The following is a 112,091-nucleotide window of genomic DNA, read 5'->3' as shown; positions in this document are numbered from 1 at the left end:
AACCTGGGCATCGCGGCGGTGCCGGCGGGGTCGACCGGGGTGGCGGGGGCTCCGGTGGGCGGACACAACCTGGTGGTCTACGCCGGATCGGGGAACTTCGACGCGTCGTACCTCTTCACCCGGTTCATGACGGACGCCGAGCGCCAGACCGAGATCTCGAAGGCGATCGGGCTGCTGCCGACGCGCAAGGCGGCCTACACGCCGGAGGTGCTGGCCGACCCGGTCCGCAAGTCCTTCCACGAGGCGCTGGCCACGGCGCACCCGCGCCCGCCGATCCCGCAGGGCGGCGACCTGTTCACCGTCTGGCTCCAGCACTACACCCGGATCCTGACGCTCAAGGAGGAGCCGCAGGCGGGTCTGGACGCCACGGCCAAGGAGTGGAAGTCCGCCCTCCTCAAGGACTACGCGGTCCAGGAGTAATGCCGTGACCGCTGCCGTGACCACGACCGCCCGCTCCCGCCCGCGCCCCGGCCTGCTGGCGCGCGCCCGCCGGTCCTTCGACACCCACTGGTACGCCTGGGCGATGGTGCTGCCGGTGGTCGTCGTCCTCGCCGTCCTCGTCGGATACCCGCTGGGCCGGGGGATCTACCTCTCCCTCACCGACGCCAACGAGGCCAACGTCGGCCGGACGATCGGCGTCAACCACATCCCGTCCACGTACGAGTTCGTCGGGCTGGACAACTACTGGAAGGTGCTCTCCGGCCAGGAGGGCCACTTCTACGGCCGGCTCGGCTGGACCGTCGTCTGGACGGCCGCCTGCGTCTTCCTGCACTACGCGATCGGCCTCGGCCTGGCCCTGCTGCTCAACCGCACAATGCGCTTCCGGGCGCTGTACCGGGTGCTGCTGATCCTGCCGTGGGCGGTGCCGGCGTTCGTCGCCACCTTCTCGTGGCGGCTGATGTTCAACGCGAAGTACGGCGTGCTGAACGCGATGCTGGAGAAGCTGGGCGTGGGCGCGGTGGACTGGCTCGGCGACAGCACGCTGCAGAAGATGGCGGCCGTCGCGGTCAACGTGTGGCTCGGCGTGCCGTTCATGATGGTCGCGATCCTCGGCGGGCTGCAGTCCATCCCGGCCGAGCTGCACGAGGCGGCCGAGATGGACGGCGCCTCGCCCTGGCAGCGGTTCCGCCATGTGACCCTGCCGGGGCTGCGGCCGGTGAGCGGGACGGTGATCCTGCTGGGCACCATCTGGACGTTCAACATGTTCCAGGTCATCTACCTGCTGATCGGGCAGGGCGCGAGCTCCGAGAGCGAGATCCTCGTGACGTACTCCTACCGGCTGGCCTTCCAGGGCATCCGGGACTACGCGGGCTCGGCGACGTACGGGATCCTCATCCTCTCGCTGCTGCTGGTGTTCGCCGTGTTCTACCGCAGGCTGCTGGCACGGCAGGAGGAGGCGCGATGAGCGGCGGTACGAAGGTGCGGGCCCGGGCTCGCGGGGAGCGGTCGCGCGGCGCGTCCGTCGCCCTGCACGCGACGCTGGTCGTGGCGTCGCTGGTCTCGCTCTTCCCCGTCCTCTTCATCGTCTTCGTCTCGCTGCGGGGGCGGGACGGCTGGCAGGAGCCCACCCGGTTCTCGGGGTTCGGGTTCGGGAACTACACCCACATCTTCGGCGAGACCAAGTTCCTGACCTGGTTCGGCAATTCGCTGATCGTGGCGCTGGGCGCAACCGTCGTCGGCGTCCTGATCGCGGCTACCGCCGGGTACGCGGTGTCGCGGCTGCGGTTCCCCGGCAGCCGGCCGCTGATGTGGACGTTCCTCGTGGTGCAGATGTTCCCGATGGCGGTGCTGATCGTGCCGCTCTACAACATCCTCGGCCAGTTGAAGCTGCTGGACTCGTACGGCGGTCTGATCCTGACGTACTGCTCGATCTCCGTGCCGTTCTGCGCCTGGATGCTCAAGGGCTACTTCGACTCCATACCCGCCGAGATCGACGAGGCCGGGCGGGTCGACGGGCTGACCCCCTTCGGTACGTTCTGGCGGCTCATCCTCCCGCTGGCCCGGCCCGGCCTCGCCGTCACCGGCTTCTACTCCTTCATCACCGCCTGGGGTGAAGTCGCCTTCGCCAGCCAGTTCATGAGCAGCGAGGAGCACTACACCTTGGCGGTGGGGCTCCAGACGTTCGTGGGGCAGCAGAAGGCGGAGTGGGGGCTGATGACGGCGGCGGCCGTGCTCATCACCGTGCCGGCGGGGCTGGCGTTCTTCTTCGCCCAGCGGCACCTCGTCGCCGGGCTGACGGCCGGCGGCACGAAGGGGTAGCCCTCCGGGCGGGGTTGTGCCCCGGTCCCTCCCCCAGAGGGGGGACCCCCACTTCGCCGCTTCCTGGGGCTGCGCCCCAGACCCCCTTTTCGCGGCTTCGCCGCTCGTCCTCAAACGCCGGACGGGCTGAAAGTCAGCCCGTCCGGCGTTTGAGGACAGCGCGCGCAGCGCGCTTCAGGGGTGCGGGCCCTCCCGCGGAAACGGTGAAAGGGCGGGACCGGGGCACCAGACCGCCGCAGGCGCCCCACCACCACCCTCCCCAACCCTCACCCGATAGGACCCGCATGACCCACAACCTCGCGCCCACCCCCACCACATCCACCACCCCGTCCGGCACGGACGAGTGGTGGCGCCGAGCCGTCATCTACCAGATCTACGTCCGCTCCTTCGCCGACAGCGACGGCGACGGCATCGGCGACCTCCGCGGCATCCGCGAACGCCTGCCGTACCTGGCGGAGCTGGGCGTGGACGCGGTGTGGCTGACGCCGTTCTACGCGTCGCCGCAGGCGGACGGCGGGTACGACGTGGCGGACTACCGGGCGGTCGACCCGCTGTTCGGTGACCTCCAGGACGCGGACGACCTCGTCCGCGAAGCGCACCGCCTCGGCCTGCGCGTCATCGTGGACATCGTGCCCAACCACACCTCGGACCGGCACGCCTGGTTCCGGGAGGCGCTGGCGGCCGGCCCGGGCGGCCGGGCACGGGCGCGCTACCACTTCCGTCCGGGACGCGGCACGGCCGGCGAGCTGCCGCCGAACGACTGGGAGTCGGTCTTCGGCGGCCCGGCCTGGACGCGCACCGAGAACCCCGACGGCACCCCCGGCGAGTGGTACCTCCACCTGTTCGCCCCCGAACAGCCGGACCTCAACTGGGACGACCCCGAAGTGCGCACGGAGTTCGAGTCCGTGCTCCGCTTCTGGCTGGACCTCGGCGTGGACGGCTTCCGCATCGACGTGGCGCACGGCATGGTCAAGGCCCCCGGCCTGCCCGACATCGGGCGAAAAGAACAGGCCAAACTCATCGGCGCCCAGGTGCTGCCGTTCTTCGACCAGGACGGCGTCCACGAGATCCACCGTTCCTGGCGCCGGCTGCTGGACTCCTACCCGGGGAACCGGATCGGCGTGGCGGAGGCGTGGGCGCCGACGTCCGAGCGGCTGGCCCTGTACGTCCGCCCGGACGAACTGCACCAGGCGTTCAACTTCCAGTTCCTGACCTGCGCGTGGGGCGCGGAGCCGATGCGCGAGGTGATCGACGCGTCACTCGCCGCCACCCACTCCGTCGGCGCGCCCACCACCTGGGTGCTCTCCAACCACGACGTGGTGCGGCACACCACCCGCTACGGCGGCGGCGAGCGGGGCGCCCGCCGCGCCCGGGCCGCCGCTCTGCTGATGCTGGCGCTGCCGGGATCCGCCTACGTCTACCAGGGCGAGGAGCTGGGGCTGCCGGAGGTCGTGGACCTGCCGGACGAGGTGCGCCAGGACCCGGCGTTCTTCCGGGGGGACGGCCAGGACGGCACCCGCGACGGCTGCCGGGTGCCGCTGCCGTGGTCGGGCGAGGAGGCGCCGTACGGCTTCGGGCCGGGCTCGGGTCCGGAGGGCAGCTGGCTCCCCCAGCCCGCCGAGTGGCGGACGCTGTCGGTGGCGGCGCAGTCCGGCGACCCCCGCTCGACGCTGGAGCTCTACCGCTCCGCGCTCGCCCTGCGGCGCGCCCTGCCCGGGCTCGGCGCCGGGGAGATGACGTGGCTGTCGGCGCCGGAGGGCGTGCTGGCGTTCGCCCGGCCGGGGTTCGTCTGCACCCTCAACACCCTTCCGGAAGAGGTGGAACTGACAGTTCCGGGGCGTCCGGTGCTCGCCACCGCCGCCCTGGAATTCCACGGCGGAGCCGCCCGGCTGCCCGCGGAATCCTGCGTCTGGTGGGAAGTCTGAGATGGCGTCCGACGGAAAGCCCAGGACGGCGTCCGGTGGGAAGCCCCGGACGGCGCCCGGTGGGAAGTCCGGGACGCGACCGGTACAGTCACCTCCCGTGACCGCACGGCTGGCCGATATCGCAGCCCAGGCGGGTGTCAGCGAAGCAACCGTCAGCCGCGTCCTCAACGGCAAGCCGGGGGTGGCCGCCTCCACCCGCCAGTCCGTGCTGGCCGCACTCGACGTCCTCGGCTACGAACGGCCGGTGCGGCTGCGGCAGCGCAGCGCCGGCCTGGTCGGGCTGATCACGCCCGAGCTGGAGAACCCCATCTTCCCGGCCTTCGCCCAGGTGATAGGGCAGGCCCTGACGCGTCAGGGCTACACGCCCGTGCTGGCCACCCAGACCCCCGGCGGCTCCACCGAGGACGAGCTGACCGAGATGCTGGTGGAGCGCGGGGTCGCCGGGATCATCTTCGTCTCCGGCCTGCACGCCGACACCTCCGCCGACATGCAGCGCTACGAGCGGCTGCGTGCGCAAGGCGTCCCGTTCGTCCTGATCAACGGCTTCTCGGCGCACGTCAGGGCGCCGTTCGTATCTCCCGACGACCGGGCCGCCATGCGCCTCGCCATCACCCATTTGGCGGAGCTCGGCCACCGCAGGATCGGCCTGGCCCTGGGCCCGCACCGGTACGTGCCGGTCCAGCGCAAGATCGAGGGCTTCCTCGGCGGCATGCAGGACCAGCTCGGCCTGGCGCCGGACGACGCGGCGGAATGGATCGAGCACTCCCTGTTCACCCTGGAGGGTGGACAGGCGGCCGCCGCCGCGCTCCTCGGACGCGGCTGTACGGCCGTGGTGTGCGCCAGCGACATGATGGCCCTGGGCGCGGTCCGCGCGGCCCGCAGGGCGGGCCTGGAGGTCCCCCGCGACGTCTCCGTCGTCGGCTTCGACGACTCCCCGCTGATCGCCTTCACCGACCCGCCACTGACCACGATCCGCCAGCCCGTGCGCCCCATGGGCCAGGCGGCGGTGCGCGCCCTGCTGGAGGAGATCGGCGGGACGCCCGCGCCGCACAGCGAGTTCGTGTTCCTGCCCGAGCTGGTCGTCCGCGGTTCGACGGCCTCGGCGCCGGCCGCGCGGAGCGGCGTCCCGGGCGCCCGTACGACGTCCGCGCGCCCGGCCGAAAGCGCACCAAACCCGACTTGAGGTCGATCTGCGCTCCTGCGGACTCTGGCACACTGTGGGCCTATGGGTGAAGCGACAGCAAGGACCCTGGAAGGCCGCACGGCCTCCCCGCCGCCCAACGGGGAATGCGGGGACAGGCCACCCGCGGACCGGCCGTCGCGGCGCGGACCGCGGACGCCGCGCCGCCCGCGGCTGTGGTTCGAGGTGCTGCTCATCGCCATCGGCTACTGGACCTACTCCCTGGTCCGCAACGCCGTTCCCGAACAGCGGGCCGACGCGCAGCGCAACGCCGACTGGATCTGGTCCACCGAGCAGACGCTCCACATCGCCGTGGAGCACACCGTCAACAAGGCCGTGAACTCGGTGACGTGGCTCATCGTCGGCATGAACTACTACTACGCCACCCTCCACTTCGTCCTCACCATCGGCGTCCTCGTCTGGCTCTACCTCCGGCACCCCGGCCGCTACGGCGCCGCCCGCCTCGCCCTCTTCGCCACCACCGGCGTCGCCCTCCTCGGCTACTACCTGTACCCGCTCGCACCCCCACGGCTCATGGACGACGGCCCCGGCTTCGTCGACACCGTCCTCCAGCACCACACCTGGGGCTCCATGGCCTCCGGCAACCTCGCCGACGTCTCCAACCAGTACGCGGCGATGCCGTCCATGCACATCGGGTGGTCGGTGTGGTGCGGTGTCACCATCGCGCTGTTGGCGCGGTGGGTGTGGGTGCGGGTGCTGGGCGCTCTATATCCGGTGGCGACACTCGCCGTCATCGTCTCGACGGCGAACCACTTCTGGCTGGACGCCGTCGGGGGGCTGCTGTGCCTCGCGTTCGGGTTCGCGGTGTCGTACGCGTGGTACCGGGCGTTTCCGTACCGGCTGGCGCGGCAGGTGGCCGCTTCGCGGTGAGGGTGCAAGCCCCCGCACCCCCGAAGCGCCCTGGGGGCGCTGTCCTCAAACGCCGGACGGGCTGAATATCAGCCCGTCCGGCGTTTGAGGACGAGCGGCGAAGCCGCGATCAGCGGGGTCTGGGGCGCAGCCCTAGGAATCGGCGAATGGGGGTGCCCCCTCTGGGGGAGGGACCGGGGCACACACTCCCTACCCCCCATAAAACCGCTCCTCGACCACCGCCCGAGCCCGCCGCGTGACCCGCCGGTAATCGTCGAGCATGTCCCCGACATGCCCCGGCTCGTACCCCAGATACCGTCCCACCGCCGCCAACTCCCGAGGATCACCCGGAAACGTATCCCCGGGCCTCCCGCGCACCAACATCACCGCATTCCGCACGCACGTCGCGAGCACCCACGCCTCGTCGAGAATGCGGGTCTCCTCGGAGTCCAGGAGCCCCGCCGCGCACGCCGCCGCGAGGGCCTCGCGTGTACGCGTCGTACGCAGCCGCGGCTCCGCGTGCCCGTGCCGCATCTGCAACAGCTGGATGGTCCACTCCACATCGGAAAGCCCCCCACGCCCCAGCTTGGTGTGCGTGGTCCGATCGGCGCCCCGAGGCAACCGTTCCGTCTCCATCCGGGCCTTGAGCCGCCGGATCTCCCGAACGGCGTCCTCGGACAGTCCTTCCGCCGGATACCGCAGCGGATCGATCAATTCCACGAACCGCCGTCCGAGCTCGGCGTCACCGGCGACCGGTTCGGCCCGCAGCAGCGCCTGGCTCTCCCAGACCAGCGACCACCGCCGGTAGTAGGCGGCATAGGACGCGAGACTGCGCACCAGCGGCCCCGATTTCCCCTCCGGCCGCAGATCCGCGTCGATGAGCAACGGCGGATCGGTCGTCGGGAGTTGCAGCAGCCGCCGCATCTCGTTCGCGACCGCGAAGGCGGCCTTCGCGGCCTCCTCGTCGCCGACGCCGTCCCGGGGCTCGTGCACGAGCAGGACGTCCGCGTCGGACCCGTACCCCTGCTCGCGTCCCCCGAAGCGTCCCATGCCGATCACGGCGAACCGCGTGGGCAGGGTGTCGCCCCACTCCGCGCGGACGGCGGCGCGCAGGGCGCCGGCCAGGGCGGCGGCGTTGAGGTCGGAGACGGACCGGCCGACGAGGTCGCAGCGGGCGCCGTGGTCGCGGGCGCCGGCTTCCGGCGCGGGCGCGCCGGGGCGTCCGTAGGCACCCACGATGTCGGCCGCGGCCGTACGGAACAGCTCCCGCCGCCGTACCCCGCGCACGGCGACGATCGCCTTCTCCGCGTCCTCGGCCCGGCCCACGGCCGCCAGCGTCTCCTGTTCCAGCGCCTCGCGGTCGCGCGGCCGCAGCCCTTCGGGGGCGCCGAGCAGGGCGACCGCCTCGGGGGCGCGCAGCAGCAGGTCGGGGGCGAGCCGCCCGGCGGACAGGACGCGGGCGAGGTTCTCCGCGGCGGCGCCCTCGTCGCGCAGCAGCCGCAGGTACCAGGGCGTCTTGCCCAACGCGTCCGACACCTTGTGGAAGTTGAGCAGTCCCGCGTCGGGGTCGGAGGAGTCCGCGAACCAGCCCAGCAGCACGGGCAGCAGCGTACGCTGGATCGCCGCCTTCCGGGTCACTCCCGAGGCAAGCGCCTCCAGATGGCGGAGCGCGGCGGCGGGATCGGCGTATCCGAGCGCGCCGAGGCGCTGGCCGGCGGCCTTGGGGCTGAGCCGGATCTCGCCCGGTTCGAGCTGGGCGACGGCGTCCAGCAGCGGCCGGTAGAACAGCTTCTCGTGCAGCCGCCGCACCTCACGCGCGTGCCGCCGCCACTCCTTGCCCAGTTCGGCGACGGGTTCCGTCCGGAAACCCAACGACCGGCCCAAGCGCCGCTGTTCGGCCTCGCCCTCGGGCACCAGGTGCGTACGCCGCAGCCGGTGCAGCTGGATGCGGTGTTCCATGGCGCGCAGGAAGCGGTAGGCGGCGTCCAGCGCGGCGGCGTCGGCCCGTCCCACGTAGCCGCCGGCGGCGAGCGCGGCCAGCGCGTCGAGGGTGCCGCCGCTGCGCAGCGTGGCGTCGCTGCGGCCGTGGACGAGCTGGAGCAGCTGGACGGCGAACTCGACGTCCCGCAGCCCCCCGGGCCCGAGTTTGAGTTCGCGGTCGAGCCGGTCGGCGGGGATGGAGGCGACGACGCGGCGGCGCATCTGCTGCACGTCGGGGACGAAGTTCTCGCGCTCGGCGGCCTGCCAGACGAGCGGCGAGACGGCGTCCGCGTACTCCTGCCCGAGCGCGGGGTCGCCGGCCACCGGCCGCGCCTTGAGCAGCGCCTGGAACTCCCAGGTCTTCGCCCACCGCTGGTAGTACGCGAGATGGCTGCTGAGCGTGCGCACCAGGGGACCGTTGCGGCCCTCGGGGCGGAGGTTGGCGTCGACGGGCCAGATGGTGCCCTCGGGGGTGATGTCCGAGCAGACCCGCATCATGCGGGAGGCGAGCCGGGTGGCGGCCCGCAGCGCCGTCCCCTCGGGGGTGTCGCCGCGCGGCTCGGCGACGAAGACGACGTCCACGTCCGAGACGTAGTTGAGCTCGTGGCCGCCGCACTTGCCCATGCCGATGACGGCGAGCCGGCAGGCCGCCGCGTCATCGGGGTGCTCGTCGGAGGCGATGGCGAGGGCCGCGCGGAGGGTGGCGGTGGCCAGGTCGGCGAGTTCGGCGGCGGTCTCGGCGACGTCGGTGGTGCCGGTGACGTCCCGGGCGGCGACGGTGAGCAGGCAGCGGCGGTAGGCGGCGCGCAGCGCGTCGGACGGCGTCAGCCCGGCCTCCCGCCCCGCTTCCACGCCCTCGGCGAGGGCCCGTTCGAACTCCTCGGTGCCGGGGTGCAGGTCGGCGCGCTCGAACGTGACGAGCGCGTGCCAGTCGCCGGGGTGCCGCGCGAGGTGGTCCCCGAGCGCCTCGGACGCGCCGAGCACGCCGAGCAGCCGGTCCCGCAGGGGCTTGGCGGTGACGACGGTGTCGAGCAGCGCCTGCCGTTCGGCCGACCCGCGCTTCGCCTCCAGTGACTCGGCGAGCCGGACCAGTCCGAGCAGCGCGAGATCGGGGTCGGCGGTCGCGCCGAGCGCGTCCAGGAACACGGGGTCGTCGCGGAGCGCCGCCAGCCCGTCGGCGTCGTCCAGCAGCCGCTCGGCGGCGGCCGGATCCGCGAACCCGCTCCGCACCAGCCGGGTGTACGTACTGCCGCGCCGGCTCTCGGGCCGCCCGTCCGGCACTGTCATCCCATCGCCCCATCGCCTCCGACTGACCATGCCCGGTCAAGGCCCGGTCTCCAGCGTATCGACAGGGCCGTCCGCGCGGGGCACGGCACCCACCCCCCGATCGGTGCGGAATCCCCCGTTCCCCCCACCGCCCGCGACCGCGACTGCCACGCTGACCGACCAGTGCTACGCGGAGGTGGACGCGATGAGTGACAAGAACGGCTGGGAGCTCGACCCCGAGGACGATTCCGTGGTGCTGGTCGCCGCGGTGGGACGGCAGCTGAAGCTGTGGCGGGAAGCGGCGGGGATGGACGCGGCCGAGCTGGCGGCGGCCATCGGCTACAGCAGGGATCTGGTCTACAAGGTGGAGCGGGGCCTGCGCGTCCCCCAGCCGGACTACCTGGAGCGGGCCGACGAGGTCCTGGAGGCGGGCGGAAAGCTCGCCGCCCTGCGGAAGGACCTGGCGGAGGCGCGCTACCCGAAGAAGGTCCGGGACATCGCGAAGCTGGAGCGGGAGGCGGTCGAGCTGGGCTCGTACAACAACTCGGTCATCGACGGGCTCTTGCAGACGGAGGCCTACGCGCGGGCGGTGTTCGGCAGCTGTCGGCCGCCGTTCAGCGAGGCGGAGATCGAGCGGTACGTCGCCGCGCGCATGGCCCGCCAGGAAATCGTCGACGCCTCAGCGGCCGAGCCGGTCTTCAGCTACGTGATGTGCGAGGCCGCGCTGCGCCGCCCCCTTGGGGGCAGAATGGTGATGCGCCGACAGCTCGAACACCTTGTGGAGGCCGGTCACTTGCGGAACGTCGAGCTCCAGGTTCTACCCCTGGCGCTTGAGGAGAACTCGGGCCTTGACGGCCCGTTCCGGCTGCTGAAGCTCATGGACGGCACGATGGTCGGACTCGGCGGGGTGCAGCTCTTCAGTCATGTGATCACGGACCACAAGCAAGTACAGGCCCTTGACCTGCTGTACGGAGTCATCCGGGCTCAGGCTCTCAGCCCACAGAAGTCACTTGCCTTCATCGAGAAAGTACTGGGAGAGACATGAAACTCAATGCCTCGGCTGAAAACGGTTCAGCGACGGGATGGATAAAGAGCAGCCACAGCGGCGCGAACGAGCCCTCGTGCGTCGAGGTGGCAGCGACCCCCGGCGTGGTCCGCGTGCGCGACTCCAAGAAGGAGGAAGGACCGTCCGTCGCGTTCCCGGCGGGGGCGTGGATCTCCTTCATGGGATTCGCTTCCGGCGGGTGACTCCACGGCTACCCGGGGGGGGAGCGGCCCTGAGGAAGTAAAGGAAAAAGCCGTCGCCCCCCAGGAATGATGCAGGTCACGAAGTATGCTCCCCGCGCACGCGGGGGTGGTCCGGACTCGCTTCCCCGGCGGGCCCGTTTCCGAGGATGGTCCCCGCGCACGCGGGGGTGGTCCTCCACGGGGCGCCCATCTTGACCTTGATCTCGGATGGTCCCCGCGCACGCGGGGGTGGTCCCCGGCCACAGTGCCCGCAGCGACAGGAGCGGCGATGGTCCCCGCGCACGCGGGGGTGGTCCGAGGATGATGTCGGCTTCGGGCGTCTCCACCAAATGGTCCCCGCGCACGCGGGGGTGGTCCGGTCGACAAGGTCACCCATGCCCGCCTCAAGGCATGGTCCCCGCGCACGCGGGGGTGGCCCGCGCCCCTGGAGCGACATCACCGGCACGCCGGAATGGTCTCCGCACACGCGGAGGAACCCCCGGCGTCACCACCCCAGCCCACAACCAAAGCGCGGGGCCCGCAGCCGACAACCGCGGGCCCCACCGCGCCCCTTGAGGCAGGAGACCCCGCCCGCCCCGCAGGGCTAAAGCACCGGCAGCATCTTCCGCAGCTCGAACGCCGTGACCTCCGACCGGTACTCCTCCCACTCCTGCTTCTTGTTGCGCAGGAAGAAGTCGAAGACGTGCTCGCCGAGCGTCTCCGCGACGAGCTCGCTCCGCTCCATCAGCTCGATGGCCTCGCCGAGGTTCTGCGGGAGGGGTTCGATGCCCATGGCGCGGCGTTCGGCGTCGGAGAGGGCCCAGACGTCGTCGTCGGCGCCGGCGGGGAGTTCGTAGCCTTCCTCGATGCCCTTGAGGCCGGCGGCCAGGAGGACCGCGTACGTCAGGTACGGGTTGGCGCCGGAGTCGATGGAGCGGACCTCGACGCGCGTGGAGCCGGTCTTGCCGGGCTTGTACATGGGGACGCGGATGAGGGCGGAGCGGTTGTTGTGGCCCCAGCAGATGTAGGAGGGGGCCTCGCCGCCGGCGCCGGCGGTGCGCTGGGAGCCGCCCCAGATGCGCTTGTACGAGTTGACCCACTGGTTGGTGACGGCGGAGGTCTCGGCCGCGTGCCGGAGGAGGCCGGCGATGAAGGAGCGGCCGACCTTGGAGAGCTGGTACTCGGCGCCGGACTCGTGGAAGGCGTTGCGGTCGCCCTCGAAGAGGGAGAGGTGGGTGTGCATGCCGGAGCCCGGGTACTCGGAGAAGGGCTTCGGCATGAACGTCGCGTGCACGCCCTGCTCCAGCGCCACCTGCTTCATGACCAGGCGGAAGGTCATGATGTTGTCGGCCGTGGAGAGCGCGTCGGCGTAGCGCAGGTCGATCTCCTGCTGGCCGGGGGCGCCCTCGTGGTGGCTGAACTCGACCGAGATGCCCATGGATTCGAGCATGGTGATGGCCTGGCGGCGGAAGTCCATGCCCACGTTCTGCGGGGTGTGGTCGAAGTAGCCGGAGGAGTCGGCGGGCACCGGGCGGGTGCCGTCCACCGGCTTGTCCTTGAGCAGGAAGAACTCGATCTCGGGGTGGGTGTAGAAGGTGAAGCCGAGGTCGGAGGTCTTGGCGAGGATCCGCTTGAGGACGTAGCGGGGGTCCGCGTACGACGGGGAGCCGTCCGGCATCAGGATGTCGCAGAACATCCGGGCGGTGCCGGGGGCCTCGGCGCGCCAGGGGAGGATCTGGAAGGTACCCGGATCCGGCTTGGCGATCATGTCGGATTCGTACACCCGAGCGAATCCCTCGATCGCGGAGCCGTCGAACCCGATGCCCTCGTCGAACGCCTGCTCAAGCTCCGCCGGGGCGACGGCGACCGACTTCAGGTAGCCGAGCACATCGGTGAACCACAGCCGCACAAAGCGGATGTCGCGCTCCTCGAGGGTGCGGAGCACGAACTCCTGCTGCTTATCCATAGCTACCTATCCTCGCTGGTCAGGCCGTCCGCTCCCGGCCGCGGGGGAGGCCGGGGCACATCAGCATCCCACCACACGATTTCGCACGCGTTGCGCCCGGGCGTCCCGCGGTGGTCGGTTCCATTGTCGGTGCCGCGGAAGACCGGCGCAGGGGGTGGGCCCTCGAAGGCCCCCGGAGTCCGGCCGCGGCCCGTCCCCGTACACCCGTTCACCCCCCGGTGATCCTCTTGTACGCTCCTCGCGTGCCGAGCACCGGGCGGGCGGGCCGCTCACGGGTCACGGCGTGGCGCCCGGGGGTCGGGGGCGTCGCGGAGGTCCTGCACGCCCGCTTCTTCGAGCACGCGTACCCCATGCACACCCACGACACCTGGTCGCTGCTCATCGTGGACGACGGCATGGTCCGCTACGACCTCGAACACGACGAGCACGGAGCACTCCACCACCAGGTGACCCTGCTGCCCCCGCACATACCGCACAGCGGCTCCCCGGCGACGCCCGGCGGCTTCCGCAAGCGGGTGCTGTACCTCGGCGCGGACGTGCTGGGCGAGCAGCACATCGGCGCCGCGGTGGACCGGCCGACGCTGGCCGACCCCCTGCTGCGCCACCGCGTCCACCAGCTGCACACGGCCCTGGCCGAGCCCGGCGGAGAGCTGGAGGCGGAGAGCCGGCTGGCGTTCGTCGCCGAGCGGCTGGTGCGCCATCTGGACCTGCGGTCCGCGCCCCGGCCCGGCGCCCGGCCCGCGCCGGGCGGACGCGACGCGGCCGTCCTCGCGGACCGGCTGCGGCAACTGCTCGACGCCCGCGTCGTGGAGGGGCTGACGCTGCGGGAGGCGGCGGCCCGGCTGCACGCCCATCCGACGCGTCTGGTGCGGACGTTCAGCCGGGCGTTCGGCATCGCCCCGCACCAGTACCTCACCGCGCGCCGCGTCGACCGGGCGCGCCGGATGCTGCTGGACGGAATGCCGCCGAGCACGGTGGCGGCGGCGGCCGGGTTCTACGACCAGTCGCATCTGACGCGGCACTTCAAGCGGATCGTGGGGATGGCGCCGGGCCGGTACGCGGCGGGGGCCGCCGTCCTCAGCCGGCCGCGGCCTCCGTGACCGCGAGGATCGCCGCCAGCCCGGCCCGGTTCTCCTCCAGCTCGGCGATGCGCTCCTCCATGCCGCGCAGCTGCTCCCGGAGCCGGTCGCTCACGCACGGGTGCACGAACAGCCCGTCCCCCTCCACGCAGGGCAGCACCTCGCGGATGACGCGCGTGGGCAGCCCCGCGTCGAGCAGCGCCCGGATCCGGCGGACCGCCAGGGGCGCCTCCGGCCCGTACGAGCGGTGGCCGCCGGGCGTGCGGACGGAGGTGAGCAGGTCCTGCTCCTCGTAGTAGCGCAGCAGCCGGACGCTGACTCCGGTGGCCGCCGACAGTTCTCCGATCTTCATGGATGGTGATCCCCCTCACAGTGCCGGGTTCCAGCTTGAAGCTCACACATGTGTGAGCTTCTAACTTCTCCGGCATGCAGCAGAACACAGCGCACACCACGGCTCCCATCCACCCCCCGGTCCACGCCATCGGCGACGACCTCGTCGTGCCGCGCATGGGCTACGGCGCCATGCGCCTCGCCGGCCGTCCCGATGAGCGGCGCGGCTTCACGGCCCCGATCTGGACGGCCCCCACCGACCGGGCGGAGACCATCGCCCTGCTCCGGCGGGCGGTCGAGCTGGGGATCCGCTTCTTCGACACGGCGGACGCGTACGCGCTGGGCGAGAACGAGAAGGTGGTGGCCGAGGCGCTCCGCCCGTTCGCCGGCGAGGTGATGATCGCCACCAAGGCGGGCGTGGTCCGGCCCTCCCCCACCGAGTGGGTCACCCACGGCCACCCCGCCTACCTGCGGCAGCAGGCCGAGCTGAGCCTGCGCCGGCTGGGCACCGAGCGCATCGACCTGTTCCAGCTCCACCGCGTCGACCCCGCGTACCCGCTGGCCGACCAGGTCGGCGCCCTGAAGCAGCTCCAGGACGAGGGCAAGGTCCGGCACATCGGACTGTCGGAGGTGACCGTCGAGCAGGTGCGGGAGGCGTCCGCCATCGTCCCCATCCGTACCGTCCAGAACCTCTACAACCTCGGCGAGCGCGGACACGACCCCGTCGTCGACTACGCCGCCGGGCACGGGATCGCGTTCCTGCCCTTCTGGCCCATCGCGATGGGCGAGCACGCGGGGCCGGACAGCCCCGTGACGGTGGTGGCGGCCGTGGCGCGGGAGCTCGGGGCGACCCCGGCGCAGACGGCCCTGGCCTGGCTGCTGCACCGCTCGCCGACGATGATCCCGATCCCCGGCACCTCGTCCCCCGAGCACCTGGCGGAGAACCGGGACGCGCTGGACCTGCGCCTCACCGCCGAGCAGTACGCCCGCATCGACCGGGCCACGGCCCAGGCGGCCCCGGCATCGTGAACGGCAACCCCGGCATCGTGAACAGCAACCCCTTCAACCTGCGGGTGATCGAGGAGTTCCGCGCCAACGGGGGCGTGGTGGGCGGCGAGTTCGCCGGTACGCCGCTGCTCCTGCTCACCACCCGGGGCGCCCGCAGCGGTGAACTCCGCACCACACCCCTGGTGTACCTGCCGGACGCCGACGGCCGCCCGCACGTCTTCGCCCTCAACGGCGGCGCGCCGGTGGCCCCCGCCTGGTACCACAACCTCCGCGCCCGCCCGGAGTCGCTCCGCGTCGAGCTGGGCGGCGACGCCTTCCCCGCCCGGCCGGTGGAGGTGTCGGACCCGGCGGAGTACGACGAGCTGTGGCGGCGGCAGGTCGCGGCCGAGCCGAAGTTCGCGGGGTTCCGGGAACGGGCGGGGCGGGCGATTCCCGTGGTGCGGCTGGAGCGGCGGGGGTAGCGCGGGATATCGCAGGACTGCGGGGCAGCCCCCAGGGTTTGAGCGACTGCTCAAAACGCCGTACTCTGCGTTTTGAGCAGTCGCTCAAACCATCGCTCCGGGGGGACATTTGATGGGCCTGTACATCGAGGCGCTGATCCGCGCCGATCCCGACGACCTGTGGGACCGCACACAGCAGCCCGCGCGGCACCGCCGCTGGGACCTGCGGTTCACCGAGATCGACTACCTGCCGTGCGCACCGGGCGAGCCGCAGCGCTTCCGGTACGCCACGCGCGTCCTGCCGTTCCTGACGGTCTCCGGCGTCGGGGTCGCCGCCGGGGAGCGGCACCGCCCCGACGGCACCCGGACCTCCGCGCTCCGGTTCTCCTCGCGCCATCCGCTCTCGCTCCTCAAGGAGGGCCGCGGCTACTGGCGTTACGTCCCGACGGACGACGGCGTCCGCTTCCTGACGGGGTACGACTACCGGGTGCGGTGGGGCCGTTGGGGACGGCCGGCCGACCGGCTCGTCCTCCGGCCGCTGATGGGCTGGGCCACGGCCTGGTCCTTCGACCGGCTGCGGCTGTGGTGCGAGCGCGGCATCCCGCCGGAGCGGTCGCTGCGGTACGCGCTCGGCGAGTCCGCCGTCCGCCTGCTGGCCGTCGTCGCGGTCGCGAAGACCGCCCCGGCGGCCGGCCCGGCCGCCGCGGCGCTCGCGCTGCTGCTGCCGCCCTCGCCGGTGACCCCGGCCGCCCGGCGCTGCCTGCGCCGCCCGCCCGGACGCGCACGGACGGCACCGCCGGCCCTGCTCGCCACCCTGCCGGACGCCGCCACCGCCATGTCCCCTGCCGCCATGTCCCCTGCCGTCACCGCCACCATCACCGTCCCGGAGCCGTCATGACCTCGATCTTCCAGCGCGCCCTCGGGGCCGACTTCGACCGGCTCCACCCGCAGATCCGGCGGCGCTTCTCCGTGGGCCTCGACAGCGGTACGGCCTGCGTCGGGCGCGGCACGATGGACCGCGTCCGGCACGGCCGGGGGTTCGTCCGGCCGTTCCTCGCGCTGGGCGGCACCCGCAACATCCTCGTCCCGCGGGCCGGGCGCGACGTGCCGTTCACCATCGAGAACGTTCCCTACCGGGACTCGTACGGACGCGAGACCGTCACCTTCGTCCGGACCTTCTCCTTTCCCGGCGGCGACCGGCGGCGGTTCGACGCCACCATGATCTGGAGCCCCGAGCGCGGCTGCGTCGTCGACTACCTCGGCACCCACCAGCACCTCGCCACCGACCTGCACTTCTCGGCGGACGCCGACGGGTCGCTGGTCATCCGGTCCGGCGAACACCGCTTCCGCGAGGGGCCGGTGGACGTCCGCGTCCCGGACCTCGTCGCCGGCGACGCGGTGGTGCGCGAGTCGTACGACGACGCGGCGGGGTGCTTCCGGATCCGGGTGGCCGTCACCAACCGGCGGTTCGGCCCGCTCTTCGGCTACACAGGCTCCTTCACCGCGGACTACGCGGACGTACGGGAGCACGGCGTCAGACGGGGACTACGGCCGGTGCGCGAGGAGGCGCGGGTATGAGCCGGGGTACGAGGTCGGGCTCGGACGCGGGCACGGACACCCGCGCCAAACTGCTGGACGCCGCCCTGCGCACCCTCGCCGAACAGGGCATCGCCAAGGTCTCCGCGCGGAGCATCGCCGCCACGGCCGGAGTGAACCAGGCCCTGGTCTTCTACCACTTCGGCAGCGTCGACGAACTGCTCTCCACCGCCTGCCGGCACGGCGCCGAGCAGCGGGTCGCCCGCTACCGGGACCGGCTGGACCGGGTCCGCACCCTCTCCGAACTCCTGGAACTGGGCCGCGAACTGCACGCGGTCGAGCGCGCCGAGGGGAACGTGGCCGTCCTCGCGCAGTTGCTGGCCGGGGCGCAGAACCAGCCGCGGCTCGCCCCGGCCACCGCGGCGGGCCTCGCCCTCTGGATCGACGAGATCGAGCGGGTGCTGGTCAGGGTCCTGGCGGACACACCGCTCGCCGGTTTCGTCGACTCCCCCGGGCTGGCACGCGCGGTCGCGTCCGCCTTCGTCGGCCTGGAACTGTACGAGGGCGTGGACGCGGACGGCGCCCTGCGCGCGCTGGACGCGCTGGACCAGCTCTCCGGGCTGGTGTCCGTCCTGGAGGGCCTGGGCCCGGTCGCCCAACGGGCGGTCCGCGCCCGCTTGCGGCGCGGCGCGGGGGGCCGGGGGCGGGGGTGACACGCGGGGGGCCGGGGGCGGGGGTGACACGCGGGCGGCCGGGGACGGGCGGCACGCCGAACGCGGCCCCGGCCCCTCAACCGGCCCCGTGCCCCCCCGGCCCCTCAACCGGCCCCGTGCCCCCCGGCCCCTCATCCGCCCCGGGTGCCCCCGGGCATCGGCCACCCACGTCCCGTCACCCGGCGGCGCCTCCGCCCCCGCCGGCGTCCCCGTCCGCCTCCCCGTCCCCATCCCCGTCCCCATCCCCATCGCCGTCCTCGACCCGGTACCCCGGCACGGACGGCCACCGCACCGTCAGCACCACCGACTCCTCCTCCGCGCGCCAGGAGTGGTCGACCCCCTCGCCCCACACCACGTAGTCCCCCTGCTCGCTCAACAGCACGCTGCGTCCGGGGAGTTCCACCCGGAAGCGGCCGCTGATGAGCACCAGCAGGGCGGTACGGGCCTCGCCGGTGACCCAGCGGGCGCGCTCGTCGCCGGGCGGGTGGACGCCCCACTTGATCTCCACCGCCTCGCTGTGGCGGGGGTCGGAGACGTCCTTGAAGTGACCGAGCAGCCAGCCCCGGTCGAGGGCCGCGTCCTTGCCAGCGTTGCCCACGTACACCGTGTCGTTCATGGTTCGGGACCGTATCAGCAGGTCAGGAACCGTATCGGCAGGTCCGGGGCCGTATCGCCAGGCCCGGGACAGCGTCGGCAGGTCAGGGGCGTTCTCCCAGGGACGCCACGATCTCGGCCGCCCGGCCCGCGCCGTCCTCCTCCGCGACGCGGGCCGCCAGCCGGCGGGCCGCGTCCGCGTACGGCCGTTCCGTCGCCGCCCGGACCAGCGCGCCGGCCAGCCCCTCCGCCGTGAGCTTCCGGAAGGGGACGGCGGCCGGGGCGGCGCCCAGGGCGACCAGGCGGGCGGCCCAGAAGGGCTGGTCCGCCATGACCGGGACCGGGACGGACGGGACGCCCGCGCGCAGGGTGGCGGCCGTGGTGCCCGCGCCCGCGTGGTGGACGACGGCCGCCACGCGCGGGAACAGCAGCTCGTGGGGCACGTCCCCGATCGTCAGGACGTCGTCCGCGTCGGTGGCCAGGCCCGCGCTGCCGGACTGCAGGACGCCGCGGAGGCCCGCGCGGCGCAGCGCGTCCACGACGAGGGCGCTCAGCCGCTCGCGGTCACCGGCGGGCATGCTGCCGAAGCCGACGAAGGCCGGGGGCGGGCCCGCGGCCAGGAAGTCCTCCAGGACGGCCGGGAGCCGGTCGGCGTCCCGGTGCGGCCACCAGGTTCCCGTCACCGTGTGGCGCGGGTGCCAGTCCGACGGGCGCTCGACCAGGGCCTCGCTGAAGCCGTACAGCACCGGCCGGTCCGACTCCTCCTGCCTGCGGCGGACGGCGGCCTGCTCGGCCGGCGGCAGGCCGAGCTCCGCGCGCAGCGTCCGGGCGGCGCCGGCGAAGAGGCGGTCCGTCACCCGCAGGGAGAACCGGCCGACGGCCCGGTTCCCCCACCGGCCCAGCGAGCGGGTGCCGCTCACGACGGGCGGGAAGTCGCCGGTGGGGGCGTTGGGCGTGAGGTGGACGTCCAGGCTGCGGATGCCGGTGGCCTCGGCCAGGTGCCAGCCGAGCGGGGCGGTGGTGGTGGAGAGCAGCAGCAGGTCCGCGCCGCCCCCGGCCCCGGTGACGGCCTCCGCCATTCCCTGCCCCAGCCGGGCGGCGAACGCGGCCGCGGCGCTCATCAGCTGGCGCTTCCCCTCGGCCTGGCCCCCGGTGCGCGGGTCGGCCGGGAGCGAGCGGAACGAGAGTCCGGCGGCGCGCACCAGCGGGGCGAAGAGCTCGTCCGTGGCCACGGTGACGTCATGGCCGTCCGCGCGCAGGCGGGCGCCGAGGCCGGTGTACGGCGCGACGTCGCCGCGCGAACCGGCCGCGGTGATCAGGATCCTCACCGCGCCTCCTCCTCGGCCCCGTGCCGGGCGGCGTTGGCGCGGACGGCCGTCCGCACGTACGCGGCCAGGCCCGGCCGCTGTTCGGAGGGCGGCACCAGCAGGGCGAACGCGCGCGGGTCGGTGGCGAAGTCGTCGGCGACGCGGACGTGCGTCTCGGGCGGGCAGGACATGAACCAGCGGTCGAGGTGTCCCCGGTGCGCCTCGGCCAGGTCCATGGCCCGCGTGCCGTCCGCGGGCTCACCGGCGTCGAAGACGGCGCACAGCTCCCGCCGCCACTCCGTCATTTCGCTCATGATGGCCCGCCAGTCGTCCTTGCTGTGGGCGGCGGCGCTGGCCAGGGACTGCCGGTGCTTGTCGCTGTCCCGCCATTTGAGGGCGGCCTCGGTGGCGTAGCTCAGGTCGAAGGCCACCTCGCCGAACACGTCGAAGCGCTCGCCCGGCGTCAGCGCGACACCGGTCTCCTGCACCTCCATCGCCCGCTCGGCGACCTCCACCAGCCGCCGCAGCCGGCCGATCTGCTCGCTGAGCAGCTTGTGCCGGGCACGCAGCTGGTCGATGGCGTTGGCCTGGGGGTTCTCCAGGATGGCGGCGATCTCCTCCAGGGAGAAGCCGAGTTCCCGGTAGAACAGGATCTGCTGGAGGCGGGCCAGGTCGGCCTCGCTGTAGAGCCGGTAGCCGGCCGCGCTGCGCTCACTGGGGCTGAGCAACCCGGTGCGGTCGTAGTGGTGGAGGGTTCGCACGGTGACGCCGGCGAAGCCCGAGACCTGTCCGACGGTGTACGTCATGGGGTCCTGCCTTTCGTCGCGCCTCAGCCTGCGGCCTGACGTGGGGTGAGGGTCAAGCGGGGGCCCTGTGACGCCGCACGTGCACGTCAGAAGGGCAGCCCGACGATCCCCCACCCCCGCGCCCGCGCCTCCCGCACCACTTCCGCCCACTCGCGCAGGAGGACGGCGAACTCGTCGTGGTTCGCGATCCACCGTCCCGGAGCGTCGGCGTGCGCGGTGTGCGGCCCCTTGAGCCCGTCGAGGAGCGGCTCGGCGACGGCCCAGGCGGCGGCGAGGACGGGAACGGCCCGGGGCGGGCAGGCGACCAGGAAGTACGGGTTCCGCCAGCCGCCCTCGTGCGGCACGAACTCCCTGATCTCCGGCGCGTCGGGCCCCGTGCCCGCCGGCGGAACGGCCATGTCGTAAGGATCCCAGAACAACCCCGACAGAAACACGTCCAGCGCCGCCCGCAGCTCCGGCACGGCCTGCTCCCGGACGTCCTCCCACCGCTTCCCGGCCCAGAAGTGCGCCTTGAACGACCCGCTCGTGGAGTGGAACTCGTACAGCGCGGACCACTCCGCCACCTCGTCCGGAAACCGCACCCACCCGTCGGGCAGCCCGGCCCGGAACACGTCCTCACACCCGTCCGGATAAGCGGCGTCCGTAAGCCGCTCCCACCGCTCGGCGGGCGCGAACCCCCCGACCCGCTCCCAGTCGACGACCAACACGCTGATGTCAAGCCCCACGCTCTTCCCTTCCACCCCGGGTGGACTCCCCGGCCCCGCCCTTTCACCGTTTCCCCCAGGGGCTGCGCCCCCGCACCCCTCAGGCCCCGGACGGGCTGAACGATCCGTTCCGCCGTCCGGCTACCTCGGAGAGCGTGCAGGGTAGCCGGGGTTCAGGAACAGACCGGCGCATGAACGGGGTCCGTGGCAGCGGCCGAGCCAGGCCGACAGTCCGGCGGTGGAGCCGGACAGCGTTGCCCGCAGCAGACTGACGTGCAGGTCGGTTACGTCGACGCGGCCGGCATCGGCCAGGAGATCGCTTCCTCTCCGAAAAAATCACTGGCACCGATGCGGGCACGTGGTTATGCTGGATTTCGTACTTTTGATCGCATACAGGGCGCACTTGTGCGTACGCCCTGACCTCTGAGCCTCGTGCTCTTGGAAAGAGTGTTTTGATGACCCCGGCCCGCGCCGAGCGAGCCTCGCTGCACACCGCGTAAGCATCCGCTTGCTTCCGCCGCGCTATCTGCGCGCCGCTGCCGGATGCCATCTTCCGGTGTTCCCGTCCATACCTCGCGCCCGCTTCCTCTGAAGGCGTGGTGCGCCCGTGTGGGCCCCGCTCGTCGAGGCCGCTCGGCCTGCTTTTGCTGTCATGCCTGACTTCTCAGCAAGGAGCACCCGGGTGTCCATCAACAACACCCTCAACACCCTCGCCGTCGAAACCTTCACCTGCGCGTGGTGCGGCCTGACCGTGACCGCGACCACGGACGGAACTCGTCGCAACCACTGCCCGTCGTGTCTGCACTCGCGGCACGTCACCGACCACGTCGAGGGCGGCCCCAGCAACTGCCACGGCCGGATGACGCCGATCTCCATCGCCGTGCTGCGCACCGGCGACTGGATGCTCATCCACCGCTGCGTACGCTGCGACGAACTCACCTCCAACCCCGTCTGCACGGACGACAACCAGCTCGTCCTGATGCGCATGGCCGTCCGCCCGCTCGCCCAACCGCCGTTCCCGCTCGAAGCACTCGGCACCCTGTAACCAGGAAGGAGGAGATCGCCATGCCTCGACGTAACACCGACCGAGCGCAGGATCCCGCACGCCATCGTTCGCAGCGGCACAAGGGCCGGCGTGCACAGCGGCACAAGGACGTGCTCCACGAGCACGGCGGGCACCGCGCGCACGACTTCAAATGCGCCGGATGCCGCCTGGACGTGTCCCTCGACGCGCCGGGCACCGGGCACCGCAACCACTGCCCCAACTGCCTGGTCAGTCTGCACGTCGACGCCCGCATCCCGGGCGACCGGGCCGCCTCCTGCCGTGGCCGCATGGAGGCGGTGAGCATGTCCGCGCGCCCCGACGGGGAGTGGATGCTCATCCACCAGTGCCTGAGCTGCGGTGAGCTGAGCGCCAACCGCATCGCGGGCGACGACAACCCGCTCGCCCTGGTGCGTCTGGCCCTCAGACCGCTCCAGGGCGCGGGCACCGGCATCGCCCACCGCGCGCTGCTCACCCTGTAACCGCGCACCCGGGCGGGCCACGGGAACCACCGGCACCACGCCGGCCCCCGTGGCCCGCCCACCACCAGCCGGGCACCTGGCTTCGATGAACGGCGGTACGAAAAGCGCACCACCGCCGAGCGGACGATCAACAGACGAGAGCAGCAGCACTGCCGGCCGTGGCCACTCGCCAGGACAAGCACGGTGACGCCTACCTGAGCACCGCCCCTGTCCGCAGGGCAACTCCGTAGTCCGCGAGATCCCCCGCGAAGTTGGCTTGGTCCGCAGACTTCGACGTCACAGGACAGGAATCACCGCACGGTGCCGCTCGCGAGGTCCGCGCCCAAAGCGCACTGCGCGCGCCGCGCCGTCCTCACACGCCGGGCGGGCTGAATGATCAGCCCGCCCGGCGATCGGGACATGTGGCACAGCCGCCTTCCCCGGGGCACTGGCGGCCGGGAATGGACGGCTCGTCGCCGGGGCGGCAGAGTCGGTGGGCATGGAAGAAGAGGGGAAACGGCCCAGGAAGAGTTGGAGCTACCCGCGCTTCGCGCGTCTCACGGACGGGCCGATGGGCTGGCCCGTGCCCGCCGCGCCGCGGTATGTGTCGGCGGCGCGGATGCGTGAGCTGACAGACACCGCCCGGCGGGAGGGGTTCAGCAGGAAGGCGCGAGGGCTGGAGGAGGTGGAGGCGGACGGGTTCCTCGTGACCCCCTACCACCCCGAGCCCTCGCCTCAGCCGAGCTGGATGTGCTACGTCTTCGCGCTCCCCGCCCAGGAGCCGGCCGACTGGAAACGCACGCTGCGGGGGCCGTTCCGGCTCGACATCCGGATGCGCGAGTTCTCCGCGCTGCCCAAGGCCAAGAGGAGGACGGTGCAGGCGTTCCTCCCCTTCCTGGCTGCCCAGAGGCACGGCGAAGACTGATCGGCGGGGCGCGCGGCTGCTCTCACCGGGGCGCGGGCCCGTCCGCCGACACGGCGGAGGGGTGGAACCGGGGCGCCTCCAGGATCGCGCCCGCCACCGCCTCCGGGCGGTCGTACATCAGGAGGTGGCCGGCCGGGGCGACGGTGGTGAGATGGGCGTCGAGGAGGGTGGCGAGGGCGCGTTGGCGGGTGAGGCGGCGCCGTTCGAGGCGGGAGTCGGTGCCGGTGGAGGCGGCGAGGACGTGGGTGGGGACGGGGGGGCAGCGGGTGGGTCGCGCGGAGGTGTTCCAGTTCGGCGGCCACGTCGAAGTAGCGGGCGTTCTCCATGAGGAGGGCGCGTGCCACGCGGCCCGTGCCGTACGTGCGGCGGACGAGGTCGGCGGGGACGGGGTCGGCGCGTTCGAGGGACGCGGCGCGGACGGCCAGCCGGCGCAGGGCCGGGCCGAGGGCGCGCGGCAGGCCGGCGGTGGTGAAGGCGTGGCCGCGCGCCCGGGCGGCGGCGGTGCGCAGGGCGCGGGCGGGGAGTGGGCGGGCGTTCTCCTCGACGCTGGTGTCGACGAGGACGAGGCCGGCCGTGCGCTCCGGGTACAGCCGGGCGAACGCCTCGGCGTGGAAGCCCGCGAGGGAGTGGCCGACGACCGTCGCCGGGCCGGGCAGGCCGAGGGCGTCGAGTACGCCGGCGATCCGCGCGGCCTCTCCCTCGGCGGTGGGCGGCTCGGCCTGCGGGGCGCTGAAGCCGAGCCCGGGCCGGTCGAAGCGGACGACCGTGCGGTGCGGGGTGAGCAGGGGGACGACGGGATCCCAGTCGAACCAGCCCATGCCAAGACCCGGGCTCAGCACGCACACCGGACCCGAGCCCTCGCTGAGGACGTGCAGGACCGTGCCGCCGATCCGCAGCATCCGACCCGGTGGCCGGCCTTCGCCCATCCTCGCCCGCCCTCCTCCTCGTGAACTCCCGTTGGCGGGGAGGAGCGGCGGCGCCGGCCGCCCCTCCCCGTCGGGAAACGGCGGACGGGCGGCGAGGGTTCCGGAAGGCGCGGGTCAGTCCGCGTCGGGCGCCGCCCAGTGCGGTCTGCGGAACGCCAGGAAGGCAAGCGGCGCGAGGAAGCCGATGGTCAGCAGCCCGCCGCCGACGATCAGCAGGTACCGCCACAGCGGCTGCCCGCCGAACTGCTCCGGCGGCACGAACCCGATGCACATCGCCGCCAGCGAGGCCGCGAACCCGACCCCCGCGACGAGCCGGACCGCCGGCACGCGGAAGCCGCGCGGCCGGGCCGGCTGGAGCCGCCGCAGCCGCACCACGGCCGCGAACATCAGCAGGTAGACGACCAGGTAGATCTGCGTGGTGATCACCGAGAAGATCCAGTACGCGCTGGAGACGTCCGGCAGGAACGCGTACAGCAGCGCGATGACGGTCGTCAGCACGCCCTGGGCGACGAGGATGTTGCGCGGCACGCCGTTCCGGTTGAGCTTCTGGAGGACGGGCGGCAGGTAGCCCTCCTGCCGGGCGACCAGCAGCAGCCCGCTGGACGGCCCGGCCAGCCAGGTGAGCATGCCGCCGAGCGCGGCGGCGACCAGCAGCACGCCGGTGACCTTGGTCAGCCAGCCGACCCCGAAGTGGTCGAAGAAGCCCTGGAATGCCTGCATCACCCCGGCCGTGAGGCTCAGGTCCTCGCCGGGCATCACCCAGCTGACCGCCAGCGCGGGCAGGATGAAGATCAGCAGGACGAGTCCGGTGGCCAGGGCCATCGCGCGCGGGAACTGCTTGCCGGGCCGGCGCAGGGACGCGACGTGTACGCCGTTCATCTCCATCCCCGCGTAGGAGAGGAAGTTGCCGACGATGAGGACGAGGCTCGCGACGCCGGTCCACGGCGGCAGCACGTGCCCGCCGTCCATGGGCGCGGCGGACGGGTTGCCCTGCCCGAGGAAGACCAGGCCGAGGACGACGAGGACGGCGCCCGGCAGCAGCGTGCCGATCACCAGGCCGATGCTCGACAGCCCGGCGACGGCCTTGGTGCCGCGCGCCGAGATCAGGACGCCGGACCAGTAGACGACGACGATCACCAGCGCCACGTACAGCCCGTTGTCGGCCAGCGACGGGTCGACGATGTACGCGAAGGTGCTGGCCACGTACGCGAGCAGGCTCGGGTAGTAGGCGATCGTCATCGCGAACTGGCACCACACCGCGAGGAAGCCCAGCGGCTTCGACAGCCCCTCGCTCACCCAGCGGTAGACGCCGCCCGTCCAGCCGGACGCGAGCTCGGCGGAGACCAGGGCGGTCGGCAGCAGGAAGACGACGGCGGGGAGGAGGTAGAGGAAGACGGCGGCGAGGCCGTAGAGGGCCATGGAGGGCGCGGGACGGAGGTTGGCCACCGAGGCGGTGGTCATCAGGGCGAGGGTCGTCCAGGAGATGAACTGCCGTCGGCCGGTGGCCGGTTCTTCGACGGGACCTTCGACGGGGGCGTCCGGGGCACGGCCTGCGGGGGGACGTTCGTCCCTGACCTGTTCCGAGAGGGGCATGAGAGGGAGGAGCGTCCTTCGGGGCAAAGCAATCGATCGGTTTCGTCCCATCATCGGACAGAGGGCTCGTTCCGCGCACATCCGCTCGATCGGACGGGCGTGCGGGCCGCCGGTCGGCCGTATACCCCGTAGGGGTAGGGTGCCGGGCGTACGAGGAATCGTTCCGGCGCGGGGAGGGCGCGATGCGCGGGCAAGCGGGTGCCGCCGTCGGCGGCGTCGGCACCTGGTACGGCCGGCTGCTCCTCCTCGCCGCGCTGCTACTCGGCATCGTGACCATGCACACGCTCGGGCACCCGATGGGGCACGGGCGGGCGGAGGCGCATACGTCCTCGTCCTCGATCGGGGCGCTCACACCCTCGTCCGGGGCGCGCACACCCTCGATCGGAACGCGCACGTCCTCGGCGGTAGTGCTGACGCCCCCGCCCGGGACGCGGACGCCCTCGACCGTGACGGCGCCGGGCCGCGACGCGAGCGAGCCGCGCGCCCTGACGGCGGCCTGGCGCGCGTCGACGGCCCCGGGAACGCCGTCCGCGACGGCCGTCGAACACGGCGACGAGCCGCAGGCCCGAGCCGCCATGGCCACCAAGCCGGCGACCACGGCAGCCCGGGTGGCACGAGCGGCGCCAGGCGGCCCGCCGGCCTTGCGGGCCGCGTACGCCATCGCCCCGCCCGCCCAGGCGGCAGTCGGCGACGGCCCCGCCGCGCACCGCACCCACCCGCCGGCCGCGCCGGCAGGCGCCGCCGCCGCGTCCGACGGCGCCGGCCCTCCCCCACCCCACCACCCGGACCTCAACCCCGCCTCCGTCTGCCTCGCCGTCCTCGCCGGCGCCGGCTGGACGGTCGTCCTGCTGCTGGCCCTGGCCGTCCTCCGCCGTCCGGCCGGCGCCGCCGGGGCCGGGCCGCGCGCGCTCGGCGCGCACGCCCTCTGGGCCGTCCCGCCGCCTCCACCCCGGCGGAAGGCCCTCGCCCGGTTGTCGGTGCTGCGCGTATAGGAGCGCGTCCGCGCCCGTACGCGTCCGCGTGCGCGCGCACGCGCCCGCAGACACCACCGACGACACCCGCAGAGGGGTTCCTTCACCATGCGCACCACCACGCGCCGCGCCGTCCTCGGCGCCGGCCTCGCCTCCGCCGCCGGCGGACTGCTCACCGCCTGCTCGGGCTCGAACACCCAGTCCACGAAACCGGCCGCCTACGTCGCCCCCGACGGCAAGGAGGTGGACGCCGCCGAGGCGCGCCGGCACCGCGCCGGCGGCTCGGTCCGGGAGGTCAGGCTGACCGCCGCCGCGACCACGCTCGACCTCGGCGGCCGGAAGGTCGCCAGCTGGGCGTACGGCGACGCCCTGCCGGGCCGGGAGGTCCGGCTCACCGCGGGCGACACGCTCGCGCTGACCCTCGCCAACCACCTCCCCGAGCCGACGTCCCTGCACTGGCACGGGCTCGCCCTGCGCAACGACATGGACGGCGTCCCGGGCGTCACCCAGCGGCCCGTCCGCCCCGGCGGCTCGTTCACGTACCGCTTCGCGGTCGACCGCCCGGGCACGTACTGGTTCCACCCGCACTCCGGCACGCAGCAGGACCGCGGCCTGTACGCGCCGCTGATCGTCGAGGACCCCAAGGAGCCGCTGGCGTACGACAAGGAGTGGGTCGTCGTGCTGGACGACTGGGTGGACGGGGTCGACGGCAGCACCCCGGACGCCGTCCTCGCCGAACTCGCCAAGGGCATGGACCACGGCGGAGGCGGCGGCATGGACCACGGCGGGGGCGGCGGCATGGACCACGGCGGAGGCGGCGGCATGGACCACGGCGGGGGCGGCGGGATGGGCGGCATGCACCACATGGCGGCCGTCACCCCCTCCGCCGACGACGGCCCGTCCCGGATGCTCATGGGCGCCACCAGCCCCGTCCTCGGCGGCGACGCGGGTGACGTCGCGTACCCGTACTACCTGGTCAACGGCCGGACACCGGACGCCCCGCAGACCTTCACGGCGAAGCCGGGCGACCGGATCCGGATCCGAATCGTCAACGCGGGGGGCGACACCGCGTTCCGGGTCGCGCTCGGCGGCCACCGCATGACCGTCACGCACACCGACGGCTTCCCGGCCGAGCACGTGGAGACGGAGTCGCTGCTGCTGGGCATGGGCGAGCGGTACGACGTGCTGGTGACGGCCGGCGACGGCGTCTTCCCGCTCACCGCGCTCGCGGAGGGCAAGAAGCGGACCGCCCTGGCGCTGCTGCGCACCGGCGGCGGCGCGGCGCCGGCCGCGGACGTCCGCCCGGCCGAGCTGGACCGCACACCGCTCACGGCGGGCCGGCTGAAGGCCGCGGGGCCGGTCCGGCTGAAGGAGCGCCGGCCGGACCGGACGCTCACCTTCGAGCTGACGGGTTCGATGGAGCGCTACGACTGGGCGCTGAACGGGCGGCGGTACAAGCCCTCCGAGCGCTACCCGGTGGCGGCGGGCGAGCGGGTGCGGCTGGCGTTCGTCAACCGCAGCGCTATGTGGCACCCGATGCACCTGCACGGCCACACGTTCGCGCTGCCGGGCGGCGGGCCGCGCAAGGACACGGCGGTCGTGCTGCCGGGGCAGCGGCTGGAGGTGGACTTCGACGCGGACAACCCCGGGCTGTGGATGCTGCACTGCCACAACGTGTACCACGCGGAGTCGGGGATGATGACGCTGCTGGGTTACCGGAAGTAGCACCCAAGGGGCCGCCCTCAGGTGGCCCCTTTCACCCCGCCATCGCGTCAGGAAGACGATTAGACTGACGGCGTGGCTCGACTCCGTCTCGCACTGCACCAGATCGACTCCACCGTCGGCGATCTCGCCGGGAACGCGGAGTCGGTCCTCCGCGGGGCCCGCCACGCCGCCGAACAGGGCGCCCACCTCGCGGTCTTCCCCGAGATGGCGCTGACCGGCTACCCCGTCGAGGACCTGGCCCTCCGCTCGTCCTTCGTGGACGCCAGCCGGGACGAACTGCGCGCCCTCGCCGCCCGGCTCGCCGACGAGGGCCTGGGCGGCCTCCCCGTCCTCGTCGGCTACCTGGACCGCTGCGAGGAGGCCCGCCCCCGGCTGGGCCGCCCGGCGGGCGCGCCGCTGAACGCGGCGGCGGTGCTGCACGGCGGCCGGGCGGTGCTCACGTTCGCCAAGCACCACCTGCCCAACTACGGCGTGTTCGACGAGTTCCGGTACTTCGTGCCGGGCGACACCCTGCCGGTGGTCCGGGTGCGCGGCGTGGACGTGGCGCTGGCCATCTGCGAGGACCTGTGGCAGGAGGGCGGCCGGGTGCCCGCCGCCCGCACCGCCGGGGCCGGGCTGCTGGTGTCCGTCAACGCCTCGCCGTACGAGCGGGAGAAGGACGACACCCGGCTGGAGCTGGTCCGCAAGCGCGCCCAGGAGGCCGGCTGCACCACCGCGTACCTCGCCATGACCGGCGGACAGGACGAGCTCGTCTTCGACGGCGACTCCATCGTCGTCGACCGGGACGGCCGGGTGATCGCGCGGGCGCCGCAGTTCGAGGAGACGTGCCTGGTCCTGGACCTCGACCTGCCGGAGGCACCGGCCGCGGCGCCCTCCGGCACGGTGGACGACGGCCTGCGGATCGACCACGTCACGATCTCCGCCGACCCGGCCCCGGCCGCGGAACCGGCGCTGCCGGGCACGATCGCCGAGCACCTGGACGACGACGCCGAGGTCTACCAGGCGCTGGTGACCGGCCTCCGCGCGTACGCCGCCAAGAACGGCTTCCGCAGCGTCCTCATCGGCCTCTCCGGTGGCATCGACTCCGCCCTCGTCGCGGCCATCGCCTGCGACGCGGTCGGGGCCGCGAACGTGTACGGCGTCGCCATGCCGTCCCGCTACTCCTCCGCGCACTCGATCGCCGACGCCGAGGAGCTGGCCCGGCGCACCGGCCTCACCTTCCGTACCGTGCCCATCGCCCCGATGTTCGACGCCTACATGGGCGCCCTGGGCCTGACCGGCCTCGCCGAGGAGAACCTCCAGTCCCGCCTGCGCGGCACCATGCTGATGGCCATCTCCAACCAGGAGGGCCACATCGTCCTCGCGCCCGGCAACAAGTCCGAGCTGGCGTGCGGCTATTCGACGCTCTACGGCGACTCGGTCGGCGCGTACGGCCCGATCAAGGACGTCTACAAGACGGGCATCTTCCGGCTCGCCCGCTGGCGCAACCGCCACGCCGAGGAACGCGGCGAGACCCCGCCCATCCCCGAGAACTCCATCACCAAGCCCCCGAGCGCCGAACTCCGCCCCGGCCAGGTCGACACCGACTCCCTCCCCGACTACCCCGTCCTCGACCGCATCCTGGAGCTGTACGTCGACCGGGACCGGGGGTACGGACAGATCGTCGCCGAGGGCTTCGACGAGGAGCTGGTGGCGCGTGTGTTGCGGCTGGTCGACACCGCCGAGTACAAGCGGCGGCAGTACCCGCCGGGCACGAAGATCTCCCCGAAGGGCTTCGGCAAGGACCGCCGCCTGCCGATCACGAACCGCTGGCGCGAACGGGTCTGACGCCCCGCACTTCGAGGCCGTCCAGCAGGCGTGCCGTCGCCTCCGCCACCGCGTCGACGGCCTCGTCGAAGACGGCCTTGTTGTGCGCTGCGGGCGCCCGGAAGCCGGAGACCTTGCGGACGTACTGGAGGGCGGCGGCGCGGATGTCGTCCTCGCCCGGGTCGGGGGTGACGGGGGCGCGGAGGGTCTTGATGCTGCGGCACATGCTTCCAGTGTGCGCCCCGCGGTGGGCCGGCGCCCCGGTCCCGCCCCCCTTGCGGGGCCCCGCACCCCCGAAGCCCTGTCCGCGAACGCCGGACGGGCTGACCGCCCTCACCCGGCGGAGCCGCCCCCTCCATGATTCCGGCGGACATGCTCCGCCTTGTTGCCCGCGTACTGGTCTCGCTGCCGCTCGGCGGCGGTGCGCCCCCACCGGTCCCGGGCGGCCCGCACCCGCGCCTCGGTCCTCCCGATCACGGCGTCCCACCACTGGCACGCCTCGCACGCCGTCACCACTTGCGCCCCTCCCGGTTCAGCTCGCTCACGCGGACGCGGAGCTTGTCGGTGGCCCGGCGACAGCGCCTCGGCCGCCAGGCCCGTCCGCCGTCCAGGGGACGAAGGGTGACCCGCCGGGTGTCCTGGTCCCAGCCGACGGCGATACCGAACCGGTCGCTTCGGCTGCTCCTACGAGGCGATCGCGGACTCCGCCTGCTCGGCCACGACGATCCGCAGCCGCCGCGACGAATGGGTACGCCTGGGCCTGTTCGCCGAGTTGAAGCAGATCGCGCTCGACGCCCATGACCGCATCGTCGGTCTCGTCCTTGACCAGATGCCGTGGACGGCGCCATCACCAAGGCCCCCGGCGGCGGCGAAGCGGCCGGACGCTCACCGGTCGACCGGGGCACACAGGGCATGAAGCGCTCGGGCATGACCGACGGCTACGGCATCCCGCTCGGCCGCGTCCTGGCCGGCGCCAACCGCGACGACTCCCCGCTGCCGGCCCCGACTCTCGGTCTCCTGAGCGAACTTGTGCCCCTGCCCGACGAGATCACCATCCATCTCGGCGCCGGCTACGACTCGGCCAACTCCCGCGCCGTGCTTGCCGAGCGCGGTCTGCACGGCCGGATCGCCCGCAAGGGGATCAAAGCGCCGGTCCGGGCCACCCACCGTTGGCACACCGAGCGCATGCACGCCTGGCTGAACGCCTTCCACCGGCTCACGCGCTGCTACGAACGCCGGACCCGCGTTATCGAGGTCTTCTTCGACCTCGCCGACACGATCATCACCGTACGTAGTCTGATCCGCCGAGCCTGGACTACTCACCGCTGGGCAGCCCGCCGCCGACGCCGACCGTGACGGGCCGCCGGCGGCAGGCAATGCCCCTCGCCGACCGGTAGCGCGCCGTCACTGACCGCGGCGGTGATGTCCTCAACGAGGCGAGGGCGATCGGCCGACTTGAATGGCGGCCCACAGGGCGAGCGGCTGTGTCAGCCTTGGCGGCTGGGAAGCATGGTCAGGGCCTGGGAACGCTGTGCGACGAGGTCGTCGTAGGTGCCGTCGCGCTCAGCCCAGCGGTGCATAAGGACCCGGTTGACCAGGATCTCCTCAGGGGTGGGGTCCTGCGAGAGCAACTGCATGACCTCGGCGCCGAAGTCGTCGAGCGGCAGTGCATGCGGGTTCACCTTCTCCTGTCCTGCCGTGGCGACGGCCGGGGGGACGAGCTCGACGACGCTGACGCCGGTGCCGTCGAGTTGTGCGCGCAGTGCCTCGGAGTAGGCGTGCACCGCGGCTTTCGAGGCGGCGTAGGTGGGCATGGGCGGGAACGGCAGGAAGGCGATGCCGGAGGTGACGGTGATGAAAGTGCCGGCGCCGCGTTCAACCAGGTGCGGGGTGAAGGCGTCGATGACGCGGATGGTGCCGACCAGGTTGGTGTCGATCGTCGTCCGTGCCGCCTCGAAGTGCGCGGAGTCGCGCAGGTCCTCCAGGAGCATGACGCCCGACATGGTCACCACGGTGTCCAGTTCGGGGTACTGGGCGAGCACGGCGTCGCGGGCACGTGCGACGGACACACTGTCGGTGACGTCGATGCCGAAAGCGCCGAAGCCTTCCTGGGCGAGTTCCGAGAGGGCCTCCGGGCTACGGCCGCCGACAGCCACGGTGCTGCCCGCTGCGGCGAACCGGCGGGCCAGTTCCCGCCCGATGCCCGAGGTCCCGCCGACGATGAGAACGGTGCGGTTGGAGAGATCCACGAGATCTTCCCTTCAGTTCAGGGCGCGACGGCGTTTAGGCTCGCGGCGCATTCAGCGATGGTCCCTGTCCTTCACAAACAGTGATGCCGCAAGTCTTGACGGCATCCGCCGGGTGCGGCAGAGCCCCCGTCTTCCCTGGTCCTGCCAGGGCCCCCTCTGAAACGCGCGCATCGCATTACGGTGTCGGTATGAAGGATGAGGAATCCGGCAACCGGCTCGGCAGCTACCTCCGCGCCCGGCGTGAGCTGGTCTCCCCGGTGCGGGCGGGGCTCCCCTCGGGCGGCAACCGCCGCGTCCCGGGCCTGCGCCGTGAGGAAGTCGCCCTGCTCGCCGGAATCAGCGCCGATTACTATCTGCGCCTGGAACGGGGCCGCGACAAGAATCCTTCTCCTCAGGTCCTCGCATCACTCGCGCGTGTCCTGCACCTCGACGACATCGAGCGGACGTATCTGCTCGGCCTCGTGGCAGCCCGCCCAAGGACGCCGCGCCGCAAGCGACCCGAGCAGGTACCGGCACGGGTGCACCAGTTCCTTGCCCACCTTCAGATCCCCGCGTTCGTCGAGGGACGCGCCTTCGACGTCCTGGCCTCCAACCCGATGGCCGTCGCGCTCTCCCCACGACTGCGGCCCGGTGAGAACCGGCTCCGTTCCCTCCTCCTCGACCCCGAGGAACAAGCCTTCCACCAGGACTGGACGAAAGCCGCCGCCGGCTTCGTCGCCACCCTTCGCACCACCATCGGGGACGACACCGACAATCCCCGGTTCGTCGAACTCGTCGGAGAACTCGCACTGTCCAGCCAGCGGTTCCGCACCCTGTGGGCCCGACACGACGTCCGCAACCTCGACGGAGGCACCACCACCGTCAACCACCCAGTCGTCGGTGAACTACGGCTCCACCGAGACAAACTCCCCATAGACGACGTCATCCTGGTCGTCTACTACCCAGACAAGGACAGCGACAGCGACGAGAAACTGAAACTCCTCGCCGCACTCTCACACACCGAACCTACCGACACAGCACGCAGCAGGCCGGCAGACACCAGGCACCCGAAGACACCCTGACGAACCTAGGGCGTGTGTCGGAGCGTGGCGACAGCGCGGTGCCTCTTGAGGCGGTTGATCCCGCACTCGACCGCATGGCGCTCGCGGTGGTCGACCGGGTCGAAATGCGGTGGCCGGCCACCCCGGGGGCGGAGCTTCTGGCGGTTGCGCTCCTGGTCGGCCCTGTCCGGGACGGTGCAGCGGATTCCGCGGCGGCGCAGGTAGGCGCGGTTCCTGCGGGAGCCCCTCGCCGCACCCGATGCCTGAACCGGTGTCAGGTCACGTCCCGGCAGGGCGCGTTGCATAGTTGCATAGAAGGAATCGGGAAGTTCGCCGTGAGGGAGAGGAAGGGGCCCCGCAGCCTATGGAGCCTATGGAGCCGAGCGATCTCGTATGGCATGACGCGGTCGGCCTCGCGCGTCTGATCTCAGCGGGCACGGTGAGCGCCGTCGAGGTGGTGGCCGCCCACCTCGACCGGATCGAGGCGGTCGCGGACCGGGTGAACGCCTTCGTGACCGTGCTCGGTGAGCAGGCTCTGCACGCCGCGGCGCGGCCGGCCGCCGGCCCGCTCAGCGGAGTCCCCTTCACGGTGAAGGACTCCTTCGACACCGCGGGCGCCCCCACCACCCGGGGGTCGAGGATCTTCGCCGACCGGGTGCCCGACACCGATGCCACCGCGGTGGCCCGCCTCCGGCAGGCCGGCGGGATCCTGCTGGCCAAGACGAACCTGCCGGAGATGTCCTACTGGACCGAGACGGACAACCGCCTGACCGGCAGGTCCCTGAACCCCTACGATCCGCGGCGCACACCCGGGGGCTCCAGCGGCGGTGAGTCGGCGGCCATCGCGAGCGGTCTCTCACCGCTCGGTATCGGCAGCGACGTCGCCATCTCCGTGCGCGGGCCCGCCGCCGACACAGGGATCGCCTCGATCAAGCCCACCCACGGCAGAGTGCCGATGACCGGCCACTTTCCCGCCGTGCCACGCCGCTGGTGGCACGCCGGCCCCATGGCCCGCAGCGTGCGCGACCTGCGCCTGGCGCTCTCCCTCATGGAAGGGCCCGACGGCCGCGACCCCTACGCCGTGGCGCTGCCCGCCGCGGACCGCACCGGCGGCGGAGGCCGGCTGCGCATCGGCTGGACCACCGCGGCGTTCGGCGCGGTCGACCGACAGGTCGCCGCTACGGTCGCCGCGGCGGCCACGGCGCTGGCCGAGTCCGGGCACGACGTCCGGGAGAGCGAGCTTCCATGGCTCGCCGAGCGGGACTGCACCCTGCTGTCGGCGACGCTGTTTCCCGCGGAGATACGGCCCACCCTGCGCGCCGTCACCTCCGGCCGCGAGACGGAGGTGCACCCGGTCATCGCGGCCGCGCTGGAGTCCGCCGAGGTTCCGCTGGCCGACTACGTCGCCGCCGAACACGAGGTGGAGCGACTGCGCACGCGGTTCGCCGCATGGTTCGCCGGCCACGACGTCCTGCTGTGCCCCGTCACGCCTTTTCCCGCGCCGCCTCACGGCCGCAACCGCGTCGATGTGGACGGCGTCTCCCTCCCGGCACGCGCGGTGATGCGGGCGACCGTACCGTTCAACCTGACCGGCCTGCCTGCCCTCGCGCTCCCCTTCGGTGCGACGGACGACGGCCTGCCTCTCGGCGTCCAGCTGGTCGGCCGATGGTGGGCCGAGGCCCTCCTCCTCGACCTGGCGGAGCGCCTGGAGGAGGTCAGCCCCGTCCGCGGCCGCCGGCCGGCCTTCTGAGCGGGAGGACCCGCTGCCAGGTGCCGTTCCGAATCCGCTTTCGGTACACGGCCCAGCTGTATTGATCACGACCGCGTGGATCCCGATCGGTCAGGATCGCGGAGGCCGGTGCTCCGAGTGGCCTGGGCGGGTCCACTGGCGGCCCGCCCACTCGCACTCCGGTATCGCGCCTTCCCAGTCGTCGGTGCACCGGTCGGCCCAGGCCCGGCCCACCATGACCGGACGGGTGACCAAGCAGCCGGCGGTCTCCTGCACCCGCAGGACCAGACCGAGCGCATCGGCTCCGGGGTTTCCTCGCGGGCCGTAGGACACCTCGGTCACCCCGCACCGGTGAGCGTGCAAGAGGAACCGCTCCAAATCGTCCGGGACGCACGAGGTCAACTCCCGCCCCCAGAGCGATATCTGCGGTCCGTGGACCGCGTCGGCCGCGACGCAGAACAGTCGGCCGTCCGTGAAGTAGGCGGAGACGGCGGGCTTCTCCGGCTCCGTGCCGAACTCCACGCCCAAGAGCCCGGGAAACGACGGATCAGCCCGGAACCGTCGCAACTCGGTCATGCCCGGCAGCCCTGCGGCGACCTCCGCGACGAGCGTGCCGAAACTCAGCGGCCCGACGCCTTCCAAGGGCATGAGTTCCCAGTCCACCCGCGCCGGCCCTTTCCCGGCGCTCCGAGGCTCTGCCGCCGCCACCGGTTCGCCCGTTCCCTTCCCCGCACCGAGCCGCTCCGGTCCCGATGCCCGACATCATCCTCGCAGGACACCGGGCCCGAGATCCGCCACCGAACCCGGTCGGAGCCGGTCCGCCTCCGTGCCCGCCCGCTCGGCGCAGACCGACCGGATATCCGCCAGCAGCTCCGGGTAGTGCTCTCCGTATGTGTGCAGCGCATGCCACACCGCGTCCAGAGCCGCTTTGAGCGGGTCGGACTCGGCGGCGGCGAGCACGGCGGGGAGAGCGAAGTGCGGCTGTGAGATCTCTCCAGGGACACGAGGCGTGCCGGTCTGGTGCACCAGCACGGCGGAGATGGGCTCCGCGTCCGCTGGTGGTGCCGATTTCGCGTCGCCGGACACCGCCGGTACGAGGCCGTCCGGCAGCCGGCCGAGCTCGTACCGCCTCACCCCGTCGTCTCTCGGCTCCTCCGCGAGGACCCACGTCCACCCGGCCGGCGGCGGAGGAAAGTACGGCGGCCGCTCGGGGGGCATCGCCTCCAGCACCGGCGGCCCCGGTACGAGGGGTGTGGAACGCAGGGCCTCCAGCATCCGGGCCCGGTCGTCGAACGGCGGCGGAAGCGGATTCCCCTCCGTCAACGCGGTGAGCGCCTGGGCGACCCACCCCACATCGGTCAGGCGCGCCGTCTCGCACGCCCGCCGCGCGGCCAGCAAGGCCACCACACGCTGGACGTCGGGATCCGCGGCACCGAGGGCATGCACCAGATCGCTGTCGAAGGGGAGCATTCCCAGGACGTTGCTTCCGCGGACACCGCGCAGCCTCTCGCTCGGCAGCCTTCCGCCCCACTGCCACCTCTCGTGGTGCAGTCGCCGTTCCTCCGCGGCCCGTACCTCGTCCATGCCCGGCCCGTGCACACAGCACCCCCCTTGTGAGGACGGCCTCGGGAGTCCCCGGCGGGTGGGCCGTCACATGACTCGCATCATGCCGCAGGCCACTGACATCGCTTCAGGGCCGACGCCATCGCCGGGCCGGCGGAAGGAGCCCGGCCCCGCCTCGCGCATCCCTCAGAGCTTCACCCGCGCCGCCACCGGCAGATGATCGCTGCCCGTCTCCGGCAGCGTCCAAGCCGACCGCGGGTCCATCCCCCGCACCATGATCTGGTCGATCCGCGCCATCGGGAAGCTGGCCGGCCAGCTGAACCCGAACCCGTCCCCCGCGGCCCCCTGCGCCGACCGCAGTTGCGACGTGACGGGGGCCAACGACCGGTCGTTCATCGTCCCGTTGAGGTCGCCGAGCAGAATCGTCTTCTTCAGCGGCTCGGCGGCGATGGCGTGCCCCAGCGCCGCGGCGCTGTTGTCGCGCTGCCCGGCCGTGAAGCCGGCGTTGAACTTCACGCGCACGGACGGCAGATGGGCCACGTACACCGCGACCGGTCCCTGCGGCGTCTCGACGGTGGCGCGCAGCGCACGCGTCCAGCCCATGCGGATGTCGACGGGGCGGGCGTCGCTCAGCGGGTACTTGCTCCAGAGGCCGACCGTGCCCTGTACCGAGTGGTAGCGGTACGAGCCCGCGAGGGCGCTCTCGTAGCGGGAGGCGTCGCTCAGTTCCTCCAGGGCGATCACGTCCGCGCCGGAGGCGATGAGGGACCGCGCGGTGCCGGCCGGGTCGGGGTTCTCGGCGTTGACGTTGTGGCTGACGACGGTGAAGTCGCCGCCGGACGCGGACTTGCCGGTGAGGAGGCCGCCGAAGAGGTTGATCCAGGCGACGGCCGGCAGCAGGACGGCGATCAGCGCGCTCGCCGAGCGCCGCAGCAGCGCCAGGACCAGCAGGACCGGGACGAACAGCCCCAGCCACGGCAGGAAGGTTTCGGTGAGGCTGCCGAGGTTGCCGACGCGGTTGGGGACGCTGGAATGCAGCAGCATCAGCAGCCCCAGCACCAGCGCCAGACCCGCGATCACCAGTCCGCGCCGCCAGATCCCCGGGCCGCGCCAGTCGCCCAGCCAGTCGCCCACGCGGCGCCGGACCCCGGAGCCGGCCCGCTCCGGGCCGACTCCCTCACGGCCCGTCTCCTGCATGTGCGCCTGCGGCATCCGCATGTCCTCACTCGGTCTCGCTGTGTCCCGTCACCCGACGATAGGTGATCGACGGTCCGCCGTGATCACCGCGGGAGGGCTGTCCCGGCCCCCACCGGAAGGGGGGCTTCGGGGAGGAGGACGGCCCGTCGGCCCGGGCGGGTTCCTGCCGGCGGGCCCATGGGGGCGTCCTGTGACACAACGGGCACATTCGGGCTCTGGCCGCCCCTCAAGGCCGTACGCCGTCCAGCACCGTGTCCACGATCCCCTCCGCCAGCCCCGCCGGCAGCTCCTTCCACTCGTGCAGCACCGCCCGCACCAGCATCGGGCTGACGAAGAGGTCGATGAGCAGGTCCACGTCCACGTCCGGGCGGATCTCCCCGGCCGCCGCGCCCCGCCGCAGCACCGCCCGGAAGGACTCCCTCCGGGCCGCGACGACCGTGTCGTGGTACTCCCGCCACACCCGCGGCTGCGCCTGCACCTGGCCGACGACGGTGCGCATCACCGCGGAGGAGCGCTTGGCCAGGCCGCGCCGCCGCAGGAAGTCCAGCAGCGCGACCAGGTCGTCGCGGACGGAGACGCCGGCGAGCTCGGGGGCGTCCTCCTCCAGCGAGCGCAGGACGTCGAGCATCAGCGCCTCCTTGCCGGCCCAGCGCCGGTAGACGGTCGCCTTGCCGACGCCGGCCTCGCGGGCGATCCGTTCCATGGACAGCTCGCCGACGGTGACGCCGCCCTCCAGGAGCCGCAGGACGCTCTCGATCACGGCGGTGTCGACGGCGGCGCTGCGCGGCCGCCCGCGCTGCTGGACGGGCAGGGGGGCGCCGGCGTCCCGCGCCGGGCCGCTCACCTGCGGGCCTCCGCCTGTTGTCGCTCGGCGGGCCGGCCGGGGCCCGGGGCGGGCGGGGCCGCGTTCTTGCCCGGCAGGAAGACGCCGGCGACCAGCGCGCCCAGCGCCGCGACGCCGGCCGCGCCGAGCGCGGTGACGTGCATGGCGTGCAGGAACGCGTCCTGGGCGGGCCCGACGAGGTCCCGTCCGGCCGGGCCGAGGCGGCCGGCCAGGCCCAGGGTGGCCTCTATCGACTCGCCGGCCGCGTGCCGGGCGTCCCCGGACAGGCCGGGGACGCCGTCCAGGTGCGCGGTGATGCCGTCGCGGTAGGTGGTGGAGAGCACCGAGCCGAGCACGGCCACGCCGAGGGCGCCGCCGACCTGCCGGAAGGTGTTGTTGACGGCCGAGCCGGAGCCGGCCTTCTCGCGCGGCAGCGACTGCATGATCGAGACGGTGGCGGGCGGCATGACGTGCGCCATCGCGGTGCCCTGGAGGAAGAACAGCACCTCCAGCATCCAGATCGGGGTGTCGGCGTCGAGCAGCACGAAGCCGGACATCGTGCAGGCGACGAGCACCATCCCGGCGCAGCAGACGGCCCGGGCGCCGAACCGGGCGACGACGAGCCGGGCGCGTGGCGCGAAGAACATCTGCGCGGCGGCCAGCGGGAGCAGCAGCAGACCGCTCTCCAGCGGGCTGTAGCCGCGCACGCTCTGGGTGTAGAAGACGGTGAAGAAGGTGACGCCCATCAGCCCGAAGAAGACCAGGCCGATCGAGGCCACCGCCGCCGAGAACTGCGGCTTGCGGAAGTACCGCATGTCCAGGGCGGGATGGGCGCTGCGCCGCTCGTGCAGGACGAAGAGGACGAGGACGAGCAGTCCGCCGCCGGCCGTGCCGAAGACCTCGGGGTCGGTGAAGTCGGCGAGCTGGCCGCCCTTGATGATGCCGTACACCAGCAGCACCAGGCCGACGACGGACAGCAGCACGCCGACCGGGTCGAGGCGGCCGGGCGAGGGGTCCTTGGAGTCGGGAACGAGCACCACCATCGCGATGATGGCGACGATCACGATCGGCACGTTCACCAGGAAGACCGAGCCCCACCAGAAGTGGTCCATGAGCAGGCCGCCGGTGATCGGTCCGATGGCGATGGCGAGTCCGACCGCGCCCGCCCATATGCCGACGGCCTTCGGCTGCTCGTCGCGCTCGAAGACGTTCATGATGATGGCCAGGGTGGCGGGCATCACGAAGGCGCCGCCGAAGCCCATCACCGCACGGAACGAGATGAGTTCGCCGGGCGAGCCGGAGGTGGCCGACAGCACCGAGCCGATGCCGAAGACGACCATGCCGAAGAGGAGCACCTTCTTGCGGCCCAGCCGGTCGCCCAGCAGGCCGGCCGTGAAGAGGATGCCGGCGAAGACCAGGGTGTAGGAGTTGATCGCCCACTCCAGCTGGCTCTGGGTCGCCCCGAGGCCGGTGGGCGCGGGTGAGGCGATGGTCTTCATCGCCACGTTGAGGATCGAGTTGTCGAGGACGACGACGAGCAGGCTGAACAGCAGGACGGTGAGGATCGCCCACCGCCGTTTGTGCACGGCCTCGGATACCTGGCGCACCGGCGCTTCACCGGCAGGGGATGTCATACCTCCCACCGTAGACCGCTTTTCGATACGGCACCGTCTCGTATTGCGGAGGTTTTGCCCGCAGGGCAAGCGTGGGCCCCGCATGAGCCCTCTGTTACCCCCGGCGCCTTCCTCGCACCCGCGCCGCGTGTCAGCATGGAGGGGATCCGGAGACGCCGCAAGGGCGCTTCGAGACGACATACAGGAGCCACTGCCATGACGCATGCCGTCACATCCCCGGGAACGGCCGACAGCAGTCGTACGGGCGCCGCGCCCGGCAAGGCGCTGTACGGCGGGACGGGATCCCGGCGCATCACCGTCCGTGACATCGCCGCCGCGAAGGGGCGCGGCGAGAAGTGGCCCATGCTGACCGCCTACGACGCGATGACCGCCTCCGTCTTCGACGAGGCGGGCATCCCCGTGCTGCTCGTGGGCGACTCGATGGGCAACTGCCACCTCGGCTACGAGTCCACGGTGCCGGTCACCATGGACGAGATCACCCTGCTCTCCGCCGCCGTGGTACGCGGCACCCGGCGCGCCCTGATCGTCGGCGACCTGCCGTTCGGCGCCTACCAGGAGGGTCCGGTGCAGGCGCTGCGCAACGCGACCCGGCTGGTGAAGGAGGCGGGCGTCGGCGCGGTCAAGCTGGAGGGCGGCGAGCGCTCGGCCCACCAGATCGAGCTGCTGGTCCAGGCCGGCATCCCGGTCATGGCCCACATCGGGCTCACCCCGCAGTCCGTCAACGCCTTCGGCGGCTACCCGGTCCAGGGCCGGGGCGAGGAGGCGGCCCAGCAGCTGCTGCGCGACGCCAAGGCGGTGCAGGACGCGGGCGCCTTCGCCGTGGTCCTGGAGCTGGTCCCGGCCGAGCTGGCGGCCGAGGTCACCCGCATCCTGCACATCCCGACGGTCGGCATCGGGGCGGGCGCGGAGTGCGACGCCCAGGTGCTGGTCTGGACGGACATGGCGGGCATGACGTCCGGCCGGGTGCCGCGCTTCGTCAAGCGGTACGCGGACCTGCGCGAGGTGCTGGGCGGCGCGGCCCGGGAGTTCGCGGAGGACGTGGTCGGCGGGGCGTACCCGACGGAGGAGCACTCCTTCCACTGACCGGCCGGGTCAGCGAGCGATGACAGGGCGCCGACACGGCCGCACCCGGCCGTGCCGGCGTCCTGTCGGGCGGATGTCGGCCCGTTGTCAGTGGGGCCTGTCAGCCTCTTCCCATGACACGAAACGACATCCCCGAAGACCGCGGCAACGCCGTGGAGGTCCGAGGGCTGGTCAAGCACTACGGCGAGACCAGGGCCCTGGACGGGGTCGACCTGGACGTCCGCGAGGGCACCGTCCTCGGCGTCCTCGGACCCAACGGCGCGGGCAAGACGACGCTGGTGCGCGTCCTGTCCACGCTGATCCAGCCCGACTCCGGCACGGCCCGCGTCGCCGGGTACGACGTCCTCTCCCAGCCCCGGCAGCTCCGCCGGGTGATCGGCCTGACCGGCCAGTACGCCTCGGTGGACGAGAAGCTCTCCGGCTTCGACAACCTGTACATGATCGGCCGGCTGCTGGACCTGTCCCGCAAGGAGGCCCGGCGCCGCGCGGACGAGCTGCTGGAGCGCTTCTCCCTCACCGAGGCGGCGAAGCGGCCCTCGGGGCAGTACTCGGGCGGCATGCGCCGCCGGCTGGACCTGGCCGCCTCGATGATCGGCCGGCCCGCCGTGCTCTACCTGGACGAGCCCACCACCGGCCTCGACCCGCGCACCCGCAACGAGGTCTGGGCCGAGGTGCAGTCCCTGGTGCGGGACGGCGCCACGGTGCTGCTCACGACGCAGTACATGGAGGAGGCCGAGCAGCTGGCCAGCGAGCTCACGGTGATCGACCGCGGAAAGGTGATCGCCGGCGGCCGGGTCGACGAGCTCAAGGCCAAGGTCGGCGGCCGGACGCTGCAGATCCGCCCGGCCGACCGGGCCGAACTGCCCCGGATGGTCGGCGCGGTGGCGCAGGCCGGGCTCGACGGCATCGCCGGCGCCACCATGGACGAGGCCGAGGGCCTGGTCAACGTCCCGATCGTGAGCGACGAGCAACTCACCGCCGTCGTCACGATGCTGGGCGCGCGCGGCTTCGCCATCGCCGGCATCAACACCCATCTCCCCAGTCTGGACGAGGTGTTCCTGGCCATCACCGGCCAGAAGACGTCCCTCGCCGACGACGCCCCGCGCACCGGCGCCGACACCGACGCCGAAGCCCTTCAGGAGGCCGCCGCATGACCACCGCGACGATCGGCGCGCCCGTGGCGGCGCCCGCCGGCGAGGGGCGGATCCCCCTCCGCTCCCACCTCCGGCACATCGGCGCCCTCGCGCGCCGCAACGTGCTCCAGATCCGGCAGGACCCGGAGTCGATGTTCGACGTCCTGGCGATGCCGATCATCTTCACTCTGATGTTCGTCTACGTCTTCGGCGGCGCGATGTTCGGCCCCGGGCAGCAGGAGCAGTACGTCAACTACCTGGTGCCCGGCCTGATGGCGATGACCGGCCTCAACATCGCGATGGCGGTGGGCTCGGGCGTCAACGAGGACTTCCGCAAGGGCGTCATGGACCGCTTCCGGACCATGCCCATCGCCCGTTCCTCGGTGCTCATAGCCAAGATCGTCACGGAGATCGGGCGGCTGCTGGTGGCCGTGGCGGTCCAGCTCGCCATCGGCTTCGCCCTCGGGCTGGACGTCAAGACCTCCGTGCTGCACCTGCTGGGCGCGGTCGGGCTGAGCGTGGTGTTCGGCTCCGCGCTGATGTGGATCTTCATCCTGATCGGTCTGACGATGAAGACCGCCCAGGCGGTGCAGGGCATGGGCATGCTCGTCCTGATGCCGCTCCAGTTCGCCAGCTCGATCTTCGCCAAGCCCACCACCATGCCGGGCTGGCTGCGCACCTTCACCGAGTACAACCCGCTGGCCAACCTCGCCGACGCCTCCCGCAACCTGGTGATCGGCGGGCCGGTGGCCCACTCGGTCTGGCTGACGCTGGCCTGGTCGGTCGGGATCACGGCGGTGACGGCACCGCTGGCGGTCCGCCGCTTCCGCAAGAAGACCTGAGGGCGGTGGCGTGCCGGGTCCTTGGCCGGACGGGCCCGCGTCGACCGGGCTCGCGTCGGCCAGGCCCGCATCAGCCGGGCTCGCGTCGGCCAGGCTCACGTCGGCCGGACTCGCGTCGACCGGGCCCGCATCAGCCGGGCTCGCGTCGGCCAGGCTCACGTCGGCCGGACTCGCGTCGACCGGGCCCGCATCAGCCGGGCTCGCGTCGGCCAGGCTCACGTCGGCCGGACTCGCGTCGACCGGGCCCGCATCGGCCAGGCTCGCGTCGACCGGACTCACGTCGGCCGGCGGGCCTCCGTCCGGCGGCCGGGGGGTTCACACCAGCGCGGCGGCCTCCTCCAGCGTGAGGCGGCCGCCCTCGGCGTGCGCCCGCGCGTACGCCTCCTCGCCCAGGGCGGCCAGGGCGGCGGCCGTCGCCCGCTCCCTGACCTCCCGCTCCACGGACGCCTCGTACAGCCCGGCGGGACGCAGGACGGCGACCGCGCCCAGCAGCCGGGCCGCCGCCGCGGCGTGCTCGCGGCCGGGCAGTGCGGAGTTGGCGAGGGCGGCGTTGAGGAGCATGTGCACGGGCAGGTGCGCGGCGACGAGGGCGGTGAGCGGGTCGTCGGTCGAGGTCAGCGCGGAGCGGAGCTTGGGCAGCGCGTCGGCCGGCCTGCCCTGGAGGACGTCGAGCCAGCCGAGCACGCTCTGGAGCATGCTGGCGAACAGCGGGATGGAACGGTCCTGCAACTCCCCGTACAGCGCCTCGAAGATCTCCCGCGCCTCGGCGTGGCCGCCGTTGCGGGCGATCCGGATGCCGAGCGAGATCCGGATGAAATAGGCGGCGTCGGGGTTCAGCGGCTCGGCCTCCTCCAGCGCCTCCCGCAGCAGCCGCTCGCCCTCCGCCCCGTCGATCTCCCCGGCCTCGATGAGCACGTCGGCGAGCCGGCACCTGAGCATCGGGAGCTGGGCGCGCGACCCCAGCTCGCGGGCGTTGTCGAGCGCCTCGCGGTAGTCCCGCGCGGCCTCCGCGAACGCGCCCCGCCGCTCGTGGCTCTCGGCGCGCCCCGCCAGCGCCTCGGCCACCCCCCAGACGTCCCCGATCCGGCGGAACAGCTCCAGGCTCTCGTCGGCGTCCCGCAGCCCCAGGTCGGCGCGGGCGGGTATCTCGTTGAGCACCTTGGCCCGCTGCTGGAGGTGGAAGGCGAGCTCCCAGTCGTAGCCGAGCTCGCGGCACAGGTCGACGCCGCTGTCCAGGTTCCGGTAGATGCTCTCCACGTCGCCGGTGAACAGCCGGACGAAGTACCAGGCGAAGCCCGGCACGCGGCAGTTCTGCGGCTGCCCCGGCCCGTAGGCGTCGGCGACGCGGCGCATCCAGTCCTGGATCTCCGGGTCCTCCATCACCCGGATGTCGTGCTCCCGGTTGGACAGCCAGACCAGCCGGACCTCGCGCCGGGCCTCTTCCAGCAGCTCGGGCGACATCGGCGGCGGCGCGTCGATGCACCGCTCGTACAGCGGCGGGGCCGGCCGCACGGGCGCGTCGAACGGATCGGGGCCCAGGCCCATGACGGCCTCCGCCCACGTGCTCCCGTCGACGCGGTGGTCGCGCAGCTGCCAGAACCAGCCGAGGGACAGCACCAGGCACAGCGCCTCCTGCTCGTCCCGCGCGGCGACGGCCCGCCGCAGCGCGGTGCGCAGGTTGTCGTGCTCGCGCTCCAGCCGGTCGAGCAGGACGCGCTGATCCGGGCCGCGCAGCAGGGGCTCGCTGGTCCGGGCCAGCTCCCGGTAGTGGACGAGGTGCCGGCGCTCGACGGCGGCCCGCTCCCCCGCCTCGTCGAGCCGCTCGGCCGCGTACTCGCCGACGGTCTCCAGCAGCCGGTAGCGCATCTCCCCGTCGTCGGCGGGCGCGGCGACGACGAGCGACTTGTCGACGAGCGAGCCGACGAGCACGGCGACGTCCTCCTCGGGGACGTCGGCCGCGGGGATCTCGGCCGCCCGGCCCGGGCCGTCCGCGCAGACCGCCTCCGCCGCCGCCAGGTCGCAGCCGCCCGCGAAGACCGACAGCCGCCGCAGGACGGCGCGTTCGGGCGCGTCCAGCAGGTCCCAGGACCAGTCGACGACCGCGCGCAGGGTCTGCTGGCGCGGCAGGACCGTGCGGCTGCCCGAGGTGAGCAGCCGGAAGCGGTCGTCCAGGCGGTCGGCGAGACCACGCGGGGTGAGCATCCGCAGCCGGGCGGCGGCGAGTTCGACGGCGAGCGGCAGCCCGTCGAGCCGGCGGCAGATCTCGGCGCACGCCGCCGGATCGTCCTCGATCCGGAAGCCCGGCCGCGCGGCGGCCCCCCGGTCGGCGAGCAGCCGCAGCGCCACCGGGTCCGGCAGCGGTTCCACCGGGCGTACGGACTCGCCGGGCACGGCGAGCGGTTCGCGGCTGGTGGCGAGGACGGTCACGCCGGGGCAGTGCGCGAGCAGCGTCTCGGCGAGCCGGGCCGCGGCGTCGATCACGTGCTCGCAGTTGTCGAGGACGAGCAGCATCCGGCGCGGCCCGCACAGTTCGGCCAGCCGGGCCAGCGGGTCGCCCGAGGTGGCCTCGGAGGCGGCCCGCAGCCCCTCCACGGTGCCGCGCACCACGGTCTCGCGCCCGCCGAGGGCGGTGAGCACGGCCTCCGGCACGGTCGCGGGGTCGTCGACGGGCGCGAGCTCGGCGAGCCACACCCCGTCCGGCCAGGCCCCCGTCTCCCGCGCCACGGCCTCGGCGGCCTCCTGCGACAGCCGCGTCTTCCCGGCCCCGCCCGGCCCGAGCAGGGTGACGAGCCGGTGCCGCTCCAGGTCCCGCCGGATCACCAGGACGTCGTCCTCGCGGCCGACGAAGGAGGTGAGCCGGGCGCGGAGGTTGCCGCGGGGGGCACGGCCGGCCGGGGCGAGGGCGGTCGGGGCGAGGGCGGAACCTTCCGCCCCGGCCCCGGCCGGACGGCCCTGGGTGCCGTCGGCGTACGGGCGCGGCGGGGCAGGCGAGGCATACGCGCCGGGTGTGCCGTGCGCGCTGGACGAACTGGACGAGTTGGACGAGCTGGGCGCGGCGGACCCGGGGTGCCCGGCGGGCCCGGGGGGCCCGTCAGGCCCGGACTGGCCGTCAGACCCGGGCTGGCCGCCCTGGCCGGTCTGACCGGCCGGATGCCCCACACCGGCGGACGCGCCCTCTCCACCTGTCCCGGGAACACCGGCCGTCCCGGTAGCACCGGCTGTCCCGGCTACCCCGGCCCACGAGCTCTGCCCGTCCGTCCCACCCTCCCGGACACGACCGTCACGGCCGTCACGACCGTTCTGAGCATCCTGACCGGCCCAACCACCCTGTCCGACCCGACCGGTCTGACGGGCCTGGCCGTCCTGACCAGCCTGACCGGTCCGATCATCCGGCCCGGCCCAACCGGCCTGGCCATGCCGTCCCGCCGTCCCGCCCGCGTCCCGGGCGGCCGCCTCGGGTCCGGGGCCCCCGGGGTGGCCGGGCCACCCCGCCGCGGTCCCGGATCCGTCCGAGGAGCCGTCCGAGGAGCCGTCCGAGGAGCCGTCCGCGCCGGCCGTCCGGCCCGGCGCGGGGCGCCCGGGCCGCCCGGATCGTCCGGACGCGGCGCCTCCGGACGCCCCGGACGCCCAGGGATCCCCCGCGCCCTCGCCCCCACCCCCCAGCAGCTCCGCGTGCAGCGCGCGCAGTTCCGGGCCCGGGTCCGTGCCCAGCCGGTCGGAGAAGGCCGCGCGGACGTCCTCGTAGGCGGCCAGGGCCTCCGCCGGGCGGCCCGCCGCGCGCAGGGCGCGCAGCCGGAGGGCGTGCAGCGGCTCGTCCAGGGGGTGGTCGGCGCAGAGTTCGGCCAGCTCGGGCAGGGCGGCGTCCGGGTCGCCGAGGGCGACGGACGCGGCGAGCCGGCCGCGCCGCGCGGCGAGGTGCCGGGCGTCCAGCCGGGCGGCGAGCGCCTCGTGTCCCGGCAGGTCGGACAGGGCGGACCCGCGCCACAGCGCGAGCGCGTCGTCCAGCAGCCCGGCCGCCTTCACCGGGTCGCCGTCGGCGAGCGTCCGCTCGCCCTCGTCGGCGAGGCGCTGGAAGCGGTGCAGGTCGACGTCGTCGGGCCGGGCGTTCAGCCGGTAGCCGCCGGCCACCGACTCGACCGCCCCGGCGCCGAGCGCCCGCCGGAGCCGCGCGACGAGCGCCTGGAGCGCGCCGGGCGCGTCCGCCGGTGGCTCGTCGCCCCAGACGAGGTCGATGAGCGTGCCGGACGCGTGCCCCCGCCCGGGGTTGAGGGCGAGCGCCGCGAGCAGCGCGCGCAGCCGCGCGCCGCCGACGGCGACGGGCCGCCCGTCGTCGGTATGGGCCTGGGTGGTGCCGAGGATGCCGTAACGCACCGGGTCATTGTCCCCGCTCGGACCCGGCGGGCGTTACGACTTTCCGGCCCGACCAAGTACCGTCCTGCCGGTACACCCGTGCCGCCCCGCCGGTACACCCCCGCGCCGGGCGTCCCCGGCCGCCCCCGCAGACCCCTGGAGCGCAGAACCATGGCATCCGACGCGACGCACGCCGAGCGGCGCGTGAGCCCCGTCTTCCTCGCCCTCGTCGCCGTGATGGCGGTGTCGATGTGGGCGGTGTGGACCGACTACGCGGCGAGCCCCGGCTTCGCCGTGTTCCTGTTCGTCGTCTCGGGCTGGGTCGTCTCGCTCTGCCTCCACGAGTACGCGCACGCCCGCACCGCCCTGCACGGCGGGGACATCACGGTCGGGGCGAAGGGGTACCTCACCCTCAACCCGCTCAAGTACACGCACGCGGTGCTGAGCGTCGTCCTTCCCGTCATCTTCGTGATCATGGGTGGGATCGGCCTCCCCGGCGGCGCGGTCTTCATCGAGCGGCACCGCGTCCGCGGCCGCTGGAAGCACAGCCTGATCTCGGCGGCCGGGCCGCTGACGAACGTCCTGTTCGCGGTGGTCTGCGCGGCGCCGTTCTGGCTGGGCGCGCTCGACGGGGTGCCGGACACGTTCCGCTACGCGCTGGGCTTCATGGTGCTGCTCCAGGTTTCGGCGGCGATCCTCAACCTGCTGCCCGTCCCGGGCATGGACGGCTACGGGATCGTGGAGCCGTGGCTGTCGCCGGGGGTGCGGCGGCAGGTGGAGCCGTTCGCGCCGTTCGGGTTCCTGGCGCTGTTCGGGTTCCTGATGATCCCGGAGGTCAACAACGCGTTCTTCGACCTGATCCACGCGGTGCTGCGGGTGCTGGGCGTCGAGGAGTGGGACGCGTACTGGGGACGGCGGCTGTTCCAGTTCTGGGACGCTCCGGAGAGCGTCCCCTCGCCGGCCGACCAGTGGCAGTGGATCCGCGTCGGCTGACGGCGGCCGGGAACGGCGGCCTCACTCCGTGACGGCCGCCGCCGCCCGCGCCGCCTCGCGGTCCATCTTCTGCTTGCGGACGTAGAACCAGGCCATGTTGGAGGCGACGCCCGCCAGCAGGATCCAGATCACGCCGAGCCAGCTGCCCCGGTAGAAGGAGACGACGGCCGCGGCCACCGCGAGGACGCAGACGGCGAGGGCGTAGAGGGCGAGGCGGGGCATGGGGGGCGGCTCCTGTCCGGGGACGGGGAACGTGAACGGTGATCCGGCGCGAGTGCCTACGATCCCGGTCATTGTCCCCCATGCCCGTCAGCGGCCCACGGGCGCCCCGCCCGGCCGGGCGCCCGTCCGGCAGCGGGGCCGGGGCGGTCAGACGTCCGTGACCCGCAGCCCCGCGTGCGCCTTGTACCGCCGGTTGGCGGAGATCAGATTGGCGACCAGCGACTCCACCTGGTGCGCGTTGCGCAGCCGTCCCGCGAAGACGCCGCGCATCCCGGGGATGCGGGCGGCCAGCGCCTGGACGAGGTCGGTGTCGGCCCGGTTCTCGCCGAGCACCATCACGTCCGTGTCGATCTCGTCGATCTCCGGGTCGGACAGGAGCACGGCGGACAGGTGGTGGAAGGCGGCCGTCACCCGGGACTCCGGCAGCAGGGCGGCGGCCTGCTGGGCGGCGCTGCCCTCCTCCGGCTTCAGCGCGTAGGCGCCCTGCTTGTCGAAGCCGAGCGGGTTGACGCAGTCGATCACGAGCTTCCCCGCGAGCTCCTCGCGCAGCGCCTCCAGGGTCTTGCCGTGGCCCTCCCAGGGCACGGCGACGATCACGATGTCGCTGCGCCGGGCGCACTCGGCGTTGTCGGCGCCCTCGACGCCGAGTCCCAGTTCGGCGGCGGCGGCCTCGGCGCGCTCGGCGGCGCGGGAGCCGATGATCACCCGCTGGCCGGCCTTGGCAAGCCGGTAGGCGAGGCCGCGCCCCTGGTCACCGGTGCCGCCGAGGACGCCGACCACCAGGCCGGAGACGTCCGGAAGGTCCCAAGGGTCCTTGGCTGCGGGCTTTGTTGTGTCAGCGGAAGTCGTCATGACAGCGATACTGTCACGCCCGCCGTGAGCGGCACCGGGCAGCGCCACGAGCCGCGTCCGGCAGTGCCACGATCCGCCCCGGGGAGCATCGCGAACCGCATCGGGCAGCGCCACGACCCACGCCGGGCGGCACCGCGAACCGTGCCGGGCAGCCGCCATGAGCCACATCGGGGAGCCGCCACGATCCACGTCGAGCAGCCCCCCGCGAATCGGGCCCGGCAGCCCCCGCGAACCGCGTCCGACCGCGCCACGATCCGCCCCCGGCAGCACACCCGCCCCATCAGCACCGCCGGGCGTACCCCGGCCGGGGCACAAACGGGTGAGCCGGGCGGCTTCCCCGTTTTCCTCCCGGTTCGTCGCGGCAGGATGGTGAGTCATGAACGCTGTGCGTGTCGCGCTGTTGCGCGAAGTGCTCGACGGGACCGACTGGTTGCGGGACACGCGCCGTTTCGCGGGGACGCTGCGCCGGTCGGCCCGGGCGCGCGGCGGGGGCCTGCTGCTCGTCGGGACGGCGGAGTACGAACCCTGGCACCTCGCGGCGCACCTGGACGAGGAGGCGGCCCGCTCCGGCCGCCCCGAGCTGCACCCCACCCTCGTCCGGCACCGCGTGCCGCCGGGCGCCCCGGCGCACCTGGCGGCGGGCCTGGAGTGGCTGGAGGGCGGCGCCGGGCGCGGCGGGGCGCTGCTGCTGGTGGTGCCGCAGGCCGGGCCGCCGCCCGGGGAGGCGCTGCTGGAACGGGTGGACGGCGTACGGCGCGGCGGGACGACGGTCCTGGCGCTGGACGGCGGCGGCGCGGGCGCAGGCGGCGGGGAGCTGCGGGCCCTCGCGCACGAGGTGCTGCCGGCCCCCGCCTCCGCCGGGCTGGACCTGGACACGGTCCAGCACCTGGTGAGCGCCGCCGCGGGCGAGGACGTCCCGCCCGGGCGCCGCTTCCGCGACCGGCTCTCCCGGCTGGCCGCCCGGCTCGCCGCTCCACCTCCGGAGCCGTACCCCAGGGAGCCGTGGTGAGCGGGCTCGCGCGGCGCCTCCGGGCGCGTAAGGCGCCTCCCCGGCATTCGGGCCGCGCCTCCGCGCCGTCGGCCGGTCCGGCCTCCCGCGTGAGACCCGTCACGCACCGCCGCCGCGTCACCCACCACGCGCGCGGCCGCCCCCCGCGGCCCAGGGGCCGCGCGGCACACCGCAAACTCCCCTCCTCTCGCGGGCTCTTCGCGACCTTCCGCGAATTCACCCACCTTCGCCCCTTCCGCCCGCTCCGTCCCCTGCGCTCCTTCTGGAGCTCGCGCCCCGTGCGGCGCCAGGGGAAAAACGTTTGCTCATACCACTACGGCCACGGACCATGGACCCCCGTGACCGAGCACGATCCCTCCGCCTCCGCCGCCCCTCCCGACCCCCTTCCCGCCCCGGCTCCCGCCCGGGGCCGGCTGCGGGCCCTGCTGCCCGACCTGACCCCCTGGCGCTCGTCGCGCGACTTCCGGCGGATGTGGATGGCCGGGCTCGTCACCGTCTTCGGCAGCTTCCTCACCTTCGTCGCCCTCCCGGTGCAGCTCAAGGAGCTCACCGGCTCGACGCTCGCCGTCGGCGCGATCGGCGCGGTGGAGCTCGTCCCGCTGATCGTCTTCGGCCTCTGGGGCGGCGCCCTCGCCGACGCCCTCGACCGCCGCAAGCTGATCCTCTGGACCGAGGCGGGACTGGGCGTGCTGAGCGCCCTGCTGCTGCTCAACACCCTGCTGCCGCACCCGCTCGTCTGGCCGCTCTACCTGGTCGCCGGCCTGGTCAGCGCGCTCACCGGACTCCAGCGCCCGGCCCTGCAGTCGATCGTCCCGCGCATCGTCGCGCACGAGCAACTGCCCGCCGCCATCGCCCTGAACACCATGCGCTGGCAGGTCGGCGCCATCGCGGGACCGTCCCTCGCGGGCGTCATAATCGCCTTCGGCGGCCTCCAGTGGGCCTACGCCCTGGACGTCGCCTCCTACGCGATCTCCGTCCTGTTCACCATCGGCCTGGCCGCCTCCCCGCCCGCGCGCGACGCCGAGAAGCCGTCCGTGCGCGGCATCCTGGAGGGCGCCCGCTACGCCTGGAGCCGCAAGGAACTGCTCGGCACCTACGCCGTCGACATGGCCGCGATGTTCTTCGCCTTCCCCAACGCGGTCTTCCCGTTCCTCGCCGACGACCTCCACGCCCGCTGGGCGCTCGGCCTCATGTACGCGGCGAGCGCGATCGGTTCGCTGCTGGTCAGCCTGACCAGCGGCTGGGTCTCCCGGGTGCACCGGCACGGCCGGATGGTCGTCGGCGCGGCCCTCGCCTGGGGCGCGGCGATGGCTCTGGCGGGCTGGATGGGCAACATCTGGCTGGTGCTGGTGATGCTGGCGCTGGCCGGCGCGGCGGACACGGTCAGCGGCCTGTTCCGCTCGGCCATGTGGGACCAGACCATCCCCGACGAGCTGCGTGGCCGGCTCGCGGGCATCGAGCTGCTCTCCTACTCGGTGGGTCCGCAGCTCGGCCAGGTCCGCGCCGGCGGCATGGCGGCCCTCACCAACGTCCGCGCCTCCATCTGGGCGGGCGGCCTGGCCTGCGTCGCCTCGGTCGGCCTGCTGGCCATGACGCTGCCGAAGCTCCTCTCGTACGACCAGCGCACCGACGAACACGCGATCCGCATGCGCGAACGCCAGGCGGGCAAGCCCGAGGTGGCGGAGGCGGCGTAGGGACGGGATCCCGTCCGCCGCACCGCGCGCCGGTCAGCTGTCGGCGAGCCGGTGGAGGCGACGTCCACGGGCGAGGCGACGTGCACGGCCGAGCCGACATGCACGGCCGAGCCGACATGCACGGCCGAGGCTCTGGCCGGATTCGCCCGCTCGGCTCGGCGAGCCCGGGTGCGGCCGGGCGCCGGAGGGCCGTCTCACGCCCTCGGCCGGTCTGGTCCGGCCCCTAGACGCTCACCGCCGTCTCCAGCAGCTCCTTCAGCCGGGTCAGGTCGGCGACGACCATCGCGGCGTCCCGCTCGAACTCGGCGTCGGTCATCCCGGGCTGCCGGCGGAGGGTGAACACGGCCTCACTGCCCGCGCCGTGGGCGATCACGCGGAACGGGTTGTAGACGGTCTCCCCGGAGGGGAGGGTGACATCGTGGTCGAGCACGCCGAACGCGTTGCGGGGCACGAAGGAGACCTCGACCCGCCCCATCGGGGAATCCTCCGCGACCCAGTGGTCGCCGTGCTCTTTGATGGACCCGCCCAGGCCGAGGGCCCAGGCCGGCATGTTGGCGGGATCCGACGCGTACGCGTAGACCTCGTCGACGGGGCGGTCGATGTGGACGCCGATGTGGCGGCTTTCCTTGTCGGTACTGGTCATGGCGGCGACGGTAGCGGGACGGCGACGCCGTTTTCTTGAACGGATCGGACATGCGGGGCGGGCGCCGCGCGCCCGGGTCACGCACGGGCAGTCGGGCGCCTGGGCCGCGCACGGACAGCCGGGGCCAGGTCATGTACGGACTCGGGGTCCGCCCGGTCACGTACGGGCTCCGCGCCACCGGAACACGTAAGACCCCGAGCCCCCGGTCACGAGGGGCACCGACGGAAGTCGCTGATCAGCAGGTCTGTCGGGAGTTGGCGCTGCGATCCCCACGCTGTGGGTGATCGTTTCCCGCCGAGTAGCTACCTGTCTGGGCACAGTCAGTGGCGCCAGCGTTCGAAGAGATACCACTTGGCCTGTCCTGGGAGTTGGTGGCGCCAGAGCCACCAGGGCAGATTGCGGCGTGGGACGAAGTCCCACAGATCGTCGTCGGCTTCGTTGCCGCGTGGCTGGGTGCGCAGCAGGGCAAGGCATTCCCGGTCGACGGTGCGGTGCAGTCGCGCGACGTGCGCAAGCGCCACGGTGCCTTGGTGTTGCCGCGTGGGGTCGGTGGCGCGGAGCGCCTGGGCGACGCGGGGCAGGATGGTCCCGGGATCGGGGTGGTGCAGGGCGAGCCCGATGACGGCGATGCCGACATGGCGTTCACCGCGTTCGAAGGCCGCGTCGACGATGGCCGGGTCATGGACGCCGATCAGTCCGGTCCCATGCTCCCAGTCGAGGGCTAGGGGCTGGGTCTCCGGGATCTCCTCGTACGCCATGACCGGACGATAGGCCGAGCGGCGTGGTCCGAGCCATTGGGTATTGAAGGCTCCGCAGCGCGGCAGACCTCATAGGCCCTCCGACGGAGAGCAAGCGGCCCATGGACAGTCCCTTTCGTCGTTACACAGAAGCACCTTTCATCGCTGCTCCACGTACGGGCTCGTGCGACCCGGTCGTGTACGGGCTCATGTGACCCGGTCATGTACGCCCCCCGCCCCCCGGTCACGCGCGGGCCCCGCCCGGCGGGGCACCCCAGGCAGCCCGGCGGGGCACCCGGAAAGCAGCGGGGCACCCGGGAAGCGGCGGGCCGCCCAGGCAGCAGCCCTGCGGGCCGCCCGCGGAACGGCGGATCACCCCCCGAACGTCACCCCTCCCCGCCCCGCCCCCGCTCCCCGTCGTTCCAGCGCGGGTCCTGCCGCCACTCCTCCTCGCGCTCCCGGGCCGTCTCCATGGCGTGCGACGCCTCCTCGCGGGTGGCGTACGGACCGAAGCGGTCGGCGGCGCGGCACTGCGGGCCCTCCTCGACCGTGCCGTGTTTGAGGCAGTAGTACCACTCGCCCGGTTTGCCCGCCGGGCGCTTCTTGAACAGCGCCATGACTCCTCCTCCGTCGGTTCCCTCGCCGGTCTCCGCGACCTCTCGCCCCCATGCTCCCCGACCGGCCGTGACTACACTCGCAGGCATGTCTGGCCAGTCACTTCTCGTCCCCGGGAAACTCTCCCCCGCCCGCCCCGTACCCGCGTCGATCCCGCGCCCCGAGTACGTCGGCAAGGAAGCGCCCACCCCGTACTCCGGACCCGAGGTACAGGACGCCGAAACGATCGAGCGGATGCGGATCGCGGGCCGCATCGCCGCGCAGGCGATGGAGGAGGCGGCCAAGCACATCGCGCCCGGCGTGACCACCGACGAGCTCGACCGGGTCGCGCACGAGTTCATGTGCGACCACGGCGCCTACCCCTCGACGCTCGGCTACCGCGGTTTCCCCAAGTCCCTCTGCTCCTCGGTCAACGAGGTCATCTGCCACGGCATCCCGGACTCGACCGTCCTGCGCGACGGCGACATCGTCAACCTCGACGTGACGGCCTACATCGGCGGCGTGCACGGCGACAACAACGCGACGTACCTCTGCGGCGACGTGGACGAGGAGTCGCGCCTGCTGGTGGAGCGCACCCGGGAGGCGCTGAACCGGGCGATCAAGGCGGTCAAGCCGGGCCGCCGGATCAACATCATCGGCCGCGTCATCGAGTCCTACGCCAAGCGCTTCGGCTACGGCGTGGTCCGGGACTTCACCGGCCACGGCATCAACTCGTCCTTCCACTCCGGCCTGATCGTCCCGCACTACGACAGCCCGCACCACGACACCCTGATCCAGCCGGGGATGACATTCACCATCGAGCCGATGCTGACGCTGGGCACGTACGAGTACGACATGTGGGAGGACGGCTGGACGGTCGTCACCAAGGACCGGAAGCGGACGGCCCAGTTCGAGCACACCCTGGTGGTGACGGACACGGGCGCGGAGATCCTCACGCTGCCCTGACCGGTCGCATCCGACCGGTCATCCCCGACCGGTCGCCCCGACGGCCCCTCCCGCGGGAGCGGCGACGGCGGTATCGTCTTTCCGACAGCGCGTCGGCAAAACGATTGACTTAGGCAAGCCTAACCACGGACAATCGGCTCAGGGGACGCTTCGGTGTCCTCGTGGACCGGTTGTCCGTCGCTCGCCCGTCGCTCCCGTCCCTTCGTCATCGGAGGTCCGCCGTGGACTCGCCCGACACGACCCCGCCCGCCGCCCCCTTTTCCGTGCTGATCCGCACCGCCTCCCAGGACCCGCACACCGAGGCCGAGAACTCGTCGTTCATGGGCGACCTGCTCGGCGGCCGGCTCGGCGTCTCCGCCTACCGCCGCTACACCGAGCAGCTCTGGTTCGTCTACCGGGCCCTGGAGGACGCAGCCCCGGCCCTCGCCGACGACCCCGTCGCGGGCCCCTTCATCCGCCCCGAACTCGCCCGCACCACCTGCCTGGAACGCGACCTCGCACACCTGGGCGGCCCCGAATGGCGCACGGGACTGACACCCCTGCCCGCCACCGAGGCGTACGCCGCCCGGATCCAGGAGTGCGCCCGCGACTGGCCCGCCGGCTACGTCGCCCACCACTACACCCGCTACCTCGGCGACCTCTCCGGCGGCCAGGTCATCCGCGGCACCGCCGAGAAGACCTGGGGCTTCGAGCGCAAGGGCGACGGCGTCCGCTTCTACGTCTTCGACGGCATCGGCAGCCCGACGGCCTTCAAGCGCCACTACCGGGAACTCCTCGACGCGCTGCCGCTCGACGACCTGGAGAAGCAGCAGGTGATCGCCGAGTGCAAGCGCGCCTTCGGGTTCAACACGGCGGTGTTCCGGCAGCTCGGCGAGGAGTTCCCGCTGAGCGCGTGAGCGGGGGCCGGCTCCGGAGCGGGGGAGGGCACCAGCCCGATCCCTGGCGGAAGGCCCTCAGTGCCGGGGGACGAGCAACGTCGCGACGGCGGCCGAGACGAGGACGGCCAGTCCGATGACGGGCAGCGCGCGCCACAGCCGGTCCCGTCGCCGCCCGGCCGTCCCGACCCGGGTTCCCCCTTCCGTGCCCAGCTCCCACCAGTCGGTGATCCGCCGGTAGTCCGTCTCCAGCTCCGGGGCCGGGTACCAGGAGCCGCGACGGAGCCCGGGCAGCGAGCGCTGCCACCCGCTGGAGAGCGTGATCCGGACCGACAGCGAGGGCCTGTCCCCGCTCCCCGACTCGCACAGGTCGACCGACCGGATCTCGTGCCAGGGGTGCGTCCGCCCCCGTCCGACGCCCCAGGAGACGGTGACGCCGGCCGCGCCGACCACCGTCCGGCTCCGGAGCGCGACGAAGAGGGAGCCGCCGACGACCACGACGGCCACGCCGAGCAGCCATCGGAAGACGGTCGCCTCGAACGCCCGGTGGGCGAGTGTCAGTTGTCCGGCCAGTACCGCGATCAGCACGGCGAAGCGGACCCAGGAGGGGCGGTTTCTTCCCTTCCTCCCGAAAACCAGCTCGTCCATTCAGCTTCCCGAGAAGAAGACGACGACCCCTATGGCAAGCGTGATCACGAGGCCCAGCAGGACCCCCGCCACCGTGGGGGAGACCCGGTCCCGCTTGCGCGGCGGAGGCCGGAACCGGGCGGACGGGCGGGTGGAGAACTCCCACCAGTTGACGACCTGCCGATAGGCCACGTCGAAGTCGGGGGCGGGGTAGAGGCTGCTGTGCTGGAGCGCGGGCAGGGAGCGGCGCCGGCCGTCCCCGAGCGTGATGCGGACCGAGAGCGTCTTCTCCGCCCCCTTCCCGGTCTCGCGCACGTCGATCCAGCGGATCTCGTGCCAGGGGTGGGTCCGACCGCGCCCGAAGCCCCAGCAGGTGGTGATGCCGGCCGCCCCGACCACCGTCCGGCAGCGGAGGGTGACGAAGACCCCGACGACCAGGATCGCGGCCGTCATGGCGAGCATCCAGCCGAAGCCCACCGCGCCCATCTCACGGTACGAAGCGGTCAGCTCGATGACCATGATCAGTAGCAACACCGCGAACTGCAGCTTGGAGGGGCGGTAACGGTCCTTGCCCCGGAAGATCAGTTCGTTCATCGCGCGCACATCCCGGCGCGGCTCCGAGGACGCTCGTCTCCCGGCCGGGAGCGTGCGGACGATCGGCCGAGGCCGGACACGTTCATGGGTGCTTCTTTCTTGCGGTCGTGCGAGCGCGCTCGCGCGCTGTGGGTGGAGCAACCGGCCGACGACGACGGCAGGCCGGTGAGCGGGTGGAGTCCGGCGGCCGGGCCCTGGTGCCCGGCCCCGGCTCATTGCCGGGTCCGGGCACCAGGGCCACCCCCATGTCCCCCCGCGCCGATGATGACCTGCGATGACGCGAAAGCGCACTGCCGGAACCCGGCAATCTTCCGACCCCGTTCACTGCCGTACCCACACCCACCCCGGCGGATCCCGGCGTTCCGGGACCCGGGCCGTCGGGGCCCCGGGAAGCGTCTGTCACCCTGATCCCTCGACCGGGCGCGTCAAGGAATCGTCAGGGGCGCGCCAAGAAAGCGGGAGGGTACGTGACACGGGAGGCATCGCCCGGCACCCGGGAGGAATCACCCGAGCACTACGTGACGGGCTACGCCGACATCGTCCTCGACGCCTCGGCCACCGGCCGCCGGCTCTGCCGGGAGGAGCTTGACTCCCGGCGCGCGCTCGGCGAACGCGCCGCCCGCAGCCCGTACGGGTTGCGGACGCTGATCGGCGCGCACCTCTCCGCCACCCGCGCCCTCACGTCCGCCCTCCCCCTCGCCACGGGAAGCCGCGACGCGCGGGCCGTCATGGACGGCGTCCTCTCCGCGGCCGAACAGGCCGTGGACGCGTTCGCCGACGGCTACGAGCGGGCGCGGCGCCTCGCCGTGCGCCAGGAAGAGGCGGCGCGCCGCGAGTTCATCGACGACCTGCTGCACGGGCGCGGCAACCTCGGCCGGCTGGCGGAGCGCGCCGAGCACGTCGGGCTGCGCCTCGCCCACACCCAGGCGGTCGCGGTGGCGGCCGGTCCCGAGCCGTTCGGTGATCTGCACCGCACCGCGCGGCAGGTGGAGGCCGCTCTGGGCGCGCGCTTCGACGAACGCCGCATCCTGCTGGCGACCAAGTCCGGCCGGCTGGTCTGCGTGGCCCAGGGCGATGGGCACGAGCTGCTGGACTTCTTCGCCGAGCGCGTCCTGGAGGCGACGGGCGGCCGGGGCCGGGTGGCCGTCGGCCGTCCCCAGCCGGGCCCGGGCGGCGTCGCCCGCTCGTACGAGGAGGCACTCGACGCCCTCGACCTGGCGGAGCGGATGGCGCTGCCCGCGCCCGTACTGCGCGCCGAGGACCTGTTGGTCTTCCCGGTCCTCACCCGCGACCGGCAGGCGCTGGCCGATCTCGTCCGGTCCACCCTCGGGCCGCTCCGGCAGGCCAGCGGCGGCGCCGAGCCGCTGCTGGAGACGCTGAACGCCTATTTCGAGGCGGGCTGCACGGCCGCCGAGGCGGCCCGGCGCCTGTCCCTGAGCGTGCGCGCCCTCACCTACCGCCTGGAGCGCATCCACCGCTACACGGGCACCGACCCGGCCGACCCCCTGCACCGCTACACGCTCCAGACGGCGGTCATCGGGGCCCGGCTGCTGGGCTGGCCGGCCCAGGAAGTCTGAACACGGCCGCCCAGGAGGCGGGTTCGCCGGTCACGGGATCACACCACCCGCTCCTCCACGGCCACCGCCCGCCCGCCGACCTCGATCGTCCCGTCCGGCAGCGGGCGTGTGACGATCCGCGAGCCGACGCCCTGCCGGATCTCCAGGGCGCGGCCGAGCTCGGCGGTGAGGACGAGGGCGGCGGCGCCCGTCGCCTCGTCCTCCGCGATGGCGTCGCCGCGGCGCGGGAAGGCCCGGGCGCGGACCCGGCCCGCCGCCTCGTCCTCCCAGGCCCAGGCGTACAGCCAGCCCTCCCCGGGCGGCGGTGCGGGCAGCGCGTCGACCTCCGCCACGGAGCCGTAGCGCTCCATGCGCCGCCCGGACGCCCACTCGGCCCGCCCGGCGATCCGGATGACGTCCCCGTCGCGGCGCACGGGCACCTCCCCGGCGGGCGGGCGCAGCACATCCGCTTCGGTGAGCAGTGAGGCGACGCCGATGAGCGGATGCCCGGCGAACGGCAGCCGGACGCTGGGCGTCCAGATGTCGACGGCCCCGCGCTCCGCGTCGTCGACGAACACCGTCTCGCTGAAGCCGAGTTCGGCGGCGAGGGCCTGCCGCCGCTCCGGTCCGGGGACGGACGCGCCGTCCAGGACGACGCCGAGCGGATTGCCGCCCTTGCCGCCGGGGCCGCGGAACACGCTGAGTATGTGAACGTGGATCATCGCGCCATTCAACAGCAGCGCGGGTCCGCGGAAATGGTGGGAGCCGCGTCGCCGGCCTGCCCGTGCCGGGCGCCCGGCCTCACTGTCAGTGCCCTGTGACAGGATGCGAACGCGTCCATGGGGGGGTGGGTCGCGGACTACTGATCAGCAGAGGAAGCGGGAGATGGGTGCGGGTACCGAGCCAGACGGCTCGTCCAGGTCCGACGAGGAGTGGGAGCGGTTTCTGCGCGAGTCGGCGGCGGGTGTCGCCGACGCGCCCAAGGAGCCGTCGGCGCGGGCCCGCGAGGTGGCGAAGCGGCTGCGCGCCGAGCCGGACCGCGGCCCGGAGAGCTGGCGCGGTTACCCGCCCGCGCGGCCCAAGCGGCGCACGGGCTGGTACGTGGCCGGGCTGCTGGCCTCGCTGGCGCTGCTGGTGGTCGCGCTCGTGCCCGGGCGGGTAGTGGACCTGTTCACCGGCGCCGACTCCACGCCGTCGGCGGCCGAGACCGGCCGGCCGGACCAGGCGCCCCCGGCGGAACCGGCCGGACGTCCCACCCTGGCCGAGCCGTTCCGGGGCTCGCCGGCGGCGCGCTGGGCGGACGGAGCGGCGGGAATCACCGTGCCGGAGGCCAGGGCGGTCGGCTGGATGAGCGCGGCCGAGGTCGAGCGGGCCCTCGCCCGCAGCCGGGACTTCCTCGTCGCGTCCGGCCTGGACCGCGGGGTGCTCCGGGGCGAGCGCCCCGAGAAGGCGATCGCACTGATCAACCCGCGCCAGAAGGACGTCCAGGACCTCCTGGGAACCGCTTTCCGGAACCCGGGCGAGAAGAACGACCCCCTCCTCCTCTTCAGCCGCTTCCAGCCCTCCCGCACCCGGCTGGTCGGCGACGTCGTGAAGACCCGGGGCCGGCTCACCTACCGGGAGGGCGAGCGCGGCGCGCTCCAGGTGACCGCCGACGTCACCTTCGTCTACCCCGTCACGCGCGCGGACGCGGGCGACGGCGGCGGGGCCGGCGGCCGCGACGGCGAGATCGTGCGGACGATCGTCCGGCGCGAGCTGGTCCTGAGCTGGGACGACCCCGCCAAGGTGGACACCGAGCCGGGCACGTTCTCGATCGTCTCGTACAAGTACGACATGACCAACGGCGGCTGTGGCACCCCCACGGGCTACTTCACCCCGCCCTTCGGCACCGACCGCCGGACGGACGGAGCCGGCCCGGAGGTCGACCCGTACGACCGCAGCGCGCCGATACGGCGGGGTGAGCCCTCCAGGGACGAGTGCGGGAGGGCGACGCGGTCCTAGCGGGCAGCACTCGGCGGAGGCCGCCTCGGCCCCGGGGGGTGACGAACGTCCAGCCGCCGATCCGCTCCCGGCACCGGCGTCGGGGCAGTCGGCCGAGCTCCGCGCCCGCCCCGGCGGCGAGGCGCACAGGTGCCGGCCCGTAGGGGACTTACAGCGCGACGTACACCGCGACTCACACCGACGCGGGCAGCGCGTACCGCACCCCCGTCGCCTCCTCCGACAGCTCCCACAGCCGACGGCCGGTGGCGGGATCGGCGGCGGCCGGGGCGAGTTCGACCTCCTTCGGGGCGCCGCGCAGCTCGCCCTTGCCGGACGGGCCGATGAACAGGCCGCCCGCCAGGCCGGGTTCGGTGGCGGCGTACAGCTGGGGAAGGGCGCCCTGCTCGGGGGTCTGGGCGAGGAGGGCGTTGCCGACGCGGCCGAGGAGGAGCCGCTGCAGGGCGCTCGACGACTTCATCTGGAGGCCGGAGGCCGTGTATCCGGGGTGCGCGAGCAGACTGCGCACCGGGCTCCCGGCCTCGGTCAGCCGGCGGTGCAACTCGCGCCCGAAGACCGCGTTGGCGAACTTCGACCGGTTGTAGGCGCCCATCGGCGAGTACCGGCGCTCACTGGTGAGGTCGTCGAAGTCCAGGCCAAGTCCCGCCTTGCGGTGGTTGACCGAGCTGATGGTGACGACGCGCGGGTCGCGCCCGGCGGCCAGCAGGTCGAGCAGGAGTCCGGTGAGCGCGAAGTGGCCGAGGTGGTTGCAGGCGAACTGCGACTCGTGGCCGTAGGGGGTGAGCGAGCGCGGCAGCGCCATCACCCCGGCGTTGTTGACGAGCACGTCCAGGTGGCCGTGGTCCGCGCGCATCCCGTCGGCGAAGGCGCGGACGGAGTCCGGGTCGGCCAGGTCCAGGTGGCGCACCTCTGGCCGCCGGGCGTCACCGGGCAGCTCGGCGACGACGTCCGAGGCCGCCCGGCGCCCCTTCTCCACGTCCCGCACCGCCAGGATCACGCGCCCGCCCCGGCGCACGAGCGCCCGGGTGGTCGCGAGGCCCAGCCCGCTGTTGGCTCCGGTGACGACGAACACCCGGCCGTCGAGGTCCGGGATCCGGTCGGCGGTCCACCGCCGCTGCTGCTCCTTTGTCATGCGACACACGCTGCCGCGCGTGTCACTCGGTGTCAAGATGTCGCTTGGTGCCACGCGCGCCACTGTGCCGGTACGATGGCGTGGTGACCTCCCGCCCCGGCCCCGCACCAGCGGCCCCCGCCGCCCTCAGCCTCGCCGAGCGCAAACGCCGGCTCGTCTCGGACGAACTGTCGGAGGCGGCCCTGCAGTTGCTCGCCGCCAAGGGGTTCGACGCGGTGACGGTGGACGAGATCGGAGCCGCAGCCGGCGTGTCGAAGCGGACCTTCTTCCGCTACTTCGCGTCGAAGGAGGACGTCGTCGTCCGCTTCCTCGCCGACATGGGCACCGGCATCCACGCCGAGCTCACGGCCCGCCCGGCCGACGAGCCGCCGTCCACGGCCCTCCGCCACGCCGTCTGGGTGCCGGTGGCCGCCTGCGCGGGCCACTCGGAACGCGCGTTGCGTGTGGTGCAGTTGATCCTGCGCACGCCCGCCCTGCTGGCCCGCCTCCTGGAACGGCAGGCCGAGTGGCGCGAGCACCTCGCCACCGAACTCGGCCGCCGCCACGGCCTCGACCCCGAGGCCGACCTCTATCCGCGCATGGCCGCCGGAATGGCCCTCACCGCTTTCGACGCCGTCCTCCGGCGCTGGAGCGACAGCGAGGGTGCCGAGGACCCCGCCGACCTCCTCGACCGGGCGTTCGCCGTCATCGCCCCGGCTCTCGACGCCGTGGGCTGAGCGGCGGGCAACCAGAACTCGGCGCTGCTGCGCCCCCAGCGGCTGAGGTGACGGATGGTGCGGGCCACGACGGTGGCGGCGGCGCGGTCCGCCCGCGCGGCGTCCTCGGGGGAGGGTTCGACGACAGGCGGCAGTTCGCGGGGCCGCAGGGCGCCGTAGTCGGTGAACCGACGCGTCCCGCACGCACGGCAGCGCTCCTCGCCACCTTCCGACTCCCATCCGTCGACGTGACGGCAGTGCCCGACGAGTCGCCCGACGGTTCGCTTCACGTCCACGACCTCCCTCACCGCGCGCCGTCGGCGCCGGGGCACCGGAAGGCGCGGCTACGACTGGGGCAGGCGAGCAGCATGAGCCGGACGATCCGTCCGTCGGCGGTCGACCACTGCAACGGCACCTTGCGTTCGCCGTGGTCGAGTTCTCCCCGCGCGTACCCGACGAGCGACGGCGCCGGCACCCGCGCCACGGGCGGTTCGGCGGCGAGCCGCGCCTCAAGCCAGGCGAGGCAGGCGCCGGTATCGGCGAGTCGGCCGACGTGCAGGGAGGCGGGTTTGCGCGCCCAGGCGGCGGAGGCGGCGTTGACGGCGGGCGGCTTGGGGCAGTCGGGGTCGGTCTCCTCGTCGCGCGTGGGGGGTTCGCCCCCGGCCCAGTAGAAGGCGTGCCAGTGCGACGGCGGCGCGGACTGCTCGACGACCGGGGTCCGCCGCTCGCCCACCGGCAACCGGCAGGTGACGACCTTCCCCCCACCGGGTGACCGCTCGGCACTCCACGCCCCACCGGTGAGCCGATCGACGATCAGCAACCCTCGCCCCTCCTCGCACTCCAGCACCCCGCGCGCCGCAGGCCACTTGACGGCGGGCAGAACGGAAGAGCCGTCCCGCACCCGAATGTGCAGCGCCCCACCACACACCCGCAGACTCAGCCCGCACTCCCCCTCCCCCACGTGCTTCACCACGTTCGCCAGCAACTCACCGACGACCACGAGGCCGTCGTCGACGACGTCCTCCGCCAGCCCCCACCAGCGCAGTTGCAGCCGCACAAAGCTGCGTACCTGCGGCAGCTTGGTCGGGGTGGGGACGAGGGCGAGCGACATCTCAAGCTTCAGGTCGTGCACAGGGAGGGTCATCGCAGCTCCAAGCGCGGGCAGCGCAACGCACCAGGACAGGGGCGGACTTCGGGTCACGCCGCGAGTGCGCTGTGTGATCGGTGCCATAGTGGACCGCCGAGGCGGAGCCGGGCAACTATTGCCGGTCAAGCAATACATTTCCGAGTGACTTGGCATATGCCAGGCTGACGGCCCTGCGGGATGGGCCATCATGCAGTCATGGATCAGAGGAGCATGCCCACCATGAGGAGCAAGCGGCTCGGCAACGAGCTGCGGCGCCTGCGCCGGGCCAAGGGGTTGACGGTCTCGGAGGCAGCCGTCCGGCTGGGATGCGGGCAGCCCAAGGTCTCCCAGATCGAGAACGGCAAGCGCGGCATCAGACCGGCCGATCTGACCGCGCTGTTGGACCTCTACGACGTGACCGAGGAGGGGCGCCGCCGGAGCATCAAGCAGCTGGCGCGCGACATCCACAAGGTCGACTGGTGGACGTCAGAAGGACCGTTGACCGGCAGCACCTTGACGGACTACCTCACGCTGGAGGTCGATTCCGAACTCATCCGCACGTACGAATCGACGGTCGTTCCGGGTCTGCTCCAAGCCGAGTCCTACTTCCGGCAAGTCATCACTCCAGCCAATTGCGGGGACGAGGCGGAGGCGCGCATCCAAGCGCGACTGAAACGCAAGGAACTTCTCGACGGCTACCCCGCACTTCAGGTCAGTTTCATCATCGATCAGCTGGCTCTGAACCGCATTCAAGGAAGTCACGAAGTCATCAGCGAACAGCTGCACCACCTCATCGACATGGGACATCATCCCAACGTGATGGTGCAGGTACTGCCACTCAGGGCGGACTTGCCGCCTAGGCAGTACGTGCCGTTCAGCCTTGCCCGCTATCGGGGAGAGTCGTCCCTCGAAGTTGTGTGGCTAGAGCACACAAACGGTGGCACGTTGCTGGAACAAGACCATGATGTGCGCATCTACCAACAGGTATGGGCAGAACTCACTGCAGCAGCACTCTCCCCTGCGGACTCCCGATCGTTTCTCCGCGAGCTCATAAAGGAATAAGCTCCATGAGGCCCATCCCCTCAACACCCGCCCGAATAAAGGCGGAGACGCGCTGGAACACCAGCAGCTACAGCGGCCACGCAAACAACTGCCTTGAGCACGGCGTGCTAAACGGAGCCAAACAGGCGGTCCGCGACACCAAGGACCCCGTCCGTCGCACTACACTCACCTTTCCCGCCGGTTCCTGGCAAGCCTTTCTTGAGGCCATCGCGCGCGAGACGCTATGACGACCGCTTCGACAAGCGAGGAGACACCGGTGACTGACCTGGAGCCCTCACGCTGCCGCCCTCAGCCGAGCTCATGGCGCACAAGCACGTACACCGGCAGGGACAACAACTGCCTTGAGCACGGCGTGCTGAACGGAGCCGAACAGGCCGTCCGCGACACCATGGATCCCGCCCGCAAAACCACCCTCACCTTCCCCGCCCCCGCGTGGCAAGCGTTCCTCAACGCCGTGGCGGGCGCGGTGATATGACCGCGCGCATCGGCCCGTCTACGGCCGTCGGCCGCTGTTTCGGGCTTGGGACTGGTGGGCTCGCATGGTGAGGTGTCGCGTATGCGTAGCCGACGTCGGTAGCCCCATGCCGCTGAGTGAGCTGCCGGGGGCGGTCGATCGCGGTTTGGGAGGATCTCGCGCGGAGCGCCCTCGTGGCGAGTGACCGGCAGCCGGCGGCTCACTCCTCCAGCGACGACGGCCAGACGTACCCGTACGCCTCGGCGCACTCGCGATAACCGCCGCAGACCACCGCGCCGTTCAAGGGGTGCGGGCGCTTGAGGGTGGCGACGATGCGGTCGGCCTGAACCTCGGGGTCTTCCTCGGTGACCGCGATCCCGACCATCAACTGGACGTAAGGATCGGCGCTCTCACGCGGAACACTCAGGGAGATCAGGACCTCCTCGGGGTTCGAGTCCCACACGGAGACCCAGAACGGGTCGCTGTCCCACTCGGCCAGGGGATTGGGCACGACGAGCAACCGCTTCTCCACCAGGTCCGCGACATCCCACGTCCGTGAAGGTCTCTCCGCTCGCGCCACGGTGCTCCTCTTATGCGAATCTGCGCGTCTGCGCGCTCCGGCGTGGAGTACGCGCAGGCCGTCGCCTTGGGCAAGATCGCCCCACCCTATCGGCGCGGCAGTTCGCCCTGCGGACATGGGCCACGGCCCTGTGCTGCGGGGCCCGCCGGCGCGGTGCGCTGCAGGCGGGCGCTGACGCTGCCGGCCTCGGCGGGCGGGAACGCCGTCCCGGTGATCGGATCGCGCGCCTGGGCCGGGGGGACGAGGAGACCGTCCGCGACGTGAACGCGCCGGTACCGGTGGCGGGAGAGGCGGCTCACCGGAGTTCGTCCCCCCGCATCCACCGGGTCGGCGGGCCGCTGCCGGCACCACGGTTCTGGCCGGTGGCCGAGCCGGCGCCTCAGCCGCCGGACAGGGCGCGGTCCAGGAGGGGGAGCAAACGGTCCCAGTGGCGTTTCAGCCCGGAGGCGCTGAAGGCGTCGGTGTCGGACATGGTGAAGCCGTGGACGGTGCCGGGGTAGATCTCGGAGGTGTGGTCGACCCCCGCGGCGTCCAGGGCCTGGTTGAGCTCGTCCAGGGCCTCGGGCGTCATGTCGCCTTCGGCGTGGGCGAAGTGGACCTGGGCGGTGAGCCGGGAGAGAAGGCCGGGCCCGTCGGCGCCCACGGGTCCGTGGAACCCCGCGACGGCGGCGACCCGGCCGGGGTGGGCCGCGGCCGTGCGCACCGCCAGGAGGCCGCCTATGCAGTAGCCGGTCACCGCGACCGGGCCGGCGCCGGCCTCGGGCTGGGCGGTGAGGAACCGGAGGTAGGCGTCGGCGTCGCGCAGGGCACGTTCGGCGGTGTGCGCCTCGATCAGGGGCATCAGCCGGGCGAAGACCGCGGGCCGGGCCTCTTCTCCGATGTGCTCGGGAAGCTCGATCACCGGTGCCGGGCCGTGCCGGTAGAAGAGATGGGGGACGAGCACGTAGTACCCGTGCCCGGCCAGTTCGTGGGCCAACTCCCGTATCACCGGCCGGATGCCGAAGCCGTCCGTGTACATCAGCACCCCTGGGTGCCGCTCGCCGTCGTCGGGGAAGGCGGCGAACGCGTCGGCCGTACCGTCCGGAGTGGGGAGCCGCAGTGACTTGATGGGCATGGGTCTCCTGTCGTGGTGGATGTGTCGAACTGTGATCAACACTGATCAACACGACGGAGGCGGGGCACGCGCGGCGGCGTCGGGTCCTCGCGCGGGCGGCGGGGCCGCACCGGCCCGTACGGCGCTCAGGAGAGCACCGGGTCACCGATCCGAGTGCGGCGCGAGGCCGTCCCGGTCATCATGGTCGGGCAGCGTAGTCCACCGTAACGAGCCGACGCCGGCGCGCAAGCGAAGCGTACGGTGCACGAGGACGCCCTCGACGGGCACTTGGGCACCGGACCAGGTCCACGCGCGAGCCCGTGAGCGAGCGGGATACCGGTCTCACGACCGCACGGCCGCCACCGCGCCTCGCACCGCCCCTCGGCCTGGCGCCCCGGCCCGGCGAACCGGTGCGGTCACGGCGCTGCGTAGTCGTCCGGGCCGGTGGCCGGAGGCGGCACCTCGGCGACGAAGAACAGGAAGCAGGGTGTGGTCGAAAGCCGGCGGAAGCCGTCGGGGAAGAGTTCACGGGCGGCCGGGTCGGGCTGTGGTTCGCTGATGGTGGAGAGGCGGAAGCCGGCGGTGGTGAAGGCGTCGGTCATCGCGTGCAGCGGCTTGCGCCAGAACTTCATCGGGACGGTCCGGCCGCCGAAGGTCCAGTCGAAGGTGTAGCTGGTGGTCGCGAAGTAGTCGGGCCGGGGTTCCCGGATCGTGTAGGCCACGAACGGGTGGTCCACCGACGCGATCAGCCGGCCGCCGGGCTTGAGGACGCGCCGCAACTCGGCCAGCGTCGGCCCCCAGTCCTCCAGGTAGTGCAGGACCAGTGAGGAGACCACGTCGTCGAACGTGCCGTCGTCGAACGGCAGGCGGTCGCGCAGGTCGGCCTGGTGCAGGTCCGCTTCGTCGCCGAGCCGTCGCCCGGCCAGGGCCAGCATGGCGGCGCTGGAGTCGACGCCGGTGACGACGGCGCCGCGGTCGCGCAGTGCCGCGGACAGGGGGCCGGAGCCGCAGCCGGCGTCCAGGATCCGGCGGCCGGTGACGTCGCCGGCGAGGTCCAGCATCGCGGGGCGCGCGTAGTACGCGTTGACGAGGCTGTGCTCGTTCTCCGCGGAGTACGCCTCGGCGAAACTGTCGTAGTCGTTCACCCGGGCCGTGTCCGCGGACCGGGCGGGGCGCTCGGGTACGGCGAGGCGCTCCGGTACGTCGGTTACGCGTTCCATCGTCGCAGCTTAGTAGCCACAAGATCCGCCGGACAGGCCCTGGATCACCTCCGAGCGGCCGTCGGCCCCGCGTGACAAGCGTTCCTGGATGCCCTGGTGGTCGAGGAGTTCTGACCTACCGCGCCGCCGGTGGCCGAATCCGGGATACGCCGTCCGTTCCGAACCGTCGCGTGAGAAGCCGAGCCGAGCCTGTACCGGCTTGCGCACACGACCCGCTCGCGCGAGAGCGCACCGCTTACCGCGAGCGGCCCGGCGCCCAGCGAAGCGTCATGTCGGGCAGGTTCTCCATGTTGCGCTCGCCGTCGGTGGTGTCGAGGACGGTGAAACCGTGGCGTTCGTAGAACGCGCGGGCGTCGGCGTTCTGCTGGAAGACGTGCAGGGACACCCCGTCGGGGCTGTGCCGCCTGACCTCGTCGAGCAGCAGCGTGCCGATTCCCTGCCGCCGGATCTCCGGGCGCAGATAGAGGTGTTCGAGCACGTCGCCGTCAAGGGCCGCGTAGCCGACGATCTCCGCGTCGCGCACGGCGACCCAGGTGCGGCATTGCCTGAGCAGGACGTCCCGGACCCACCGGGTCACCTGCTCGTGGCCGCGCCTCTGCGGGGGCAGATAGGGCATGGTCGCCGACCGGGAGGCCATGTGGATGTGCGCGATCACCGCCGCGTCCGCTTCCACGGCGCTTCGGATCCGAGTCCTGCCGTCGTCACTCATGTCGGGAACCTACAAGGCCGGCAGCGGCTCGATCCACCGGTCGGTCCGGTGGACGCCACCGGTCACCACACCGGCCGCGAGCCACCAGCCGCTTCGCGTCCGCGAGACCGGGCGGGGCCGACTTGGCCGTTCGAGCAGGAGCCGTTGGGCCCCTCGGCTACCCCACCCCGGAGCCGGACCCCTCGCTCGTCAGGGAGAGGTCCCCGGACCATGTGCCGCACCGGACGCGCGCGCCGGAGCCGAAGGTGAGCACCAGCGCGATCCGCCCGGTGCGCGGGTCCCACTCCTCGTCGACCGCCCGAATCGTTTCGCCGAGGTGGTCGGCGAAAGGCGTCTCGCCGCGAATCGGGGTCACTTCGACGCGGCCCGACTCGGCCATGTCGTACCCCGGGCCCGGGGCCGAACGGTCAACGATCAAGCACCAGTCGGACCCCGTCGTCACACGGGTGGAGACCTGTTCGCTGTCGATCAGCCACACGTCCAAGGGCCCGGACGGGGCTTCCGAGCCGTACAGGTGCCACGAAGCGACCACCTGCTCAAGACGTCGCCCGACCAGGTACGCGGGACGCACACCGGCTCCGTGCAACGGGCACCCGCTCGTTTCCCTCGGCTCCATCCGACGACCGTACCGCCCGGCGGAGCCCAGGCCACACGCCGGTCCGGAACAAGGCCCGGCCACCGAACGATCGCGGCTGCGCCGCTCCCAACTCGTCGAAGCGCTCGGAGCGCGCACGCGCCGTTCCTCGCGGCGACGGACCAGACGCCCCGCCTCCGACGGCACCGCTCACGGACAAGAAGCGCAGCAAGCATCACCAACTTCTGCCGCGCAGGGGACCGGCAACTACGCCTCCCCGACCGCTGGTTCGCGTCGGCTGCGGTGCGCCCGGCTCCCTGCTACGCGATCGTGCCACACACCCCCGTACCAGGCACCCCCATATCCTCGGAACCGCCGTACCCGCCTACCCGGAGGTATCCGATGTCCAGTTCAGACACGCCGGACCAGCCCGTCCCGCAGGCCGACACGGCCGCAGCCCTGATGAAACGCCTGGCCGAACAGCTCGGTGGCCGGGGCTCGGCAACAGCCGTCTTCGGCACCCCCGTCACCAGCGGCGGCACCACCGTCATTCCGGTCGCCGAGATCGCCTTCGGATTCGCCGGGGGCACGGGCCCCGAAGCCGGAGCCGCCCACACCGGCGGAGGCGGGATCGGCGCCCGCCCACGCGGCTACATCGAGATCAAAGGCGGCACCGCCGCCTACAAACCCCTCTGATCCCGCTGGATGGACGTCGCCATACCGCTCACCGCCCTCCTGGCGGGAACCGTCATGCCCCTGCTCGTCCGCCGCCTCGCCAAGCGCCGTCCTCACTGAACAACCACAACGACGAACCGGACGGCACCTCACGTACCGCCTTCCAGACCACGGGCGTCAAACCACGGGCGCCAAGCCACCCGCGCCAAGCCACCCGCGTCAAGCGACAAGCGTCGCCGCGGCCAGTTCCGCGATCTCGGCGGCGACGGCGGCCGGGTCGGGGGCGACGGTGGTGTGGGCGACGCCGTCCAGGTCCGGGTGGGTGCCGACGCGGACACCGTGCCGCGCGTTGCGCAGCAGGTCGAGGTCGTTGATGTCGTTGCCGAAGGCGTTGTAGTGGTCGATGCCCAGCGAGGTCAGGGCCTCCCACTTGGTGGTGGCGCCCGGGGCGAAGTCGATGAGCGCCTCGTCGAGGTGGTGGTTGACCGTCATCCCGAGCCGGCGGCCGGCTTCGGCGAGGGCGGGCATGTCGGTCGCGTCGACCACGAGGAACTTCACGACGGCGGGGAGGTCGGCGAGGTCGACGCGGCGGGCGAGGCGGCCCTGGTCGACGCGGCCGAGGATGGGGTGGTCGGCGGGCCCGGTGTAGGCGTAGTCCCATGGACCGTCGGCGAGGTAGCCCGCCTTGAACCGGGCGGCCTCGGCCAGGAGTTCGCCCAGGTCGCCGGCCTCGAACGCGGCCCGCGCCCGGACCCGGCCGTCGACGGAGACGAGGCTGCCGTTCCCGCCGATCAGCGTCGCGGCGGGGAAGGCCCCGCCGAGGACGGGCAGGAGGTCGCGGACCGGGCGGGCCGAGGCGAACACCAGGTGGTGGCCGGCACGTTCGCATGCTTCGATGGCGGCGAGGATCCGGCTGTCGATCGTCCTTCCGTCGAAGCAGAGGGTGCCGTCGACGTCGAAGACCGTGGTGCGCGCGCTGGTGATCACGACGGGATCGTATCGAGCCGGTGTCGTGGGCGGTCCGCCGCCCGTCGGGTGGGCGCCTTCCTCACCGACGGGCCCGCCGCCAGGCCCGCCGACCCCGCCCGCGACGCGGCGGCCGTGATGTCGATCGACATCGGCACCGGTGCGGTGCATGAGCTGGTCAAGGACATCGACATCTCGGGGCTCGGCGTGTCGGGGGACGGCAGCGTGGCCGTCGTCTGCCGCCGGGAGGAGGCCGCCCCGCCCTCGTACGGGGTGGCCCGCTACCAGGCGGTACGCGTCACGGACGGTCGGGCGCTGCGTGGCTTCTCCGCCGGACCGGACACCACGTGCCGGGAGACCGCCGTCAGCCGGCGGGGCGAACGCTACGCCGCGTACGGCTCGTCGGGCGGGTGGGCTCTCGTCGACACGGCTTCTCAACAGGGGGACGCCGTACGGTTCTCCGGCCCGGTGTCCACGAGCGGGATGGCCTTTCTGCCCCTCCTGGGGACCGCGGACCATCCCGTCCTGGTGTCCGGCGGCAAGAACGGGGTGACAGGATTCGCGCTGGCAAAGGACACCGGGGGCACCGCCTACGGCCTTCCGCACCTGCTGGGCGACGGGAGCGCAATGGTGGTCCGTGTGGGCAGTGACGGCAGGACCCTGCGCGTCGTCGCGACCGAGGACGAATGGCGCGTGCTGGCAGAGGCGAAAGGCGATACCGCCGCGACGCCCCCGGACAAGTCCCAGGATCTCCAGGTCAGCAAAACGCAGAGCCTGGTGGCGGATGTGTCGGACACGAACCGGATCACGGTGCGGGCCCTGCCCTCGCTGCGCCGGGTCGCCGAATTCACCACGGCCCGGCTGCCGGCCGGGAAAGAGCGGCCGGAACTTCTCCAATTCCGGTTCCTCGACGACGAACGGCTCGTCACGGTCTCCGGAACGACCGTCGAGGAGTGGGACGCCCGGCGCGGCCGCCGCCTGTCGCCACCGCTCGACCTGCGCGAACTGCGGCTGACGACACAGGACCATCCGTACTACGGCGTCGGCCGCCACCGCGAGCCGGGCTATGTGGCGGTCACCGTGGGCGGCCAGCCGGAGGTGCACGCCGTCGATCTGCGCACGGGAAAGGAGAACCGCGATCTCCGGATCCGGCTCGGCGACGACCTCAACACGGCTGTATTCCTGACCGATTCACGCTATACGGCGGAGATGACCAAGGGCGGGATGGTGGAACTCTGGTCGGCGCGGCCGGGGAGCGAGCCGAAGCGAACGGTCGGGCCGATCGGGCCCATGAGCCCGGACCGCTGGGCGGCCGGCCTCTTCGGACGGACCGGCTTCTTCCTGGCCAACGCGACCTCGGTGCGCATCCTCAAGGCGGACGACGCGGAATACCGGGAGACGTACGAATTCATGCAGAAGCAAACCTTCCTGGCGGCCGGCGACGGCGGCAAGGCCCTGCTGCGCGGCGACCGCGAAGGCGACATGAGCCTGCTCCGCCTCGACCCGGCCCTCTGGAAGCGTCACCTGTGTGCCGTCCTGGGCCGTGACCTCACCGAGGATGAGCGGGGTGGCCTGCCACCCGGGCTGCCCGCCCTTTGCCGGGCCGCGGCGTGACGGGTGGGACGGGTGTGTGGCCGGTTCCTGTGTGGGGAAGCCGGCGGCCACCCCGGGACACCCGAGCCGTGTGATGGGATACGCCGCATGGGTCCCCGACAGCCGTCCCCACCACCCCGTCCCCCGTCCCGCCCGAAGGCCGGGACGCCGTGAGCGCCCACCGGGAGCCGCCGGAGCAGCCCGGCGCCGAGGAGCCCGGCGCCGTCCCCCTCGACCCCGAACTCGCCGCCGTCCTGGCCTCCTTGAGCGACGAGGCGAAGGAGCCGGTCACCCCGGGGAACCTCGCGGCCCGGCAGGCGCGGGATGCCGCCGCCCGCCCGCGGCCGACGGTCGAGGACCTGCGCGCGGGCGGCCTCTTCGAGGTGGCGGAGCTGTCCGTGCCGGGGCCGCCGGGCGGCCCGGACGTCACGCTGGTGAGCGCGCGGCCGTCGGCCGCCCCGGCCGGGCCCCTGCCGCTCCTCTACTACCTGCACGGCGGCGGGCTGATCGCGGGCAACGCGTGGTCCGTCCTCCCCCGCGTCCTCCGGGACTGGGCGCTCCCGCTGGGGCTGGCGGTCGCCTCGGCCGAGTACCGGCTGGCGCCGGGGGCGCGCTACCCGGAACCGCTGGAGGACTGCTACGCCGGGCTGGCCTGGGCGGCCGGGCACGCGGACCAACTGGGCGTCGACCCGGACCGGATCATCGTCGGAGGGAAGAGCGCGGGCGGCGGCCTCGCCGCGGCCCTCGCCCTGCTGGCCCGCGACCGCGGCGGCCCCCGGCCGCTGGGCCAGCTCCTGCTGTGCCCGATGCTCGACGACCGCGCGGCCACCTTCTCCAGCCGTCACCTGTCCGTCCCGGGGGCCCTGGACCGTACCTCCGACGCCACGTCGTGGCGGGCCTACCTGGGCGACCGCCACGGCACCGCCGACGTCCCGCCGTACGCGGCCCCCGCGCGCGCCACGGACCTCTCCGGCCTCCCACCGGCCTACGTCGACGTCGGATCGGCCGAGATGTTCCGCGACGCGTGCGTGGCCTACGCGAACGCACTCTGGCAGGCCGGCGGCCAGGCCGAACTCCACGTCTGGCCCGGCGCGTTCCACGGCTTCGACACCATGGCCCCGAAGGCGGCCCTCAGCCGCACCGCCCGTACCGCCCGCACCGACTGGCTCGGGCGGCTCCTCACCAGCCCAGGGCGGTGAGCAGGACGAGGACGAGGGTGGCGACGGCGAGCAGGCCGTGGAACAGGACGACCGACGCGGCGGGGAAGTGCCGTTCGGCGGGGACGGACTCGTCGGTCCCCAGGGGCGCCGTCGCGGCGGCCCGGGCGCGGCGGACGGGGATCCAGCGGGCCGGCATCACGAATCCCAGCAGCGCGACCGGCAGCAGCAGGCCGAAGGCGGCCCGCGCCAGGGCGGCCCGATGGGTCGCGAGGTAGCCGATCCAGACCTCCAGGCCGATGGCGGCCAGGGCGAAGTGGCCGAAGACGACGGGCGCGGGCAGGCGGCTGGTGCCGGTCCGCTGCTGTCGGACCCCGCCGCGCCGGATTCAGACGCCGAGCATGAAGAGGCCACCGAGGACGGCGCGGAGGGCGATGGACGTCCGCCGGCCGATCGACCAGGCCGTCAAGGTGGGGGCGACGAGGCGCTTCGGTGGGCGAGACGTCACCCGAGCGGCCGGGAAACCGGACGGCGTCCATACTGGACACCGTCCGCATGGTCGGCTGCCGGGTCGCCGGGGCGGCCGGCCCCGTCCGTCCCCTCCTCCGCACCCGGGAGCACGTCATGAGGATCTACCTGACCAGCGTTTTCGTCGACGACCAGGAGAAGGCCCACCGCTTCTACACCGACGTCCTGGGGTTCGTGACGAAGCACGACGTCCCGGTCGGCGATACGGACCGGTGGCTGACCGTCGTCTCGCCGGAGAACCCCGACGGGACCGAGCTCCTGCTCGAACCCTCCGGGCACCCCGCGGTGAAGCCGTACAGGGAGGCGCTGGTCGCGGACGGCATTCCGGCCATCGCCTTCGCGGTGGACGACGTCCGGGCCGAGTACGAGCGGCTGCGCGGGCTGGGGGTGCGGTTCACGCAGGAGCCGGAGGAGATGGGGCCGGAGGTGACGGCGGTGCTGGACGACACCTGCGGCAATCTGATCCAGATCGCCCAGTCGGAGTAGGCGACGGGCCCCGCCCCGGGGAGGTCTGGTCGTCCTGCGGGCTCAGTCCTGCGCGGTCGGCCGTACGACGATGTCTCCGACGTCGACGCCGTCCGGCTGCTCGATGGCGAACGCGATGGCGCGGGCCACCGCGTCCGGCGGGAGGGCGGCCTCGGCCATGCGGTCGGCGATCCGGGCCCGTACCTCCGGATCCATGCGCTCCGTGAACTCCGTACGGACCATGCCCGGTGAGACGACGGTGACACGCAGCCTGTCGCCGGCCTCCTGGCGCAGGCCCTCCGCGATCGTACGGACGGCGTTCTTGGTGCCGGCGTACACCGACTGGAGCGGGACGACGCGCAGTCCGGCGGTGGACACGGTGTTGACGAAATGCCCGCGGCCCTGGGCGCGGAAGACCGGCAGGGCGGCGGCGATGCCGTACAGGACGCCCTTGAGGTTGACGTCGATCATCTCCTCCCAGTCCTCCACGCGGAGTTCGTCGAGCGGGGAGATCAGGCCGACACCGGCGTTGGCGACGAGGACGTCGAGCCGGCCGTAGCGTTCGCACGCCAGCCCGACGAGGCCCGACAGGTCCGCGCGCCGTGTGACGTCCGTACGTATCCAGGCGGCTTCGCCGCCGGCCGCCTCGATGCGGCCGGCCAGGGCCGCGAGGCGCTCGGTGCGGCGTGCCCCGAGGACGACCTTCGCACCGCGTTCGGCGAGCAGCAGCGCGGTGGCCTCGCCGATGCCGCTGCCGGCGCCCGTGATCGCCACGACTTCGCCTTCGATTCCCGACATGGTCGGCGGTCCTCCCGGAGGGTGGGCGGGGGCAGGGCGGAGACATGGCCTACGGTGAAAGCGGAGGCGCCGCCGGTTCACTCGAACAGTAAGCGGAGGCGCCGCCGCTTGCAACGGGGGTCGAGGAAGGGCGAGCGCTGATGACCCGAGAGACAGAACGCCCGCTGCGGGCCGACGCGCGGCGCAACCGGGAGCGGATCCTGGCCGCCGCTGTACGCGTCTTCGGCGAGGAAGGGCTGAACGCGCACTTCGAACGCATCGCCCGGGAGGCGGGCGTGGGCACCGGCACCCTCTACCGCAACTTCCCCACCCGGGAGGCCCTGGTCGAGGCGGCCTACCGCAACGAGGTCGCCCGGCTCTGCGACGCCGTTCCCGGCCTGCTGGCGGCGCAGCCGCCACGGGAGGCGCTGCGCGCGTGGACGCGCCGCTTCATCGACTACGCCACCGCCAAGCTCGGCATGGCCGACGTTCTCCGGGCGCTCGTCGACACGGGAACCAACCCCTATGCCGAGAGCCGCGACCTGATCCGGGCGGCCCTCGCGGCCCTCATGGAGGCGGCCGCCGACGCCGGAGCGATCCGGTCCGACATCGGCCCGGACGACATGTTCGCCGCCCTCGCCGGCATCGCCCTCACCTCGGCCGCACCGGAGCGGCGCGAGCAGGCCGAACGCCTCCTCGACCTCGTCCTGGACGGCCTGACGCGCGCACCGCGCCCGACGGCCGCCGACTCGTGAGAACCTCCCCGAAAACCGACCCGTAAATGCAGCCGATGCCGGCCATGGCCCGCAAAGGCATGGCCGGCATCAGGGCGGCGGTCCGGGGCAGGCGGATTACCTGTCACCTGAGGCGAGGGAAACCCGCTGGACGCCGGGAAAACGGCGGCAATGGCCGTAAGCGCGCGCGCCACGAGAACCGTGGCCCCGGGCCGCCGCCCCACCGCTGCGTCAAAGGATTTCGATGGAGTTGACCTTGGGCGGCCGGTTCGGGAAAGTGATTTCGTGCCAGCGCTCGATTTTCACCGAGTCGCCGTTGGCGTCGTAGTAGATCAGGTCGTTGTTGCCGGTGGATATCTTGTCGACCCACCACCCGCCGAAGTCGGTCCTCCCGCGGTTCGCGTAGCAGTCGACGCTCTGACGTCCGCCGCTGTGCGACCAGATCTTCAGGAAGGGCTCCCCGCCACGGCAGGGGATATGGTCGATGGCGTAGGCGTTGCCGGCCGGGACGACCACCGTGAGCGCGGCGGCGGCCGCGAAGGCCATGGCGACGGAAGTCGCGGTCTTTTTCGCTTTCGACAGCACTGGCTGAGTCTCCTTCTTCGCATGCCGAAACGGGAGTTCACCCCGCGACCGCTATGGGTCGCGCTGTGATTCGTGCGTCGTGCGTCACGCATCGCGCCGGGACGAGAACTTTCGCGGCGACTTCGATTACGGAAGGCCGCCACGCCCTCTCGTCTCGCGCTTGCATAACGACGGTCCCCCGCAACCGCTGCACATAGCAACCGTTGACTGCTCAACTGACTGGAACACCCCCCTCCGGTGTCCGGATCGCAACCCCCTGGGGCAGTTGCCCGGGATGGTCCGCGCGCGGCGACCGCCCCACGACAGGCGAGCGGGAGAGAGCAGTTGGGGCAGCAGGACCCGGGCCCCCGGCCCCCTCCGGGGGCCGGCTGAGCGGACGGCCGTCGCGGCGGCGGTGTGAGGTGAGCGGCCCCCTGCGGGCTACTTCAGCAAGGAGTTGACGGTGCTCGACAGGCCGGAAGTGGCGGACTGGCCCGTGCTGTTCGCCGCGTCCTTGGCGCTCGACACCGCCCCGGGCTCGGACGCCGATGCCGAAGCTGAGGACGACTGTGCGGCGGACGACTCCTCGGGCGTCGTCGACGAGCCGCCGGACGCCTTGGGGGCGTACTGGTAGGTGTCGGTCACCTTGTGCTCCTGGGTCAGCTTCCCCGGTGCCGGCGACACCACCAGCACCGGGTACCCGTCGTCGGCGTGGTGGTGGTGATGATGGTGGTGGTCGTCGGCCGACGCGGCGGGTGCCAGGCCCAGCACCGCCGTTCCGACGGCGGCGGCCACCACAGTGACCATGAGACGACTGCGCAGCGATGCCATGACGTTCACTCCCACTCTCGTTGAGGGAACACACCTGCCGCAGGCACACGGGTAACACCCGTACCAGCAGCGGGAATCCACCAGAGCATCGCATTCCCGTGCCGCCCGGCACAGGTGCCAGTGGCGCGCCGAACAGCGCCCCGCGCCTTGTCGCTTCGTAGGAACAATCCGTGGCGCCCGGTGCGGCGTTTCCTCAGGGGGCGATGGGGAGTTGGCGCTTGTGGTCGGTGAGGCGGTAGCGGCGGACGATCGTCTCGAAGGCGCGCTCCTCGACCGGCTTGCCCTCCAGGAAGTCGTCGATGTCGTCGTATGTGACGCCGAGCGCGTCCTCGTCGGCCTTGCCCGGGTCGAGGGTCTCCAGGTCGGCCGTGGGGGTCTTCCACACCAGCTCGGCGGGCGCGCCCAGGGCGTCGGCGACGGCGCGCACCCGGCGCTTGGTGAGGCCGGTCAGCGGGACGAGGTCGGCGGCGCCGTCGCCGTACTTGGTGAAGAAGCCGGAGACCGCCTCGGCGGCGTGGTCGGTGCCGACGACCAGGCCCTCGTGCGCGCCGGCCACCGCGTACTGGGCGATCATGCGCTGCCGGGCCTTGATGTTGCCGTGCACGAAGTCCTGGTGGTGGGCGTCGCGGAAGCGGGTGCCGCCGGCGAGCGCGGCCTCCAGCGCGGCGTCGCTGGCGGGCTTGACGTCCACGGTCAGCACGTGGTCGGCACGGATGAAGGAGAGGGCGAGCTGGGCGTCGTGCTCGTCGGCCTGGACGCCGTAGGGCAGCCGCATCGCGTAGAAGTGCGCCTCGTGACCGGTGGCGCGGGCCCGCTCGACCGCGAGCTGGCAGAGCCGGCCGGCGGTGGTGGAGTCGACGCCTCCGCTGATGCCGAGGACGAGGGAGCGCAGGCCGGTGGAGGTCAGCCGCTCGGCGAGGAAGGCCACCCGGCGCTCGATCTCCCGCTCGGCGTCGAAGTCCTCGGCGACCTGGAGTTCCCGGGCTATCTCCTGCTGCAGGGCGGTGGACGCCGGCTCGCTCACGTCTGCTCCTTGGTGCGTGCGGTTCGCGTGGTGCTGTCCCGCCACCCTACCCAGTGGGGGTACGGGAGCCCTGCCCCCGCCGCCGGGGGGCGGTGGGGGCAGGGCTCTGCGCAGGCGAGCCGCCGGAGATCAGCCGGTCAGCTTCGCCGACTTGCGACGCGCCGTCCAGACCGCCGCCCCGCCCGCGAGGACGAGCGCCGCGGCGCTGCCGACCAGGGGGCCGGTGGGGGTGTCGTTACCGGTGTGGGCGAGGGAGTCGTCCGTGCCGGTGCCCGTACCGGTCCCCGTGCCCGTACCCGTACCCGACGAGTTGCCGGTGCCGCTCGTGCCGGTGCCGTCGGTGTTGGTGCCGGTCGAGTCGTCGTCGAGCTTGGCGTCCTTGTTGACCGCGATCTTCGCGGTCACCGGGTCGAGGCCGTCACCCCTGTTGAGCGTGACACCCGGGATGGTGAGGGCCTTCTTCCCCTCCTCGGTGAGGGCGGCCTGCACCATGTTGAGCGTGACGACGCCGTTGGTGGCCGCAAGGGAGTCCTTGTACAGGGTGAGGTCCGCCAGCACGGTCTCCTTGTCGGACAGGCCGGGGGCGGCCTTCCCGTCCTCCTTCCTGGTGACGTGGGCCAGCAGCTGCCCCTTGTCGCCGTTCGCGGCGATCCGGAACTTCGAGAGCGTGAGTTCCACGCTCTTGCCGTTCGGGTGGGCGGTGAAGCGCACCGTCCCCTTGAACGTGGCGTCGAGCTTGGACTTCGCCGCGTCGTAGCTTCCCGTCGCCTTGGTGAAGCGGAAGCCGCCCGTACTCTGCTGCTCGGCGCCGTCCGAGACCTCGATCTTCCCGCCGAGCGTCGTGCCGGTGACGGCACTGCGGAACGCCTGCGAGACGCCCCAGTCCAGGCGGCCGTCGTAGACCGTGGAGTCCGCGGCCAGTTGCTTCGGCTGCTCGGTACTGCTGCCGGTGGTGCCCGTGCTGCCGGTGGTCCCCGGCGTCTCCGAGCTCCCGGTGCTGCCCGTCGTCCCGGGGGACGCGGAGGAGCCGCCGGTCTCCTCGGCGCCTCCCTTCGGGTCGCCCGTCTCCGGAATGAGCGACTCCTCCTCCGGGCCCGTGACCTTGCCGTCGTCGACGCCCTCGGGCTTGGGCTCGGAGGACGGGGTCTCCTTCGGAGTGGGGTCCCCCTTCGCGTCGGAGGTCTTCTCCGGCTCAGGGGTCTTCTTCGTGTCGGACGGCTTCTTCGTGTCAGAGGTCTGCTTCGGCTCGGAGGGTTCCTTCGGCTCGGAGGGCTCCTTCGGCTTCGGGTCGGGCGTGGGCTTCTTGCTGGGTATCGGGGCGGGCTCGTGGTCGTCCGGGAGCGGAGCGCCCTGCTTCGCCGAGAGGGAGAGGCCGTCGAGGGACGCCCCGGCCTTGTAGACGGAGTGCTTCTTGTAGGTGAGCGCCTTGGCACCGTCGGCCGTCAGGGTCGCGGGGACCTTGGCGAGTGCCGGGACGTCGTTCTTGGCGCCGGCCTTGGCGTCGTTCCCGGCCTGCTCCTTGCTGCCGCCGTCCTTGCTGTCCTTGGCGTCCTTGTCGGCCTTCTTGTCGGCCTTCTTGTCGGCCTTCTTGTCGCTCTTCTCGGCCTTGTCCGCCTTGTTCGGCTCGCCGTCCTTCCCCGCCGGCTCCGCCTTCGCCAGGTCGAGCGTGGCGAGGGTGACGTCGTCGCGGGTCTTGCCGGACGTCGTGACGTCGGCGGTGACGCGGCCCTTCCCGCCCTCGCCGATCACCTTGAGGTCGCTGAACTTGACGTCCAGCCCCCAGTGCTTCTTCTTCCCCTCGCCCTTGGCGTGGCCCAGGAAGCGGACGCTGCCCTTGAAAGCCGTGGTGAAGGAGTGCTTCTCGCGGTCGTAGGTGCCCTTGCCGCCGGAGAAGGTGAAGGCACCGTTGCCGTCCGCCTGTTCGACGCCGTCGGCGACGCGGATGGTGCCGTCGGCCTCCTCGCCCGTGACGTACTGGCGGAACGATTCCTTGATGCCCCAGGTGAGGGTGGCGTCCTTGAGCTGGAACCCGGTCGGCTGCTTGGCCGCCGCGTCCGGCTCCTCACCGGCGGCTCGGGCGGGCAGGGTGAGCACGGTGGCCCCGAGGGCGATCGCCGTGGCGACGGCGGCGGTGAACGCCGTCCGTCTCTGGGTTACGGCCATGTGTCAACTCTCCTTAGGGGTAGTGCGGCCGGTGCCTGCCGGCACATGAAAGGTAGTCAGTCGAATGGATGCGCGGAAAGCGGAAAAGGGTCCCTCGCACGGCACATGAGTCATCACACGAGTCGCCGGCCGCGTCGCGCGCACCACCGGACAGCTCTCCCGCCCCTGTCCGAGGTGGCCGGATTCGTCCCCTATCCGCCCGGCGGCCCCCGACGTCCGGCGGAGCCGGCCGCCCGGGTACGGACACCCGCACGGACCCGGGCGCGGACCCCGGCGCGCGCATCGGCTCACGTCCGGGCTCCGCGCCGCGACCACAGCGGCTCCCCCGCACTCCCGCGAATGGAAGCGCGGCGTGGGGCAGGAGGGAGGACGCCCGGCCGCCCCGACCGCGTCGACCCCCGCCCGTAACAGAAGTGACCCGACGGACTCAAGTGATCGATCTGCCGAGCGGGGCGAAATTTTGCCGCATGAGAGCAGGATCACGTGCACTTTGGGGAACGACTCAGGCAAGCCTCAGATAAGTTAGGTCGGCCTTATTAGAGGTGCTTTTTCAGCCACACCTCCTCCCTTTGTGACGGAGATGTGATGAAAGGGCAGGTATTCCGACTTCCGAGCACGCCTGGAGCCCGTATGCGAGCCCTCCGCTCCTCCGCTGTCACCGTCGTCGCCGCGGCGGCGGCCCTGGCCGTCGTGTCCGGCTGCGCAGAGAAGTCGGACGCCGGTGACTCCGACGCGATCCGCGTGACCGCCTCCGACGACAAGTGCGAGGTCTCGAAGACCTCGTTCCCCGCCGGTGATGTGAAGATCAACATTCAGAACAAGGGCTCCAAGGTCACCGAGGTGTACGTCTACGCCGCGGACGACCGGATCGTCACCGAGCGCGAGAACATCGGCCCGGGCACCAAGGCCGAGATCACCGCCACGGTCAAGAAGGCCGGTGACTACGAGATCGCCTGCAAGCCCGGCATGAAGGGCGACGGCATCCGGCAGAAGATCACCGTCACCGGCGGCGACGGCAAGCAGAAGAAGACCGACCCGGCGCTCGACAAGGCCGTCGCGGAATACCGCAAGTACGTCCAGGAGCAGGCCGACGCGACCCTTCCGCTCGCGCAGAAGTTCATCGACGCCGTGAAGGCGGGCGACCTCGACGCGGCGAAGAAGGCCTACGCCCCGTCCCGCCTCGGCTGGGAGCGGACCGAGCCCGTCGCCGAGTCCTTCGGTGACATCGACCCCAAGGTCGACGTCCGCGAGGACGGCCTGGAGAAGGGCCAGAAGTGGACCGGCTGGCACAAGCTGGAGAAGTCGCTCTGGGACGGCAAGAAGATCACTGACGAGGACAAGGCCCTCGCCGACCAGCTGTCGAAGGACCTCGTCGACTGGCAGAAGCGGGTCGGCAAGGCCGACATCACCGCCACCAGCATGGCCAACGGCGCCAAGGAGCTGCTGGACGAGGTGGCCACCGGCAAGGTCACCGGCGAGGAGGAGCGCTACAGCCACACCGACCTGGACGACTTCCAGGCCAACGTGGAGGGCGCCGAGAAGTCCTACGAGCTGCTGAAGCCCGTCGCCGCCAAGAACGACGCCGCGCTCGTCAAGGAGCTCGACAAGCAGTTCGCGGACCTGAAGAAGCTGCTGGGCGACTACCGCGACGGCGACCACTTCAAGGCGTACGACTCCGTCGGCAAGGACGACCGCAAGAAGCTGTCGGACGCCGTCAACGCCCTCGCCGAGCCGCTGTCCAAGCTCGCCGGCGCCGTCGCGAAGTAACCCGGGGGCACGTGCGATGAGTGACGCGATGAACGAGAAGAACGAAACGAACGGGACGACGACGTCCGGCGACCGGGCCGAGGAGCCCGCGGTGGCGAAGGCGGACGCGAAGACCGACGCGAAGACCGACGCGAAGACCGACGCGAAGACCGACACCACGACGGACACGAAGCCGGAAACCGGCACCGCCGGAGAAAGCACCTCCCGCAAGCCCTCCCGCCGCGCCCTCCTCGGCTGGGGCGGCGCCGGTCTCGCGCTCGGTGCCGCCGCGGCCGGCGGTACGGCCGCGGCCCTGCGGCTGGGCGACGACGACAAGTCGCCGGCCGCCGCCGAGGGCGAGGCCGTGCCCTTCTACGGTCCCCACCAGGCCGGCATCGCCACGCCCGTCCAGGACCGGCTGCACTTCGCCGCCTTCGACGTGCGCACGGACGACCGCGAGCAGTTGATCAAGCTGCTGAAGGAGTGGACGGCCGCCGCCGCCCGGATGACCGCCGGTCACGAGGTCGGCGAGGGCGCCATCAGCGAGAACGACGAGCTGCCGCCGGACGACACCGGCGAGGCGCTGGGCCTCAAGCCGTCCCGGCTGACGCTCACGTTCGGCATCGGGCCCACCCTGTTCGAGAAGGACGGCAAGGACCGCTTCGGCCTCAAGGGCCGCCGCCCCAAGGCCCTGATCGACCTGCCGCCGTTCCCCGGCGACAACCTGGACCCGGCCCGCAGCGGCGGCGACCTCTGCGTCCAGGCGTGCGCGGACGACCCGCAGGTCGCGGTGCACGCGATCCGCAACCTGGCCCGCATCGGCATGGGCCGGGTCGCGATCCGCTGGTCGCAGCTCGGCTTCGGCAAGACCTCGTCGACCACCCCCGACGCCATGACGCCGCGCAACATGATGGGCTTCAAGGACGGCACCCGGAACATCGCGGGCACCGAGACGGACCGGCTCGACAAGTTCGTGTGGGTGGGCGAGAAGGACGCCGACGGCTGGATGGCCGGCGGCTCGTACCTCGTCGCCCGCCGCATCCGCATGCACATCGAGACCTGGGACCGCACCTCGCTCAAGGAGCAGGAGGACGTCTTCGGCCGCGACAAGGCCGAGGGCGCGCCGCTGGGCAAGCGCAAGGAGCGCGAGGAGCCCAACCTCCGGGTGATGAAGCCGGACGCGCACGTCCGCCTCGCCCACCCCGACAGCAACGCGGGGGCGACGATCCTGCGCCGCGGCTACTCCTTCACGGACGGCACCGACGGCCTGGGCCGGCTCGACGCCGGACTGTTCTTCATCGCCTACCAGCGCGACGTCCGGGACGGCTTCGTGCCCATCCAGACCCGGCTGTCGCGTTCGGACGCCCTCAACGAGTACATCCAGCACGTGGGTTCGGCCGTCTTCGCCGTCCCGCCGGGCGTCCGCGACAAGGACGACTGGTGGGGCCGGACGCTGTTCGGCTGACGGCCCCGCACACGAAGGAGGCGCCGCGTGTTCGGCAACTACCTGATCGGCCTGCGCGAGGGGCTGGAGGCCAGCCTGGTCGTCTGCATCCTCGTCGCCTACCTGGTCAAGAGCGGCCGCAGGGACGCCCTGCGGCCGGTCTGGCTCGGCATCGCCGCGGCCGTGCTGCTCAGCATGGGCTTCGGCGCCGTGCTCCAGTACGGCTCGCAGACCATGACGTTCGAGGCGCAGGAGATGCTGGGCGGCTCGCTGTCCGTCATCGCCGTGGGCCTGGTGACGTGGATGGTCTTCTGGATGCGGCGCACCGCGCGGCACCTGAAGAAGGAGCTGCACGGCAAGCTGGACGCGGCGCTGGCCATGGGCACCACCGCGCTGGTGGTGACGGCGTTCCTGGCCGTGGGCCGGGAGGGCCTGGAGACCGCGCTGTTCATCTGGACGGCGGTGCAGGCCACCGACGACGGCGTACGGCCGCTGGTCGGCGCGCTGCTCGGGCTGCTCACGGCGGTGCTGCTGGGCTGGCTGTTCTACCGGGGCGCGCTGAAGATCAACCTGGCGAAGTTCTTCACCTGGACCGGCGGCATGCTGATCGTGGTGGCTGCGGGCGTGCTCGCGTACGGCTTCCACGACCTCCAGGAGGCCGACGTCCTGCCGGGGCTGAACTCCACGGCGTTCGACATCAGCGAGCAGGTGCCGGTCGACAGCTGGTACGGGACGCTGCTGAAGGGCGTCTTCAACTTCCAGCCGGACCCGACGAAGCTCCAGGTCTGGGTGTGGGCGCTGTACCTGGTCCCGACCCTGGTGCTGTTCTTCCGCCCCGGCCGCACCGGTAAGGTGGCGCCGTCCCCGGCAGCCACCGCTGCCAGCGCAGCCACCGAGGAGTCCAAGGCCGATGCGACGTCGGACGCGCCCGCGCCTTCCGCGCCTTCCGCGTCGGCTGCCGCGCCTTCCGCGTCGCCGGCCGTGGCCGGTGCCGTCCCGGGTGCTCCCGCTGCTCCTGCTGCCGGCGCTGCTGGCGACCGGGTGCGTGACGGTGCACGGCGAGCGGGAGATCGTCCCGGCGGTGGACAGGGCTGAGGCCGCCAAGGCCCTCGGCGACTTCACCGCCGGCTACACCAAGGCGTACCGCGCCCTCGACCCGGCCCTCGTGGACCGGGTCGAGACGGGCGCCCTCGCCGAGATCGGCCGTGCCGACGTGACCGCGCAGCGCAAGCTGCTGCCCAAGGGCAATCCGGGCTATCCGGCGCTGGAGCTGCGCGACGCCCGGTTCGCCATCCCCAAGTCGGCGGGCTGGCCCAAGTTCTTCGTCGCCGACACCCTCAGCAACCGGGACAAGAACCGGTGGCTGGTGGTGTTCACGCGCGACAGCGCCAAGGACCCGTGGAAGGCCGCCTACCTGACGCTGCACGCGCCGGGCACGGTCCCGGCGTTCCGGACGGACGGGGACGGCTGGGCGGAGGCCGTTCCGGTACGGGCCGGTCAGCCGTCCGGTGAGCCATCCGGTCAGCCGTCCGGGCTGGTGCTGGAGCCCGACGCGGTCAGCGGCGCGTACACCGGCTTCCTGCGCACCGGCAAGGGCGACGTCTTCGCCCCCGACCTCGCCACCACCCAGCTCCGGGCCGACCGCGCCAAGCTCGCGCGGACGCCCACCTTCTGGACCGACTGGATCGACACCCCCGAACAGGGGCCGGGCTTCCCCGCGCTCGCCCTGCGCACCGCGGACGGCGGCGCCGTCGTGTTCTTCACCGCCCACCACCGCGAGAAGCGGACCATGGCGAGGGGCGTCCGTCCGGCCGTCACCGAGCAGCGGACGAAGTCCCTGCTGACGGGGCGGCTGTCGACGGCGATCACGTATACGCGGGTGTCGGAGTCGGCGGTGCGGGTGCCGGCGAAGGGAGAGCGGGTCAAGGGGGCGGCGTCCCAGGTGCGGTTCCTGAACCGGATCGAGTCGCTGATCGCGGCGAAGGGCGAGTAGGCGGAGCGGGAGGGGCGGAGCGGGAGGGCGGCGTCCTCAGCGGCCGATCGGCCAGGCCGCGTGGTGCTCGTGGTCCGGCCGGTCGCCCGCGTATTGGGCGCACGCGTCCGTCAGCGTCTCCAGCAGCGTCAGCGGGTCCGGCAGCGGCCGTTCGGGACCCACCAGCCAGGCCACGTACGCGTCGTCGCCGGGGAGGCGGGAGGGCGGCAGGAGGACGTAGCTGCCGCGGCAGTGCCAGCGCAGGCCGGGGTGTTCGTCGAGGGTCTCGGGGTGGCAGTCGAGCTCGCAGGGCCACCACTCGTCCTCGTCGTCCGGGGTGCCGCGGGTGGCGGTGAAGAAGAGCATGCGGTCGGGGGCGACGGTGGCGACGGGCCCGACCTCGACGCCGGCGGCCGTAAGCCGGTCCAGCGCCTTGCGGCCGGCCTCGGCGGGGACGTCCAGGACGTCGTGGGCCATGCCGGTGGCGGTGACGAAGTTGGCCTCGGGCTGGGCCCGGAGCCATTTGGTGACCTTCTCCGGGTCGGTGGTGGCGAGGGTCTGCCAGGCGAAGGAGACGGGATGCCGGCCCGGGGTGGGACAGCCGATGCGTTCGCACGAACACCCGTAGCCGGAGGGGTGGGCGGCCGGGGCCAGGGGGAACCCCGCGGCGGCCGCGGCCAGGAGCAGTTCCTCGCGGGCGGCGCCGGTGGCCGCCCCCGCACCCGTATCGCCGCCCGCTCCGCTCCTGGGGCGGCGCAGCCACTGGGAGAATCTGCTCTTGCGTTCCATCTATCCCCTCACTTCGACCGCGGTCTCCGGTCAATGCTGCCACCATCCTGCGCCCGGCGTGACCGTCGGGCGCATCCGAGGGTGTGACACGGACCGCTCCGGCGGCCGGGCGGGGCGTGGACGGGACCCGGCGGCGGCGCCGGCGGCGGGCCCGGCGGCCGGGTTCAGCGCGGGGTGAGTCCCCGCAGGGTGATCTCGACGACGCTGTCGGCGTAGGCGTGGGTGAGGGGCTGGGTGCGCAGCATCCAGCGGTGGGCGAGCGGGCCGACGAGCAGTTCCAGGGCGATGCGCGGGTCCACGTCCGGGTCGGCCTGCCCGGCCTCCTGGGCGGCGCGCAGCCGGGTGACGTACAGCTGGAGCTGCGGTTCGAGCACCGCCCGTGTGAACTGCGCGCAGAGGTCCGGGTTGGCGATGCTCTCGGCGGCGAGGGCGCGCGAAGGGGCGTCGTAGCGCGGGCTGTTGAGCTCGTCGACGGTGGCGCGGAGGACGACCTTGAGGTCGGCCTCCAGGTCACCCGTGTCCGGGAGCTCGTGGTGCCCTTCGGCGGCCTCCTCGCCGAGGGCGACGAAGGCGTCCAGGAGGACGGCGGCCTTGGAGGGCCACCAGCGGTAGATCGTCTGCTTGCCGACGCCGGCCCGGGCGGCGATGGCCTCGATGGTGAGCCGCTGGTAGCCGGTCTCGCCGGTGAGCTCCAGGGCGGCTTCCAGGATCGCGCGACGGGAACGCTCGCTGCGGCGGTTGGCGTCGGGCGGGGTCTTGGTAGTGGCCATGGGGGCAGGGTAGCTGTTCAGTGAGGCGAGACGTTTCGTCTCGTTGGGGGTTGACGGGGCGGGGTGGCGCATGGCGTAATAACGGAGTCATCGCGAGACGAGACGTCTCGTCTCAGGCACATGCGAGACACCGACGGAAGGAGCCCCCATGACCCGGGGAAACGGCAGGATGCTCGGCGTGGGCGGGACCCGCAGCAACCTCTCGCGCAAGGCGCTGCGCGGCAACGCGTCCGGCGGGGCCGGCCGGGGCGCCGACCCGCTCGCACAGAAGCGGGAACTGCTGCGCGCGTTGCGGGAAGGAAGGAGCGGTACCACGGGGGCGTGAAAGGCCGTGCGTAAACCACCCGTACGGTTCATGCGCGAACAGCGCCCAGCGTGGACGATTTGGGCACGTACGCTCGCCGCGTACGTGCCCAACACCACCGTGAGGAGCGCGACTTGCGTACCGCAGCACCACGGGCGGCGAGCCCCCGTCATTATCTGATGTGCCCGCCCGCCCACTTCAAGGTCACCTACTCGATCAACCCGTGGATGGACCCGGCCAAGCCGGTCGATCTGCCGCTCGCCCTCACGCAGTGGGAAACCCTCCGCGACCGCTACCGCGCCCTCGGCCACACCGTGGAGGAGCTCGAACCCCGCCCGGAACTGCCCGACATGGTGTACGCGGCGAACGGCGCCACCGTCGTCGACGGCCGCGTCCTCGGCGCCCGCTTCGCCCACCCGCAGCGCGCCGCCGAGGCGGCCGTGCACGTGGAGTGGTTCCGGTCGCACGGCTACTCCGTGGTCCGCGAACCCGAGCACATCAACGAGGGCGAGGGCGACTTCGCCGTCACCGACTCCTGGCTGCTCGCCGGCCGGGGCTTCCGCAGCAGCCCGCTGTCGCACCCCGAGGCACAGGAGTTCTTCGGCCGCCCCGTCATCGGCCTGGACCTGATCGACCCCCGCTACTACCACCTCGACACGGCCCTGTGCGTCCTCGACGCCGCCGAAGACGAGATCATGTACTACCCCGGCGCCTTCTCCCCCGGCAGCCGGGCCGTCCTGGAACGCCTCTTCCCCGACGCCCTCGTCGCCGACGCGGAGGACGCGGCGGCGCTCGGCCTGAACGCGGTCAGCGACGGCCGCCACGTCCTCCTCCCCCAGGCGGCCGTCGGCCTCTTCGGGCCGCTCCGGGAGCGCGGCTTCGAGCCGATCGGGATGGACCTGGGCGAGCTGCTGAAGGGGGGCGGCAGCGTGAAGTGCTGCACGCAGGAACTGCGTTGACGGGTTGACGCGTTGGCCCGTGCTGCCGGACTATCCGGGACGCCCGGCCGCAGCGGGCGGGCCGGGCACCGGCCGGGGCAGCCGTCCGGTGGGGGTACGGGCACGGGGCCGCCGGGCGCGCGGACCATCCGGACGCGCCGGCCGCCCGGAGCGCCGGGCGGGCGCCGACGACCGGGGGGGCGTGGGGTGCGCGGCGTGAGGCGTGGAGCGTGGGGCGTCAGCCCTCGCCGTCCTCCGGCGGCCACGCGTCGCCCCAGTCCGCGTCCCGCGCGGCGCGGTAGAGGCCGCCGTGGCGCTTGGTGACCGTCTCGCGGCGCAGCCCCTCGTCACGGGTGCACAGTTCCAGGAGCACCTGGCCCTTGCGGATCTGCGGGCGGCGTACGACGCGGGCGCGGGCGGCGGGGAGGCCGCTCGGGTCGTCCGTGCCGTCGCCGGTCCGCACAGCGGCCACGTACGAGAACTTCTCGTCCTCGTACGCCAGCGAGCCGCCCTTGACCTGCCGGTGCAGGGAGGAGCGGCTGACGCGGGCGGAGAAGTGGCACCAGTCCGTGCCCGGCTCTATCGGGCAGGCGGCGCTGTGCGGGCAGGGGGCGACGACCTCGAAACCCGCCGCGATCAGCCGGTCGCGGGCCTCGATCACCCGGCGGTAGCCCTCGGGGGTGCCCGGTTCGACGATCACGGCGGCGCGGGCGCGGGCGGCTTGGTCGACGACGGACCGCCGGGCGTCGTCGGTGAGTTCGCCGAGGACGTAGGAGACGGTGACGAGGTCGGTGCCCTCGGGGACGGCCGGGCCGCCGCCGATGACCTGCCGCTGCCAGCGCGCGGCGCGCAGCGCGGGCGAGGCGGCGGCGCCGGCGAGTTCGGCGCCGAGGGCGAGGGCGGGTTCCGCCCAGTCCAGGACGGTCGTCGTCCGCTCGCCCTCCGGCCAGGCCGCCGCGACGGCCCAGGTCGCCGCGCCCGTACCGCCGCCGAGGTCCACGTGCGTGCCGGGCGACCAGTCGGGCAGCCGGTCCCGGAACGCCTCCAGCGCGTGCCGGACGGCCTCGAAGGTCGCGGGCATGCGGTAGGCGGCGTAGGCGGCGACGTCGGAACGGTCGCGCAGGACCGGCGCGTCGGTCGGGGTCCGCCCCCGGTAGTTGGCGATCAGCCGCTCGACGGCCCGGGCGGCCTGCCGGGGCGGCAGACCGTCGAGCAGTCCGGCGAGCGCGGCGCGGAGGTTCTCGCCGGTCGGCGGCGTGTTCTCGGGGGCGTGCATTGGGTGGATTTTACGGGGTGGGGTCGGGGTGGGGCCGGAGTGGCCGCCGCTTGCCCGTTCAGCGGGCGGCGTGACGAGCGCGGGCCGCCGCGCGACGGCACGGCCTGTCGGGCCACGCGGCGGGCGCGGCGCGGGCGGGCGTCACGCGGGCGGCGCGGCGCCCGGCGTGAGCGCGGCCGGGTCGCGGGCGCGCGCCGGGTGTCCGTCGTCCGATCGGACCGGTCCTGGCCGCTCTCCGGATCGGGCGCCGGCCGAGTGTCGGCGCCTGAGGCGGGGCCGGCACGTCCCGCTGCCGGCATCGCCGCCGTGCCCGCCGTGCCCGCCGTGCCCGCCGTGCGGAGCCGACCGCTGCATACGTGGCGGAGGAGGAGAGAGCAGCCGTCCGCCGTCCTGCGGGGCTGCGGGGCTGCGGGGCTGCGGGGCTGCGGGGCTGCGGGGCTGCCGCGATCGTGCGTACCGGCACGGCTCCTGTACCCCCCTGCGCCCGCGCAGTGCGCCGCCCGCGGACGCGCCGGCACCGCGGACGTCCCCCGGGCGCGCCGCGACGAACCCGTCGCCCCCGGCGTACCGCACGGCCGGCCCGCGCGGGCCGGGCTACTCCGCGGCCTCCGCGGCCTCCGCGCCCGTCACGCGCGTGCGGCTCTCGGGGCTCTCACCCGCCGAGGCCGACGAATCCGATGAATCCGACGACCCCGCGCCGCCGCGCCGCCCGCACAGCAGGACGAAGCTGAGCACCGCCGCCACCGCGCAGCCGAGCTGGACGGTGGCCATGGGGACGGCCGTGTGCTCGCCCGCGATGCCGACGAGCGGGGAGGCGATGGCGCCGAGCAGGTAGGTGGAGGTGCCCAGCAGGGCGGAGGCGGAGCCGGCCGCGTTGCCGGAGCGCATCAGGGCCTGGGCGTTGGTGTTGGGCATGGCCAGACCCATGGCGGCCATCAGGACGAACAGGCCGGCGGCGACCGGGGCCAGGCCCGGCTCGCCGAGGACGCCCGTCGTCAGCACCAGCAGGGCCGCCGCGGCCAGGGTGATCACGGCGAGGCCCCAGCCGAGGGCCTTGTCCAGGCTGACGCGGCCGACCAGCACCTTGCCGTTGATCTGGCCGACGAGGACGAGGCCGACCGAGTTGAGGCCGAACAGCAGGCTGAACGTCTGCGGCGAGGCGCCGTAGATGTCCTGGACGACGAACGGCGACGCCGAGATGTAGGAGAAGAGGGCGGCGAAGGCGAAGCCGCCGGAGAGCATGTAGCCGGTGAAGGCGCGGTCGGCGAGCAGGCCGCGCATCGCGCGCAGCGTCTCGCCGAGGCCGCCGGACTGCCGGCGGCCGGGCGGCAGGGTCTCGTCGAGGTAGCGGTACACGAGGAACGTCAGGGCGAGACCGACGGCGGTGAGCACGGCGAAGACGCCGCGCCAGTCCGTGAAGCGCAGCAACTGGCCGCCGATGAGCGGCGCGACGACCGGGGCCACGCCCGAGATCAGCATCAGGGTGGAGAAGAAACGGGCCATGGCCACGCCGTCGTACAGGTCGCGCACCACGGCGCGCGCGATCACGATGCCCGCGGCGCCGGCCAGGCCCTGGACCAGGCGGAACGCGATGAGCAGGGCCGCGTTGGGGGCGACCGCGCAGAGGACGGTGGCGACGACGTAGAGCGCCATGCCGACGAGCAGCGGCCGGCGGCGGCCCCACTTGTCGCTCATCGGGCCGACGACGAGCTGCCCCAGCGCCATGCCCATGAGGCAGCCGGTGAGGGTGAGCTGCACGGTGGCCGCGGGACTTCTCAGGGAATCCGTCACCTCAGGGAGTGCCGGGAGGTACATGTCCATGGACAGCGGGGCCACGGCCGTGAGCCCGCCCAGGGCGAGGGTGACGAACAGCCGGTTCCGGCGGCCGGGCGACGTCCCGGCCGAGGAGGATATGTGCTGGTCGGACGCGGTGTCCCCGGGCGTGTCGACCGCCGCGGGTGCGGGCTCCTTCATGCGTTACTCCATGGCTCGTACAGGTATCCGTCCATCGTGTCATGGACGCATCCCGAACCCGTCCCTTACAAGGGCGCACGCCGCGGGGAGCGCGCCTGCCCCTGCGCCTCATACGCCTCCCTGAATGGCTGATTCCGGGAGTAGCGTCCCGTCACGCTCGGCCCAAAGGCAGGCTTCATGCGGGCGCGCGGGCACCGGGCACGCAGGCATGCGGGTATGCAGGCGTACCGGTACCCAGGCGTACAGGCGCGTACGGGGGCATGAGGCACGCAGGCACTCGCCGGGGCCATACCGAGGGGGACGGACATGAGCGCCGGAGATCCACCACACCTGCCCGATCCACCGGGGACCCCGCTGTGGCGCCGCGTCTGGGCCTACTGGGTCACCGGCGGGCTGGCCATCGTGCTCGGGTCGCTCCTGCCCATCCTGCTCCAGGGGCACTCCTCGAACGACAAGGCGGACCCGCCGACGCCCCCGCCGACCGGCGGCCCGACCACCGGCCCCACGACCGGCCCGACCGGCGGTCCGACGAGCAGCACCCCCTGGACGCCCCCGGCCTCCGGCCCGACGGCCACCCTGCCCCAGCCCGTCCCGCCGCCGTACACGACGGCGCCGGCGACCCTACGGGTCTCGGCCAGTGTCACCAGCGTCCTCTCCCAGGGGCCGGCCGGCGTCGGCCTCACCAAGGTGCAGGCGAACATCACGTTCAACGGGCTGAAGGGCAAGATCGTCTCCATCAGGTGGCACACGTACAACGACCTGACCAAACAGTCCCTGAGCCTCGACAGCACCATCCGGTCGCCGGTCCTCAGCTGGGACATCACCAACTGGCACCCGACCTTCGTCGTCATCAACCCCGCCGTGCACTGGCAGCTCCAGGTGACGGCCTACGGGCCGGACGGCACCCAACTCGCCACGAACCACTCGAACTTCACGTTCTCTTCGTGACGGCGTCGGCAATGCAGGGCCGTACAGGTGGTACGAGTGGGACAGGTGGTACTGGCGGTACGCGACGGGGGCGGGGGCTGAGTTTGGCGCGTTTTGACCCCTGAGGGCACTTCCGTCGCACACTTCGGAAAAGAGTTCGATGCCCTGTGCAACCGACATCGCGCTTTTCCCGTATTCCCCAGTGAAGCCCCGCCATCGGGTCATCGAGACCCAACGGGTCCATCAGGGAGGAATACGTCATGAACCGTGCCTACCGCTTCGCCATAGCCGGTGCCCTCGCCGCCGGCCTCGCCGCCGGAGGCGCTGCCACCGCCTTCGCCGCTCCGGTGCCCGCACCCGCGGCCGCCCCCGTCGCGTCCGTCGCCACGGCCGCCCCGGCCACTCCGGCCACCCCGGCGGCCAAGCCCGCGCTCACCGCCCAGGCGAGCGTCGCCACGATCGGCGCCTGGCAGGAGTTCCGCGTCAGTGGCAAGGCCACCGGCATCAAGGCGGGCACCACGGTCGTCCTCCAGCAGCAGCAGGGCGCCAAGTGGGTCTCCCTGCCCGCGAAGGTCGCCGTCAACAAGAACTCGGCCTACTCCATGCGCGTCAAGCTCGGCATCAAGGGCAAGAACGCCCTGCGGGTGACGGGCGGCGGCGCGGTCTCCGAGCCGATCTACGTCACTGTGCGCTGAGGCGACGCGCACGGCATTCCTTCCGAGGCCCTGTTCCGGCGGCCGGCCGGGCGGGGCCTCGGGTACGGGTACGGGTACAAGCACGCGTACGGGTACGGGTACAGCGCGGTTCCATATACGGGAACGGCGTAACGAACCGAACCCAACAGGACCGGAATAACCGCCCGCCTCCGCTCGGTTGGGGTGGCCATGACGATCACCGACGGCACCGCCGCCTCCGCCGCACCCGCCACCCCCGCAGCCCCCGGCACACCCGAGGTCCTGCGCTACACCGCCTTCTCCGCCGACCCGGCGGGCGGCAACCCCGCCGGCGTCGTCCTGGACGCGGCCGGGCTCGACGACGCGGACCTGCTGCGGATCGCCGCCGAAGTCGGTTACAGCGAGACCGCATTCCTCACCGCGCCGCCCGAGGGCGCCGCCGAGCCGGACCGGTCGTTCACCCTCCGCTTCTTCAGCCCGCTGGCCGAGGTCTCCTTCTGCGGCCACGCCACCGTCGCCACCGCCGTGGCCCTGGCCGAGCGGCGCGGCCCCGGGGAGTTCGTCTTCGTCACCCCGGCGGGGACGGTCCCGGTCTCCGTCGCGGAGCACGACGGCGTCCTGCGCGCCACGTTGACCTCCGTCGAGCCGCACACGGAGGACGCCGCTCCGGAAGACGTCGCCGAAGCGCTGGCCGCCCTGGACTGGCCCGCCGCCGACCTCGACCCGGCCTTCCCGCCGCGCATCGCCTACGCGGGCGCCCGCCACCTCGTCCTCGGCGCGGCCACCCGGGAGCGGCTCGCCGCCCTGGACTACGACTTCGACCGGCTGACCGCCCTGATGCGGAAGCTGGGCCTCACGACGGTGCAACTGGTGTGGCGGGAGGACGAGTCCGTGTTCCACGTCCGCGACCCGTTCCCCGTCGGCGGCGTGGTCGAGGACCCCGCGACGGGCGCGGCGGCCGCCGCCCTCGGCGCGTACCTGCGGGAACGCGGACTCGTCGGCGACGACGCGACGCTCACCCTCCACCAGGGCGCCGACCTCGGCCGCCCCGGCCTCCTGGAGGTCACCCTCCGGCCGGGCGACTCCCGCGTCCGGGTGTCGGGCACGGCGGCGCGCATCGCCTGACGCGGGCCGTCCGGGCGCGGGCGGTTCGGCGCGAGCGCTCGACGGGGGCGGTTCGACGAGGACGGTTCAGCGCGAGCCGTTCGGCACCGGACGGCCGACGCGGACCGCTCGCCGCGGGCCGTCCGACACGGACCATTCGCCCCGGGCCGGCCGGTGGACCCACGGCTCCCGCCCCTACCCGGTGGCGTCCGCGGCGCCCTCGGCGCCCTCGGCGAAGACCATCCGCAGCCGCACCGCCGTCCGCCGGATCTCCCGCGCCCGGGTGTACTCGGGCGAGGCGTACCACCGTCTGATCCGTTCCATGTCCGGAAACTCGATGACGATCAGGCGGGACGACGGCCAGTCCCCCTCGACGGCCTCGGGCGTCCCGCCTTTCACGAGGTAACGGCCGCCGTGGGCACGGATGGACGGCTCCCCGCCTGGTGGTACCTGCCGGCGGCCTCGGCGTCCAGCACGTCGGCCTCGACGATCACGTACGCGGGCATGGTTCTCCTCCGTCCGAGCGGCCGGGTTCCGGACTCCGTTACCCGGCCGGTGGTTTCTTCGGCGGGCGGTGGCGGCCGCCCGGCCGCGGTTCGACGCGAAACGCGCCGCCGACCGACCGGCCCCTACCGGCCCCGATCAGAGCCGATCAGAGCCGACCGGCCCGATCAGAGCCGATCGTGACCGTCCGTCGGCCGGAGCCGCCCCGTCCGGGCCAGGAAGGCGACGAACGCGGCCATGACGATCCAGCCGGGCCACCCGGTGAGCCCCATGTGGAGCGGATCGAGGGCGGCGTCCGGGTCGGCGAACTCCTTGACCATGCCCACGCTCAGGGAGCTGACGAAGGCGTGGGCGACGACGGCGGGCACCACCGAGCCGGAGCGCAGCCGCAGCCAGGTGAAGACCGGCAGGACCAGCGTGCAGCTCACCACCATCGCGGGCACGGACACGTACCAGGGCCGGCCGGGGTACTGGCCGCCCATGATCAGTGTGGGCAGGTGCCACAGGGCGAAGGCGGCGCCGGTCAGCAGGTACGCCCGGAGCGGGCGGGTCCGGTGGCCGTCCCGCAGCAGGCGGGGGAACAGGTAGCCCTGCCAGCCCAGTTCCTCGCCGAAGAACAGCGGCAGCGACACCACCATCCCCACCAGTCCGCCGGCCAGCCGGCCGGTCACGCTCGCGGCGTCCAACTCGCCGACGGGAACGACGGGATACCGCCCGACGAGGGCCCCGAGGGTCAGGGCCGCCACGGTGAGCCCCGCCGGCACGGCGACGGCCGTCAGGCACTCCCGCACCGCCCGCCCCCACGGCCTCGGCCACCGCAGGGCCAACGCCTCCCGCAGACGCCCTCCCCCGCGTACGTACCGCACGGCGACGACCGCGCCGAGCGCGGGCGCGAACATCGCGAAGGCGATGCACACTTCCGCCAGCGCGCCCGTCCCCTCGCGGGCGTCACCCCGCCGGTACCCGCTCACCAGCAGCGGCAGCATCGCCAGCCACATGCCGGCGTATGCCACCCCGAGATAGAGCCACAGGCCCCGTCGCCGGCTCACCGACGACACCTTCCGCGCACGCCTGAGAAGGGGCGTTCCCCCCGTCGAAATCGTCATGCCGTCGACGCTACGAAGCGGCGCACGCTTCCCGTAATCCGGCCGACTACGCCTCGGAGGTGCAGTTTTCTGCACCTGCCCGGCTCGCATACCGCTCCGGCCTCTCAGCAGACCGGAACGCGCCTCACAGGCGCCGATAGCATCCGGGCATGACGCTCTGGGCGGCGCCACTCCTCATCTGCGCGTGCTTCTTGGCCGTGTGGTTTCTCTTCTACATACCGTGGTGGCTTGCCTGCCAGACCGTGAAGGTTTACCGGCTGCGTGCTCACGGGCCCCGCGTGACAGGCACGGTGATCCGCATATGGACCACCACGGACGGCGACGGGGACCTCCAGCACTACCCCGTCGTGTCGTTCACCCTCAAAGACCCACCGCACACCACGGTCGAGACGAGATCGGCGACCGGTTCGCCGCACAGGTGCGCTCTGGCCCCGGGAGACGAAACGGAGGTCATCTACGAGCCGGAGGATCCGGAGAACATCATCGTCGTCCAGCACGACTGGGTCGCCCGCCCGTTCCGGTACGGGCTCGCCACACTGCTCATCGGAGCGACCTGCGCATGGATGCTGACCCCTGTGTTCAAAGCGGTGTACAGATTCGGAGAGCTCGTGTTGCGGTGACCCGGCCCCCTCACCGCCCTACTGCCCCACCGTGACCACGATCTTGCCCACCTGTCCGTTTCCCTCCATATGGCGGTGGGCGTCGGCGATGGCCTCCAGGGGGAAGGTGCGGTCGATCAGCGGGGCGAGGGCTCCGGAGCGGAGACCCGACTCGATGAAGGCGGTCGCGCGCCGCCGGCGGTCGTCGTGGTCGAGGACGGCGGGCAGGGCGAAGCCGTAGACGGCGAGCGGCCAGTGCGGGGGCAGTGGAGTGGGGCGTCCGTCGAGCGAGCCGTAGACGATCAGCATGCCGTCCCGGGCCACCATCCCGGCGAGGCGGCTGAGTTCGGGTCCGCCCACCGCGTCGAAGACCACGCGGGCGCCCGCGCCGTCCGTCAACTCGTCCATCACCGCGACGAGATCGTCCTCGTCCAGGGTGATCACCCGCGCGGCGCCGGCCTTGAGGAGCTGCTCCCTCTTGGCGGCGGTGCGGGTGACGGCGATCGGGACGGCCCCGACGAGGTTCGCCACCTGGATCGCCGCGATGCCGACGCTGCTGGAGGCGGCGGTGATCAGCACCGTGTCGCCCGGGCGCAGCCCGCCGATCTCCACGAGGGCCCCGTACGCGGTGAGGTACGACAGCCAGGTCGCGGCTCCGGTGACCGCGTCCACCGACGGGGGCCGCCGGAACAGCGTGCTCGCCGGGACGTTGACGCGCTCCGCGTAGACGCCGTAGGCGGACATCGCGCCCATGGCCGTCGCCAGCACGGCCACCGGGTCGCCGGCGGCGAACCCCTCGACCTCCGGACCCACCTCCTCGATCACGCCCGCCGCCTCGGCACCGATGCGGGACGCGGGCAGGTCGGGCGCGTAGTAGTACGCCCCCGCCCGGAACAGGGCCTCCGACCGGTTGAGGCCCACCGCCTCCACCCGGACGCGGACCTCGCCCGGCCCCGGCGCGCCGAGCTCCACTTCCTCGATCCGCAGCACCTCAGGGGCGCCCACCTCGTCGAACAGCACCGTTTTGGCCTTCATCGCCCCGCCCTTCGTCGCGCCCGCGGCGCCTCCGGACTGACGCCGCACGTTTTCCGTGCACCGTTCAGTTTTCACTCGCTGCACTGTAATGCAGCGCTGTAAAGTGTCAAGCGTGATCCCACAGACCCAGGGCAGACGGGCCCGGCTCCGCGCCCAGACCACGGCGGAGATCAAGGCGACGGCGCTCCGGCTGATGTCCGAGGGCGGACCGGACGCCATCTCGCTGCGCGCCATCGCCCGCGAGATGGGCATGAGCGCCAGCGCCGTCTACAGCTACTTCGCCACCCGGGACGACCTGATCACCACGCTGATCAACGACGTCTACTCGGCGCTCGTCGACCGCGCGGAGGCCGCGCGCGACGCCTGCCCCGCCGACGACACGGCCGGCCGGATCCAGGCCTGGTGGCGGGCGCTGCGCGACTGGGCGCTCGCCGAGCCGGACGGTTTCCGGCTCGTCTACGGCGATCCGGTGGCCGGGTACGTCGCGCCGGCCGGCGGCCCGGCACCCCGCCCCTCCAAGCGCGCCTGCCTGGGCCTCGTCGAACTCATCGCCGCCGCCTGGCCGCAGGCCGCGCCCCGGCAGCCGCCCGGCGACCACGCGTGGTCCGACTTCACGCCCGAGCTCGCCGAGGAGATCCGCGGGCACCTGCCGGACGTGTCCCCCGGCGCGGTCGCGCTGGCCTTCCGCGTCTGGGGCCGGATGTACGGGCTGATCGGACTGGAGGTCTACGGCCACCTCCGCCCGAGCCTGACCGATCCGGGAGCGCTCTACGAGGCGGAACTGCACGACCTGGTCGTGTCGCTGGGGCTCGTACCGCCGGGGGCTCGCTGAAGCGGGACGGTGGACGGCCCACCGCATGCCCGCCACCGAGGAGCCGAGCTCCCGTTCCATCGCGGGGAGGGCGACGTTCAGGGCGGTCACATCGATGCCGATCATCAGCAGGGCGACGCAGCAGACCGCCAGGACGACGCTCCGACGGTCGCCGACCGGTGCCGAGGGGGTGGCGCGGGCACGGCGTGCCTCCTGGTCCGACGGGGACGGTGGTGCTGGTGCGGGGCCGGAGCCGCCCGGCGCGCTCCTCGCCCCTCCCTCCCCCCCCAGCATCCGACCGCGCGGCGCCGCCCGCCCCCGGGAGGGCGGGCGGGGTGCCGGGGGACGGCTCGTCCTCCGAACGGGGGACGGCCCCCTCACACCCCTTCCGTTCACAGCACTCCCGTCCCCGTCGGACCAGGAGGCACCGCCGCTCCCGTCCCCCTACTCCCCCCGCTCCCGGCACAGCGCGACGGCGACCGCCCCCGCCAGCGTCAGCCCGCCCGCCGCGAGCGCGGCGCGGCTCAGGCCGAGCCCGGCCTCGTGGGCGGCCCCGCCGCCGTGCGGGACAGCCGCCATGACGGCGGCGATCAGGGCGACGCCCACCGACGAACCGAGGTACCGACCGCGCCCTGGACGAGCCGGCCACACACGAAGACGAGGGTGCCGGGCGCCGCCGCGCACACCGCGCTCGCCAGGACGAGCAGCAGGCCGCCGGCCGTGAACGTCCGTTTGCGGCCCCGGTCGTCGGCCAGGCCGCCCGCCGCCATCAGGCTGGCGGCGAGGCCGACGCCGATGGCGCCGAGGATCCAGGTCCGCCCGGAGGGGCCCGAGTCGAGGTCGGCGGCGACGAGCCCGGCGGTGGGCAGGGTCGCGGTGAAGTTCATGAGGACGAGCAGGGTCGCCGCGCAGGAGACGGCGAGGGTCCTACGGGCCGAGGGCCGCGGGGGCGCGGCCGGTTCGGCGGGCTGGGCGGGTTCGGCCGGTCCTTCGGGTTCGACGGCCACCGTCATGACGGTCTATGCCCTGGCGCAGTGGGGTGAGCGCTGGCTCACTCCGGACGGCGCGCGCCGCCTCTTCAGCCACGCGTCCTGCGGCACGGACGTCACTCCGGTCAGCCTCTGCCCCACCTGCGACACCGTCCCTCCCCCGGCCGGCCTCGTCATCCGGCAGGGGCCAGGCGCCGATCCGACGCTGCGGGACGACCGGGTGAGCGAGGCGCTGTGGCGCAAGCCGCACCGGCTGCTGACGGACCTCTTCCCGGAGCAGCCGGATCAGCCGGAGGCGGCGGTCCGGGCGGACGGGGCGGGCCGGACGTCCTAAGTCACCGGCCCCGCCGCCCCCTCACACCCCTCACACAGGTCACAGACCCCGCGCCTCTCGCGGTCTTCCCCGCCCCTCAACTCCCGTCGAAGCGGCGGACGAAACGCTTCTGCCAAGGCGTCTCGACGGCGTGCGGATCGTAGTGCCGCCGCACGTACGCCACCGCCTCCCCCGCCGGCACCCCGTCGAGCACCGCGAGGCAGGCCAGCGCGGTGCCCGTTCGCCCGCGTCCCCCGCCGCAGGCCAGTTCCACCCGTTCGGCCCCGGCCCGTTCCCATGCCGTCCGGAACACCGTCCGGGCCCGTTCCGGATCGGCCGGCAGCCGGAAGTCGGGCCAGCGCAACCACTCCACCTCCCAGGCCACTTCGGGAGGCCGCTTCCCCAGCAGATACACGGCGTACTCCGGAACCGGCCCGTCCGGCACGGGCCGCCGCAGCGCCCGTCCCCGCACCAGCCGCCCGGAGGGGAGGCGGAGGAGACCAGGGGTGTTCTCGGGCCATGGGGGATTCACGCGACCACCTTAGGTGGCGATGCCCATGCCGTCCCGGCGGCCGACCGGTCCACCCTCACGGGCGACCGAAAGGACTGAACTCCCCATCGAAAGAGTGCGTTTACTGTCGCTTGCGTCACGACAACAGTGCACAGAAAGTGTGAGGTGCATCACTTTCACATGCTCGCAAAGCGTGCCACCTGCACCCATGACGGCGAGTCACCTTCACCTCACGTCGATCGAGATCTGACCGCTTGTCGAAATCGATCTTGAATAACGGGCAAGATGGACCCGTTGCAGCAGCGCAGGGGTGACGTAGATCACAATCCTGCGGATCGGCTTGCGCTCTTGGTGACACTTGTACTGCGGAAGGGCGAGAGCCCCATCCCTGAGCCCGCGAAGCCGTGGGGATGAGGCCCTCTACCACCCACCGCAGCGGGGCCTCGGTCTTCACGGACCGGGGCCCTGTGCCATGCGCAGGCGGATCACATCCAGTCCCACACCATCCTGAAGACGGCGTAGAGCGGACCGATCCAGCGGACGCGGCGGTAAAGCCGGTCCCACCTGCTGCCGCCGCGGTGACCCTCCGGACGCGTGGCCATCGGGCCACCCCCTTCCGGGGTCCAGCGTTCGTGGACCCCATGGAGTGCTCCACGAAGCCGTCGCTTCCCCGGAGGGGTGGCTGGTAACGCATCACCCTAGCGGTCGGAGTTGACGGTGGGACCCCACCGCCGTCCCACCACAAGCGCCCATCAGGCCGCCTCGACGGGCACCGAGTGCCGCGACATCCGCGTGTTCGATGGAACGGTCGCTCGAATCACGCTTCCCACCAGGGCGGTTACCGAGGGGCACGGCGATGCGGAGTGCCAGTTCCCCTGACGCCCGTCACCTAAATCACATTCCCCGACCGGCTCTTGCCGGTGGCAGGGCACCCCCTCCGCGAGAAGGTCCAACGACCGCCGTAGCGACCGGAGTCGATCACTAGGAGGCCCGTTGTCAGTGGTGGGTGCCATGCTCTTCTCATGGACAACGACGTGCGGAGGAACGGGGGAACGGACGGTGCGGCAGCACGCCGTCCGGCCCCCGCGTCCGAGCGCGCGCCCGGCCAAGCAGCGTACGGAGAACGACCCGCAGCGTACGGAGAACGACCCGTGGACGATCTCGTGAACGACACCGTGAGCACCGCCCTCCCCGTCTTCCCCTACCACCCCGACCCCCTGGCCACGGGCTCCGTCGCCCCCGACCCGCACACCGCCTGCGCGTGCTGCGGCCGCGTCCGCGGCCATGTCTACGCGGGTCCGGTGTACGCCGAGGCGGACGAGGATCTGCGCGGCCGGCTCTGCCCCTGGTGCATAGCGGACGGCAGCGCCGCCGAGCGGTACGGGGCCTGCTTCAGCGAGGTCGTGGCGGGCGAGGTGCCCGATGCCGTCCGTCGGACGGTCGAGCGGCGCACCCCCGGCTTCACGGCCTGGCAGGAGTCGGTCTGGCTCACCCACTGCGGGGACGCCGCCGCCTTCCTCGGCCCGGTCGGCAGCGCCGAGCTGGCCGCGTATCCGGACGCGGTGGACGCCCTGCGCCGCGAGGCCGTCGCCTGGCAGTGGTCCGCCGACGAGATCGAGCGCTACCTCGGCTCGTTCGACCGGGAGGGCCAGCCGACCGCCTACCTCTTCCGCTGCCGGGTGTGCGAAGCGCACCTGGCCTACTCCGACTTCACATAGATGGCGCAGGTGCCGGTGACCATGAACGGACCGACTTCGAACGGACCGACTTCCCGGCGTCCGCGCGCGCCCGGCTCCCTCCGGCGGCTCCGGCCCCGCGTCTTCGGCCGCCTCCACCCCCTTGGCCGGCTCAGCCGACTCGGCTTGCCCGGCCGGCTCGACCGGGTCGGCCTGCTCGACGGGGCCGCCCCGCTCGGCCGGGTCGCCGCCCGTGTCCAGGGCTCGCGCCGTCCCCTCCGACCGCGCGAGCCCCGAAGTCCGGTGTCCCGCCTGTGCCGTGCGGCGGCCGGCCGGCTCGGCCACGCGCTCCGGAGTGTCCGGGGCGGACGGCCGACGGCGCGTGGGGCGATGATGACGGCCGTCGGCCACGGGCCCGTGCGGCGGGGGCCGACCAGGTACGCGTCGGTCACGGGGCGCCCGCCGGACCCTCCCCCGCCCGAGCCCCGACGGTCACTCGCGGAGGACGATCCGGCCCAGCGGCGTCACGAGCAGCCCGAACCGGTCCGCGTGGATCAGCCGGCGGCCCACGGGCACCGCCGTGCCGCCGCCGGTGGGGGTCACCGTGCCCGTCGCCGTCGTGCTGTCCGTCGCGTAAACCTCGTGCTCCTCCACGACCAGCCGGTACTCCGAGAGCGGCAGCAGTTGCGGCGCCGGTGGCACCAGGTCGCCGGACCAGACGAAGGACGATCCCTTGGGGACGCAGGTGAGTTCGAGGACGGTGCCGGTCCCGGCCCAGTCCAGATCGCCGCTGCCGACGGCCCGCCGTTCCACGGAGGCGAGGACGCGGCGGCTCGCGGCCATCGCGGCCTGGCCGGTGCCGACCCGCTTGCCCAGGGCGTTCAGCGCGACCGGGCCGCTCAGCTCCAGCCGGACGGCACCGGCGGACGTCATGGTGGCGGTGACCGTCCGGTCGGGCAGCAGTTGGAGGAAGTCCGCGGTCACGACCTTGGACAGGTGCAGCGGGTCGACGGAGTACGGCTGGTAGCGGGCCAGGGCCAGGCGCAGGTAGGGGAAGTAGGCCGTGGCGCCGGCGGCCGGCCCGAGGTCGACGTCGATGTCGCTGGTCCACAACCGCAGTTCGTGGTCGTAGTCGGCGGCGAACGCGGCGACCGAGGCGGTCGCGGGCGCGCCGCCCACCGGTTCCGCGAGCACCCGCCCGTCGGCGGTGAGCACGGCGCCCGGGAAGTTCGCCGGGGTGAGCCGGGGCGGGGCCGTGGGATCGGCCCAGACCGGGTCGGTGGCGCAGCGGCTGACGAGCTCGTCGGGCAGCGGGGTACCGGTTCCCGGGCCACCGGTACCGGTGCCGGGATCGAGGACGACGGCGAGGAGTTCGTCGTCGCCCGACGAGAACCAGGGGCGGCGCAGGTGCACCCGGAAGCCGGCGTGCCGGCGGGTGCGGGCCACCCGGTGCCGTTCGTGGTCGACGGTCTGCTCCCAGCGGACGGTCGGGACGAGGTGGCTGACGTCGGGCGGTTCGGGCCGGCGGGAGCTGGGGACGTGCCAGCCGCGGCCGTCGGGCCCCGCGCTCGCCGGGCCCTTGCGGGTGATCAGATCGGTCTGGTCGGTGATGGCCGGGGGGAAGTACTCGCGGAACCGGGTGGTCGCGGTCGGGGTGTAGGTGACGGCCCGGTGCAGGGTGTCGCGGAACTCGTGGCGGAGGCCGAAGAGGGAGTGGTCGTCCTCGAAGCGTTCGAGGGTGAAGTGGCCGATCCGCGCGTGCCGTTCGGTGCGCTGGGGCGCGTCCTGAGCCACGTCGTCCGTCCACTCCTGCCAGCTCGCGTCGATGTCGACGCGGCCGGTGCTGCGGGCGTGGCTGCGGAGGTTTCCGGAGAACGGGGTGAAGGTCTGTTCCTCCTGGCGGGGGAAGGTGAGCGGGCCGAGCTCCGGTGCGGCGAGCGGCTTCTCCACGGCGTGGACGAGGGTGAGTTCGACCCAGGGGGTGATCATCCAGTTCTCGCCGTTCGCGGCCGCGGCGGTGAGCTCGTCCTTCTTCGCCTGCGGCAGCCCGGTGGTCGGGTCCGGGTCGTTCCACAGCTTGGAGGCGGTCAGCAGTTCCCAGGCGCGGAAGAGGGTGAGGTCGGCGGGGTCGAGGCGGCAGCTCATCCGGACGGTGGCGACGGCGGCCTTGGGCAGCCGGACGGTCAGTTCGCGCTCCAGGAGGCCGCTCCAGGCGGGCGGCCCGTCCCCTTCGACGATCTTCAGCCGCAGCGGCCGGGCCTGCGGCCAGGGCCCGGGGAAGTCGTAGGTGGCGTTGGGCGGCGCTCCCGGCAGGCCGCGCAGGGAGACGCCCCGGGCCGGGACGTCCGGCAGGTACGGCAGCAGGAGCTGCGCCCCCCGGTGGACGACGTACTCGCCGGGCCGGAGGCCCTGCCCCCGAGGGACGGGAAGTTCGGTCGGCGGTTCGGTGTCGTGGACGTCGTGCTTCGCGACCTTGATCTCGCCGAGGAGTTTGAGGTCGGTGGTGATGTCGGGGTTCTCGGGAAGGCTGACGACGGTGTCCAGGTAACTGCCGGCCTCGCGGGACGCGGCGGTGAAGTAGCGGCGGCGGACCAGGTCCGCCTTGTCGGGCCCGAACACGGTGTCGTACATGCCGTGCTGCTCGGCCGTCTGGAGCGGTGTCTTGGGCGGGCTGACGTGCCGTTCGTCCCAGGCGCGGTAGCGGCGGTCGAGTCCGTCGACGGGGGATTCCGCGCGGTGGTCGGGGACCTGCCCGTTGCGCATCGCCGCCCAGGCGTCGGGCGGCACGGGCGTCCCGTCGTCGCGCACGGTGCTGCGGATGACCAGCCGTGGCTCCGACTCGCCCTCCAGGAAGGGCCACCGGGGGACGAGCGCGGGCGGCGGCACGGGTTCCCAGCGCCGGTAGGTGACGGGTGCGGAGGCGGTGCCGTCCGGGGTGTCGGCGTCGAGGCCGGGGCCGTTGCCGGCGAGGTCGCAGAGCCGGGCGCGCAGCCGGTACGTCCGGCCGAAGCGAAGGGCGGGCAGCGACCCCTTGACCGGGCGGAACGCGGTGTCCAGCGGGAAGACCGGCGACACCTCGGGCGCGGGCACCCGGGGCCGGTCGTCCGGCCCGAGGGTCCGGCCGGGCGGCGGCGCGGCCAGGCTCCAGCCGTGCCAGCCGCAGAGGGCCTGGTGGACGTAGAGCTGGTTGCCGTCCTTCTTGTCGTGGGTGACGGCGGTGGCCTTGACGTGCCCCTCGTCGGGGGCGACGGTCAGCGGCAGGACGGGCTGTCCAGGGCGGCGGATCGCGTAGCGGCCGGTCCGCGCGAACAGCGGACGCCAGACGGTGACGGGCGCGGCGGCATCGGCATCACCAGTCTCTCCATCGGCCCCTGCTGCTCCCGCCTCCCCCGCCTCCTCGACCACGCCCACGTCGACGCGGTACCCGCGGACGAGGTCGGAGGCGTCGAGGACGGCGACGGCGGGCGTCTGGCCCACCGGGCCGACGCCGGCCGTGTGCCGGGCGTCGGCCTCCATCCGGTCGGCGAGCTCCACGTCCCGGCCCTCCCGGAAGACGGTGAGGCCGGCGCCGTGCAGGGCGGGCGGGGCCGTGCTGTCCGGGGCGACGGACAGCTTGGGGTCGGCCAGCGCGGCGAGCGTCTGGTCCACGATCCGGGAGAACTCCACGAACTTCATCGCGGCGCCGTCCATGTCCAGGTCGGTGACCAGGATCCCGTCCCCGCCGAGCCGGAGCATCCGACGCCCGTACGGGCCGTCGTCCGGGGCGTACGGCTCGAAGCGGCTCCCGGCGACGTAGCGCAGGTCCGTCCACGGCCGCAGGCCCTCGTCGTCGTTGAGCGGCTGCCGGTCCGCGGTGAACACCACCCGCGCCTGCCAGCGGTCGGCGAGCCCCGGTGGCGGGGTGACCAGCAGGTCCACGGCGAGGCCGAAGCGGCGCAGGAGTTCCGGGTAGTCCGCGAGCAGCGCGCAGGCGGTGTGGAAGTCGACGTCGGGTGCCGTGGGCGGGGGCGGCGTGGCCACCTGGGGGCGGTCGTAGAAGCGGTACGCCTCCGCGAGGTTGTGGGCGGCGGCGTTGGCCCGGTAGGCGTCGCCGGTGCGGTCCATGTACCGGGGGCGGAACGGGTTGGCGGCGACGGCCGCGGGCCCGCCCGTGCCGTGTTCGATCAGCTGGTCGAGGCCGGGGTAGGAGGCGGCGACGCCGCGGGCCAGCTCCAGCAGCGGCGGCGGGAGCGGGGCGCGGAGGTCGCCGGTGGTGGGGTGGTCCCAGGTGGCGGGCCGCGCGGCGGCGGCACCCTCGCCGCCGGGCAGGACCGCTCCTTCGCCCCCACCCGGGACCGCGCCCTCGCCGCCGGACGGGACCGCACCCTCTCCCCCGCCCGGGACCGCACCCTCTCCCCCGGACGGGAAGGCGCGGCGGCGGGCGGTGGCCGTGGCGACGGCCTCGTAGAGGGTGCCGATCCGGTCGTGGACGTCCCGGGCCGGATAGGAGCGCAGGGTGGGCGGCACGGCCGCGGCGGCGGCGAAGGCGCCGGCGGGCGGGCGTACGGGGGAGGTGGTCGGGAAGAGGGCCTTCCACAGGTCGCTGTCGGCGGGCGGATAGCGGTCCTGCCGCGGGGCGACGGGCACCGCGGCCCCAGGCCCGGTGGTGCCGGGCGCGCGGAACTCGATCCGCAGGGCGGTCGCGTAGCGGCCGAGGGTGCCGGGCCAGTCGTGGAAGGCGGGGAAGGCGTCGAGCGTGGTCCCCCCGGTGAGGCGGGGGCTGACCAGGACGGTGAGGCGGAGCCGGCCGTCGGCGGCGGTTCCGTCGGGCAGTACGGTCCACCGGATCGTCTCGGGCATGGCGTCAGCTCACTTCCGCGAAGGCGGTGCAGTACTCGTCGACCGGGTCGCGCGGCAGCCCGGTCACCGGGTCGGGGTAGGGCGCCATCATCTGGGCGAACGTGGGGGGCCGGACGGCGTCGTCGGACGCGCTGAGCGGGCTCGGGGAGTGCCCGGCGCCCAGGAACCGCTTCTCGCACTCGATGGTGACCGACTGGGACCAGAACCCGATGTGGACGCTGATCGAGATCCGGGCCCGGCCGTAGACGGTTCCGCTGCCGCTGTCGTAGGTGAGTTCCAGGAGGAGTTCGATGGAGGCGGAGACGATACCGAGGACGTCGACCTCGCCGCGGGCGCGGAAGTAGCCGGTGATCCGGCATTCGGAGGTGGCGAGTTCGAGCCGGAAGTAGATGCCGGCCATCACGGACAGGCTCCCGCTCGCCACCCCGAGGTTCATGGAGACGGCGGCCCCGAACTCCAGGGCGGCCTCCAGGACGGCGACGTGCTTGGGCGTGATGACGATGCCGAAGAAGCCGCCGCCGCCGAGCAGGGACACGGTGAGCCGGAAGGGGGCCTGGCGGCTGCAGAAGGAGAAGCCGATCTCCAGCGGCCGGCCGATGAACGGCAGGTCCAGATAGGCGTCCAGGCGGATGTTCTCCAGGCTGAATACGCCGACGGCGAGATTGGGGAGGGGGATGCCGTAGCGGGCGGTGATGCCGGCCGTGGTGACCTGGATGCCGGGCGGGTCGCTGAAACCGTCGATGGGGATGAGCTGCCGCAGCGTCTCGACGAAGGACAGCGGGCCGATGAACTCGACCTTCCGGAAGCCGACGTCGATGTCCGGCTTCTCGCCCGCGCGCATCCGGAAGCGGACGCGGTCGAAGGTCAGCCGCATGGCCTGGAAGGAGGGGATGAGGACGAGGTCGAACTTCTCCAGCGAGCACGTGACGTCGGCCCCGGAGGACACGTCCGGGCGCAGCGAGCCGCGCAGGTCGACGACGAGGGAGAGCCGCCCGACGGTCCGGGTGCCCTCGGTGTGCGGGACGAAGACCGGGTCGCCGGTGTCGGGCCAGGGCTTGATCTGCGGGCTCCACTCGATGCGGGTGCTGACCGTCTCGGGGAGCTTCAGGCCCCGGGCGGCCTGCTGGAGCGCGTCGCGGAGGGAGGGCAGTTGCCCGGCGGCGGTGGTCCAGGTGTCGGCCTGTTCCCGGACCCGGGTGAGCAGGGTGCGGAGGCCAGGGTCGGCGGTGGCCGGGAGGGAGGTGAGGAGGCTGGTGAGGGCGGTGGAGAAGGCGGCGAAGGCGTCGTCGATCTGCTGGAGGGTGACGGGCGGGCCGGCGGCGGGCGCGGTGCTCGGTGGCGGCGTACTGGTGGAAGGCGCGGCGCTCGGTGGCGGCGGGCCGGTGGGCGGCGCGGCTGCCGCCGGCGGACCGGTGCCCGCCGCGGGACCGGCTGCGGGCGAACCGCCCGTCAGCGGCACGGCGGTGGGAAGGGAGGGATGGGAGAGGTGTTCGGCGAGGTAGGCGGCGACGAGTTCGGCGAGCCGACGGGCGGTGTCGGCCACCTGCCGTGCGGCGGGCGGCAGGCCGGGCGCGGCGTTGTCGGCCAGGTCGCGGACGCGGCGCAGGTCGGTGAGGAACCCGGTGACCGAACTGACGGTCTGGGTGATGAAGTTGGGGACGTGCAGGGCCGGCAGCGGGTCGCCGGGCAGGATGTGCCGGATGACGTCGGCGAGCGAGAGGACGCCGAGGAAGTTGATGTCGAGGGTGCCGAAGAAGTCGGCGGGGTCGAACTCCCCGCCGGCGATGCGGTCCACGGCCGTGGCGACGGGTCCGGTCCCGGAGACCGGGCCGGTGGCGCGGGACAGTCCCGCGATGTCGAAGCTGGGCGCGACGAGCGCGCCGGAGCGGTCGCGTTGGCTGCCGAAGTCCATGGCGAGCGCGGGGGCCCCGGTGTGCAGCAGGCTGAGGAAGACCTCGCCCGGGTTGCCCTTCCTGGCCCCCTGGGTCGCCGCCGCGAAGCCGGACAGGGCGTACCGCCGCGCGTACGTCACGGGTACGGCGGCGGCACCGCCTCCCGTCAGCGCGCCGACGGCGGGGACGGCGGCGGTGGCCCAGCTCAGCTGTGGGATGAACTGCGCCTCGCCGGGCGCCGGATGGGCCGGGTCCGGGACGGCGAGGGCGGGCGGCGCGGCGGCGGCCCAGACGAGGTGGGCCACGTCGACGCTGGTGTCGTCCGGTTTGACGGGCGGCGCCAGGGCCACGGACTGGCCGAGCAGCGCGGCGCTGGTGAACGTGGGCGGGTCGACGGTGGCGGCGGTCCGGGAGCCGTCGGGTGCCGGCACCGGGGGCAGGGACGGGCGGTTGTACTCGGCGAGCACGGCGGCGAGTCGGTCCCCCCGGCTCAGGTGCTCGGGGACGAAGAGCAGCGGGGTGCGGAACTCGATGATCCGCCCCTGGTGGTCCACCGCCGTGGCCTTGAACAGGAAGGGGTCCTCGGTGGCCGTCGCCGGGAAGAACGAGGCGGAGGTGGGCGGATCGGGCAGGTGGACGAGGTTCGGGGTGACGAGGGTGTCCAGCCGGACGCTGGTGAAGGGGAAGAGGAGGTTGGTGAGGTCGGCGGCCGGGTCGCCGTCCTTGGCGGGCAGCGGCCGCCCCGGGTCGTAGGTGCGCAGGGGCTGCCGGACGAGGACGTAGAAGCGCTGGAAGAGGAAGGCGGTCCGGGGGTCCTTGAACTTCCGTTCGGTGACCGTCACGACGGCCGCGCGGTGCCCGAAGGGGCACAGGTACCCCTCGTGCATCACCCGCACGTAGTGGTCCCGGCCGAGGGTGGTGTGCTGCCGCCAGTCCGACAGGTCGATGCCCGCCGGCCGCTCGGGCCACTGCCCGACGCTCTCCAGCCAGCCGCCGAGCGCCGACAGCATCAGTGTGCGGGCTCTCACCGGCAGCGGTGTGAACGGCTTGCCCTCCACCGTGGACAGCCCGTCGTGCGCGGTGAGATCGACGAGGTCGGTGCGGTCGCGCGGGGTCAGCGGCAGCCGAGTCACCTCGGGGGCGGGCGTCCCCGGGTCGCGGTCGCGGTTCCACACCGCGCGGACCGTCCCCCCGGACAGCCGGGTGTGCCAGAGCGCCACCCGCTCGCCCGGCCCGGGGTCGTCCACCGCGTCCCGGTGGATCCAGCGGGCCTGCCCCGGGGGCGACAGCAGGAGCCTGTACGGCAGTTCGATGCCGGTGCGGGGGTGGGCGGGGTCGGCGAGCGGGTTCTCGGGGGTACGGGGGACGGGCGGTGCGCCGGCCGCCTCGGCCGCGGCGGCGAGGGTGGCGTCCACGCCGTACCGCGCCGTGAGCTGGGCGGTGGTGCGCAGCAGCCGCACGAGGGCGAGGGCCCGGTCCGTGGCGTCACCGTCCGCCTCCGCTCCCCCGCGCACCCCCGCGCCGTCCGCCCCCTCCGGTCCCGTCCCACTCGCCCCGCCCGCCCCGTCCGCCTCCGCACCGGGCGGTGGCCGGACCGCCACCACCGCCGGGTCGGCCTCCCGGGCGGCGTCGACGACGCGCAGCGGCAGCACCCGCATGGCCGCCAGCAGCCCCGCCTCGGAGTACCCGACCGCGTCCTGTGCCCCGACCTCGAAGACGAGGACGCTCCGCCCGCTGACGAGCGAGCCGACGGGCGCGTCCCGCGGATCCGGATCGGTGCCCTCCTCCAGCAGCGCGTGCTCCGTGACGTGCTGCGGCCCGAGCGTGACGACGAGCAGCCCGTCCTGCTGTGGATCGGCGCGGACCAGCCGCCGGCTCCCCGGCCGGTCGTCGAACTTGAGCCCGACGAACCCGAAGCTCAGGTCCAGCAGGTCGGTTCCGCGCAGTACCCGGATCGGTGCCGGAGTGCTCATGCCGCCCCCTATCGCGCTGCCCAACCCCCTGGATACTCCCGTGGGAGCGGCAGGTGTATGGCCCGAACGGGTGATGGCGGAACGTGATACTCCGAACAGGTGATACCGGGACAGGGCTCTTCCCTTGCGGACGGAGGGGGCGAATTCTCCTGTGGAAGGGC

General features: G+C 73.0%; 105 protein-coding genes, 3 pseudogenes and 1 CRISPR repeat array (1 of these 109 cut by a window edge). Of the genes and pseudogenes, 55 read left to right on the top strand and 53 right to left on the bottom strand.

The genetic code is table 11. The features are described from left to right. The 6 genes from K7I03_RS23880 to K7I03_RS23855 form a co-directional block, all read left to right on the top strand. Positions 1-420, top strand: partial view of an extracellular solute-binding protein gene (locus tag K7I03_RS23880; RefSeq protein WP_185940490.1) — the end only. The gene continues 885 nt to the left of window position 1, outside the view; only the last 420 of its 1,305 coding nucleotides appear in the window; its start codon lies beyond the left edge, outside the window; its stop codon occupies positions 418-420. 103 nt (positions 421-523) lie between these two features. Further along, entirely contained in the window at positions 524-1,405 is an 882-nt protein-coding gene (locus K7I03_RS23875; protein WP_221902480.1) for a carbohydrate ABC transporter permease, read from the top strand. Further along, positions 1,402-2,259: a sugar ABC transporter permease gene (locus K7I03_RS23870; RefSeq protein WP_185940492.1), complete on the top strand. Its 858-nt coding sequence runs from the start codon at positions 1,402-1,404 to the stop codon at positions 2,257-2,259. The genes K7I03_RS23875 and K7I03_RS23870 overlap by 4 nt, the downstream gene beginning before the upstream one ends. Positions 2,260-2,543: 284 nt before the next feature. Next, on the top strand, positions 2,544-4,184 hold the full coding sequence (locus K7I03_RS23865; RefSeq protein ID WP_185940493.1) for a glycoside hydrolase family 13 protein: 1,641 nt from the start codon (positions 2,544-2,546) through the stop codon (positions 4,182-4,184). A gap of 97 nt (positions 4,185-4,281) precedes the next feature. Next, positions 4,282-5,367, top strand: coding sequence for a LacI family DNA-binding transcriptional regulator (locus K7I03_RS23860; protein ID WP_185940494.1), 1,086 nt, complete (start codon positions 4,282-4,284; stop codon positions 5,365-5,367). Between the two features lie 42 nt (positions 5,368-5,409). Continuing rightward, positions 5,410-6,255: a phosphatase PAP2 family protein gene (locus tag K7I03_RS23855; RefSeq protein WP_185940495.1), complete on the top strand. Its 846-nt coding sequence runs from the start codon at positions 5,410-5,412 to the stop codon at positions 6,253-6,255. Positions 6,256-6,444: 189 nt separating this feature from the next. Here K7I03_RS23855 and K7I03_RS23850 read toward each other — a convergent pair whose 3' ends face one another. Continuing rightward, positions 6,445-9,501 (bottom strand): bifunctional [glutamine synthetase] adenylyltransferase/[glutamine synthetase]-adenylyl-L-tyrosine phosphorylase, encoded by a 3,057-nt coding sequence (locus K7I03_RS23850; protein ID WP_185940496.1) that lies wholly within the window; start codon positions 9,499-9,501, stop codon positions 6,445-6,447. Between the two features lie 184 nt (positions 9,502-9,685). Between K7I03_RS23850 and K7I03_RS23845 the strand changes: the two genes are divergently transcribed. Next, positions 9,686-10,525 carry a helix-turn-helix domain-containing protein gene (locus K7I03_RS23845; RefSeq protein ID WP_185940497.1) on the top strand — a complete coding sequence of 280 codons (840 nt, stop codon included), beginning with the start codon at positions 9,686-9,688 and terminating at the stop codon, positions 10,523-10,525. Next, the gene (locus tag K7I03_RS23840) at positions 10,522-10,728 is read left to right on the top strand and encodes a DUF397 domain-containing protein (RefSeq protein WP_185940498.1); all 207 of its coding nucleotides are present in this window, start codon (positions 10,522-10,524) and stop codon (positions 10,726-10,728) included. Before K7I03_RS23845 ends, K7I03_RS23840 begins: the two co-directional genes overlap by 4 nt. A gap of 85 nt (positions 10,729-10,813) precedes the next feature. Continuing rightward, a CRISPR array of direct repeats spans positions 10,814-11,143; the repeat unit is 25 nt; unit sequence ATGGTCCCCGCGCACGCGGGGGTGG. A gap of 168 nt (positions 11,144-11,311) precedes the next feature. On the opposite strand, the gene glnA is transcribed toward K7I03_RS23840, so the two are convergent. Further along, positions 11,312-12,673: a type I glutamate--ammonia ligase gene (gene glnA / locus K7I03_RS23835; RefSeq protein ID WP_099200781.1), complete on the bottom strand. Its 1,362-nt coding sequence runs from the start codon at positions 12,671-12,673 to the stop codon at positions 11,312-11,314. 242 nt (positions 12,674-12,915) lie between these two features. Here glnA and K7I03_RS23830 point away from each other — a divergent pair, with 242 nt between their 5' ends. Next, positions 12,916-13,773 (top strand): helix-turn-helix transcriptional regulator, encoded by an 858-nt coding sequence (locus K7I03_RS23830; protein WP_185940499.1) that lies wholly within the window; start codon positions 12,916-12,918, stop codon positions 13,771-13,773. Here K7I03_RS23830 and K7I03_RS23825 read toward each other — a convergent pair. Beyond that, entirely contained in the window at positions 13,751-14,104 is a 354-nt protein-coding gene (locus tag K7I03_RS23825; protein WP_185940500.1) for a MerR family transcriptional regulator, read from the bottom strand. The two genes, K7I03_RS23830 and K7I03_RS23825, sit on opposite strands and share 23 nt — an antisense overlap. 74 nt (positions 14,105-14,178) lie before the next feature. Between K7I03_RS23825 and K7I03_RS23820 the strand changes: the two genes are divergently transcribed. The 5 genes from K7I03_RS23820 (at position 14,179) to K7I03_RS23800 (ending at position 17,779) form a co-directional block, all read left to right on the top strand. Beyond that, entirely contained in the window at positions 14,179-15,111 is a 933-nt protein-coding gene (locus K7I03_RS23820) for an aldo/keto reductase (protein WP_185940501.1), read from the top strand. Beyond that, on the top strand, positions 15,108-15,551 hold the full coding sequence (locus K7I03_RS23815) for a nitroreductase/quinone reductase family protein (protein WP_224347189.1): 444 nt from the start codon (positions 15,108-15,110) through the stop codon (positions 15,549-15,551). The genes K7I03_RS23820 and K7I03_RS23815 overlap by 4 nt, the downstream gene beginning before the upstream one ends. Positions 15,552-15,663: 112 nt before the next feature. Further along, positions 15,664-16,428, top strand: coding sequence for a hypothetical protein (locus K7I03_RS23810; RefSeq protein WP_224347188.1), 765 nt, complete (start codon positions 15,664-15,666; stop codon positions 16,426-16,428). Further along, positions 16,425-17,108, top strand: coding sequence for a DUF4166 domain-containing protein (locus K7I03_RS23805; RefSeq protein WP_185940502.1), 684 nt, complete (start codon positions 16,425-16,427; stop codon positions 17,106-17,108). The genes K7I03_RS23810 and K7I03_RS23805 overlap by 4 nt, the downstream gene beginning before the upstream one ends. After that, the gene (locus K7I03_RS23800) at positions 17,105-17,779 is read left to right on the top strand and encodes a TetR/AcrR family transcriptional regulator (protein WP_185940503.1); all 675 of its coding nucleotides are present in this window, start codon (positions 17,105-17,107) and stop codon (positions 17,777-17,779) included. Before K7I03_RS23805 ends, K7I03_RS23800 begins: the two co-directional genes overlap by 4 nt. A 175-nt stretch (positions 17,780-17,954) precedes the next feature. Here K7I03_RS23800 and K7I03_RS23795 read toward each other — a convergent pair whose 3' ends face one another. The 4 genes from K7I03_RS23795 to K7I03_RS23780 form a co-directional block, all read right to left on the bottom strand. Continuing rightward, positions 17,955-18,395 carry a cupin domain-containing protein gene (locus K7I03_RS23795; protein WP_185940504.1) on the bottom strand — a complete coding sequence of 147 codons (441 nt, stop codon included), beginning with the start codon at positions 18,393-18,395 and terminating at the stop codon, positions 17,955-17,957. 82 nt (positions 18,396-18,477) lie between these two features. Then, positions 18,478-19,701, bottom strand: a complete 1,224-nt coding sequence (locus K7I03_RS23790; RefSeq protein WP_185940505.1) for a glycosyltransferase — start codon at positions 19,699-19,701, stop codon at positions 18,478-18,480. Beyond that, positions 19,698-20,486: a MerR family transcriptional regulator gene (locus K7I03_RS23785; protein WP_185940506.1), complete on the bottom strand. Its 789-nt coding sequence runs from the start codon at positions 20,484-20,486 to the stop codon at positions 19,698-19,700. Before K7I03_RS23785 ends, K7I03_RS23790 begins: the two co-directional genes overlap by 4 nt. An 86-nt stretch (positions 20,487-20,572) precedes the next feature. After that, on the bottom strand, positions 20,573-21,211 hold the full coding sequence (locus tag K7I03_RS23780) for a hypothetical protein (RefSeq protein ID WP_185940507.1): 639 nt from the start codon (positions 21,209-21,211) through the stop codon (positions 20,573-20,575). A gap of 631 nt (positions 21,212-21,842) precedes the next feature. On the opposite strand from K7I03_RS23780, the gene K7I03_RS23775 reads away from it, so the two are divergent. From K7I03_RS23775 to K7I03_RS33900, 3 genes are all read left to right on the top strand, one after another. After that, a complete protein-coding gene (locus K7I03_RS23775) occupies positions 21,843-22,235 on the top strand; it encodes an RNHCP domain-containing protein (RefSeq protein ID WP_185940508.1) in 393 nt (130 codons plus the stop codon). A gap of 20 nt (positions 22,236-22,255) precedes the next feature. Further along, positions 22,256-22,714: an RNHCP domain-containing protein gene (locus K7I03_RS23770; RefSeq protein WP_185940509.1), complete on the top strand. Its 459-nt coding sequence runs from the start codon at positions 22,256-22,258 to the stop codon at positions 22,712-22,714. Between the two features lie 598 nt (positions 22,715-23,312). Then, positions 23,313-23,618 (top strand): hypothetical protein, encoded by a 306-nt coding sequence (locus K7I03_RS33900; RefSeq protein ID WP_221902414.1) that lies wholly within the window; start codon positions 23,313-23,315, stop codon positions 23,616-23,618. Positions 23,619-23,640: 22 nt separating this feature from the next. Here K7I03_RS33900 and K7I03_RS33895 read toward each other — a convergent pair. Together K7I03_RS33895 and K7I03_RS23760 are read right to left on the bottom strand one after the other, a co-directional pair. Next, positions 23,641-24,544, bottom strand: a pseudogene (locus K7I03_RS33895) (alpha/beta fold hydrolase). 114 nt (positions 24,545-24,658) lie between these two features. Further along, entirely contained in the window at positions 24,659-26,137 is a 1,479-nt protein-coding gene (locus K7I03_RS23760) for an APC family permease (protein ID WP_185940512.1), read from the bottom strand. Positions 26,138-26,319: 182 nt separating this feature from the next. Between K7I03_RS23760 and K7I03_RS23755 the strand changes: the two genes are divergently transcribed. The 3 genes from K7I03_RS23755 to K7I03_RS23745 all read left to right on the top strand — a co-directional run bounded on the left by K7I03_RS23755 (position 26,320) and on the right by K7I03_RS23745 (position 30,660). Next, the gene (locus tag K7I03_RS23755; RefSeq protein WP_185940758.1) at positions 26,320-27,129 is read left to right on the top strand and encodes a hypothetical protein; all 810 of its coding nucleotides are present in this window, start codon (positions 26,320-26,322) and stop codon (positions 27,127-27,129) included. An 87-nt stretch (positions 27,130-27,216) separates the two neighbouring features. Further along, positions 27,217-28,833, top strand: a complete 1,617-nt coding sequence (locus tag K7I03_RS23750; RefSeq protein WP_185940513.1) for a multicopper oxidase family protein — start codon at positions 27,217-27,219, stop codon at positions 28,831-28,833. A 72-nt stretch (positions 28,834-28,905) separates the two neighbouring features. After that, the gene (locus K7I03_RS23745) at positions 28,906-30,660 is read left to right on the top strand and encodes an NAD+ synthase (RefSeq protein WP_185940514.1); all 1,755 of its coding nucleotides are present in this window, start codon (positions 28,906-28,908) and stop codon (positions 30,658-30,660) included. On the opposite strand, the gene K7I03_RS23740 is transcribed toward K7I03_RS23745, so the two are convergent. Both K7I03_RS23740 and K7I03_RS23735 read right to left on the bottom strand, forming a co-directional pair. After that, on the bottom strand, positions 30,632-30,865 hold the full coding sequence (locus K7I03_RS23740) for a DUF2277 domain-containing protein (RefSeq protein WP_185940515.1): 234 nt from the start codon (positions 30,863-30,865) through the stop codon (positions 30,632-30,634). The genes K7I03_RS23745 and K7I03_RS23740 overlap by 29 nt on opposite strands. Positions 30,866-30,972: 107 nt before the next feature. Next, on the bottom strand, positions 30,973-31,155 hold the full coding sequence (locus tag K7I03_RS23735) for a hypothetical protein (RefSeq protein ID WP_224347187.1): 183 nt from the start codon (positions 31,153-31,155) through the stop codon (positions 30,973-30,975). Positions 31,156-31,309: 154 nt separating this feature from the next. Here K7I03_RS23735 and K7I03_RS23730 point away from each other — a divergent pair. Beyond that, positions 31,310-31,995, top strand: a pseudogene (locus K7I03_RS23730) (IS5/IS1182 family transposase); the annotation flags it as partial. A 131-nt stretch (positions 31,996-32,126) separates the two neighbouring features. Here the strand turns inward: K7I03_RS23730 and K7I03_RS23725 are convergent. Further along, the gene (locus K7I03_RS23725) at positions 32,127-32,888 is read right to left on the bottom strand and encodes an SDR family oxidoreductase (RefSeq protein ID WP_185940516.1); all 762 of its coding nucleotides are present in this window, start codon (positions 32,886-32,888) and stop codon (positions 32,127-32,129) included. A gap of 188 nt (positions 32,889-33,076) precedes the next feature. On the opposite strand from K7I03_RS23725, the gene K7I03_RS23720 reads away from it, so the two are divergent. Both K7I03_RS23720 and K7I03_RS23715 read left to right on the top strand, forming a co-directional pair. After that, positions 33,077-33,949 carry a helix-turn-helix transcriptional regulator gene (locus tag K7I03_RS23720; RefSeq protein WP_185940517.1) on the top strand — a complete coding sequence of 291 codons (873 nt, stop codon included), beginning with the start codon at positions 33,077-33,079 and terminating at the stop codon, positions 33,947-33,949. 352 nt (positions 33,950-34,301) lie between these two features. After that, entirely contained in the window at positions 34,302-35,678 is a 1,377-nt protein-coding gene (locus K7I03_RS23715) for an amidase (RefSeq protein ID WP_185940518.1), read from the top strand. 90 nt (positions 35,679-35,768) lie between these two features. On the opposite strand, the gene K7I03_RS23710 is transcribed toward K7I03_RS23715, so the two are convergent. From K7I03_RS23710 to K7I03_RS23690, 5 genes are all read right to left on the bottom strand, one after another. After that, entirely contained in the window at positions 35,769-36,305 is a 537-nt protein-coding gene (locus tag K7I03_RS23710; protein ID WP_185940519.1) for a hypothetical protein, read from the bottom strand. Positions 36,306-36,419: 114 nt separating this feature from the next. Beyond that, entirely contained in the window at positions 36,420-37,241 is an 822-nt protein-coding gene (locus tag K7I03_RS23705) for a hypothetical protein (protein WP_221902415.1), read from the bottom strand. Between the two features lie 165 nt (positions 37,242-37,406). Continuing rightward, positions 37,407-38,432, bottom strand: a complete 1,026-nt coding sequence (locus K7I03_RS23700; RefSeq protein WP_185940521.1) for an endonuclease/exonuclease/phosphatase family protein — start codon at positions 38,430-38,432, stop codon at positions 37,407-37,409. Between the two features lie 211 nt (positions 38,433-38,643). Continuing rightward, on the bottom strand, positions 38,644-39,261 hold the full coding sequence (locus tag K7I03_RS23695) for a TetR/AcrR family transcriptional regulator C-terminal ligand-binding domain-containing protein (RefSeq protein ID WP_185940522.1): 618 nt from the start codon (positions 39,259-39,261) through the stop codon (positions 38,644-38,646). Continuing rightward, positions 39,258-40,874: an MFS transporter gene (locus tag K7I03_RS23690; RefSeq protein WP_185940523.1), complete on the bottom strand. Its 1,617-nt coding sequence runs from the start codon at positions 40,872-40,874 to the stop codon at positions 39,258-39,260. Before K7I03_RS23690 ends, K7I03_RS23695 begins: the two co-directional genes overlap by 4 nt. Before the next feature lie 195 nt (positions 40,875-41,069). Here K7I03_RS23690 and panB point away from each other — a divergent pair, with 195 nt between their 5' ends. The 3 genes from panB to K7I03_RS23675 all read left to right on the top strand — a co-directional run bounded on the left by panB (position 41,070) and on the right by K7I03_RS23675 (position 43,932). After that, the gene (panB, locus tag K7I03_RS23685; protein WP_224347186.1) at positions 41,070-41,957 is read left to right on the top strand and encodes a 3-methyl-2-oxobutanoate hydroxymethyltransferase; all 888 of its coding nucleotides are present in this window, start codon (positions 41,070-41,072) and stop codon (positions 41,955-41,957) included. 113 nt (positions 41,958-42,070) lie between these two features. Continuing rightward, positions 42,071-43,111 carry an ATP-binding cassette domain-containing protein gene (locus K7I03_RS23680; RefSeq protein ID WP_185940524.1) on the top strand — a complete coding sequence of 347 codons (1,041 nt, stop codon included), beginning with the start codon at positions 42,071-42,073 and terminating at the stop codon, positions 43,109-43,111. Beyond that, positions 43,108-43,932, top strand: a complete 825-nt coding sequence (locus K7I03_RS23675) for an ABC transporter permease (protein WP_185940525.1) — start codon at positions 43,108-43,110, stop codon at positions 43,930-43,932. The genes K7I03_RS23680 and K7I03_RS23675 overlap by 4 nt, the downstream gene beginning before the upstream one ends. A 315-nt stretch (positions 43,933-44,247) precedes the next feature. Here K7I03_RS23675 and K7I03_RS23670 read toward each other — a convergent pair whose 3' ends face one another. After that, a complete protein-coding gene (locus K7I03_RS23670) occupies positions 44,248-48,303 on the bottom strand; it encodes an AfsR/SARP family transcriptional regulator (RefSeq protein ID WP_185940526.1) in 4,056 nt (1,351 codons plus the stop codon). 150 nt (positions 48,304-48,453) lie between these two features. Here K7I03_RS23670 and K7I03_RS23665 point away from each other — a divergent pair, with 150 nt between their 5' ends. Further along, on the top strand, positions 48,454-49,275 hold the full coding sequence (locus K7I03_RS23665; protein WP_185940527.1) for a site-2 protease family protein: 822 nt from the start codon (positions 48,454-48,456) through the stop codon (positions 49,273-49,275). A gap of 21 nt (positions 49,276-49,296) precedes the next feature. Here the strand turns inward: K7I03_RS23665 and K7I03_RS23660 are convergent, their stop codons facing one another. Next, positions 49,297-49,497, bottom strand: a complete 201-nt coding sequence (locus tag K7I03_RS23660) for a hypothetical protein (RefSeq protein WP_185940528.1) — start codon at positions 49,495-49,497, stop codon at positions 49,297-49,299. 147 nt (positions 49,498-49,644) lie between these two features. Beyond that, positions 49,645-50,349 carry an NADPH-dependent F420 reductase gene (gene npdG, locus K7I03_RS23655; RefSeq protein WP_185940529.1) on the bottom strand — a complete coding sequence of 235 codons (705 nt, stop codon included), beginning with the start codon at positions 50,347-50,349 and terminating at the stop codon, positions 49,645-49,647. 376 nt (positions 50,350-50,725) lie between these two features. Here npdG and K7I03_RS23650 point away from each other — a divergent pair, with 376 nt between their 5' ends. After that, the gene (locus K7I03_RS23650) at positions 50,726-51,358 is read left to right on the top strand and encodes a hypothetical protein (RefSeq protein ID WP_185940530.1); all 633 of its coding nucleotides are present in this window, start codon (positions 50,726-50,728) and stop codon (positions 51,356-51,358) included. A gap of 338 nt (positions 51,359-51,696) precedes the next feature. After that, a complete protein-coding gene (locus K7I03_RS23645) occupies positions 51,697-53,052 on the top strand; it encodes an MFS transporter (RefSeq protein ID WP_398857808.1) in 1,356 nt (451 codons plus the stop codon). A gap of 223 nt (positions 53,053-53,275) precedes the next feature. Here K7I03_RS23645 and K7I03_RS23640 read toward each other — a convergent pair whose 3' ends face one another. The 3 genes from K7I03_RS23640 to K7I03_RS23630 form a co-directional block, all read right to left on the bottom strand. Next, positions 53,276-53,695, bottom strand: coding sequence for an SRPBCC family protein (locus K7I03_RS23640; protein WP_185940531.1), 420 nt, complete (start codon positions 53,693-53,695; stop codon positions 53,276-53,278). Positions 53,696-54,015: 320 nt separating this feature from the next. Further along, positions 54,016-54,453: a hypothetical protein gene (locus K7I03_RS23635; protein ID WP_185940532.1), complete on the bottom strand. Its 438-nt coding sequence runs from the start codon at positions 54,451-54,453 to the stop codon at positions 54,016-54,018. A 365-nt stretch (positions 54,454-54,818) separates the two neighbouring features. After that, positions 54,819-55,049 carry a hypothetical protein gene (locus tag K7I03_RS23630; protein WP_185940533.1) on the bottom strand — a complete coding sequence of 77 codons (231 nt, stop codon included), beginning with the start codon at positions 55,047-55,049 and terminating at the stop codon, positions 54,819-54,821. A gap of 85 nt (positions 55,050-55,134) precedes the next feature. Here K7I03_RS23630 and map point away from each other — a divergent pair, with 85 nt between their 5' ends. Both map and K7I03_RS23620 read left to right on the top strand, forming a co-directional pair. Then, positions 55,135-55,992 carry a type I methionyl aminopeptidase gene (gene map, locus K7I03_RS23625; protein ID WP_185940534.1) on the top strand — a complete coding sequence of 286 codons (858 nt, stop codon included), beginning with the start codon at positions 55,135-55,137 and terminating at the stop codon, positions 55,990-55,992. Positions 55,993-56,213: 221 nt separating this feature from the next. Further along, complete coding sequence (locus K7I03_RS23620) at positions 56,214-56,888, top strand: biliverdin-producing heme oxygenase (protein ID WP_185940535.1); 675 nt, start codon at positions 56,214-56,216, stop codon at positions 56,886-56,888. A gap of 57 nt (positions 56,889-56,945) precedes the next feature. Here K7I03_RS23620 and K7I03_RS23615 read toward each other — a convergent pair whose 3' ends face one another. Continuing rightward, positions 56,946-57,515 (bottom strand): PH domain-containing protein, encoded by a 570-nt coding sequence (locus K7I03_RS23615; protein WP_185940536.1) that lies wholly within the window; start codon positions 57,513-57,515, stop codon positions 56,946-56,948. Next, entirely contained in the window at positions 57,516-58,088 is a 573-nt protein-coding gene (locus tag K7I03_RS23610) for a PH domain-containing protein (RefSeq protein ID WP_185940537.1), read from the bottom strand. A gap of 467 nt (positions 58,089-58,555) precedes the next feature. On the opposite strand from K7I03_RS23610, the gene K7I03_RS23605 reads away from it, so the two are divergent. Beyond that, positions 58,556-59,665, top strand: coding sequence for a PucR family transcriptional regulator (locus K7I03_RS23605; protein ID WP_224347185.1), 1,110 nt, complete (start codon positions 58,556-58,558; stop codon positions 59,663-59,665). 38 nt (positions 59,666-59,703) lie between these two features. Here the strand turns inward: K7I03_RS23605 and K7I03_RS23600 are convergent, their stop codons facing one another. Next, on the bottom strand, positions 59,704-60,366 hold the full coding sequence (locus K7I03_RS23600; protein ID WP_185940538.1) for a PhzF family phenazine biosynthesis protein: 663 nt from the start codon (positions 60,364-60,366) through the stop codon (positions 59,704-59,706). Positions 60,367-60,529: 163 nt separating this feature from the next. Between K7I03_RS23600 and K7I03_RS23595 the strand changes: the two genes are divergently transcribed. Continuing rightward, complete coding sequence (locus K7I03_RS23595) at positions 60,530-61,645, top strand: hypothetical protein (protein WP_185940539.1); 1,116 nt, start codon at positions 60,530-60,532, stop codon at positions 61,643-61,645. A gap of 172 nt (positions 61,646-61,817) precedes the next feature. On the opposite strand, the gene K7I03_RS23590 is transcribed toward K7I03_RS23595, so the two are convergent. Continuing rightward, entirely contained in the window at positions 61,818-62,774 is a 957-nt protein-coding gene (locus tag K7I03_RS23590) for an oxidoreductase (RefSeq protein WP_185940540.1), read from the bottom strand. 80 nt (positions 62,775-62,854) lie between these two features. On the opposite strand from K7I03_RS23590, the gene K7I03_RS23585 reads away from it, so the two are divergent. Next, positions 62,855-63,490: an acyl-CoA-like ligand-binding transcription factor gene (locus K7I03_RS23585; protein ID WP_185940541.1), complete on the top strand. Its 636-nt coding sequence runs from the start codon at positions 62,855-62,857 to the stop codon at positions 63,488-63,490. Between the two features lie 56 nt (positions 63,491-63,546). Here the strand turns inward: K7I03_RS23585 and K7I03_RS34390 are convergent. Both K7I03_RS34390 and K7I03_RS23575 read right to left on the bottom strand, forming a co-directional pair. Then, positions 63,547-63,759, bottom strand: a pseudogene (locus K7I03_RS34390) (DUF6255 family natural product biosynthesis protein); the annotation flags it as partial. A 14-nt stretch (positions 63,760-63,773) separates the two neighbouring features. Beyond that, the gene (locus tag K7I03_RS23575; RefSeq protein ID WP_185940542.1) at positions 63,774-64,613 is read right to left on the bottom strand and encodes an ATP-binding protein; all 840 of its coding nucleotides are present in this window, start codon (positions 64,611-64,613) and stop codon (positions 63,774-63,776) included. 222 nt (positions 64,614-64,835) lie between these two features. On the opposite strand from K7I03_RS23575, the gene K7I03_RS23570 reads away from it, so the two are divergent. Genes K7I03_RS23570 through K7I03_RS23560 form a run of 3 tightly spaced genes read left to right on the top strand, consistent with a single transcriptional unit; the run spans position 64,836 to position 66,132 of the window. After that, on the top strand, positions 64,836-65,657 hold the full coding sequence (locus K7I03_RS23570) for a helix-turn-helix domain-containing protein (protein ID WP_224347184.1): 822 nt from the start codon (positions 64,836-64,838) through the stop codon (positions 65,655-65,657). A gap of 5 nt (positions 65,658-65,662) precedes the next feature. Next, positions 65,663-65,884 carry a DUF397 domain-containing protein gene (locus K7I03_RS23565; RefSeq protein WP_185940544.1) on the top strand — a complete coding sequence of 74 codons (222 nt, stop codon included), beginning with the start codon at positions 65,663-65,665 and terminating at the stop codon, positions 65,882-65,884. Positions 65,885-65,913: 29 nt separating this feature from the next. Continuing rightward, on the top strand, positions 65,914-66,132 hold the full coding sequence (locus K7I03_RS23560) for a DUF397 domain-containing protein (protein WP_224347183.1): 219 nt from the start codon (positions 65,914-65,916) through the stop codon (positions 66,130-66,132). A 199-nt stretch (positions 66,133-66,331) separates the two neighbouring features. Here the strand turns inward: K7I03_RS23560 and K7I03_RS23555 are convergent, their stop codons facing one another. The 5 genes from K7I03_RS23555 to K7I03_RS23535 form a co-directional block, all read right to left on the bottom strand. Further along, positions 66,332-66,691 (bottom strand): hypothetical protein, encoded by a 360-nt coding sequence (locus K7I03_RS23555; protein WP_185940546.1) that lies wholly within the window; start codon positions 66,689-66,691, stop codon positions 66,332-66,334. Positions 66,692-67,070: 379 nt separating this feature from the next. Next, positions 67,071-67,805 (bottom strand): dienelactone hydrolase family protein, encoded by a 735-nt coding sequence (locus tag K7I03_RS23550; protein WP_185940547.1) that lies wholly within the window; start codon positions 67,803-67,805, stop codon positions 67,071-67,073. Positions 67,806-68,200: 395 nt separating this feature from the next. Next, positions 68,201-69,004, bottom strand: a complete 804-nt coding sequence (locus tag K7I03_RS23545; RefSeq protein ID WP_185940548.1) for a class I SAM-dependent methyltransferase — start codon at positions 69,002-69,004, stop codon at positions 68,201-68,203. Positions 69,005-69,239: 235 nt separating this feature from the next. Then, positions 69,240-69,713, bottom strand: coding sequence for a GNAT family N-acetyltransferase (locus K7I03_RS23540; protein WP_185940549.1), 474 nt, complete (start codon positions 69,711-69,713; stop codon positions 69,240-69,242). Positions 69,714-69,870: 157 nt separating this feature from the next. Further along, positions 69,871-70,284, bottom strand: a complete 414-nt coding sequence (locus tag K7I03_RS23535) for a hypothetical protein (protein WP_224347182.1) — start codon at positions 70,282-70,284, stop codon at positions 69,871-69,873. A 405-nt stretch (positions 70,285-70,689) separates the two neighbouring features. On the opposite strand from K7I03_RS23535, the gene K7I03_RS23530 reads away from it, so the two are divergent. Then, a complete protein-coding gene (locus K7I03_RS23530) occupies positions 70,690-70,983 on the top strand; it encodes a GerW family sporulation protein (RefSeq protein WP_224347181.1) in 294 nt (97 codons plus the stop codon). Between the two features lie 198 nt (positions 70,984-71,181). On the opposite strand, the gene K7I03_RS23525 is transcribed toward K7I03_RS23530, so the two are convergent. Then, the gene (locus K7I03_RS23525; RefSeq protein WP_185940551.1) at positions 71,182-71,949 is read right to left on the bottom strand and encodes an HAD hydrolase family protein; all 768 of its coding nucleotides are present in this window, start codon (positions 71,947-71,949) and stop codon (positions 71,182-71,184) included. Between the two features lie 48 nt (positions 71,950-71,997). Here K7I03_RS23525 and K7I03_RS23520 point away from each other — a divergent pair, with 48 nt between their 5' ends. Both K7I03_RS23520 and K7I03_RS23515 read left to right on the top strand, forming a co-directional pair. Beyond that, the gene (locus tag K7I03_RS23520) at positions 71,998-73,542 is read left to right on the top strand and encodes a hypothetical protein (RefSeq protein ID WP_185940552.1); all 1,545 of its coding nucleotides are present in this window, start codon (positions 71,998-72,000) and stop codon (positions 73,540-73,542) included. Between the two features lie 149 nt (positions 73,543-73,691). Beyond that, positions 73,692-74,720, top strand: a complete 1,029-nt coding sequence (locus tag K7I03_RS23515) for an alpha/beta hydrolase (protein ID WP_185940553.1) — start codon at positions 73,692-73,694, stop codon at positions 74,718-74,720. Here K7I03_RS23515 and K7I03_RS23510 read toward each other — a convergent pair. Beyond that, positions 74,701-74,877, bottom strand: coding sequence for a hypothetical protein (locus tag K7I03_RS23510; protein ID WP_224347180.1), 177 nt, complete (start codon positions 74,875-74,877; stop codon positions 74,701-74,703). The genes K7I03_RS23515 and K7I03_RS23510 overlap by 20 nt on opposite strands. A 425-nt stretch (positions 74,878-75,302) precedes the next feature. On the opposite strand from K7I03_RS23510, the gene K7I03_RS23505 reads away from it, so the two are divergent. Further along, positions 75,303-75,692, top strand: coding sequence for a VOC family protein (locus tag K7I03_RS23505; RefSeq protein WP_185940554.1), 390 nt, complete (start codon positions 75,303-75,305; stop codon positions 75,690-75,692). 42 nt (positions 75,693-75,734) lie between these two features. Here the strand turns inward: K7I03_RS23505 and K7I03_RS23500 are convergent, their stop codons facing one another. Then, complete coding sequence (locus K7I03_RS23500) at positions 75,735-76,469, bottom strand: SDR family oxidoreductase (protein ID WP_185940555.1); 735 nt, start codon at positions 76,467-76,469, stop codon at positions 75,735-75,737. Positions 76,470-76,609: 140 nt separating this feature from the next. On the opposite strand from K7I03_RS23500, the gene K7I03_RS23495 reads away from it, so the two are divergent. After that, positions 76,610-77,203, top strand: a complete 594-nt coding sequence (locus K7I03_RS23495; RefSeq protein WP_185940556.1) for a TetR/AcrR family transcriptional regulator — start codon at positions 76,610-76,612, stop codon at positions 77,201-77,203. Between the two features lie 210 nt (positions 77,204-77,413). Here the strand turns inward: K7I03_RS23495 and K7I03_RS23490 are convergent, their stop codons facing one another. The 4 genes from K7I03_RS23490 to K7I03_RS23475 all read right to left on the bottom strand — a co-directional run bounded on the left by K7I03_RS23490 (position 77,414) and on the right by K7I03_RS23475 (position 81,764). Next, on the bottom strand, positions 77,414-77,767 hold the full coding sequence (locus K7I03_RS23490; RefSeq protein WP_185940557.1) for a beta/gamma crystallin domain-containing protein: 354 nt from the start codon (positions 77,765-77,767) through the stop codon (positions 77,414-77,416). 420 nt (positions 77,768-78,187) lie between these two features. Then, positions 78,188-78,577, bottom strand: coding sequence for a hypothetical protein (locus tag K7I03_RS23485; protein ID WP_224347551.1), 390 nt, complete (start codon positions 78,575-78,577; stop codon positions 78,188-78,190). Positions 78,578-78,770: 193 nt separating this feature from the next. Then, on the bottom strand, positions 78,771-79,601 hold the full coding sequence (gene nadE, locus K7I03_RS23480) for an ammonia-dependent NAD(+) synthetase (RefSeq protein WP_185940558.1): 831 nt from the start codon (positions 79,599-79,601) through the stop codon (positions 78,771-78,773). A gap of 129 nt (positions 79,602-79,730) precedes the next feature. Continuing rightward, positions 79,731-81,764 carry an HtaA domain-containing protein gene (locus K7I03_RS23475; protein WP_185940559.1) on the bottom strand — a complete coding sequence of 678 codons (2,034 nt, stop codon included), beginning with the start codon at positions 81,762-81,764 and terminating at the stop codon, positions 79,731-79,733. A gap of 630 nt (positions 81,765-82,394) precedes the next feature. Between K7I03_RS23475 and efeO the strand changes: the two genes are divergently transcribed. From efeO to K7I03_RS23455, 4 genes are read left to right on the top strand one after another with little or no spacing between them, the layout of a single operon-like run. Beyond that, positions 82,395-83,531: an iron uptake system protein EfeO gene (efeO, locus tag K7I03_RS23470; protein ID WP_185940560.1), complete on the top strand. Its 1,137-nt coding sequence runs from the start codon at positions 82,395-82,397 to the stop codon at positions 83,529-83,531. A 28-nt stretch (positions 83,532-83,559) separates the two neighbouring features. Next, a complete protein-coding gene (efeB, locus tag K7I03_RS23465) occupies positions 83,560-84,975 on the top strand; it encodes an iron uptake transporter deferrochelatase/peroxidase subunit (RefSeq protein WP_221902417.1) in 1,416 nt (471 codons plus the stop codon). Between the two features lie 27 nt (positions 84,976-85,002). After that, positions 85,003-86,049, top strand: coding sequence for an iron uptake transporter permease EfeU (gene efeU, locus K7I03_RS23460; protein WP_185940561.1), 1,047 nt, complete (start codon positions 85,003-85,005; stop codon positions 86,047-86,049). Beyond that, positions 86,036-86,947 carry a hypothetical protein gene (locus tag K7I03_RS23455; RefSeq protein WP_224347179.1) on the top strand — a complete coding sequence of 304 codons (912 nt, stop codon included), beginning with the start codon at positions 86,036-86,038 and terminating at the stop codon, positions 86,945-86,947. The genes efeU and K7I03_RS23455 overlap by 14 nt, the downstream gene beginning before the upstream one ends. A 36-nt stretch (positions 86,948-86,983) precedes the next feature. Here K7I03_RS23455 and K7I03_RS23450 read toward each other — a convergent pair whose 3' ends face one another. Both K7I03_RS23450 and K7I03_RS23445 read right to left on the bottom strand, forming a co-directional pair. After that, positions 86,984-87,715 carry a bifunctional DNA primase/polymerase gene (locus K7I03_RS23450; RefSeq protein WP_185940563.1) on the bottom strand — a complete coding sequence of 244 codons (732 nt, stop codon included), beginning with the start codon at positions 87,713-87,715 and terminating at the stop codon, positions 86,984-86,986. A 164-nt stretch (positions 87,716-87,879) separates the two neighbouring features. Continuing rightward, positions 87,880-88,485, bottom strand: coding sequence for a TetR/AcrR family transcriptional regulator (locus tag K7I03_RS23445; RefSeq protein ID WP_185940564.1), 606 nt, complete (start codon positions 88,483-88,485; stop codon positions 87,880-87,882). Between the two features lie 148 nt (positions 88,486-88,633). On the opposite strand from K7I03_RS23445, the gene K7I03_RS23440 reads away from it, so the two are divergent. Then, a complete protein-coding gene (locus K7I03_RS23440; RefSeq protein ID WP_185940565.1) occupies positions 88,634-88,810 on the top strand; it encodes a DUF6243 family protein in 177 nt (58 codons plus the stop codon). A 113-nt stretch (positions 88,811-88,923) separates the two neighbouring features. After that, on the top strand, positions 88,924-89,748 hold the full coding sequence (gene ddaH / locus K7I03_RS23435; RefSeq protein WP_338019831.1) for a dimethylargininase: 825 nt from the start codon (positions 88,924-88,926) through the stop codon (positions 89,746-89,748). A gap of 217 nt (positions 89,749-89,965) precedes the next feature. Here ddaH and K7I03_RS23430 read toward each other — a convergent pair whose 3' ends face one another. Together K7I03_RS23430 and K7I03_RS23425 are read right to left on the bottom strand one after the other, a co-directional pair. Then, positions 89,966-91,003 carry a small ribosomal subunit Rsm22 family protein gene (locus tag K7I03_RS23430; protein ID WP_185940566.1) on the bottom strand — a complete coding sequence of 346 codons (1,038 nt, stop codon included), beginning with the start codon at positions 91,001-91,003 and terminating at the stop codon, positions 89,966-89,968. Positions 91,004-91,597: 594 nt separating this feature from the next. Continuing rightward, positions 91,598-92,977, bottom strand: coding sequence for a multidrug effflux MFS transporter (locus K7I03_RS23425; RefSeq protein ID WP_185940567.1), 1,380 nt, complete (start codon positions 92,975-92,977; stop codon positions 91,598-91,600). Positions 92,978-93,283: 306 nt separating this feature from the next. Between K7I03_RS23425 and K7I03_RS23420 the strand changes: the two genes are divergently transcribed. The 3 genes from K7I03_RS23420 to K7I03_RS23410 all read left to right on the top strand — a co-directional run bounded on the left by K7I03_RS23420 (position 93,284) and on the right by K7I03_RS23410 (position 95,703). Then, positions 93,284-93,925: a hypothetical protein gene (locus tag K7I03_RS23420; RefSeq protein ID WP_185940568.1), complete on the top strand. Its 642-nt coding sequence runs from the start codon at positions 93,284-93,286 to the stop codon at positions 93,923-93,925. A gap of 239 nt (positions 93,926-94,164) precedes the next feature. Beyond that, the gene (locus K7I03_RS23415) at positions 94,165-94,599 is read left to right on the top strand and encodes a hypothetical protein (RefSeq protein WP_185940569.1); all 435 of its coding nucleotides are present in this window, start codon (positions 94,165-94,167) and stop codon (positions 94,597-94,599) included. 189 nt (positions 94,600-94,788) lie between these two features. Further along, entirely contained in the window at positions 94,789-95,703 is a 915-nt protein-coding gene (locus K7I03_RS23410; protein ID WP_185940570.1) for a PhzF family phenazine biosynthesis isomerase, read from the top strand. 174 nt (positions 95,704-95,877) lie between these two features. Here the strand turns inward: K7I03_RS23410 and K7I03_RS23405 are convergent, their stop codons facing one another. Both K7I03_RS23405 and K7I03_RS23400 read right to left on the bottom strand, forming a co-directional pair. Beyond that, positions 95,878-96,081, bottom strand: coding sequence for a DUF1330 domain-containing protein (locus tag K7I03_RS23405; RefSeq protein WP_238513521.1), 204 nt, complete (start codon positions 96,079-96,081; stop codon positions 95,878-95,880). Positions 96,082-96,353: 272 nt separating this feature from the next. Further along, positions 96,354-97,235 (bottom strand): CPBP family intramembrane glutamic endopeptidase, encoded by an 882-nt coding sequence (locus tag K7I03_RS23400; protein WP_224347178.1) that lies wholly within the window; start codon positions 97,233-97,235, stop codon positions 96,354-96,356. 206 nt (positions 97,236-97,441) lie between these two features. On the opposite strand from K7I03_RS23400, the gene K7I03_RS23395 reads away from it, so the two are divergent. Then, positions 97,442-97,912: a DUF3592 domain-containing protein gene (locus K7I03_RS23395; RefSeq protein WP_185940571.1), complete on the top strand. Its 471-nt coding sequence runs from the start codon at positions 97,442-97,444 to the stop codon at positions 97,910-97,912. Between the two features lie 18 nt (positions 97,913-97,930). Here K7I03_RS23395 and K7I03_RS23390 read toward each other — a convergent pair whose 3' ends face one another. After that, complete coding sequence (locus K7I03_RS23390; protein WP_185940572.1) at positions 97,931-98,926, bottom strand: zinc-dependent alcohol dehydrogenase family protein; 996 nt, start codon at positions 98,924-98,926, stop codon at positions 97,931-97,933. Between the two features lie 112 nt (positions 98,927-99,038). Here K7I03_RS23390 and K7I03_RS23385 point away from each other — a divergent pair, with 112 nt between their 5' ends. Then, positions 99,039-99,758, top strand: a complete 720-nt coding sequence (locus K7I03_RS23385; RefSeq protein ID WP_224347177.1) for a TetR/AcrR family transcriptional regulator — start codon at positions 99,039-99,041, stop codon at positions 99,756-99,758. Between the two features lie 423 nt (positions 99,759-100,181). On the opposite strand, the gene K7I03_RS23380 is transcribed toward K7I03_RS23385, so the two are convergent. Next, positions 100,182-100,343, bottom strand: a complete 162-nt coding sequence (locus K7I03_RS23380) for a hypothetical protein (RefSeq protein WP_185940574.1) — start codon at positions 100,341-100,343, stop codon at positions 100,182-100,184. Beyond that, the gene (locus K7I03_RS23375) at positions 100,328-100,744 is read right to left on the bottom strand and encodes an MFS transporter (protein ID WP_185940575.1); all 417 of its coding nucleotides are present in this window, start codon (positions 100,742-100,744) and stop codon (positions 100,328-100,330) included. Before K7I03_RS23375 ends, K7I03_RS23380 begins: the two co-directional genes overlap by 16 nt. 4 nt (positions 100,745-100,748) lie before the next feature. Between K7I03_RS23375 and K7I03_RS23370 the strand changes: the two genes are divergently transcribed. After that, entirely contained in the window at positions 100,749-101,060 is a 312-nt protein-coding gene (locus K7I03_RS23370) for a hypothetical protein (protein ID WP_185940576.1), read from the top strand. Between the two features lie 76 nt (positions 101,061-101,136). On the opposite strand, the gene K7I03_RS23365 is transcribed toward K7I03_RS23370, so the two are convergent. After that, on the bottom strand, positions 101,137-101,571 hold the full coding sequence (locus K7I03_RS23365) for a protein-tyrosine phosphatase family protein (RefSeq protein WP_185940577.1): 435 nt from the start codon (positions 101,569-101,571) through the stop codon (positions 101,137-101,139). A 1,130-nt stretch (positions 101,572-102,701) separates the two neighbouring features. Between K7I03_RS23365 and K7I03_RS23360 the strand changes: the two genes are divergently transcribed. Beyond that, positions 102,702-103,268 (top strand): CbrC family protein, encoded by a 567-nt coding sequence (locus K7I03_RS23360; RefSeq protein ID WP_185940578.1) that lies wholly within the window; start codon positions 102,702-102,704, stop codon positions 103,266-103,268. A 450-nt stretch (positions 103,269-103,718) separates the two neighbouring features. On the opposite strand, the gene K7I03_RS23355 is transcribed toward K7I03_RS23360, so the two are convergent. Next, a complete protein-coding gene (locus K7I03_RS23355; protein ID WP_185940579.1) occupies positions 103,719-108,065 on the bottom strand; it encodes a hypothetical protein in 4,347 nt (1,448 codons plus the stop codon). A 4-nt stretch (positions 108,066-108,069) separates the two neighbouring features. Continuing rightward, a complete protein-coding gene (locus K7I03_RS23350) occupies positions 108,070-111,930 on the bottom strand; it encodes a hypothetical protein (RefSeq protein ID WP_185940580.1) in 3,861 nt (1,286 codons plus the stop codon). Positions 111,931-112,091 lie beyond the last annotated feature (161 nt).

The sequence above is a fragment of the Streptomyces mobaraensis genome (assembly GCF_020099395.1).
Taxonomy (GTDB): Bacteria; Actinomycetota; Actinomycetes; order Streptomycetales; family Streptomycetaceae; genus Streptomyces.
This window is presented reverse-complemented; position numbering and strand designations above follow the sequence as displayed.

Coding starts and splice junctions, on each gene's coding strand:
- K7I03_RS23875 (WP_221902480.1), top strand. CDS start 524: ATGGTGCTGCCGGTGGTCGTCGTCCTCGCCGTCCTCGTCGGATACCCG.
- K7I03_RS23870 (WP_185940492.1), top strand. CDS start 1,402: ATGAGCGGCGGTACGAAGGTGCGGGCCCGGGCTCGCGGGGAGCGGTCG.
- K7I03_RS23865 (WP_185940493.1), top strand. CDS start 2,544: ATGACCCACAACCTCGCGCCCACCCCCACCACATCCACCACCCCGTCC.
- K7I03_RS23855 (WP_185940495.1), top strand. CDS start 5,410: ATGGGTGAAGCGACAGCAAGGACCCTGGAAGGCCGCACGGCCTCCCCG.
- K7I03_RS23850 (WP_185940496.1), bottom strand. CDS start 9,501: ATGACAGTGCCGGACGGGCGGCCCGAGAGCCGGCGCGGCAGTACGTAC.
- K7I03_RS23845 (WP_185940497.1), top strand. CDS start 9,686: ATGAGTGACAAGAACGGCTGGGAGCTCGACCCCGAGGACGATTCCGTG.
- K7I03_RS23840 (WP_185940498.1), top strand. CDS start 10,522: ATGAAACTCAATGCCTCGGCTGAAAACGGTTCAGCGACGGGATGGATA.
- glnA (WP_099200781.1), bottom strand. CDS start 12,673: ATGGATAAGCAGCAGGAGTTCGTGCTCCGCACCCTCGAGGAGCGCGAC.
- K7I03_RS23825 (WP_185940500.1), bottom strand. CDS start 14,104: ATGAAGATCGGAGAACTGTCGGCGGCCACCGGAGTCAGCGTCCGGCTG.
- K7I03_RS23820 (WP_185940501.1), top strand. CDS start 14,179: ATGCAGCAGAACACAGCGCACACCACGGCTCCCATCCACCCCCCGGTC.
- K7I03_RS23810 (WP_224347188.1), top strand. CDS start 15,664: ATGGGCCTGTACATCGAGGCGCTGATCCGCGCCGATCCCGACGACCTG.
- K7I03_RS23805 (WP_185940502.1), top strand. CDS start 16,425: ATGACCTCGATCTTCCAGCGCGCCCTCGGGGCCGACTTCGACCGGCTC.
- K7I03_RS23800 (WP_185940503.1), top strand. CDS start 17,105: ATGAGCCGGGGTACGAGGTCGGGCTCGGACGCGGGCACGGACACCCGC.
- K7I03_RS23795 (WP_185940504.1), bottom strand. CDS start 18,395: ATGAACGACACGGTGTACGTGGGCAACGCTGGCAAGGACGCGGCCCTC.
- K7I03_RS23785 (WP_185940506.1), bottom strand. CDS start 20,486: ATGACGTACACCGTCGGACAGGTCTCGGGCTTCGCCGGCGTCACCGTG.
- K7I03_RS23775 (WP_185940508.1), top strand. CDS start 21,843: ATGCCTGACTTCTCAGCAAGGAGCACCCGGGTGTCCATCAACAACACC.
- K7I03_RS23770 (WP_185940509.1), top strand. CDS start 22,256: ATGCCTCGACGTAACACCGACCGAGCGCAGGATCCCGCACGCCATCGT.
- K7I03_RS33900 (WP_221902414.1), top strand. CDS start 23,313: ATGCGTGAGCTGACAGACACCGCCCGGCGGGAGGGGTTCAGCAGGAAG.
- K7I03_RS23760 (WP_185940512.1), bottom strand. CDS start 26,137: ATGCCCCTCTCGGAACAGGTCAGGGACGAACGTCCCCCCGCAGGCCGT.
- K7I03_RS23755 (WP_185940758.1), top strand. CDS start 26,320: ATGCGCGGGCAAGCGGGTGCCGCCGTCGGCGGCGTCGGCACCTGGTAC.
- K7I03_RS23750 (WP_185940513.1), top strand. CDS start 27,217: ATGCGCACCACCACGCGCCGCGCCGTCCTCGGCGCCGGCCTCGCCTCC.
- K7I03_RS23740 (WP_185940515.1), bottom strand. CDS start 30,865: ATGTGCCGCAGCATCAAGACCCTCCGCGCCCCCGTCACCCCCGACCCG.
- K7I03_RS23720 (WP_185940517.1), top strand. CDS start 33,077: ATGAAGGATGAGGAATCCGGCAACCGGCTCGGCAGCTACCTCCGCGCC.
- K7I03_RS23715 (WP_185940518.1), top strand. CDS start 34,302: ATGGAGCCGAGCGATCTCGTATGGCATGACGCGGTCGGCCTCGCGCGT.
- K7I03_RS23710 (WP_185940519.1), bottom strand. CDS start 36,305: ATGCCCTTGGAAGGCGTCGGGCCGCTGAGTTTCGGCACGCTCGTCGCG.
- K7I03_RS23705 (WP_221902415.1), bottom strand. CDS start 37,241: ATGGACGAGGTACGGGCCGCGGAGGAACGGCGACTGCACCACGAGAGG.
- K7I03_RS23700 (WP_185940521.1), bottom strand. CDS start 38,432: ATGCCGCAGGCGCACATGCAGGAGACGGGCCGTGAGGGAGTCGGCCCG.
- K7I03_RS23690 (WP_185940523.1), bottom strand. CDS start 40,874: ATGACATCCCCTGCCGGTGAAGCGCCGGTGCGCCAGGTATCCGAGGCC.
- panB (WP_224347186.1), top strand. CDS start 41,070: ATGACGCATGCCGTCACATCCCCGGGAACGGCCGACAGCAGTCGTACG.
- K7I03_RS23680 (WP_185940524.1), top strand. CDS start 42,071: ATGACACGAAACGACATCCCCGAAGACCGCGGCAACGCCGTGGAGGTC.
- K7I03_RS23675 (WP_185940525.1), top strand. CDS start 43,108: ATGACCACCGCGACGATCGGCGCGCCCGTGGCGGCGCCCGCCGGCGAG.
- K7I03_RS23665 (WP_185940527.1), top strand. CDS start 48,454: ATGGCATCCGACGCGACGCACGCCGAGCGGCGCGTGAGCCCCGTCTTC.
- K7I03_RS23660 (WP_185940528.1), bottom strand. CDS start 49,497: ATGCCCCGCCTCGCCCTCTACGCCCTCGCCGTCTGCGTCCTCGCGGTG.
- npdG (WP_185940529.1), bottom strand. CDS start 50,349: ATGACGACTTCCGCTGACACAACAAAGCCCGCAGCCAAGGACCCTTGG.
- K7I03_RS23650 (WP_185940530.1), top strand. CDS start 50,726: ATGAACGCTGTGCGTGTCGCGCTGTTGCGCGAAGTGCTCGACGGGACC.
- K7I03_RS23640 (WP_185940531.1), bottom strand. CDS start 53,695: ATGACCAGTACCGACAAGGAAAGCCGCCACATCGGCGTCCACATCGAC.
- K7I03_RS23635 (WP_185940532.1), bottom strand. CDS start 54,453: ATGGCGTACGAGGAGATCCCGGAGACCCAGCCCCTAGCCCTCGACTGG.
- K7I03_RS23630 (WP_185940533.1), bottom strand. CDS start 55,049: ATGGCGCTGTTCAAGAAGCGCCCGGCGGGCAAACCGGGCGAGTGGTAC.
- map (WP_185940534.1), top strand. CDS start 55,135: ATGTCTGGCCAGTCACTTCTCGTCCCCGGGAAACTCTCCCCCGCCCGC.
- K7I03_RS23615 (WP_185940536.1), bottom strand. CDS start 57,515: ATGGACGAGCTGGTTTTCGGGAGGAAGGGAAGAAACCGCCCCTCCTGG.
- K7I03_RS23610 (WP_185940537.1), bottom strand. CDS start 58,088: ATGAACGAACTGATCTTCCGGGGCAAGGACCGTTACCGCCCCTCCAAG.
- K7I03_RS23600 (WP_185940538.1), bottom strand. CDS start 60,366: ATGATCCACGTTCACATACTCAGCGTGTTCCGCGGCCCCGGCGGCAAG.
- K7I03_RS23595 (WP_185940539.1), top strand. CDS start 60,530: ATGGGTGCGGGTACCGAGCCAGACGGCTCGTCCAGGTCCGACGAGGAG.
- K7I03_RS23590 (WP_185940540.1), bottom strand. CDS start 62,774: ATGACAAAGGAGCAGCAGCGGCGGTGGACCGCCGACCGGATCCCGGAC.
- K7I03_RS23575 (WP_185940542.1), bottom strand. CDS start 64,613: ATGACCCTCCCTGTGCACGACCTGAAGCTTGAGATGTCGCTCGCCCTC.
- K7I03_RS23570 (WP_224347184.1), top strand. CDS start 64,836: ATGAGGAGCAAGCGGCTCGGCAACGAGCTGCGGCGCCTGCGCCGGGCC.
- K7I03_RS23565 (WP_185940544.1), top strand. CDS start 65,663: ATGAGGCCCATCCCCTCAACACCCGCCCGAATAAAGGCGGAGACGCGC.
- K7I03_RS23550 (WP_185940547.1), bottom strand. CDS start 67,805: ATGCCCATCAAGTCACTGCGGCTCCCCACTCCGGACGGTACGGCCGAC.
- K7I03_RS23545 (WP_185940548.1), bottom strand. CDS start 69,004: ATGGAACGCGTAACCGACGTACCGGAGCGCCTCGCCGTACCCGAGCGC.
- K7I03_RS23540 (WP_185940549.1), bottom strand. CDS start 69,713: ATGAGTGACGACGGCAGGACTCGGATCCGAAGCGCCGTGGAAGCGGAC.
- K7I03_RS23530 (WP_224347181.1), top strand. CDS start 70,690: ATGTCCAGTTCAGACACGCCGGACCAGCCCGTCCCGCAGGCCGACACG.
- K7I03_RS23510 (WP_224347180.1), bottom strand. CDS start 74,877: ATGCCGGCCCGCTGGATCCCCGTCCGCCGCGCCCGGGCCGCCGCGACG.
- K7I03_RS23505 (WP_185940554.1), top strand. CDS start 75,303: ATGAGGATCTACCTGACCAGCGTTTTCGTCGACGACCAGGAGAAGGCC.
- K7I03_RS23500 (WP_185940555.1), bottom strand. CDS start 76,469: ATGTCGGGAATCGAAGGCGAAGTCGTGGCGATCACGGGCGCCGGCAGC.
- K7I03_RS23495 (WP_185940556.1), top strand. CDS start 76,610: ATGACCCGAGAGACAGAACGCCCGCTGCGGGCCGACGCGCGGCGCAAC.
- K7I03_RS23485 (WP_224347551.1), bottom strand. CDS start 78,577: ATGGCATCGCTGCGCAGTCGTCTCATGGTCACTGTGGTGGCCGCCGCC.
- K7I03_RS23475 (WP_185940559.1), bottom strand. CDS start 81,764: ATGGCCGTAACCCAGAGACGGACGGCGTTCACCGCCGCCGTCGCCACG.
- efeO (WP_185940560.1), top strand. CDS start 82,395: ATGCGAGCCCTCCGCTCCTCCGCTGTCACCGTCGTCGCCGCGGCGGCG.
- efeB (WP_221902417.1), top strand. CDS start 83,560: ATGAACGAGAAGAACGAAACGAACGGGACGACGACGTCCGGCGACCGG.
- K7I03_RS23450 (WP_185940563.1), bottom strand. CDS start 87,715: ATGGAACGCAAGAGCAGATTCTCCCAGTGGCTGCGCCGCCCCAGGAGC.
- K7I03_RS23445 (WP_185940564.1), bottom strand. CDS start 88,485: ATGGCCACTACCAAGACCCCGCCCGACGCCAACCGCCGCAGCGAGCGT.
- K7I03_RS23440 (WP_185940565.1), top strand. CDS start 88,634: ATGACCCGGGGAAACGGCAGGATGCTCGGCGTGGGCGGGACCCGCAGC.
- K7I03_RS23430 (WP_185940566.1), bottom strand. CDS start 91,003: ATGCACGCCCCCGAGAACACGCCGCCGACCGGCGAGAACCTCCGCGCC.
- K7I03_RS23425 (WP_185940567.1), bottom strand. CDS start 92,977: ATGAAGGAGCCCGCACCCGCGGCGGTCGACACGCCCGGGGACACCGCG.
- K7I03_RS23420 (WP_185940568.1), top strand. CDS start 93,284: ATGAGCGCCGGAGATCCACCACACCTGCCCGATCCACCGGGGACCCCG.
- K7I03_RS23415 (WP_185940569.1), top strand. CDS start 94,165: ATGAACCGTGCCTACCGCTTCGCCATAGCCGGTGCCCTCGCCGCCGGC.
- K7I03_RS23410 (WP_185940570.1), top strand. CDS start 94,789: ATGACGATCACCGACGGCACCGCCGCCTCCGCCGCACCCGCCACCCCC.
- K7I03_RS23395 (WP_185940571.1), top strand. CDS start 97,442: ATGACGCTCTGGGCGGCGCCACTCCTCATCTGCGCGTGCTTCTTGGCC.
- K7I03_RS23390 (WP_185940572.1), bottom strand. CDS start 98,926: ATGAAGGCCAAAACGGTGCTGTTCGACGAGGTGGGCGCCCCTGAGGTG.
- K7I03_RS23370 (WP_185940576.1), top strand. CDS start 100,749: ATGACGGTCTATGCCCTGGCGCAGTGGGGTGAGCGCTGGCTCACTCCG.
- K7I03_RS23355 (WP_185940579.1), bottom strand. CDS start 108,065: ATGCCCGAGACGATCCGGTGGACCGTACTGCCCGACGGAACCGCCGCC.
- K7I03_RS23350 (WP_185940580.1), bottom strand. CDS start 111,930: ATGAGCACTCCGGCACCGATCCGGGTACTGCGCGGAACCGACCTGCTG.